Origin of the sequence: Apibacter muscae (genome assembly GCF_007845635.1) — a bacterium.
GTDB classification, from domain to species: domain Bacteria; phylum Bacteroidota; class Bacteroidia; order Flavobacteriales; family Weeksellaceae; genus Apibacter; species Apibacter muscae.
Window position 1 is genome coordinate 1 of sequence record NZ_SELG01000042.1, and the last position, 104,767, is coordinate 104,767.

The 104,767-nt window shown below is 28.9% G+C and carries 95 protein-coding genes, 1 tRNA gene and 1 pseudogene; 43 read left to right on the plus strand and 54 right to left on the minus strand.

The features are described from left to right. Positions 1 to 109: 109 nt before the first annotated feature. The 7 genes from ETU08_RS11250 to ETU08_RS11285 all read right to left on the minus strand — a co-directional run bounded on the left by ETU08_RS11250 (position 110) and on the right by ETU08_RS11285 (position 12,446). Positions 110 to 4,276: a PAAR-like protein gene (locus ETU08_RS11250; RefSeq protein WP_146263134.1), complete on the minus strand. Its 4,167-nt coding sequence runs from the start codon at positions 4,274 to 4,276 to the stop codon at positions 110 to 112. A gap of 11 nt (positions 4,277 to 4,287) precedes the next feature. Further along, positions 4,288 to 5,172 (minus strand): hypothetical protein, encoded by an 885-nt coding sequence (locus ETU08_RS11255; RefSeq protein WP_146263135.1) that lies wholly within the window; start codon positions 5,170 to 5,172, stop codon positions 4,288 to 4,290. A 1,016-nt stretch (positions 5,173 to 6,188) separates the two neighbouring features. Then, complete coding sequence (locus ETU08_RS11260) at positions 6,189 to 6,644, minus strand: hypothetical protein (RefSeq protein WP_146263136.1); 456 nt, start codon at positions 6,642 to 6,644, stop codon at positions 6,189 to 6,191. Between the two features lie 1,124 nt (positions 6,645 to 7,768). Continuing rightward, entirely contained in the window at positions 7,769 to 8,275 is a 507-nt protein-coding gene (locus ETU08_RS11270; RefSeq protein ID WP_185145323.1) for a hypothetical protein, read from the minus strand. After that, on the minus strand, positions 8,272 to 9,387 hold the full coding sequence (locus tag ETU08_RS11275; protein ID WP_185145324.1) for a polymorphic toxin type 44 domain-containing protein: 1,116 nt from the start codon (positions 9,385 to 9,387) through the stop codon (positions 8,272 to 8,274). Before ETU08_RS11275 ends, ETU08_RS11270 begins: the two co-directional genes overlap by 4 nt. A 15-nt stretch (positions 9,388 to 9,402) precedes the next feature. After that, on the minus strand, positions 9,403 to 11,322 hold the full coding sequence (locus ETU08_RS11280) for a type VI secretion system Vgr family protein (RefSeq protein ID WP_146263140.1): 1,920 nt from the start codon (positions 11,320 to 11,322) through the stop codon (positions 9,403 to 9,405). A 428-nt stretch (positions 11,323 to 11,750) separates the two neighbouring features. Continuing rightward, entirely contained in the window at positions 11,751 to 12,446 is a 696-nt protein-coding gene (locus ETU08_RS11285) for an ABC transporter ATP-binding protein (protein WP_146263141.1), read from the minus strand. Positions 12,447 to 12,519: 73 nt separating this feature from the next. Between ETU08_RS11285 and ETU08_RS11290 the strand changes: the two genes are divergently transcribed. The 11 genes from ETU08_RS11290 (at position 12,520) to ETU08_RS11340 (ending at position 25,646) form a co-directional block, all read left to right on the plus strand. Beyond that, on the plus strand, positions 12,520 to 13,347 hold the full coding sequence (locus ETU08_RS11290) for a prephenate dehydratase (RefSeq protein ID WP_146263142.1): 828 nt from the start codon (positions 12,520 to 12,522) through the stop codon (positions 13,345 to 13,347). 4 nt (positions 13,348 to 13,351) lie between these two features. Further along, complete coding sequence (locus ETU08_RS11295) at positions 13,352 to 13,813, plus strand: CvpA family protein (protein ID WP_146263143.1); 462 nt, start codon at positions 13,352 to 13,354, stop codon at positions 13,811 to 13,813. 77 nt (positions 13,814 to 13,890) lie between these two features. Continuing rightward, complete coding sequence (gene prfA, locus ETU08_RS11300) at positions 13,891 to 14,970, plus strand: peptide chain release factor 1 (RefSeq protein ID WP_146263144.1); 1,080 nt, start codon at positions 13,891 to 13,893, stop codon at positions 14,968 to 14,970. Between the two features lie 317 nt (positions 14,971 to 15,287). After that, the gene (locus ETU08_RS11305) at positions 15,288 to 16,757 is read left to right on the plus strand and encodes a phytoene desaturase family protein (RefSeq protein ID WP_146263145.1); all 1,470 of its coding nucleotides are present in this window, start codon (positions 15,288 to 15,290) and stop codon (positions 16,755 to 16,757) included. 5 nt (positions 16,758 to 16,762) lie between these two features. Further along, complete coding sequence (locus tag ETU08_RS11310) at positions 16,763 to 17,599, plus strand: phytoene/squalene synthase family protein (protein WP_146263146.1); 837 nt, start codon at positions 16,763 to 16,765, stop codon at positions 17,597 to 17,599. A 78-nt stretch (positions 17,600 to 17,677) separates the two neighbouring features. Further along, complete coding sequence (locus tag ETU08_RS11315; RefSeq protein ID WP_146263147.1) at positions 17,678 to 18,145, plus strand: SRPBCC family protein; 468 nt, start codon at positions 17,678 to 17,680, stop codon at positions 18,143 to 18,145. 1 nt (position 18,146) lies between these two features. Continuing rightward, the gene (locus ETU08_RS11320; RefSeq protein WP_146263148.1) at positions 18,147 to 18,605 is read left to right on the plus strand and encodes a sterol desaturase family protein; all 459 of its coding nucleotides are present in this window, start codon (positions 18,147 to 18,149) and stop codon (positions 18,603 to 18,605) included. Continuing rightward, positions 18,602 to 19,321: a lycopene cyclase domain-containing protein gene (locus ETU08_RS11325; protein WP_146263149.1), complete on the plus strand. Its 720-nt coding sequence runs from the start codon at positions 18,602 to 18,604 to the stop codon at positions 19,319 to 19,321. The genes ETU08_RS11320 and ETU08_RS11325 overlap by 4 nt, the downstream gene beginning before the upstream one ends. Positions 19,322 to 19,503: 182 nt before the next feature. Beyond that, positions 19,504 to 20,412, plus strand: a complete 909-nt coding sequence (locus tag ETU08_RS11330; protein WP_146263150.1) for an EamA family transporter — start codon at positions 19,504 to 19,506, stop codon at positions 20,410 to 20,412. A gap of 259 nt (positions 20,413 to 20,671) precedes the next feature. Then, on the plus strand, positions 20,672 to 25,042 hold the full coding sequence (gene dnaE / locus ETU08_RS11335) for a DNA polymerase III subunit alpha (RefSeq protein WP_146263151.1): 4,371 nt from the start codon (positions 20,672 to 20,674) through the stop codon (positions 25,040 to 25,042). A 49-nt stretch (positions 25,043 to 25,091) separates the two neighbouring features. Further along, positions 25,092 to 25,646: a methylated-DNA--[protein]-cysteine S-methyltransferase gene (locus ETU08_RS11340; protein ID WP_146263152.1), complete on the plus strand. Its 555-nt coding sequence runs from the start codon at positions 25,092 to 25,094 to the stop codon at positions 25,644 to 25,646. Positions 25,647 to 25,667: 21 nt separating this feature from the next. Here the strand turns inward: ETU08_RS11340 and ETU08_RS11345 are convergent, their stop codons facing one another. Together ETU08_RS11345 and ETU08_RS11350 are read right to left on the minus strand one after the other, a co-directional pair. After that, positions 25,668 to 26,540, minus strand: a complete 873-nt coding sequence (locus ETU08_RS11345) for a DMT family transporter (protein WP_146263153.1) — start codon at positions 26,538 to 26,540, stop codon at positions 25,668 to 25,670. A 99-nt stretch (positions 26,541 to 26,639) separates the two neighbouring features. Continuing rightward, positions 26,640 to 27,560 (minus strand): ribonuclease Z, encoded by a 921-nt coding sequence (locus tag ETU08_RS11350; protein WP_146263154.1) that lies wholly within the window; start codon positions 27,558 to 27,560, stop codon positions 26,640 to 26,642. A gap of 237 nt (positions 27,561 to 27,797) precedes the next feature. Between ETU08_RS11350 and dctA the strand changes: the two genes are divergently transcribed. Further along, entirely contained in the window at positions 27,798 to 29,117 is a 1,320-nt protein-coding gene (gene dctA / locus ETU08_RS11355) for a C4-dicarboxylate transporter DctA (RefSeq protein ID WP_146263155.1), read from the plus strand. Between the two features lie 224 nt (positions 29,118 to 29,341). Continuing rightward, positions 29,342 to 30,802: an IMP dehydrogenase gene (gene guaB / locus ETU08_RS11360; protein WP_146263156.1), complete on the plus strand. Its 1,461-nt coding sequence runs from the start codon at positions 29,342 to 29,344 to the stop codon at positions 30,800 to 30,802. 64 nt (positions 30,803 to 30,866) lie between these two features. Here guaB and cmk read toward each other — a convergent pair whose 3' ends face one another. Further along, a complete protein-coding gene (gene cmk / locus ETU08_RS11365) occupies positions 30,867 to 31,550 on the minus strand; it encodes a (d)CMP kinase (protein ID WP_146263157.1) in 684 nt (227 codons plus the stop codon). A gap of 13 nt (positions 31,551 to 31,563) precedes the next feature. Continuing rightward, complete coding sequence (locus ETU08_RS11370) at positions 31,564 to 32,955, minus strand: type III PLP-dependent enzyme domain-containing protein (protein ID WP_146263158.1); 1,392 nt, start codon at positions 32,953 to 32,955, stop codon at positions 31,564 to 31,566. Positions 32,956 to 33,090: 135 nt separating this feature from the next. On the opposite strand from ETU08_RS11370, the gene ETU08_RS11375 reads away from it, so the two are divergent. The 3 genes from ETU08_RS11375 to ETU08_RS11385 all read left to right on the plus strand — a co-directional run bounded on the left by ETU08_RS11375 (position 33,091) and on the right by ETU08_RS11385 (position 35,887). Next, a complete protein-coding gene (locus ETU08_RS11375; RefSeq protein ID WP_146263159.1) occupies positions 33,091 to 33,711 on the plus strand; it encodes an IMPACT family protein in 621 nt (206 codons plus the stop codon). Between the two features lie 290 nt (positions 33,712 to 34,001). Further along, on the plus strand, positions 34,002 to 35,432 hold the full coding sequence (gene dnaA / locus ETU08_RS11380) for a chromosomal replication initiator protein DnaA (protein ID WP_146263160.1): 1,431 nt from the start codon (positions 34,002 to 34,004) through the stop codon (positions 35,430 to 35,432). Beyond that, on the plus strand, positions 35,429 to 35,887 hold the full coding sequence (locus tag ETU08_RS11385) for a low molecular weight protein-tyrosine-phosphatase (protein ID WP_260391093.1): 459 nt from the start codon (positions 35,429 to 35,431) through the stop codon (positions 35,885 to 35,887). The genes dnaA and ETU08_RS11385 overlap by 4 nt, the downstream gene beginning before the upstream one ends. 46 nt (positions 35,888 to 35,933) lie before the next feature. Here the strand turns inward: ETU08_RS11385 and ETU08_RS11390 are convergent, their stop codons facing one another. Next, positions 35,934 to 36,806 (minus strand): NifU family protein, encoded by an 873-nt coding sequence (locus tag ETU08_RS11390; RefSeq protein WP_146263161.1) that lies wholly within the window; start codon positions 36,804 to 36,806, stop codon positions 35,934 to 35,936. A 77-nt stretch (positions 36,807 to 36,883) separates the two neighbouring features. Between ETU08_RS11390 and ETU08_RS11395 the strand changes: the two genes are divergently transcribed. Further along, on the plus strand, positions 36,884 to 37,396 hold the full coding sequence (locus tag ETU08_RS11395) for a gamma carbonic anhydrase family protein (RefSeq protein ID WP_146263162.1): 513 nt from the start codon (positions 36,884 to 36,886) through the stop codon (positions 37,394 to 37,396). 113 nt (positions 37,397 to 37,509) lie between these two features. Here ETU08_RS11395 and asnB read toward each other — a convergent pair whose 3' ends face one another. The 12 genes from asnB to ETU08_RS11455 form a co-directional block, all read right to left on the minus strand. Next, positions 37,510 to 39,171 (minus strand): asparagine synthase B, encoded by a 1,662-nt coding sequence (gene asnB, locus ETU08_RS11400; RefSeq protein ID WP_146263163.1) that lies wholly within the window; start codon positions 39,169 to 39,171, stop codon positions 37,510 to 37,512. A gap of 172 nt (positions 39,172 to 39,343) precedes the next feature. Then, positions 39,344 to 40,537: a BaiN/RdsA family NAD(P)/FAD-dependent oxidoreductase gene (locus tag ETU08_RS11405; protein ID WP_311388705.1), complete on the minus strand. Its 1,194-nt coding sequence runs from the start codon at positions 40,535 to 40,537 to the stop codon at positions 39,344 to 39,346. Positions 40,538 to 40,589: 52 nt separating this feature from the next. Next, positions 40,590 to 43,103 carry an exopolysaccharide transport family protein gene (locus ETU08_RS11410; RefSeq protein ID WP_146263165.1) on the minus strand — a complete coding sequence of 838 codons (2,514 nt, stop codon included), beginning with the start codon at positions 43,101 to 43,103 and terminating at the stop codon, positions 40,590 to 40,592. A gap of 12 nt (positions 43,104 to 43,115) precedes the next feature. After that, the gene (locus ETU08_RS11415; protein ID WP_146263166.1) at positions 43,116 to 43,922 is read right to left on the minus strand and encodes a polysaccharide biosynthesis/export family protein; all 807 of its coding nucleotides are present in this window, start codon (positions 43,920 to 43,922) and stop codon (positions 43,116 to 43,118) included. A 27-nt stretch (positions 43,923 to 43,949) separates the two neighbouring features. After that, the gene (locus ETU08_RS11420) at positions 43,950 to 44,996 is read right to left on the minus strand and encodes a polysaccharide biosynthesis protein (protein WP_146263167.1); all 1,047 of its coding nucleotides are present in this window, start codon (positions 44,994 to 44,996) and stop codon (positions 43,950 to 43,952) included. A 2-nt stretch (positions 44,997 to 44,998) separates the two neighbouring features. Continuing rightward, entirely contained in the window at positions 44,999 to 46,108 is a 1,110-nt protein-coding gene (locus ETU08_RS11425) for a DegT/DnrJ/EryC1/StrS family aminotransferase (RefSeq protein ID WP_146263168.1), read from the minus strand. Continuing rightward, positions 46,101 to 47,075 carry an MraY family glycosyltransferase gene (locus ETU08_RS11430; protein WP_260391094.1) on the minus strand — a complete coding sequence of 325 codons (975 nt, stop codon included), beginning with the start codon at positions 47,073 to 47,075 and terminating at the stop codon, positions 46,101 to 46,103. Before ETU08_RS11430 ends, ETU08_RS11425 begins: the two co-directional genes overlap by 8 nt. 205 nt (positions 47,076 to 47,280) lie before the next feature. Next, positions 47,281 to 48,444 carry a glycosyltransferase gene (locus tag ETU08_RS11435; protein WP_146263170.1) on the minus strand — a complete coding sequence of 388 codons (1,164 nt, stop codon included), beginning with the start codon at positions 48,442 to 48,444 and terminating at the stop codon, positions 47,281 to 47,283. Between the two features lie 7 nt (positions 48,445 to 48,451). Continuing rightward, positions 48,452 to 49,609, minus strand: coding sequence for an EpsG family protein (locus ETU08_RS11440; protein ID WP_146263171.1), 1,158 nt, complete (start codon positions 49,607 to 49,609; stop codon positions 48,452 to 48,454). Positions 49,610 to 49,612: 3 nt separating this feature from the next. Then, positions 49,613 to 50,578 (minus strand): glycosyltransferase family 2 protein, encoded by a 966-nt coding sequence (locus ETU08_RS11445; protein WP_146263172.1) that lies wholly within the window; start codon positions 50,576 to 50,578, stop codon positions 49,613 to 49,615. Between the two features lie 1,087 nt (positions 50,579 to 51,665). Then, on the minus strand, positions 51,666 to 52,856 hold the full coding sequence (locus ETU08_RS11450) for a 3-phosphoshikimate 1-carboxyvinyltransferase (protein WP_146263173.1): 1,191 nt from the start codon (positions 52,854 to 52,856) through the stop codon (positions 51,666 to 51,668). Continuing rightward, positions 52,853 to 53,179: a nucleotide pyrophosphohydrolase gene (locus tag ETU08_RS11455; protein ID WP_146263174.1), complete on the minus strand. Its 327-nt coding sequence runs from the start codon at positions 53,177 to 53,179 to the stop codon at positions 52,853 to 52,855. Before ETU08_RS11455 ends, ETU08_RS11450 begins: the two co-directional genes overlap by 4 nt. A gap of 267 nt (positions 53,180 to 53,446) precedes the next feature. Between ETU08_RS11455 and xerD the strand changes: the two genes are divergently transcribed. Continuing rightward, positions 53,447 to 54,379, plus strand: coding sequence for a site-specific tyrosine recombinase XerD (gene xerD / locus ETU08_RS11460; protein ID WP_146263175.1), 933 nt, complete (start codon positions 53,447 to 53,449; stop codon positions 54,377 to 54,379). On the opposite strand, the gene ETU08_RS11465 is transcribed toward xerD, so the two are convergent. Beyond that, positions 54,376 to 55,665, minus strand: a complete 1,290-nt coding sequence (locus ETU08_RS11465) for an N-acetylmuramoyl-L-alanine amidase family protein (RefSeq protein WP_146263176.1) — start codon at positions 55,663 to 55,665, stop codon at positions 54,376 to 54,378. The two genes, xerD and ETU08_RS11465, sit on opposite strands and share 4 nt — an antisense overlap. Before the next feature lie 57 nt (positions 55,666 to 55,722). Between ETU08_RS11465 and ETU08_RS11470 the strand changes: the two genes are divergently transcribed. Genes ETU08_RS11470 through ETU08_RS11480 form a run of 3 tightly spaced genes read left to right on the plus strand, consistent with a single transcriptional unit; the run spans position 55,723 to position 59,128 of the window. Beyond that, complete coding sequence (locus ETU08_RS11470; protein WP_146263177.1) at positions 55,723 to 58,302, plus strand: putative LPS assembly protein LptD; 2,580 nt, start codon at positions 55,723 to 55,725, stop codon at positions 58,300 to 58,302. A gap of 11 nt (positions 58,303 to 58,313) precedes the next feature. Continuing rightward, positions 58,314 to 58,697 (plus strand): RidA family protein, encoded by a 384-nt coding sequence (locus ETU08_RS11475; RefSeq protein ID WP_146263178.1) that lies wholly within the window; start codon positions 58,314 to 58,316, stop codon positions 58,695 to 58,697. A 2-nt stretch (positions 58,698 to 58,699) separates the two neighbouring features. Beyond that, the gene (locus tag ETU08_RS11480) at positions 58,700 to 59,128 is read left to right on the plus strand and encodes a hypothetical protein (protein ID WP_260391095.1); all 429 of its coding nucleotides are present in this window, start codon (positions 58,700 to 58,702) and stop codon (positions 59,126 to 59,128) included. On the opposite strand, the gene ETU08_RS11485 is transcribed toward ETU08_RS11480, so the two are convergent. Beyond that, complete coding sequence (locus ETU08_RS11485; RefSeq protein ID WP_146263180.1) at positions 59,123 to 59,611, minus strand: YkgJ family cysteine cluster protein; 489 nt, start codon at positions 59,609 to 59,611, stop codon at positions 59,123 to 59,125. The two genes, ETU08_RS11480 and ETU08_RS11485, sit on opposite strands and share 6 nt — an antisense overlap. Before the next feature lie 286 nt (positions 59,612 to 59,897). Here ETU08_RS11485 and pfkA point away from each other — a divergent pair, with 286 nt between their 5' ends. Both pfkA and gap read left to right on the plus strand, forming a co-directional pair. Continuing rightward, positions 59,898 to 60,893, plus strand: coding sequence for a 6-phosphofructokinase (pfkA, locus tag ETU08_RS11490; RefSeq protein WP_146263181.1), 996 nt, complete (start codon positions 59,898 to 59,900; stop codon positions 60,891 to 60,893). A 32-nt stretch (positions 60,894 to 60,925) separates the two neighbouring features. Further along, positions 60,926 to 61,936: a type I glyceraldehyde-3-phosphate dehydrogenase gene (gene gap / locus ETU08_RS11495; RefSeq protein ID WP_146263182.1), complete on the plus strand. Its 1,011-nt coding sequence runs from the start codon at positions 60,926 to 60,928 to the stop codon at positions 61,934 to 61,936. Between the two features lie 60 nt (positions 61,937 to 61,996). On the opposite strand, the gene ETU08_RS11500 is transcribed toward gap, so the two are convergent. Genes ETU08_RS11500 through ETU08_RS11510 form a run of 3 tightly spaced genes read right to left on the minus strand, consistent with a single transcriptional unit; the run spans position 61,997 to position 65,029 of the window. Then, entirely contained in the window at positions 61,997 to 63,052 is a 1,056-nt protein-coding gene (locus ETU08_RS11500; RefSeq protein ID WP_146263183.1) for a glycosyltransferase family 2 protein, read from the minus strand. A 16-nt stretch (positions 63,053 to 63,068) separates the two neighbouring features. Beyond that, positions 63,069 to 64,379, minus strand: coding sequence for a UDP-N-acetylglucosamine 1-carboxyvinyltransferase (gene murA / locus ETU08_RS11505; protein ID WP_375764694.1), 1,311 nt, complete (start codon positions 64,377 to 64,379; stop codon positions 63,069 to 63,071). After that, positions 64,379 to 65,029, minus strand: coding sequence for a DUF4290 domain-containing protein (locus ETU08_RS11510; protein WP_146263185.1), 651 nt, complete (start codon positions 65,027 to 65,029; stop codon positions 64,379 to 64,381). The genes murA and ETU08_RS11510 overlap by 1 nt, the downstream gene beginning before the upstream one ends. A 400-nt stretch (positions 65,030 to 65,429) precedes the next feature. Between ETU08_RS11510 and ETU08_RS11515 the strand changes: the two genes are divergently transcribed. Genes ETU08_RS11515 through ETU08_RS11525 form a run of 3 tightly spaced genes read left to right on the plus strand, consistent with a single transcriptional unit; the run spans position 65,430 to position 67,956 of the window. Next, complete coding sequence (locus tag ETU08_RS11515) at positions 65,430 to 66,701, plus strand: mechanosensitive ion channel family protein (protein WP_146263186.1); 1,272 nt, start codon at positions 65,430 to 65,432, stop codon at positions 66,699 to 66,701. Positions 66,702 to 66,732: 31 nt separating this feature from the next. Beyond that, on the plus strand, positions 66,733 to 67,335 hold the full coding sequence (locus ETU08_RS11520; RefSeq protein ID WP_146263187.1) for a hypothetical protein: 603 nt from the start codon (positions 66,733 to 66,735) through the stop codon (positions 67,333 to 67,335). A gap of 3 nt (positions 67,336 to 67,338) precedes the next feature. Continuing rightward, positions 67,339 to 67,956 (plus strand): DUF4230 domain-containing protein, encoded by a 618-nt coding sequence (locus ETU08_RS11525; protein WP_146263188.1) that lies wholly within the window; start codon positions 67,339 to 67,341, stop codon positions 67,954 to 67,956. A gap of 41 nt (positions 67,957 to 67,997) precedes the next feature. Here the strand turns inward: ETU08_RS11525 and ETU08_RS11530 are convergent, their stop codons facing one another. The 4 genes from ETU08_RS11530 to ETU08_RS11545 form a co-directional block, all read right to left on the minus strand. Then, a complete protein-coding gene (locus tag ETU08_RS11530) occupies positions 67,998 to 69,248 on the minus strand; it encodes a DUF1015 domain-containing protein (protein ID WP_146263189.1) in 1,251 nt (416 codons plus the stop codon). 25 nt (positions 69,249 to 69,273) lie between these two features. Beyond that, on the minus strand, positions 69,274 to 70,227 hold the full coding sequence (locus ETU08_RS11535; protein WP_146263190.1) for a D-2-hydroxyacid dehydrogenase: 954 nt from the start codon (positions 70,225 to 70,227) through the stop codon (positions 69,274 to 69,276). 16 nt (positions 70,228 to 70,243) lie between these two features. Next, positions 70,244 to 71,308 carry a 3-phosphoserine/phosphohydroxythreonine transaminase gene (serC, locus tag ETU08_RS11540; protein ID WP_146263191.1) on the minus strand — a complete coding sequence of 355 codons (1,065 nt, stop codon included), beginning with the start codon at positions 71,306 to 71,308 and terminating at the stop codon, positions 70,244 to 70,246. An 81-nt stretch (positions 71,309 to 71,389) separates the two neighbouring features. Next, entirely contained in the window at positions 71,390 to 71,737 is a 348-nt protein-coding gene (locus tag ETU08_RS11545) for a 4Fe-4S dicluster domain-containing protein (protein ID WP_146263192.1), read from the minus strand. A gap of 66 nt (positions 71,738 to 71,803) precedes the next feature. Between ETU08_RS11545 and ETU08_RS11550 the strand changes: the two genes are divergently transcribed. After that, entirely contained in the window at positions 71,804 to 72,841 is a 1,038-nt protein-coding gene (locus ETU08_RS11550) for an acyl-CoA reductase (protein WP_146263193.1), read from the plus strand. A 19-nt stretch (positions 72,842 to 72,860) separates the two neighbouring features. On the opposite strand, the gene ETU08_RS11555 is transcribed toward ETU08_RS11550, so the two are convergent. Continuing rightward, the gene (locus tag ETU08_RS11555) at positions 72,861 to 74,417 is read right to left on the minus strand and encodes an Rne/Rng family ribonuclease (RefSeq protein ID WP_146263194.1); all 1,557 of its coding nucleotides are present in this window, start codon (positions 74,415 to 74,417) and stop codon (positions 72,861 to 72,863) included. A gap of 275 nt (positions 74,418 to 74,692) precedes the next feature. Then, entirely contained in the window at positions 74,693 to 74,986 is a 294-nt protein-coding gene (locus ETU08_RS11560; protein WP_146263195.1) for an HU family DNA-binding protein, read from the minus strand. A 97-nt stretch (positions 74,987 to 75,083) separates the two neighbouring features. On the opposite strand from ETU08_RS11560, the gene mutY reads away from it, so the two are divergent. Genes mutY through gldD form a run of 3 tightly spaced genes read left to right on the plus strand, consistent with a single transcriptional unit; the run spans position 75,084 to position 77,114 of the window. Continuing rightward, positions 75,084 to 76,079 carry an A/G-specific adenine glycosylase gene (gene mutY / locus ETU08_RS11565; RefSeq protein WP_185145326.1) on the plus strand — a complete coding sequence of 332 codons (996 nt, stop codon included), beginning with the start codon at positions 75,084 to 75,086 and terminating at the stop codon, positions 76,077 to 76,079. A gap of 37 nt (positions 76,080 to 76,116) precedes the next feature. Further along, positions 76,117 to 76,491: a single-stranded DNA-binding protein gene (locus ETU08_RS11570; RefSeq protein WP_146263197.1), complete on the plus strand. Its 375-nt coding sequence runs from the start codon at positions 76,117 to 76,119 to the stop codon at positions 76,489 to 76,491. Positions 76,492 to 76,532: 41 nt separating this feature from the next. Further along, positions 76,533 to 77,114, plus strand: coding sequence for a gliding motility lipoprotein GldD (gene gldD / locus ETU08_RS11575; protein WP_146263198.1), 582 nt, complete (start codon positions 76,533 to 76,535; stop codon positions 77,112 to 77,114). A gap of 21 nt (positions 77,115 to 77,135) precedes the next feature. Here gldD and ETU08_RS11580 read toward each other — a convergent pair whose 3' ends face one another. The 3 genes from ETU08_RS11580 to lipB all read right to left on the minus strand — a co-directional run bounded on the left by ETU08_RS11580 (position 77,136) and on the right by lipB (position 81,529). After that, positions 77,136 to 78,764 carry a M1 family metallopeptidase gene (locus ETU08_RS11580; RefSeq protein WP_146263199.1) on the minus strand — a complete coding sequence of 543 codons (1,629 nt, stop codon included), beginning with the start codon at positions 78,762 to 78,764 and terminating at the stop codon, positions 77,136 to 77,138. A gap of 59 nt (positions 78,765 to 78,823) precedes the next feature. Further along, on the minus strand, positions 78,824 to 80,704 hold the full coding sequence (locus ETU08_RS11585) for a DUF349 domain-containing protein (RefSeq protein ID WP_146263200.1): 1,881 nt from the start codon (positions 80,702 to 80,704) through the stop codon (positions 78,824 to 78,826). Positions 80,705 to 80,818: 114 nt separating this feature from the next. Then, the gene (lipB, locus tag ETU08_RS11590) at positions 80,819 to 81,529 is read right to left on the minus strand and encodes a lipoyl(octanoyl) transferase LipB (protein WP_146263201.1); all 711 of its coding nucleotides are present in this window, start codon (positions 81,527 to 81,529) and stop codon (positions 80,819 to 80,821) included. A gap of 416 nt (positions 81,530 to 81,945) precedes the next feature. Here lipB and trxA point away from each other — a divergent pair, with 416 nt between their 5' ends. Then, complete coding sequence (gene trxA, locus ETU08_RS11595) at positions 81,946 to 82,266, plus strand: thioredoxin (RefSeq protein WP_146263202.1); 321 nt, start codon at positions 81,946 to 81,948, stop codon at positions 82,264 to 82,266. Between the two features lie 47 nt (positions 82,267 to 82,313). Here trxA and typA read toward each other — a convergent pair whose 3' ends face one another. Further along, entirely contained in the window at positions 82,314 to 84,074 is a 1,761-nt protein-coding gene (typA, locus tag ETU08_RS11600; protein ID WP_146263203.1) for a translational GTPase TypA, read from the minus strand. A gap of 149 nt (positions 84,075 to 84,223) precedes the next feature. Here typA and ETU08_RS11605 point away from each other — a divergent pair, with 149 nt between their 5' ends. The 7 genes from ETU08_RS11605 to ETU08_RS11635 all read left to right on the plus strand — a co-directional run bounded on the left by ETU08_RS11605 (position 84,224) and on the right by ETU08_RS11635 (position 90,820). Continuing rightward, entirely contained in the window at positions 84,224 to 84,628 is a 405-nt protein-coding gene (locus ETU08_RS11605; protein WP_146263204.1) for a hypothetical protein, read from the plus strand. 49 nt (positions 84,629 to 84,677) lie between these two features. Continuing rightward, a complete protein-coding gene (locus ETU08_RS11610; RefSeq protein ID WP_146263205.1) occupies positions 84,678 to 85,154 on the plus strand; it encodes a hypothetical protein in 477 nt (158 codons plus the stop codon). Positions 85,155 to 85,227: 73 nt separating this feature from the next. Beyond that, on the plus strand, positions 85,228 to 86,154 hold the full coding sequence (locus ETU08_RS11615) for a dihydroorotate oxidase (protein WP_146263229.1): 927 nt from the start codon (positions 85,228 to 85,230) through the stop codon (positions 86,152 to 86,154). Positions 86,155 to 86,485: 331 nt separating this feature from the next. After that, positions 86,486 to 86,827, plus strand: a complete 342-nt coding sequence (locus ETU08_RS11620; RefSeq protein ID WP_146263206.1) for an FtsB family cell division protein — start codon at positions 86,486 to 86,488, stop codon at positions 86,825 to 86,827. 9 nt (positions 86,828 to 86,836) lie between these two features. After that, the gene (locus ETU08_RS11625) at positions 86,837 to 87,931 is read left to right on the plus strand and encodes an AI-2E family transporter (protein WP_146263207.1); all 1,095 of its coding nucleotides are present in this window, start codon (positions 86,837 to 86,839) and stop codon (positions 87,929 to 87,931) included. Positions 87,932 to 88,582: 651 nt separating this feature from the next. Beyond that, positions 88,583 to 89,395: a lysophospholipid acyltransferase family protein gene (locus ETU08_RS11630; protein WP_146263230.1), complete on the plus strand. Its 813-nt coding sequence runs from the start codon at positions 88,583 to 88,585 to the stop codon at positions 89,393 to 89,395. A 72-nt stretch (positions 89,396 to 89,467) separates the two neighbouring features. Beyond that, complete coding sequence (locus ETU08_RS11635) at positions 89,468 to 90,820, plus strand: UDP-N-acetylmuramate--L-alanine ligase (RefSeq protein WP_146263208.1); 1,353 nt, start codon at positions 89,468 to 89,470, stop codon at positions 90,818 to 90,820. 232 nt (positions 90,821 to 91,052) lie between these two features. Here ETU08_RS11635 and obgE read toward each other — a convergent pair whose 3' ends face one another. The 4 genes from obgE to ETU08_RS11655 form a co-directional block, all read right to left on the minus strand. Beyond that, positions 91,053 to 92,039, minus strand: a complete 987-nt coding sequence (obgE, locus tag ETU08_RS11640) for a GTPase ObgE (RefSeq protein WP_146263209.1) — start codon at positions 92,037 to 92,039, stop codon at positions 91,053 to 91,055. Between the two features lie 84 nt (positions 92,040 to 92,123). Next, positions 92,124 to 92,702, minus strand: a complete 579-nt coding sequence (locus tag ETU08_RS11645; protein ID WP_146263210.1) for an adenylate kinase — start codon at positions 92,700 to 92,702, stop codon at positions 92,124 to 92,126. A gap of 10 nt (positions 92,703 to 92,712) precedes the next feature. Beyond that, on the minus strand, positions 92,713 to 93,255 hold the full coding sequence (gene hpt / locus ETU08_RS11650) for a hypoxanthine phosphoribosyltransferase (protein ID WP_146263211.1): 543 nt from the start codon (positions 93,253 to 93,255) through the stop codon (positions 92,713 to 92,715). 58 nt (positions 93,256 to 93,313) lie between these two features. Beyond that, a complete protein-coding gene (locus ETU08_RS11655; protein ID WP_146263212.1) occupies positions 93,314 to 93,760 on the minus strand; it encodes a universal stress protein in 447 nt (148 codons plus the stop codon). Between the two features lie 125 nt (positions 93,761 to 93,885). Between ETU08_RS11655 and rseP the strand changes: the two genes are divergently transcribed. The 4 genes from rseP to ETU08_RS11675 all read left to right on the plus strand — a co-directional run bounded on the left by rseP (position 93,886) and on the right by ETU08_RS11675 (position 97,630). After that, positions 93,886 to 95,214, plus strand: a complete 1,329-nt coding sequence (gene rseP / locus ETU08_RS11660; RefSeq protein WP_146263213.1) for an RIP metalloprotease RseP — start codon at positions 93,886 to 93,888, stop codon at positions 95,212 to 95,214. Between the two features lie 54 nt (positions 95,215 to 95,268). Beyond that, a tRNA-Asn gene (locus ETU08_RS11665) sits at positions 95,269 to 95,342 on the plus strand. A gap of 306 nt (positions 95,343 to 95,648) precedes the next feature. Then, positions 95,649 to 96,656, plus strand: coding sequence for a nucleotide kinase domain-containing protein (locus ETU08_RS11670; protein ID WP_146263214.1), 1,008 nt, complete (start codon positions 95,649 to 95,651; stop codon positions 96,654 to 96,656). After that, positions 96,617 to 97,630, plus strand: a complete 1,014-nt coding sequence (locus ETU08_RS11675) for a thymidylate synthase (RefSeq protein WP_146263215.1) — start codon at positions 96,617 to 96,619, stop codon at positions 97,628 to 97,630. Before ETU08_RS11670 ends, ETU08_RS11675 begins: the two co-directional genes overlap by 40 nt. On the opposite strand, the gene ETU08_RS11680 is transcribed toward ETU08_RS11675, so the two are convergent. The 7 genes from ETU08_RS11680 to ETU08_RS11710 all read right to left on the minus strand — a co-directional run bounded on the left by ETU08_RS11680 (position 97,620) and on the right by ETU08_RS11710 (position 101,715). After that, positions 97,620 to 98,243, minus strand: coding sequence for an Nmad2 family putative nucleotide modification protein (locus ETU08_RS11680; protein WP_146263216.1), 624 nt, complete (start codon positions 98,241 to 98,243; stop codon positions 97,620 to 97,622). The two genes, ETU08_RS11675 and ETU08_RS11680, sit on opposite strands and share 11 nt — an antisense overlap. A 14-nt stretch (positions 98,244 to 98,257) precedes the next feature. Then, entirely contained in the window at positions 98,258 to 98,737 is a 480-nt protein-coding gene (locus tag ETU08_RS11685) for a TIR domain-containing protein (protein WP_221410556.1), read from the minus strand. A 9-nt stretch (positions 98,738 to 98,746) separates the two neighbouring features. Then, positions 98,747 to 99,019 (minus strand): nucleotide modification associated domain-containing protein, encoded by a 273-nt coding sequence (locus ETU08_RS11690; RefSeq protein WP_146263218.1) that lies wholly within the window; start codon positions 99,017 to 99,019, stop codon positions 98,747 to 98,749. A 4-nt stretch (positions 99,020 to 99,023) separates the two neighbouring features. Next, positions 99,024 to 99,434: a hypothetical protein gene (locus ETU08_RS11695; protein WP_146263219.1), complete on the minus strand. Its 411-nt coding sequence runs from the start codon at positions 99,432 to 99,434 to the stop codon at positions 99,024 to 99,026. A gap of 61 nt (positions 99,435 to 99,495) precedes the next feature. Next, positions 99,496 to 100,110 carry a recombinase family protein gene (locus ETU08_RS11700; protein ID WP_146263220.1) on the minus strand — a complete coding sequence of 205 codons (615 nt, stop codon included), beginning with the start codon at positions 100,108 to 100,110 and terminating at the stop codon, positions 99,496 to 99,498. A 90-nt stretch (positions 100,111 to 100,200) separates the two neighbouring features. Next, positions 100,201 to 100,743: an antirestriction protein ArdA gene (locus ETU08_RS11705; protein ID WP_146263221.1), complete on the minus strand. Its 543-nt coding sequence runs from the start codon at positions 100,741 to 100,743 to the stop codon at positions 100,201 to 100,203. A 552-nt stretch (positions 100,744 to 101,295) separates the two neighbouring features. Then, positions 101,296 to 101,715, minus strand: a complete 420-nt coding sequence (locus tag ETU08_RS11710) for a helix-turn-helix domain-containing protein (protein ID WP_146263222.1) — start codon at positions 101,713 to 101,715, stop codon at positions 101,296 to 101,298. A 135-nt stretch (positions 101,716 to 101,850) separates the two neighbouring features. Here ETU08_RS11710 and ETU08_RS11715 point away from each other — a divergent pair, with 135 nt between their 5' ends. Further along, positions 101,851 to 102,114: a hypothetical protein gene (locus tag ETU08_RS11715; RefSeq protein ID WP_146263223.1), complete on the plus strand. Its 264-nt coding sequence runs from the start codon at positions 101,851 to 101,853 to the stop codon at positions 102,112 to 102,114. Between the two features lie 9 nt (positions 102,115 to 102,123). On the opposite strand, the gene ETU08_RS11720 is transcribed toward ETU08_RS11715, so the two are convergent. The 4 genes and pseudogenes from ETU08_RS11720 to ETU08_RS11735 all read right to left on the minus strand — a co-directional run. Then, on the minus strand, positions 102,124 to 102,474 hold the full coding sequence (locus ETU08_RS11720; RefSeq protein WP_146263224.1) for a DUF4280 domain-containing protein: 351 nt from the start codon (positions 102,472 to 102,474) through the stop codon (positions 102,124 to 102,126). A gap of 27 nt (positions 102,475 to 102,501) precedes the next feature. Beyond that, positions 102,502 to 103,056 carry a hypothetical protein gene (locus tag ETU08_RS11725; RefSeq protein ID WP_146263225.1) on the minus strand — a complete coding sequence of 185 codons (555 nt, stop codon included), beginning with the start codon at positions 103,054 to 103,056 and terminating at the stop codon, positions 102,502 to 102,504. Next, entirely contained in the window at positions 103,053 to 103,988 is a 936-nt protein-coding gene (locus tag ETU08_RS11730) for a hypothetical protein (protein WP_146263226.1), read from the minus strand. The genes ETU08_RS11725 and ETU08_RS11730 overlap by 4 nt, the downstream gene beginning before the upstream one ends. 32 nt (positions 103,989 to 104,020) lie before the next feature. After that, a pseudogene (locus tag ETU08_RS11735) lies at positions 104,021 to 104,767 on the minus strand (hypothetical protein); the annotation flags it as partial.

Sequence of the window (104,767 nt, forward strand, 5' to 3'; positions counted from 1 at the left end):
TTGTTTTTCAATTATATTCATATTTATTTTATCAGAATTAGTTTGACAATTAATACAAATAATCATCAGTAAGGTTAGTATTAAAAAATTATTTTTCATTGTTTTATGATTAAGCTGTTCCTCCTTCTTTATATTTAATAGCATTAGGACTAATATCAGATGGTTCAATTTCTTTTAATGGCAATAAATTCCCTTTATAATCTATTGGAAATAAACAAAAAGAATGAATTTTTGTTTTAGGTGCAGTCCAAAATCTAACCCCATCATCTTGATTCCCCCCTAGTATAATATAATTATTTTTGTTGCTCTTATCAATACCGACAATGAAAGCAGTATGCCCATTATTTGCCCAAACAATAATCCCTCCAATATACATTGTAGTATATTTATTAGCCCAAATTTCTTGAGTAAGATATGGACCTGTTTTATTCCTTTTTACTCTGTAAATATCTTTATACCATGTAGCACCAGGATCTTGTTGAGAAGTATAACCAGAAGTTTTAATACAATAATTTACAAAAGCTGCACACCATGCAGCTCCATTTCTAGATCCTGAACATTGGCTCATTTTTGCATTATCAGTACTTGCATGATAAGTATCAATAATATATTGGCAGTGTGTTTTCTCTCTTATATTCTTTTTTTCTTCATTTATAGCAATCTTTAACCAAGGAGGCATATCTCCCTCAATATTATTAAATATTAAAGATTTTTCTTCATTACAAACCTTTTTATCATATTTGAACCAAGTCTTTAATTTTTGTAGAGCTTCTTTTCTTTTATCCCATCCATGAGGGTCTGGTTTATCTTTATGAGTTAAAGTATAACCGTTTAGCATTTTTGATTGTAACCAAAAATATTTTTCTTCTTCCGCTGTTTCTTCCATAACTAAAGCTAATCCATTTAAACTTTTCCCTAATCCTTTGGAGAAATTTTTTCGTTTCCATTTTTTGATTTCTTTTGTCACTTTGGTGTCCTTGTTAGGGTCATCATTCCAATTAGGAACTTTTTTTGATACTTCCCATTCCCAGCCGGCACTATCTACAGTATAATGTAAATTAGTAGCAATTAAATCAGGGTTTTTTATAAATTTATTCTTATCTCCCAAATAGCTCCCATAAGTTTCATAAACTCCAGGTTCATCATAAGCAGTCTTAGATTTATTCAAATTTCCTGTTAATTGTATTAACCCCCTTCCTTTATAAATAGATTGACTTGATTTAAATTTACTTTTTTCTTCATGGGATAATGTGAAAAATCCAGTTTCTGCATTTACTTGTGCTAAAAAAGTGATTTTTTGTATACACTTATTAATTTTATACTTACGAAACATTTTATTTAGTTCAAATGTTAAGCTCTTAAAACTTTTATCTTCTATTAAACATGATTCAGTTAGTCCTTCCCAAATTATTTCCTTTCCTTTTATGGTTTTTACTAAAGACTTAACTTCCTCTTCTGTAAAATCTCTATCACAATAGCAGGTTCTTGTTTTAGTACTTTCCCCACGTTCCACCAAAACGGGAGAAATAATATCTCGGTCGGTAATGGTACCGGTTTCGGAGACATAGAGCGGGTTTTTAAAATGCATAAACTTACCTATAATTTCCTTCAATTGCTCTTCGGTAGGGTCTTGCCCTTCTTCTAGGGTAGGTAGGGAAATGCCCAAGCGATCGCAGTCTTTAGAAATTTCCTCTGCAAAAGGTAAAGAAAGGTTGATATCCAATTGAGAGCCGATCGGCTCTAAACGAGTGGAGGAATCCTCAAGGGTAATTGTTTTAAAAACCTTAACAAAAAACAATTGAGGATCCCCGTCGGCATCTTCTTTTTTAGGCGTAAATTCTAGGTTAAGAAGTCCGTCGGTGCCCACTACTTCTTCCTCATAAGTTTTTACCTCTTGGGCAGTCTGGAAAGCTTGGCTTTCTGGGTGGTAGGTTTCCTTCATATCCACCGGTAACAAAGTTTTGTACACCTTTACCGTTAGTTTGGCTTTGGGCATGCCCACGGTATTCACCCAAATGCGGTGGGTAATGCCGTATCGGGTAACCCCTACCTGAATGTCGTCTTGCGCCTCGTTGGAAAAGTTTATAGCGGTTATACGCTCCGGAGCAGGAAGCAACAGATCTTCGTTCGGGTCCAAAACAAAAAATAGGGTTTTACCCTCTACTTGAGCCGAAGGAAGGGCTTGTTCGGGGTTGTCCTTGTGGTACAAACCAACCTCTGTAAGATCCAGCGAATCATTTTTACCCAGTTCCACCGTAAAAAAGAGACGAGCATCCGTAAAACCATAAAAGCTCCCGTAGTCTTCCACCTTCTTTTTTATTTCTTCGTCCGCCGTAAAAGAAACCTGGCAACTGCCCTTATCGTTCAAAGTAGCCTCTATTTCCTTTAGAAAGCAATAGCTGTTACTTAAACTGTTTTCTAAAGGAACGTTGGGAAACTTAATAAACACTTTAAACTTCACCGGAAGAAGCGGGAATCCCTCCAAAGAAAGATGTATATAATTTTCCTCGTCCCAACCGGTTTCCGTTCTTCTCTTTCCGTTGGCATAACACCACAAAGCTTGGTTGAAAAGCAAGTGGCTGGCTTTAATTTTCCAAGGTGTGGGCAAAGGAGCTTGGGAGACCTCCGCCCCGCGTAAATAGACATTGATCTCCGCTTCCGTAGGTTGCAAAGCCTGTATAAAAACCTCGTCAACCCCCGGGGTAGAAGTTTGCACCAAGGCAGGATCTAGCAATTGCCATTCCACCCTTTCTTCCGGAATTAAAGGCAGAAAGGTACGTACCTTAAATTTGGCTTTGGCCTTTAACGGTAGTACACTAGGACCCTCTATGCTTTCCACGCGGTTTTTTCCTACTTCTATGTGTGCCACATCTGCCGAGGAACCAAAGGAAATTTTGCTTACATGAGTTTGCTTCTCTCCAAAAACACTAAAGTTATACATCCCGAAAGGAGAGGAGAGGATCTTATTTTTTTCTACCTCGTTGGAAACCTTGGAAGCAAGTACCGATTGAAGTTGGGGGATTGTATATTGCAAGCTTTCTAATAAGCCCAGTTCTACAACTGTACCGTTGTCCTTGCGTGCGTACCAAAACCCACGATTGCCCAGCCCGGTATAAGAATAGTGAATACCGGTACATTTTAAATGTATTTTTTCGGTTTTACGAATTTTAGATTTGCCTAAGTTTTCAATACTGTCAATCGATCGGTTTTTTACCTTAACCGAAAGCGTACGAGTGGTCTTAAAGTCAGAATCTTCCAATTCCAGTGTATAGTCCCCCGAGTTCGCAAATGAGACCGATAAAGCTTGGCTATTGGGATTTATAGCTACGTTTATATGTTTTTGGTTGTTGAGTAACAAGGGCCAAACAGAGCTAAAAATTACATGCTCCCCTTGTTTGATCCTCCATATAGGTTTGATGAATGAGAATAACGATCTCTTAAAAGTATATTGGGGTGAAAAAGTATTTACATTATGTTTAGGTACGGTGGAATTGCCCGAAATTCCTTCCAACTGATTTTTTAAACGATGCATCACTACTTTGGTGGCATTGCCCGTAGGGGTTTTGCCGTAGGCATAAAAGGTAGTTTTCCCTTCAGGGTATAGGTTTACATCAACCACAAATTCTTTGCCGTGTTCCAACCAGGTCATTCTACGTTTTTTTTGGGTGTCACCCTCATAAACCACCCAATGGACCAGACCGGGATCTCCTCCAGATTTTACTTGTGCTTCTAAGACTATTTTGGTTACTAGTCCCCCCATTTCTACCTTTACTTCACGGTTTTCGGGTATAGGTAAATCTAACGGGCTTTTGATGAGGACTTGGGTAACTGCAGGTGCTATTTTTCCTTTGCTGGAAGCTACCTTTGCATTCAAAACATAAAGGTCGTAAGTATTTTGGTTAACCTTTTTATACATCACGCGTGACGGTTGCAACTTTTGTCCGCTTCGCTTAATTTCTACCTTACCCCCTCCACAGGTGCAGTTGCCCACGGAACTATCAATAAGAATCTTACGTTTTCCAAACTCAGCATTTTCGTAGTATTTTGTCCATTGGATTTTGGGGGTGCACTGGGGTGGAGGGGAACTGCGGGTACAAGCACCAAAATTCATGTGCTGGATACTGTCTTCGTTCCAGGTAGCTATTTTTTTATTATTGATTAAATATTTATCGTCCTCGGCATGGCTCACTTTAAGAAAGCTAGAGGTTACTCCTTTGGAGCAAAACAACTGGGCTCCCTCTACAACGATCTCTCCTTGGGTTGATTTTTCAGGCATAGTATTTCGCTTTAGTTAGTTTCTTCTTCTTTTTCCGAGAGGAAAAAAGTAAAAGCATGGGAAGGCTCTATTTTCCGTAAGCTAATTCCCTGATGTTTGATTTCTATTTTTTCGTTATAAAAATACTGATTGTTTTTAGATTTTAAAATAATTTCTGCGCTTTTGTGTTCCAATCTTCCATTTTCTTTCTCTCGAAGGCTTAGAATGGTGCATTCGCCCTGCAAATCTGCGGCATGTATATAATTTTTGGAAAGCCAAGGGAATTTCAACTTTTCGTTTAGGGTCTTTGTAAAATCTTCATTTATCTCCTCCAACTGCCCTTGAAACCGAAATCCATAGGTTTCTTTGGCAGATTCTTCCTTGGAACTTCCTGAAAAAGCTGCGTTTCCCAGCTTTAAAAAATTCCATCGCAAGCGGTGTGTATCTTCCTCGTTGCAATTAAAGAAAAACAGGTTCCAAAAGGCTTCTTGTTGCAGTTTTTGTTTTAGTTTTTCTTCGGTGTCCATGGTTACCAAGAAATTCTCTTTCAGGCTTTCTGCAAAATCTCCGTGGTACTGCTCCGAGAGCAAAGCATCGGCTTTCTTTTTCCAATGGGTCAACCACAAACGGTACGTAGGCAATGTAAGGAAATTTTCCTCTTCGTCTACCTCTATCTCTAAAGGATAAGTGGCTAGTTCCAGTTGTGCATACAACCGTACGGTAGGATCCTTCGGCCAAGCCCCATTCAGGTGCAGGTTTTCTTTAGAAAAGATTCGGCGTTTGAGTTCCGGATGGGTTGAACAATGAATGCCCAAATCGTAAGCAGTTTCACTTTTTAGTAGGGTGGAACGTTCCTTTACTTCAACCGTATGGCTTACCTTGTATAGGCGGGTATGTTTCCAGTCTTTAACTTCCATAGTACACAATAGTTTTACATAAATATAGTCATTTAAGACTTATAAACGTGGAATTTTATAATTTGTTATAAAATTAAACAAAAATATTTTTTATTCATATAGTTTATTTGGTATTTCACTCTCCCATACGGGTAATAGGATTTTTTTTATCTTCTCGGAGAAGGTACAATATTTACTTTTCCTAACCGTTGGTTTGGATTAGTATGTAATCTTATCGCTCTTATGATATACTTCAGTGGAAGGCTAGAGTAAATTTAGCTATGCAGTATTCCAACCATCGGAAATACACCAAAGGCGGTAATCCTAAATTTTCCCTATACTTTTAAGACAAGTGGATCGGCTTAGGGTATATTCAATTTCTAGGTTTAAAGGAAGATGATTGGGAGGGATTCCTTTAGAAGTTAACGATTAGTGCAACCATCACCCAAATAGTAAAATTAACCAAAGATGGGTAAGTTGAAGTTAAATAGGGTAGGAGGAGGGTGTTTTATGCCATTTTTAGGGGATAAATATGGATAGCTACTCCTGTATTGTTTACCCTTAGGATTTAAAAATTGTTAAAGTTACGATCTATTCTTATTGTTATTGGAGGATTCAATTTATTTATATGAAATAAAAAAAATGAAAATAAAATTTCTAGATACTAATAATAGAACAAGTAATAAAAGTATAATATTCCCTTTTTTTCCATTTTACCAATCTGATATTGAAGCTATCCCTGATAATATAAATAAGAATACATATTGAACGAATAATGCAATAATGGATATTAAGATGGATATAAAATAAAGTTTTTTATTTTTTTTAATGAAAAATTTTATAATAAAAACAATTATTAATAAAAATATCCATATTATGGTTATAAACAATAAATAGGGCATTAATCCTGTTAAAAATAATTTTTGTAAATAAAAAGTATCTATTATAAGAAAAAAAGTTAAGCAAAGTAATAAAATGCTAAAAATCAACTTAAATAAATATATTTTTTTCATGTAAATTAAAATTTTAATTTTTTTTTAAATTTTTTCCATATTCTTTAATTTTTTATAATACTCTTTCGATTTATCAGAAATTTTACTTTTAACAGTAATAACTTTAGGCTTGGGATCAGGATCCGTATAAGCAGTGATCATATTCTTAGGATTTTTAATAACATGTATTAATCCCTCTATAAAAATTGAAGCAATTTCCTTAGATGCAGGATTAAAGAAATTAATTGCTTCAGGTAAATTTTTCGCATCTCTTAAAGTTAGAGATGGAGTAGCAAAATTTTCAAATTTATTAGCACATTTTTCAATTAATTTTTCCTTGAAATAATATATTGTATCTTTTTTTATTACTTCTCCTAACATAGCCATAAAATAATAGGTTCGTTTATCTCCTTTTTTTTCAAAATAATCTTTAAGAGCTTCATGAATTGACTTAAAGTATTTTGTAGGATCTGTAATTTTATTAGGTTCATCCTCATCCATTCCAACAACATAAGCGGCTATATCTCCTTCTAAATTAACCCTAGAACCGTAACTATGTCCACTTTTAGGGAAAATAGTTTTAGGTTTTTATCGTCGTTAAATCATTCTTTTTTCTCTTTTTTTCTTATTTTTCTGTATAAGAACGTAAGAAATAAAATTAAGGTAAAATCAATAAAAAAAAGAAGAATTCCTTGTTGAAAAAATATAATCCCCATAGATTCTTCACCTATGTTATTCTCTTTATTAAAAAAAGAATTCCAATTATATATAATTAGTAATGATGCAATTACGCTAATTATAAATGAAAAAAATAATAAAATAATTAGTATAATTTTTTTAGAGTTTTTATTATTCATGTATAACCTCTTTTGAATCTATTGCTTTTTATTAAATTTTTCTGTTTTATTGGTTTAAAGTTTATATAATTTCATTAAAAAAAAATACTAATAGAGATCCAATAGTTAAGTACGGATATGAAATTGACCATATACTTAAAAGTTCATCTAAAAAACTATAACTACTCCATGAAGAAACCCGATCTGCAAAAATTTTATAATTATTAAGTAAAACCAACAGTATAAAAACGATTACAATGACCAATCTATGATACCATTTATTTATTTTTTTATGAAAAATAATTAACGGAATAAAAAGGAAACTTACATAAAAAGAGGATAAAAGAATATCTCTTTCATAAGAGCATTTTAAACAGGAGGAGGATATCTCACTGGAATATGCATACATAGAAAGATATGTGGTAAAACACAATAAGCCATATAGGTATATAAATAATAATATATTTTTATAAAATTTCATCAATGGTAAAAAAAATTAAATTAATAATAAATTTCTATTATCAAATATATTATCTTCTTTCGCTAATATTTATATTTTCTAAAATAAAGAATTTGAAGAATTAATAAATCAAATGCTATAATATACCCTTTATTAAAAAAACTATATATTTTTTAATTTTTGCGATATATTTACTGTTTATTCATTTTGATATTTTTTACTGTTAGAAACAAATGAAAAACTAATACTATCTCTGTGATTGCAACAACTACAAAAATCCCTATATAACTTTCATGGAATTATACTTACATATAAGAAAGATGTAGAATTTATTTATCATATCTTAAAAATAAATACCAATTTCCTTTTATATTTTTATAAACAGTAAAATTATTTTCACCAATTTTTCTACATTCTTCCCAAAGATCTCCTTCCACTACTTTTTCAGAATTATATTTGTGTTGAAAATCATCCATTTTCCCTTTCTTATAATAATATCCTTTTTCAATGCCCCAAGTAGAATTTCCTTTTTCAAAAGTTGTAATTTCTATATAATCATCTATTTTGTATACTCTTATAATATTTAAATTTTCCTTAACTTTTTTTACATAGTCTAAATTCTTAATTTTTAAACTATCTTTAAAATTTCTCACTAGAGGATAATTTTTAAAACCAGAGTCATTAAATATATATTCTTTAAAACTATTAAACTCATTTTCCCTCAATAAAAATGAATCAATCATTTCCTTATCTGAAGGTATTTGTGATTGTTTTTTACTATGACAAGATATTAATATACTTATAAATATAAATAGAATAAAAATTTTTCTTATCAAATACATAATTTTACTGATAAAGGTTTGTTTTTTTCTAATGTAATTTGAATTTCATCCAATAAATCTTTGGCCTGTATATTCTCAATATGTTTGTCAAATAAACGAAATCCTATTTTAATTGCCTGTTGATCGGAAGGATCGTCAAATCCTCCAAGAATATCTGAATCTCCAAAGTCTTCAATTCTATTTTTAAGATATTCTTTCCATGTTTTCCATTCATCTAGAGGTTTGTTATTATCTCCAATTTGTGCATATCCAGCTCCATTTATAAGAGTGAACTCTGAAAATCCAACGTACTTACCTACAAAACCATAATGTATATTTGACCAAATATCATAATTATATAATAACGCTTTTGATGACTTTTTATCACAAGACCAATTTTTTTTATTTTGCATATCTAATAAAGTGATTTTATGATCCCATATTGCACCTTTCTTTACCAGCGATTTCCATAAAACGCAAGCTTTTCTAAAATAATCATATTTTTTCTTTAGATTATAGGTGTTTGAATACTTATTATTAAACATTTTAATTAAATCACAATGTGATGATTTAATATTCGTATTCATCTCCTTTGCCATATATTCTGCTATAATATTTGCATCAATGTAATTACAACTATGTTTTTCTACATAAGTGCTTACGCTAACAGAAATAGTTGGTTGCTTAAAATAAGCATAAACTGTAAATTTTGAAACTATTGCTTTATTAGGAATTCTAAAACTAACTTCTTTTTTACCTATTACAGTAGGAAAATAAGTATCTATTTTATTATCGTCATATTGGTTTGCCCATCTTAAATTTTTAATTTCAGATCCTTTGGGAGCGCGATTAAACTGAATTACTTTATATTTATACCATTTTTCTTTTTCTAGTATAGTAACCTTTTTTCCATTTTCATCATATGGACCATCCAATTTCATTACGCGTAAAGGTAACGGTGGTGTATAATCACTCAAATATTGTACCCCTCCCTGCTTTCCAGTCATAATCACCTGGGTGGGAGAATTAAAGGTTAAATCTCCATGGGTGGCAGTAAGGGTTATTGATTTTTTAGCTTTTTTTATACTTTCTCCTCCAATAGTTCGTATGATATTTCCTTTATGCATAACCATAAATATTTATTAATGCAAACTGGTTTGATTTGCACTGTTAGATTTTACTAGGGTACCACTTTCTAAATGAATTACATCTTCCTTGCTTGTATAGGCACTTTTTTTAGAAGTTTCGCTAAAATTTAAGGCTGTGCTTTCACGTGTTTCTCCAGCACTTTCATAAATATTACCAGCGGCTAGATTATAATCTTCAGCTGCTAGGGTAGAAATATTTTCTCCGGCACTTATGCTTATGTTCTGGGAGGCAGAAAGGACTATGTTTTTAGCTTCCATAAAAATAGTTTCTGGAGCTACGCTTTTTATATTCCCTTTACCATCTAAAAATACACGATTACCACTAGGATCTTCCACTAAAATACTACCTTTTCCTTCCGCATCATTAAACACAATCCGGGTTCCACTCCGGGTTTCAATCACCTTAATATCATTTCCTTCTGTGTAATACCTTGCAATTTCTCCGCCATTGTAGGCTGTTCCTAGCACCACCGGTGCATCCGGGTTACCGCCTTGGAAAGCTACCAATACCGTTTCCCCAATTTCGGGGGTAAAATATGTACCTTTACCAGAACCTGCATGGGGCTGAATTACTTGTATCCAAGGGGTTTGGCTGTTTTTGGCTTTTTGCCAAGAAAACTGTACGCGTAGCCTGCCCATTTTCAGTGGGTCTTTATGATCCATAACCTTGGCATGTTGCAACTCTGCCTTTGGGTAGGCGGTTGGGTTGTAGTTTAGTGGAACTATCGCATCCTTAGGGACTCCTACAAAGTGGTGTTCGTACCCATGTCCGTCTATAAACTTATGGACAATTTCAATAACCTTATAACTCTCTGCCGGAACTCTACCGTTTTTAAAGATTTTATGCCCGGGCATCCAAACAAACATCTTGGCTACATCTCCTACGCGTAGGGAGGGATTATTGCCTCTGGCTTTCATACGAACCAGTCCTTGGTTTCTGCGTTGTTCTCTTTCGGCGGCCTCCACCATTCCATTTTTGCCTTTAGGCAAAAGGCTAGGGTACAAATGCTGTTGGGGAGATACTCGGTTGAACCAATCTTCGGAAACATTGTCGGCGTACTGTTCAAAGGGATTTACACTTTTTTGAACCGGATGACTCTTGGAATCTACTTGTATTTCTTCTCCGTGCTTAGGATCATAGGCAGTGTATGAAAATCCTTGTGTGCCCATTTCCATACCTAATTCAAAATCGTAGATGTCTTCGCCTTCCATCATTTCTATAATCTTGCTTCCCCAGGCGGAAAATACAAATTGTTCGCCGTTGTAATAAAAGTATTCGCCAAATTGTTTTGCCAATCGTTGGATAAATCCGTAGTCGCTTTCGTGGTACTGACTAAGGTAGGGTATGCTTCCTTTAAAATTGGGGTTTACTTTGAACTGCACCAAATTTTGGGGATATTTTGTGGCTATTCCTGCTAGTAATTGCTCAAAAGTTACTTCTTCAAAACTTTCACAGTGTGGGCCGTTTTCCATTAATACGGAGGGACAGGAACCTTTTAAGATAACATGGCGTACGCTTTCAACTACTTTGGTTTGTACTCTAGAGATGATTCCTGTAAACATTTGTTGTACTTTCCCGTATTGGTAAAACATAAAACTTATGCGCTTGCCCAAAACTAAGCGAGAATTTTCTAACAAGTAGGCTTCGTTCTCTTGAAATTCATCCGGATCGCATATCAATTCAAAGGAATGTGGGTGTCCAATGGACTGTTTGAGTTCTAGTTCTATATGTGTATCGTTGAAACATTCTTTGCCGTTGATTAACACTTTCACTGAAACCAGGGATGAATTTTCAAATAAATTGGATTTGCTGCCTCCATAGGTGGGGATCTTGTGGCTGATGTGGCGTAGTAAATCTGCTTCCTCTTCGGTTAGCATACGATTTCCGTCACCAAAGACCGGTTTTTTTGCCATAGTAATTGTTTTTTTAAATTAATAAAACATGGAATTAAAATAAAATAAATGTTTATTTATCGCAAATATAATTAAAATATGTAAATTTTAAAGAAAATAGGCATTTATTTTTCTTTAATGATTTAAACTATAATGTATAAGTTAGGGATTAAAATTCAAAATATAGTCTTCGTAAATTTTATAGATGAGAAGTTTTAGAAGAATATAGCTAATCAAAAATTAACTTTATATAACTATAAGTTTAATACTCAAAAAATTATATGATTTTTAGTTTTATTGGTTTTTATAAGCATATTATACTCGCAGTTGTAAAACTTAATTTACTCCAATGGGCGTATTTCTCTTATTGCATATTAATTAATCACGAATATGATTAGGATCTATATACAAATAAGGAAAGTAATAATACTACGAATGCTCCTTACCAATTAACGAGTATATTCAAAAAAAGCTTCTTCTAGATTGGTAAATTTACTTTGAAATTCTTCAATGGATTTGTCTTGAATTATTTTTCCATGATTAAGCAGAATTACCCTAGAACATAAAGCTTCCACTTCCTGCATGATATGGGTGGAAAGTATGACCGTTTTTTCCTTACCTAGTTCTTGAATAAGTTGTCTGATTTCAATAATTTGGTTAGGATCTAGCCCATTGGTAGGCTCATCCAAAATTAATATTTCAGGATTAAAAATTATGGCTTGTGCTAAGCCTACTCTTTGTTTGTAGCCTTTAGACAATTGGCTGATTTTCTTTCCCTTTTCGGGAGATAAACCTACCTTTTCAATAACGCCTTCAATTTCTTTAGGATCTATACGGTGTATATTTGCCACAAAGGTTAAGTACTCTTTTACATACATATCTGTATACAAAGGATTATTTTCGGGTAAGTAACCAATAAGGGATTTAATTTTAAAAGCTTCTTCTTGGTTGTCTAAGCCCTGAATCCAAATTTTTCCACCATCTATAGATAAGGAACCGGTGATGGCACGCATCATAGTAGTTTTTCCGGCTCCGTTGGGTCCTAGCAAACCTACAATTTCTCCTTTCTTAATGTCTAAATTAATATCCTCTAAAGCCCACTGATCTTTATATCTTTTCTTAAGATTTTGTATTTTTACAGACATTTTTAGTTAAAAGATAAAATTTAATATTTTTTGTAAAGATATTAATAAAACAAAAAAGAATAAATAAATATTTATGAAATCAGTATCGATACAGGGAATTAAAGGATCTTTTCACCATGAGGCTGTGGTAAAATTTTTTAAAGAAGAAGAGGTGGAAATTGTGGATAGTCCTAGCTTTAATACCTTGGTTAAAGATATAATACAAGGAACGGCCGATTATGGAATGATGGCTATTGAAAATTCTATTGCAGGGAGTATTCTTCCGAATTATACATTAATTACCAAAAATAATTTATACATCGTTGGGGAAGTTGTTATCCCCATTCATCATCATTTATTAGCATTAGAATCAGAAACTCTAGAAACGATCCGCGAAGTGCAAACGCACCCGATGGCTTTATTGCAGTGCCAAAATTTTTTAGAAAAGCACGAAGATTGGAAGCAATTGGCCAAGGACGATACGGCTACTTGTGCTAAAAATATTTCTGAAAACCACTGGAAAGGGGTAGCAGGTATAGGTTCACAATTGGCGGCGGAAAGATATAACCTAAAAGTACTTGCCAAAAATATTCACGATGTTGCGGACAATTATACTCGGTTCTATTTGCTTTCCAAACATAAAGAAAAAATTGAACATTTTAATAAGGCTTCGCTTTATTTTGCGACCAACCATAAAATGGGGAGTTTAGCCCAAGTGTTGAATCTTTTAGCTGAACATGAGATGAACATTACCAAGATACAATCGGTGCCTTTGCCGGAAGCTGTGTTTCAATATTCCTTTCATGTAGATGTAGTTTCCGATAAAAAAGGATACGATCATTATTACAAAGCTTTGGAAGAGATAAAAAAGGTGACCGGTTTTCTTCACGTTTTAGGAGAGTATAAACAATTTAAAATTTAATTCCATGGGTGTAACAGAATTGGTGTTTATAGGTTTTGTTATTTTTGGAGGGATTCTTGGCTATTCCAAAGGATTGTTAAGACAAATTTCCACCCTAGCAGGATTATTTTTAGGCTACTTTGCTGCTGGCTTATTTTTATCTCCGGTTCATAAATATTTGGTAGAAAAAAAAATTTTATCATCAGATTTTTCAACAACTCTAACATTTATACTATTAATTCTAGTTATTTACCTGTCTGTGAAATTTTTATCCAAGGGGATTGAAAATATGTTAAAAGCGATAGGTTTAAACTTTACCAATAGAATTGCTGGTTTTCTTTTGGGAGGATTTAAGTTCTTGCTTATAGGTTTATTCGTGTCTTATTTGTTGATAATGGTTGGTATTATTTCAGAGAAAAATACTTCACAAAATTTTATGGATGGGGTGGGGCTTTTTCGTTCCATTCTATGGTCTTACCTAAAATAATCCCAACAGCCCCCAAGGAAAACAAATTCCAGTTCAGATATTTTTGTACCTTTGCGAACTTATTGAATTCATAACATATGTCAGATTTAGTACCCAAACTAGAAGCGATTAAGCAACGTTTTGACGAGGTTGCCGATTTAATCATTCAGCCCAATATAATCTCCGACCAAAAACGATACGCACAACTTAATAAAGAATACAAAGATTTAGGTAAGCTGGTAGATGTTTATAAAGAATATAAAACTCTTCTGAATACAATTTCAGATGCAGATGAAATTATTAAAGAAGGTGCAGATGCGGAAATGGTAGAGTTGGCGAAAGAAGAAAAAAATTCTGCCCTAGGGTTGATCCCTTCTATGGAGGAGAATATAAAATTTATGCTTATTCCTAAGGATCCGGAAGACGATAAAAATATAACGGTGGAATTGCGAGCCGGAACTGGTGGAGATGAATCTGCTATTTTCGTTGAAGATGTCTTTCGTATGTATTCTATGTATTGGAGACAAAAGGGATGGAATTTTGAAGTAGTAGATGCTACAGAAGGTAGTGTAAAAGGTTACAAGGAGATGATTGTCAATGTTAGCGGGGAAGGAGCTTTTGGTACTATGAAGTTTGAATCCGGTGTACATAGAGTGCAGAGGGTTCCGGAAACAGAATCCCAGGGTAGGGTACATACCTCTGCCATTACAGTGGCAGTATTGCCTGAAGCGGAAGAGGTGGATGTTGAAATTAATCCCGCTGATTTGGAATTTCAAACGGCTCGTTCCAGTGGTGCTGGAGGACAGAACGTAAACAAGGTTGAAACTAAAGTGCAGTTGTTTCATAAACCTACGGGTATAATGATTCAATGTCAGGTAGCACGTTCGCAACACGCCAATAGAGAAATGGCTTTGCAAATGCTCCGAAATAAATTGTATGATATTAAACTGCAAGAACACTTAGATAAAATATCTTCTCAGAGAAAGACTATGGTTTCGACCGGAGATCGATCGGCTAAAATTCGGACTTATAATTACCCGCAGGGACGGGTAACTGATCATAGAATTAATAAATCTATATATAATTTGGATAATTTCATGAATGGGGATATTGAAGAAATGATTGACTCTTTAAAAATTGCAGAAAATGCAGAAAAATTAAAAGGAGAGGAGGAATAAGAAGTTTCATCTTCTATTTAATATATTCAAACAGAAGCAAATAAAAAAAGGCGAAATTTTATTTCGCCTTTTTTTATTTTAATTAGTTTACGAATATTCTTTATAAGTATAAAATAAAATCTTTATATTTATCCCAAAATATAATTTAATATCTATTAATATTTAGTTTTATGAAATAAAATTAGAATATTTTTAATTAGTAAGCTTATTTTATTTAATAACCTTTACGCGTGGATTTTAATAAGGTTAATCAAGAATTGAAAGTTAAAATAAGTTCGTAAAGTTTATTGCTGGGTTAATAATATAAAATTTTACCAATGAAGAAAGTAGCAATTATAGGTTCTGGGATCTCTGGATTATCGGCTTCTGCTTATGCGGCTAGACAAGGCTACGAGGTACATGTTTTTGAAAAACATTCGCAGCCCGGGGGTAGGGCAAGACAATTTAAAAGTAAGGAAGGCTATATTTTTGATATGGGACCTAGTTGGTATTGGATGCCTGACCTTATAGAAGATTTTTTTACGGATTTTAACTGTAAAACCTCTGATTTCTTCACTCTAATTTCATTGGACCCCCAATTTGAAATCATTTTTTCAGACCAAACTGTACAAGTGCCTAAAAGCATAAAGGAACTTGAGGACTTATTTGAAAGCCATGAACCGGGGGGAGCAGCTCAATTAAGAAAATTTATGAGAGAAGCAAAATTTAAATATGAGGTTGGGATGAAAGAGTTTGTTAATAAACCTTGCCTGTCGTGGTTGGAGTTTTTATCATTTAGAATCCTTAAAAGTACTTTAAAAATAAATTTACTTGAAAATTTTAGAAGTTATGTAAGTAAATTTTTTAAAGATAAAAAATTAAGAACCTTAATGGAATTTCCTGTAATTTTTTTGGGTGCATCGCCCGAAAAAATTCCTGCCCTATATAGTTTAATGAATTATGGGGGGTATGCATTAGGAACCAAGTATCCTATAGGAGGATTTTATAAACTTATTTTAGCTATGAAAGACATAGCAGAAAAGCAAGGGGTGAAATTTTATTTTAATCATAACGTTGAAGCCATTCATGCAAAAGATGATCTTGTGAAATCACTAATTATTGATGGTAAAATTCATGAGTTTGATGCGGTTATAGCTTCCTCGGATTATCATCACACAGAAACATTGTTAAATCCAAGATATAATAATTACACAGAAAATTTTTGGAAAAAAAAGACATTTGCTCCCTCTTGTTTAATCTATTATTTAGGGATCAGTCAAAAAATTCCAAAATTACAACATCATACGCTTTTTTTTGAAAATGACTTGGACGAACACATAGATACTATTTACAATGAGAAAAGATGGCCAGAAAAACCTTTGTTTTATGTTTCCTGCCCTTCAAAAACAGATAATCTTGTAGCTCCAGAAGGGAAAGAAAATCTCTTTTTGTTGATGCCTTTAGCTATTGGATTAGAGGATAATGAAGCTGTAAGGGAAAAATATTTAGAAATTATGTTGCAGAGAATTGAAAAATACACAGGGGTTAGCCATCTACAAAATAAAATTGAGTTTAAAAAAAGTTATTGTGTAAGCGATTTTATTACCGATTATCATGCTTACGGTGGCAATGCCTATGGATTGGCAAATACACTCGAACAAACGGCTGTTTTAAAGCCTAAAATAAAAAATAAAATTTTAAAAAATCTATTCTATGCTGGGCAATTAACAGTTCCGGGCCCTGGAGTTCCTCCCTGTATACTATCAGGAAAAATCGCCGCCCATGAATTATCAAAACTTAAATTTTAGAATTTATGAAACACTTGTTTGATGAACTTTCTTTCTCTATTAGTAAATTAACTACTAGAAAGTATAGTACAAGTTTTTCCATGGGTATCTTAGCTCTAAAACCTTCTATACGTTCAGCTATCTATGCGATTTATGGATATGTAAGATTGGTAGATGAAATTGTGGATAGTTTTCATGATTTTAATAAAGAAAAAATGTTGCAGAATGTAAAAAGAGAAACTGAGGAAGCCTTGAATGAAAAAATTTCTCTTAATCCTATACTTAATTCTTTTCAACAAACTGTACATAAGTATGATATTGATAAAAATTTAATTGATGAATTTTTACAAAGCATGGAAATGGATTTAAAAAAAATAAATTATGATTCCAACCTTTATAAAACTTACATCCATGGATCTGCGGAAGTGGTAGGATTAATGTGTTTAAAAGTTTTTACCGAAGGAAATCAAAAAATTTATGAAGATTTAAAACCCTATGCCATGAAGTTAGGTTCTGCATTTCAAAAAATAAACTTTCTTAGGGATTTAAAAAATGATTATTGGGAATTAGGAAGAACATATTTTCCAAACCTTAATGTAAAAGCATTTAACAATCAAGTGAAAGTTTTAATTGAAAATGAAATTGAGAATGAATTTAAAGAAGCTTTAATTGGTATAAAAAAACTTCCTCATTCTTCATTATTTGGGGTTTATTTAGCTTATAAATATTATTTTTCTCTTTTTAAAAAAATTAAAAGTAAATCTTCCAATGAAATTTTAATTCAAAGAATAAGAGTGCCGAACACAGAGAAAGCATGGGTAGCATTTAAAAGTTATTTACGACACAAAACAACCTTTTATTAAGATAATTTACTAATAGCAAAAGGATTACGTTTAAAGAAAGCTTTAATCATAGACACTAAAAAACTTTAAAAATAGATCATGAATTACCAACTTTATAGAGAACAACACCTAAATTGTAATATCAAAGAAGCATGGGAATTTTTTTCATCGCCTAAAAATTTATCTTTAATTACTCCTAAAGATTTAGGGTTGACGGTTTTAACTAATTTTGAAGATGATGAAATTTATGAAGGTATGATTATTAACTATAAAGTTTCCCCATTGTTAAATATTCCCTTAAAATGGCAAACGAGAATTATACAAGTGGACTATCAAAGAAGTTTTACTGACTTTCAAGAAAAAGGACCTTATAAATATTGGAATCATTTTCATGAATTCATCCCTAAAAGCCAAGGAGTATTGATGAAAGATACTGTTGATTACGAACTACCATTAGGAGTTTTAGGAGTTTTTGCTCATAACATATTTATAAAAAATAAATTGAAAAGCATTTTTGAATATCGTTTTAATATTCTGGAAAAAATTTTTAATTCAAATTTAAACTAATATGAATTTTTTTGTTGTTCTTATAACCTTTCTTTCCATGGAAGGATTTACTTGGGTGGTACATAAATATATAATGCATGGATTTTTGTGGGTATTACATAAAGATCATCACGACCATAGTAGTCCCGGGAATTTAGAAAAAAATGATTATTTCTTTGTCATATTTGCTCTTCCTACCATAGCACTTATGTACTTTGGAAGTCTGAATAATTTTAATATTCTTTTTTATATAGGGTTAGGAATCATGTTGTATGGTTTGGCGTATTTTTTTGTTCATGATATATTTATACATCAACGTATTAAAATTTTCAAGCACACTAAAAATCCCTATTTTCTAGCTCTTCGAAGGGCTCATAAACAGCATCATAAATATATAGGTAAGTACGAGGGTGAATGTTTTGGTTTTTTATTTGTACCAATAAAATATTTTAAGATGTATTCTAAATCTGACACTCAATGATTGCCTATACTTACATAACTGTATTATTTTTTACTATAATAATATGTTTGATAGCCTCATTTAATCCTTTAATAAAATTTAATAAATATTTTGGAGTTTTTATCAAATCAGCCATATGCGCATCAATCCCCTTTATATTGTGGGATGTTTATTTTACTCATTTAGGTGTTTGGTGGTTTGATACCCGTTATACCCTAGGAATAACTATAGCCGGTTTACCTATAGAGGAATGGTTGTTTTTTATTTGTATACCTTTTTCCTGTATATTTACCTACTACTGCATTGATAAATTTTTTAATATACGATGGCTTAGAGGTTTTAATAATATGATTGTTTTTTTTAGTATTGTTACATGCTCTCTTATAGCTTTATTATATAGTCCAAAAATATATACCTTAATAACAACACTAGCAACGATTCTTACCCTTATTTTTTTACATTTTATAGCCCGTGCATATTGGATTTCTCAAGCATCATTTGTATTTACAATACTTATGCTTGGTTTTTTTCCAGTAAACGGAATTCTTACAGGATTTGGTTTGGATCACCCCATTGTGAATTATAATCCTAAAGGTTATATGGGCGTAAGAATGGGTACAATTCCAATAGAAGATGCAATTTACGGTTATACACAGTTTTTATGGGTATTATATTTTTTTAAAAAATATTCAAGCAAAAAAAATCTAAAGATGCGGAAAATTGAACCTAATGAGTAAATAAATTTTAAACTAAATAATCATAATAAAAATAAGATAAATAATGTATTTAGATGAGTGGAAATTTTTTAAATATAAATACCTGGTTAATAAATATTTAAATAATCTAAAAATTTATAGATATCAATTAAATTGGTTACGGAAATTTTATTTATAAATTTGTATAAAATAAAATTAACTCCTTGAATTTAAAATACATCAAATCCTTACTTTGCGTAGCTTTTGCATCTTCATGTTATGGAATGGTAGCAATTTTTGTAAGGTTGGCATACCAACAACATTATAACACTGCTGAAATAATCATTTCTCAAGCACTTATAGGTTTTTTAGGACTTTTACTTATTTATTTTATCTCTCAAAATAAATATAAGAACTATTTATATACAAAAAAGGATATTATAAAGCTAATGATATGTGGCTGCTCATTTGCATTTACCAATACTTTTTTTTATCAAGCAGTACGTTTGGGAATACCTGTAGCCATTTGTACCGTGCTACTTATGCAAGCAGTATGGATGGGTTCAGTAGTAGATTTTATAGTGAATAAGAAGAAACCTTCTATTGTTGAAATTATAGCAATTTTAACCATACTGGTGGGTACCTTTTTAGCTACAAACATTTTAGAGCACAAGAAAGAACAACTAAATTTTTTAGGATTAACTTTTGGCTTTTTAGCTGCCGTATCCTATACCTTTTCATTATTTTCCACCAATAAAATTAGCGTAAATGTACCTCCAACACTAAGGCCTGCTTGTTTATTATTTGGGGCGAGCCTTATGGTTAGTTTAATTTGGAGCCATGAATTGGTAAACGAACCGTTCCATCCATCCATTTTTTATAAGTGGGGTTTAATCATTGCCTTTTTCGGTACTATATTAGCTACTTCCTTATTTTCAAGTCACATGCCTGTGGTTGGTATTGGGGTAGGTAGCATAGTCGCCTCTATAGAACTTCCGACTTCAGTTATTGCTGCTAAAATAATTTTATCAGAAAATATAAATTATATACAATGGGTGGGCATACTATTAATTCTATTGTCGGTAGTTTTTTTAAATATTCCTTTGCTGAGATCCAATAAAACTAGTAATTGATTTAAAAAGAATAAATAATATTAGTATATCTATAAGGAAATAATATTTGTGAATATATCTATATTAATTTATTGTAAATTATTATAGATATAAAATATATTTTCGTTTAATGAAATATTTGTTATGTAATAGTATGATTTGTTGATGCGAATAACATTCATAGATCAATTATAAATCATATATTAAAACATTAACCCTTTTACCACAAACTTAAAAATCACTTACGGATATGTTTTCATAAATTATCTAACTTTGTAATATGAATTTTTTAGTATTTGATACCGAAACTACCGGTCTTCCTGCCAATGCTAGTGCGCCAGTTTCAGACTCTGACAATTGGCCGAGAATGGTGCAAATTGCTTGGCAGTTGCACGACGAAAATGGTAATTTAATTGAAAATTATGATTATATAATTAAACCGGAAGGTTATGATATACCTTTTAACGCACAAAAAATTCATGGCATTAGTACTGAAAAAGCGTTAGCTGAAGGGTATGATCTAAAAGAAATACTGGATAAATTTAATAAAGTTTTAGAAAAAAATCCAATTCTAGTTGGGCAAAATATAGCTTTTGATATTCCTATTGTTGGAGCAGAATTCTACAGAAAATCAATTGATAACCATATAGCCGATTTAGATTTAGTAGATACAGCCAAAGAGGGTACAAATTTTTGTGCTATTCCTGGAGGAATAGGAGGTGGGTTTAAATACCCCAAATTGTCTGAATTGTACGAAAAACTTTTTGGTTATAGTTTTGATGAAGCTCATAATGCAGCTGCAGACGTAAATGCAACTGCCCAAGCTTTTTGGGAGTTGGTTCGTTTAAATCAGATAGAACCTAAAAAATTAGGTTTTACACCAGAACAACTTGTAAACTTTATAAATAATCACCCAAATCCTTTTCAACCTTTTGATATTGTTGTACGGCAGCAGGTTAAGGATTTTAATGAAAAATTAAAAGAAAGTAGAAAAGATCATAAAAGATCAATTGATGAGATTGATTATTCTCAATATTTTCATTTTCACAATCACTCCGTATTTTCAATATTAACTTCCACCAGTAAACACTCAGATCTAATTCAAAAAACTCTTGAATTTAACATGCCTGCGCTAGGTGTTACAGATACCGGTAATTTAATGGGAGCTTTTGCTTTTTTAAATGAAATAAAAAAAGTCAATGGGAAAATTAAAGATCAAAACGCTAAGATTAATGCAGGAGATATTCATAAACCTTTGCAAAGAGAAATTCTTCCCATCGTAGGATGTGAATTGTATATATCTGAAAATTATTTACAAAACAAATTCACTAAGGACAATCCAGATCGTAGATATACGCAGGTGCTACTAGCCAAAAATTATCAGGGATTTAAAAACCTGTCAAAGTTATCAACATTAGGATATCAATTAGGTTATTATGCCGGCTTTCCAAGAATTGGTAAAGATCTTATTGAAAAATATAAAGAAAATCTTATCGCTACCACCGGTGGACTGTCTTCAGAAATACCTAGCTTAATACTGAATGTTGGAGAGAAGCAAGCAGAAGAAGCCTTTGTATATTGGCATCAATTGTTTGGAGAAGACTTTTACGTAGAGTTATTAAGACATCATTTAGCAGAAGAAGATCATTTAAATCAAGTACTTTTAAAATTCGCAGAAAAATATCAAGTAAAAGTATTAGCCCAAAATGATACGTATTATATTAATAAAGAAGAAGCTGAAACGCAAGATATACTTCTTTGTATAAAAGATGGTGAAAAACAATCCACGCCTAAAGGTAAAGGTTTTGGGAAAAGATACGGATTGCCCAATGAGGAGTATAACTTTAAATCTCAAGAGGAAATGGCTACGTTATTTGCTGATATTCCTGATGCGATTGAAAATTTCAAAGATTTTATAAAAAAATTTGAACCTTACCAATTGGCAAGAGAAGTTCTCTTGCCTAAATTTGATATACCTGAGGAATTTAAAGATCCAAAAGACGATGAGGATGGGGGGAAAAGAGGAGAAAATGCCTATTTGGCGCATTTAACTTGGGAAGGAGCAAAAAAAAGGTATGGTGAGAATATACAAGAATCAACTAAAGAAAGATTACAATTTGAATTAGAAATTATTGCCAAAACAGGATATCCCGGTTATTTCTTAATTGTTCAGGATTTTACTTCTCAAGCCCGAAAAATGGGAGTAGCTGTAGGACCTGGTAGAGGTTCAGCAGCCGGATCTGCGGTTGCCTATTGTATAGGAATTACAAATATAGATCCTGTAAAATATGATTTACTTTTTGAGCGTTTTCTAAATCCAGATCGAGTTTCTTTGCCAGATATTGATATTGACTTTGATGATAGGGGCAGGGAAAAAATTATTCAATGGGTAGTAGAAAAATACGGACAAAATCAAGTTGCACAAATTATTACTTATGGGACATTGGCTGGACGATCTGCAATACGAGATGCAGGTAGAGTATTGGAGCTACCATTGAGCGATACCGATCGTTTGTCTAAAAACTTACCGGCAACTTTAAATTTAACAAAACTCAAAAATAAATCAGAGGCAGATATTCAGAAAGATTTTGGAAAAGAAGAAGCTCAACCTGTATTAGAATTGAAGCACAAATTTAAATCCAATGATCTTGAAGGAAAAGTAATACAAAATGCTTCTTTACTAGAAGGAAGTATACGAAATACTGGAGTTCATGCTTGCGGGGTGATTATTACACCCGAAGATATAACCAACCTTATCCCGGTGGCTGTAGCCAAAGATTCCTCCTTATTAGTTTCACAATTTGATAATTCAGTGGTTGAAAGTGCGGGATTGCTTAAAATGGATTTTTTAGGCTTAAGAACCTTAACAATTATCGGGGATGCTGTAGAAATTATAAAAAAGAGAACAGGAAATAAAATAGATCCAGACGAATTTCCTTTAGACGATGAAAAAACTTATGAAATATTTAAAAATGGAAATACAGTAGGTATCTTTCAATACGAATCCCCTGGAATGCAAAAGCATTTAAAAGCTCTTCAACCCGACAAGTTTGAAGATCTAATAGCCATGAATGCTTTATACCGACCAGGGCCTTTGCAATACATCCCGAACTTTATTAATCGTAAACACGGTAAAGAACCCATAACCTATGATTTACCAGATATGGAAGAGTATTTGGCAGACACCTATGGAATTACGGTATACCAAGAACAAGTGATGCTACTCTCTCAGAAACTTGCAGGATTTACCAAAGGTGAAGCCGATGTTTTGAGAAAAGCTATGGGAAAAAAAATGATTGATGTCCTAAATAAGATGGAAGCTAAGTTTGTGGACGGAGCTAAGTCTAAAGGACACCCGGAAGAGGTTTTAAAAAAAATATGGGAAGATTGGAAGGCTTTTGCACAATATGCATTTAATAAATCGCATTCTACCTGCTATGCCTTTATTGCCTTTCAAACCGCCTATTTAAAAGCACATTATCCCGCAGAGTTTATGGCGGCATTGTTAAGTAATAACTTAAATAATCTTAGTACACTAACATTTTTTATGGAAGAATGTAAAAATATGGGGTTGGAAGTACTAGGACCCGATGTTAATGAAAGTGACTATGAATTTACTGTAAATGAAAAAGGAGCCATACGTTTTGGTATGGGAGCAATCAAAGGAATTGGAGAAAATGCAGTTGAAGCTGTTGTAAATGAACGAAATACAAAAGGAAAGTATAAAAATTTATTTGATTTTTTTGAAAGAGTAGATCTTAAAAATATTAATAAAAAAGTTCTTGAAAATTTTGTATTGGCAGGTGCATTTGATGATTTAGCGGATGGTAATAGAGCTCAATTTTTTACAGAAGAAAACGGATCCATTACCTTAGAAAAACTAGTTAGGTATGGTATAGCTTATCAAGGAGATAAAAATTCTGCTCAAAATTCGTTATTCGGAGATTTAGGTGATGAAGGTTTAGAGATCATGAAGCCCAATATCCCTCAGACGGAGGAGTGGACCACCATGTATAAACTTGGAAAAGAAAAAGAAGTGGTAGGAATATATATATCAGCACATCCCATGGATAATTACAAATACGAATTAGATTTAGTAAAGCCCATGGACATCGTTGAGATCAATGAAAACAAAGATAAATACGTCGGTAAGGAACTGTTTATTGCTGGAATGATATCACGCTTTGAACATAAGGAAATTAATGATGGGAGGGACCGCATAGCTTATTTCGATGTTGAAGATAAAACAGGAACTCTCTCACTTAAGTTAAAGAAGAATTACTTAGACTTACAAAAGTATTTAATTAAAAATTTATTTGTATTAGTTAAAATAACAGTAGGAATGATTAAAGATAATGGTTTTATATACATAAATGTTTTAAACATTGAAGAATTAAGTGGAATCATAGATAAACATACCAAAAAATTAACCATAAAAATTAATTTGGAAGACTTAGATGAAAAAACATTAATTGCTCTAAATAAAATTTGTGATGAAAATTCAGGAACTAAAGATATTCATTTTGAAATATTAGATAAAAAAAATAATCTTTTCTTAGAATCAGCCTCAATGAATAAAAGAATAAATATATCTAAAGAAGTACTAGATCAGTTAAAAGACGAATTATATTTAGATTTTAGATTAAATTAGCTAAAAAATTTTAACCTTCATAGAAATTATTTTGTAGAAAATAATATCTATGCATCTTAAATTGAATCTAAAACATTTAGTGAGTAATATAAAAATTCAATACTATAAATCTCCGGTTGGAAAACTTGTAATAGGTGCTTATAAGGAAAAAATTTGTTTGTGTGATTGGTTATATAGAAAAAAAAGAGAAGTAATTGATAGTAGAATAAAAGGTTACTTAGAAGCGGATTATATCTTCAGTAAATCAGAGGTAATTGATCAAACAATTATTCAATTAAAAGAATATTTCAATAAAGAACGTAAGACATTCAACATTCCTATATTACTTTGCGGTAGTGAATTTCAAAAATTAGTTTGGACAGAGTTAATGAATGTTCCATATGGTAGAACAACAAGTTATTTAGAATTGTCCAAAAATATAAAAAATATAAATGCTATTCGTGCGGTAGCGAATGCAAATGGAGCTAATGGCATTTCAATAATTATTCCGTGTCATAGAATAATTGGTGTTAATGGCGGATTAACCGGTTATTCAGGTGGTTTAAAAGCTAAAAAAAAATTACTAGAATTAGAAGCACCATTTATCCAAACCACTTTATTTTAAAACAAGTTTTAAAGAATAATTTTATCGTAAAGAATTTCTATTTTTTAAGTAACCGTTGGTGCAAATGGCTAAAATCATTATCGCAGTAGCAATATAAAAGGTTAAACTCATTTTTTCAGCATCACCCCAAATCAAAAAGGCTATTAGTATTGCGTATACAGGCTCTAAATTTATGGATAGCATAATGGTGAATGGTGTAAGAAATTTCATTAATTTAATAGTATGAATCATTGGTAAACATGTTAATATACAACTTAATATGATTAGCCAGAATATGTCCATGAATTTAATATGGATGATTTGATCTAAATTATTTCCAAGCCCAATAAATAAATTTAGAATTAAGAACCCACCAATCATTTCATAAAAAGTAAGAACAGTAGCGTTACTTTTTGAGTGAAGTTTACCATTGATGACAGAAAATAATGCAGAAAGTAAAGCGCAACTTACTCCCATTAGAATACCCTTCCAATATTGAAATTCAGTTTTAAAAATTAAGAAAATACATAGAATAATAATTATACTTATAAATATTTCTGAAATTTTAATTTTTCTCTTTAAAAAAATAGGTTCCAACAACGCAGCAAATAAGGTTCCGGTAGATAATGTAGAAGTAGCAATGGAAATGTTGGAAATTTTAATAGCTCCATAAAATAGTATCCAATGAATACCTATTACAAAACCACAGCCTATAAATTGTAAAATTAATTTTTTTTTAATAATAAAATTTTCTTTGACAATAAAGCGTAAATAAATATATAGAAATACGGTTGCAATTAAGGTTCTTCCCCATACTAAGGGTATGGATGATAATGTGATTAGTTTACCAATAACACCAGTAAACCCCCACATTAGAACAATAAATTGCAATTGGATATAAGCAGGAATTTTCATAAGATAAAATTAACAATCCGCAAATATATCATTTAAGAATTACTGTTAAAACCTATTTCTATTATAAAATGTATAGGATGAATTTAACTTTATCAAAAATTACATTTTTTCAAAATCAATTGTTTCTAATTCACTAGGTAGTAAGGTGGAAGCAAAAATGGTTTCAGCCTCTTCTTTAAATACAGAAAAATCAGAATATCGGTTGGAAAAATGACCTAAAATCAAGTGTTTCACTTTTGCTTCCTTAGCAATTTTTGCTGCCTCAAGCGCAGTACTATGTTTAGTTTTACGTGCAAGATCTTCTAAATCGTTAAGAAATGTAGATTCATGATACAAGACATCTACATCTTTAATTAAATCTATAATATCAGGTTTATATGAGGTATCCGAACAATAAGCGTAGCTATAAGAATGTTTGGCTTCATAAGTGAGTTTTTCATTCGATATAATAGTTTTGCCATCTTCGCTTACCCAATCTTTACCTAATTTTAAATTATGATAATCGCAAACCTCAATTTGTGGATATTGGTTTATACTTTCTATATTAAGTCTTTTAGGCTTGGCTTTTTCTTTAAATATAAAACCATTGGTATATACACGATGATCCAAAGGAATGGTATGTACCGTTAATTTATTGTCTTCGTAGATCAATTGAGAATCTGTAGAGGATAGCTCTATAAAATTTAACTTAAAAATTTGGTAACTTTCAGTTAAACTCAATTGATTTTCAATAAACATTTTAATGCCTTTAGGGCCATAAATATTTAAAATATTTTCTCTCCCTAATAATAAAAAGGTAGATATTAAACCTATAAGACCAAATACATGATCACCATGCAAATGAGAAATAAATATATGATTGATTTTAGAAAATTTAGCTTTTGCTCTTCTTAACTGTACCTGTGTACCTTCACCACAATCAATTAAAAATAAATTTTCTTGGATATCAAGCAATTGAGCACTAGGGTGAGAATTAATGGTGGGTATTGCTGAATTAAAACCAAGGATTGTAAGTTTCATAAGATTTTTTATTAATAATTCTTTAATTGTTCTTAAAAATAATAAATATATAATTGACTACATACTAAAAAAAAAATTTTGATAGATATTTATATAAAACAATTAATTATTTTATTTTTAATATACTATAAATCAATTAGATGAATAGATCCTGAACATAATTATCCAATTTTTTTAAATTTTTGTCAATTTTATATTCAGATAATTTATATATTGAAAAACCAAAAATTGAGAAATATGAAATTACTAAAAAGTCTATATGTACAAGTGATAATTGCTATTATTGTTGGTATTCTTATAGGACATTTTTATCCAAGTCATTCAGAAGTTGTCGATGGAGTAAATAAAAATATACCAGGATTTGCTGAAAAGTTAAAACCTCTGGGCGATGGTTTTATTAAGCTTATTAAAATGATCGTTGGACCATTAATCTTCTGTACCATTGTTATCGGTATAGCAGGCATGGAAGATACCAAAAAAGTAGGTAAAGTAGGAGTTACTGCGATTGTATACTTTGAAATTATGACAACAATTGCATTAATCATTGGATTGTTATTCGTAAATATACTAAAACCCGGGAATGGGATGAATGTGGATCCTAAGGAATTAGATTCATCATCCGTATCTGGTTACATAGATAAGGCTAATCATGAGGATGGAAATGCTCTCGTAGATTTTATAATGGGAATGATTCCGGATAATGTAATTGCATCTCTTTCATCTAATAATTTACTTCAAGTATTGGTATTTGCTGTACTATTTGGTTTTGCAATGACTAAAATTGGTCCTAAAGCTTCTAAACCAGTATTAACTGTTTTACAATCCTTTCTTGATGGTCTATTTGCAATTATTAAAATGATAATGTATTTAGCTCCTATAGGTGCTTTTGGTGCCATGGCTTATACCATTGGTCGATATGGTATATCTTCTTTAAGCAATTTAGGTATGTTAATTCTATGTTTCTATTTAACATGCATAATATTTATTTTTGGAGTTATTGGAGCCGTCCTTTATTACAATAAAATAAATGTTTTTAAATTCATTAAATATATAAAGGAAGAATTACTTATCGTTTTAGGAACTTCTTCTTCTGAATCAGCCTTACCAGGCATAATGAAAAAAATGGAAGATATTGGTTGTGCAAAATCAGTGGTTGGATTAGTTATTCCTACAGGTTATTCATTTAACTTAGATGGAACTTCAATTTATTTAACCATGGCAGCCGTATTTATTTCTCAGGCATTGAATTCGCATTTGACCATTGGTCAAGAAATTACATTGTTACTAGTTTTACTTTTAACCTCTAAAGGAGCAGCAGGAGTTACTGGAAGTGGTTTTATAACTTTGGCAGCTACATTGCCAGTGGTAGGAGATTTACCAGTTGAATCTGTAGCTTTAATTTTTGGTATTGACAAGTTTATGAGTGAGGCACGTGCATTAACAAATATTATTGGAAATGCAGCAGCAACTATAGTGGTAGCAAGGAGAGAAAATGAGTTTGATACATCTATGGCAAAAGAAATTCTTATATCAAGTGAAGTTGCTAAAGCAAGTTAAAAATAGGTGAAAATTTATACTTTACTTAATAAAAAAGAGATAGTTATTGAATTATCTCTTTTTTATTATTTAAAATTTTTATAAAAAATATAGCTTTAAAAGCATTTTTTATAGATAATAAAATCTTAAATGAATTAATATAAAGTCATTTATTAATAAATATTGTAACCAATATAATTTTTTTAATAATTAAAAAACTATAAATTTGCATCGCAAAAGCCCATATGTCACTTAGTAAAAAAATTATTGAAGAGGCCATCACTTTTGACGATGTACTTCTTGTTCCTGCTTATTCAGAAATTTTACCTTCTCAAGTATCCTTAAAAACAAATTTAACACAAAAAATAGAGTTAAATATTCCTATTGTTTCAGCCGCCATGGATACTGTTACTGAATCTAGTTTAGCTATAACACTAGCTAGGGAAGGAGGTTTAGGGTTTATTCATAAAAATATGCCGATTGAACAACAAGCTTCAGAAGTAAATCGCGTAAAAAGGTCTGAGAATGGAATGATCTCTAATCCTATTACACTCAGTAGAAAACATAGCTTAAAAGAAGCTTTAAGTTTAATGCAGGAGTATAGAATTTCAGGTTTACCTGTGATCGAAGAGGATGATACTCTTGTAGGCATTATTACCAATAGAGACATAAAATATCAATCGAATTTAGAGCAAAGGGTGGATGAGGTAATGACCAAAAATAATATTATTACTTCAACTAAAGATACTTCATTAGAGCAAGCAAAACAAATTCTTTTAGATAATAGAATTGAAAAGTTACCTATCACGGATAAAAATAACAAATTAATTGGATTAATAACTATCAAGGATATTGATAATTTGTTAGAATACCCAAGTGCTTGTAAAGATTCTAATGGCAGATTAAGGGTAGGAGCAGGTGTAGGTGTTGGAGTGGACACACTGGATAGGGTAGATGCTCTAGTAAAAGCAGGTGTTGACATCATTGCTGTAGATTCTGCGCATGGGCATTCCATAAATGTTATTAATAAAATTAAAGAAATTAAAAATTCATTCCCTGAATTGGATGTTATTGGAGGAAACATAGTTACGGCAGAAGCAGCCAAAGATTTAATTGATGCAGGTGCAAATGCACTCAAAGTGGGAGTAGGTCCAGGATCTATTTGTACGACAAGAGTAGTTGCAGGGGTAGGTGTTCCTCAGTTATCGGCGATAAATAACGTTTTTGAATATGCTTCACAACACAATATTCCGGTTATAGCAGATGGAGGTATTAAATTATCAGGGGATATAGTGAAAGCTATAGCTAGCGGAGCATCATGTGTTATGTTAGGTTCCTTATTTGCTGGAACGGAAGAAGCACCCGGGGATGAAATAATTTTTCAAGGAAGAAAATTTAAAAGTTACCAAGGAATGGGTTCACTATCAGCAATGAAAAGAGGAAGTAAAGATCGATATTTCCAATCAGAGGCTAAAAAATTAGTTCCTGAGGGGATTGAAGGTAGAGTTCCTTATAAAGGTAAAATATCTGATGTTGTGTATCAATTGTGCGGAGGAATTCGTGCTGGAATGGGCTATTGTGGAACAAAAAATTTAGAAGAGTTGAAGCGAGATAGTAAAATGGTGAAAATTTCTTCAGCTGGATTAAAAGAAAGTCATCCTCATGATGTTATAATTACTCAAGAGGCACCCAATTATACAAATTAATACTAAATAAAAAGCTTCTTAATATTTTAAGAAGCTTTTTTTACAATTTAAATTATAGTCAATTTTACAAATTTATTTTTGAGATAACTATCTGTTTTATTTTACGATATGTTTGTTCTTTATCTAGGAAAGTATTATCTATTAAGTAGGCATTTTCAGCCATTTTTAAAGGAGACAATATTCTATGTTCGTCAATGTAATCCCTTTTAATTAAATTTTCTTTGACTTCCTCATAGGTAATAATGGAAGATTTATTTTTTAATTCTAAATATCTTCTTTGGGCTCTTATATCAATACTAGCAGTAATAAAAAATTTTAAATCAGCGTTTGGAAATACTACAGTACCAATATCTCTACCATCCATAACAATACTTTCGCTCTTTCCTAATTCTCTTTGTTTTTCAACTAGAAAACTTCTTACTTCAGGGATTTTTGCTATGGTTGAAACTGATTCTGATACTTTTAAATCTCTAATTTTGGGTTCAAAGTTTTCATCGTTTAAATAAATATCATTCGTATTAGTTATAGGATTATAGATAAATTTTAAGTGAATATTTTTAAGTGCAGCTATTACTTTTTTTTCATTTATTGAATGACCTTCATTAAAATTAATTAAACCATAAAGAGTTATTGCTCTATACATAGCTCCCGTATCTATATGTGTCCAACCCAGATCTTTGGCTAAAGATTTAGCATAAGTACTTTTTCCGGTGGAAGAATGCCCGTCAATAGCTATGGTATATATCATTTTTATAAATCATTTAATAACCCAAAAGATCCAATATTTCTTTATGGCTCTGTTCTTCTCTAAAAACTTTATAATTTAATTTACCATCTTTGTCTTTGTCAATCAGAATATGTTTAGGTCCTGGAACTAGGCAATGATGTACTCCTCCAAAACCACTAATAGAATCTTGATAAGCACCGGTATTGAAAAATCCTATATACAAAGGCTTTTCTTCATTAAATATAGGTAGATAAATAGCGTTTACATGTTGCTCTGAATTATAATAATCATCGCTATCGCAAGTTAATCCGCCAAGAAAGACTCTCTCGTAGGAATCTTCCCACCGATTAATAGGTAGCATTACAAAACGACGGGATATTGCCCAAGAATCTGGTAAAGTCGTCATGAATGAACTATCAATCATATTCCACTTTTCTCTATCATTCTGTCTTTTTTGACTTAATATTTTATATACTACACCACCACTTTCACCTACGGTAAAAGACCCAAATTCAGTATAAATGGTAGGTTCTTCAACACCTTCACCCTCACAGAATTTTTTAATTTGATAGGTGATTTCATTAATCATATAATAATAATCATAATCAAAAGACAATGAAGTTTTTACAGGAAATCCACCACCGATATTAAGGGAATCTACTTCTGGTGCAATTTTTTTTAATCTAGCATAAACACGTAAGCATTTATAAAGTTCATTCCAATAATAGGAAGTATCTTTAATTCCAGTATTGATAAAAAAATGAAGCATTTTCAATCTAGCAAAAGGATGATTTTGAATTCTTTGTGCATAGTAAGGGATTATATCTTTATATCCTATTCCTAAACGGGATGTATAAAATTCAAACTTAGGTTCTTCTTCAGAAGCAATTCGTATTCCTACATTGAAATTACTATCAATACTGTCTGATAAACGTTCTAGCTCTTTAAAATTATCTAAAACAGGAATTATATTACTAAATCCACCGTTAATCATTTCTGCTATATTCTTAAGGTATTCCTCAGTTTTAAATCCGTTGCATATAACCTCAATATTTTTATCCACCGAACCTTTTTCGTATAGCTTTTTTATAATTTCAATATCATTGGAAAAAGAAGTTTCTAAACTTATATTATTTTTTAAAGCTTCTTCTACAACAAATGAAAAATGACTGGATTTAGTACAATAACAATATTTATAATCTCCTTTATAATCATTTTCCTTAAAAGACTTTTTAAACCATTCTTTGGTTTGCAAAATATTTTCAGAAATCTTGGGTAAATAATTAAATTTAAATGGAGTTCCAAATTTTTCAATGAGATCCATCAATGGAATATCATGAAAAAGTAGATTTCCATTATTTACTTTAAATTCAGGTTGAGGAAAATCAAAAGTTTGTTGTATTAAATCGTAGTATTTTATTTTCATTTTATATTTACGAAAAATTTATTATACAAATATCTTTAAAAATTGTAATTCTAAAGTAATAAATGTAAAATATTATTTTTTTGAAATATATTGAATTGCATTATTTATAAAATTATTTAAAAAATAAATTAGAGCATGTCAGAAATTTTCCAATATCGTACCATTGATAAGCCTATAACTAATTTTCTTCTAAGGATTAAAGGAAGTAAATTTTATGGATTATTATTATATATGGAAAATGAAAATGATTTAAATATTTTTTTACAAAAATCTAAAGATCTATATCCGCAAGCCACTCATTATTGTTATGCTTACCGAATAGGGGTTAAAGGAGAAAAGTTTAGAGTTAATGACGATGGAGAACCCTCAGGAACTGCTGGATTACCTATATATAATCAATTATTATCCGCAGATATAGTTAATGTTTTATTAATTGTTGTAAGGTATTACGGAGGAACTAAGTTAGGGGTAAGTGGTTTAATAAAAGCATATAAAGAATGTTCACTTCAAACAATTAGTCAATCTAATATTATTGAGAAAGAAATATATGAGTGTTATGAATTAATTTTTAATTACGATAAACAATCCTTAGTTATGAATTTTTTAAAAAAATTACAAATAGAACCAATTTCCTTTAACTTCTTAGAAAATTGTAGTGTTAAGATTAAAGTTCCCGTAAAAAAAAGAGATTCGTTTCTTGATAAGTTTAATCCATTATTTCTGCAAAAATTTGTTAGCTATAAATTATTAGCTTAGAATTTAATTATTAATAAAATTTTCTCTGCTTCATATAAATGAATAAAAAAATCAATATTATGTATATTTAGTTTTAATCTTAAATATTTATTATATAAAGTAATTTGTATTAACAATCGTTTTTTATAAACAAATATTTTTTAAAGTTGTAATTTCATTATTTAATAGCAATAAATTTTTTTAAAAGCAACAGGAAATCATCTTTTTTTTTTTAAAATAAATTAGGACTTTTGCACGGTAAACGAAAGAAGATTATACATTCGTTTCTATAAAAAAAAATCAGTATAAAAATGTCAAAAACTTCGATTTCTGTTTGGGATTCTTGTCTTCAATATATCAGAGATAATATTTCTGAGAAATCTTATTTGACATGGTTTGAACCTGTAAAGGCTGTTAAATTACAAGAGAATGTATTAACTATACAAGTGCCTAGTAAGTTTTACTATGAATATTTAGAAGAGAATTATATTAAAATTATAAAAAGTGCATTAACTAAAAATTTAGGTAAAGATGCTAAGCTTGTTTATTCCATTATGATGGAAAAAAAACAAATGACTGAGGAACCTTATACCGTTAATATTCCAAGTTCGCAAAAAGCTAAAATACAAGTTCAGGAAGTTGATGCTCCGCTCTTTGTAGAAAGAGGAGTAAAAAATCCATTTATAATCCCAGGATTACAAAAATTAAAAATAGATAGTCAACTAAATACAAATTATACATTTGATAATTTTATTGAAGGAGAATCTAACCGTCTTGCTCGTTCTGCTGGTAAGCAAATAGCTAAAAGACCTGGTGGTACTTCGTTTAATCCGTTTTTTATTTATAGTGGTGTTGGGTTAGGAAAAACTCATTTGGCACATGCAATTGGGCTAGAAGTTAAAAGGCTTCAATCAGGTAAGACCGTTTTGTATGTTTCCATGGAAAAGTTTTGTCAACAGTTCCAAGAAGCTACAAAATCTAACAATAGAAATGATTTTATTCATTTCTATCAAATGATAGATGTCTTAATTGTAGATGATATTCATTTTATTTCAGGTAAAAAAGGAACCCAAGAAGTTTTCTTTCATATTTTTAACCACTTACATCAAAGTGGCAAGCAAATTATTTTAACCTCTGATAAATCTCCAGTAGATATTCAGGATGTAGAGCAACGATTAATTTCCCGTTTTAAATGGGGATTATCTACAGAAATTCAGGTGCCTGATTATACTACAAGATTGGCGATTTTGAAACAAAAGATGGAATTTGATGGTATTGAACTTTCAGAAGAAGTACTTGAATACATTGCTCAGAATATTAAAACTAATATTAGAGAATTAGAAGGATCTCTTAATTCAATTATTGCGCAAGCCACCTTTAATAAGAAAGAGATTACTTTAGAACTTGTACAAAAAACTTTAGATAGCTTAATAACAAATTCTAAAAAAGATATAACCATTGATTTTATTCAAAAATTAGTTTGTGATTACTTTAAAGTTCCTATAGATTTATTACAATCTAAAACACGTAAGAGGGATATTGTACAGGCAAGACAGATTGCTATGTATTTTGCTAAAAAATATACCAATGCTTCCTTAACTTCCATTGGAAATCAAATTGGAAAGAGAGATCATGCTACCGTACTTCATGCATGTAAAACAGTAGATAATTTATTTGAAACAGATAGGATGTTTAAAACCTATGTGGATGATCTTAATAAAAAATTAGCTTCGAATATATGAAAATATTAATGGTTTGTTTAGGGAATATTTGTCGTTCACCTATGGCAGAAGGTATTTTAAGATCTAAACTGCCGGAAAATTTTATTGTTGATAGTGCTGGTATCGCAGATTATCATGTTAATGATAAACCAGACAAAAGAGCTATTGAAATCTGTAAGGAACATAATATTGATATATCTCATTTAAAAGGTAGACAATTTTTGCCTTCAGATTTTGATGATTTTGATTTGATTTACGTGATGGATCATGCTAATTTTGGAGATATAATCTTTAAAGCAAGGAAGGAAGCAGATAAAAGAAAGGTTAGAATGATACTTTCGGATGTTTACGAAAATCCAAAACAACAAAGCATTCCCGATCCTTACTATGGTGATGAAAATGATTTTAAAAAAGTTTTTCAACAATTAGATTTAGCTTGCACTTCAATTGCTGAAAAACTCTTAAGTGCTAATTAATTAATTAAAATTTCTATAAAATTAATTTGTATCAATGGATATTAATTTATCCATTGATTGCTTCAACATTTTCAACTTCGTTTGGAAGCATCTGCTTTAATAAGTTTTCAATTCCATTCTTTAGAGTTATGATCGATGATGGGCATCCGCTACAAGCTCCTTGTAATATCATTTTAGCCGTTTTAGTTGTCTCATCAAAAGATACCAAATCTATATTTCCACCATCTCCAGACACTGCTGGCAAAACATATTCATCAAGAATTTTTTTTATTTTTTCTTCAATTGGAGTATATTCTTTTCTATCTGAATTTTCAATGCTTTCTTTAACAATTAATTCATTTAAATAACTGATGTCTTTATTATCCTTCAAGTATTCAGAAATATTGGTACGTATTTCCATGGCTATTTCTTGCCAGTCAAAATCCTTATTTTTTGTTATTGAAATAAAATTATCACAAATAAAAATTTCTTTTACATAAGGAAAACTTAAAAGGTATAATGCTAGCGGAACATCTTTTGCTTCATGAACGTCTTTTATTTCAATAATTCCTTCTACTAAAATTCTGCTAGTAACAAACTTCATTACCTCTTGATTAGGAGTGGATTCTGCATAAACAGTTATTGGATTCTTTTGAGGCTTAATAATAATTGATGGATTTGCTAATAATTCATCAATAATAATTTCTTTAATTTCGTTTTGTACTAGTTCCCAATCAATACTTTCATTTTTTTGGAGCGCTATAAAATTTGCAGTTATTAAAATTTTAGTTATAAATGAAAATTTTAATAATTCTTGTGCTAAAGGTATATTTTTAGCTTCATCAAAATTTGAAATTTCAAAACTGCCTTCTACCAAAGTATGTGGGGCAACAAATTTTATGATATCTTTATTAGGTGTATTTTCTATTTTTAATTCCATGAAATATTTATTTTTAACAATCAAAAATACGTAACTTGTTCTTATGATTAAAGTAAAATGTAAGATTGTATAAAAATATGGCTATAATTAAGAAAATTTTAGATAAAACTCCACTATGGGGAAAGGATTGTTTTTTAGCAGAAAACTCAGTTTTAGTAGGGGATGTTATATTAGGTGATGAATGCTCTGTGTGGTTTGGAGCTGTTATAAGAGGTGATGTAAACTTTATTAAGATTGGTAATAGAGTAAATATTCAAGATCATGCTATTATTCATTGTACATATAATAAATATAGTACAACTATTGGGAATAATGTATCTTTAGGTCATAGAGCTATTGTACATGGTTGTACTATAAAAAGTCAAGTATTGGTTGGGATGGGTTCAATTGTAATGGATGATGTTTTAGTGGAAAGTAATTCTATCATTGCAGCTGGTGCAGTTGTAACTCAAGGCAAACACATTAAATCTGGAGAAATATGGGCTGGGGTTCCTGCCAAAAAAATTGGAGAAGTTTCAACGGAATTAAAAGATAATGAGATTAATAGAATTGCTGCTAATTACGTTGAATATAGTAGTTGGTATAAATAATATTATATATTTATTTCACCATTCCATTGAAGGATTAGTATAATTAAATTTATAGATATTAATGACATAAGTAAAAAAGGGAAAAATATTATTTCCCTTTTTATTTAATAATTTTATATTGCATTTACATGTATTGATTTTATAGCTCTTCCTGAGGGATCTAGATTATTTTGAAAGGATTTATCCCATTTTAAAGCTGTAGCAGAACTGCACGCTATGGATGGTATAGATGGAACTGTCTTAGCTGCTGCTTGAGAAGGAAAATGTTTTTCAAAAATTGTTCTAAACCAATATTCTTCCTTCGATTTTGGGGTATTGATTGGAAATTGTTCTTTTGCAAACTTCATTTGATTGTCAGAAATTTTTTTATCAGCAGTTGCTTTTAAAGAATCAATCCATGAATAGCCTACACCATCTGAAAATTGTTCTTTTTGCCTCCATAAAATATCTTTAGGTAAATATTGTTCAAATGCTTTTCTTAAAATATATTTTTCAATATTACCATTACCGCACATTTTATCCTTTGGGTTTATATTCATTGCAATATCAATAAATTCTTGATCTAAGAAAGGAACTCTTCCTTCTACTCCCCAAGCCATCAGTGATTTATTGGCTCTTAAGCAATCGTAAAGGTGTAGGCTCTCTAACTTTCTAACTGTTTCTTCATGAAATTCTTTGGCATTGGGTGCTTTATGAAAATACAAATATCCTCCAAACAATTCATCTGAACCTTCCCCAGAAAGCACCATTTTTATCCCTAAGGATTTTATATATCTTGCTAACAAGTACATAGGGGTAGATGCTCTAACAGTGGTTACATCATAAGTTTCAATATGATAAATTACATCTTCTAAAGCATCCATAGCTTCTTCAATTGTAAAATGAATTTCATGGTGATTGGTTCCAATATAATCAGCAACTTTTTTAGCTGCGATTAAATCAGGAGCTCCTTTTAGCCCTATGGCAAATGAATGTAATTGATTTGTTTTAGCAGGTGAATGTTTATCGTTTGATTTTTCATCAAAAATTTTTTTTGCAATTGCAGATATTATTGAAGAATCCAATCCTCCAGAAAGGAGAACTCCATAGGGTACCTCAGACATAGTTTGCTTTAGTACAGCATCTTCTAATCCTTTTCTTATTTTTTGAATATCAGAAATGTTATCTTTAACGTTCTTATATTGATCCCAATCTTTAAAATACCATTTTTTTATTATTGGTTCAGGGCTGTAATAGTAGCTACCGGGCTCAAATTCTTTTATATCATTGCAAATTCCTTCAAGTACTTTTAATTCACTTGCAATATAAAGTTGCTTATATTCATCATATCCTATATAAAGGGGTATAATACCTAAATGATCTCTACCAATTAAAAATGTATTTTTTTCTTTATCATATAAAGCAAAAGCATATATACCAGATATGTAATCAAATAATTTTAAACCCTTTTCTTTGTATAATGCTAAAATTACTTCACAATCAGAATTTGTTTGAAAAGAATATTTATCTTTTAAATCATATTTTAATTCTTTGTAATTGTAAATTTCACCATTAGCTATTAGAATTAAATTTTTTTTCTCATCGTATAAAGGTTGATGACCCGATGATACATCCACGATGGATAATCTTTCATGTACCATTATAGCTTTATCATTAAAATAAATTCCTGATGAGTCTGGACCTCTATGACGTAATTTTTTAGACATATTAATTGCTTTATATCTAAGCAATTGTTTATTTTCAATTATATTAAAAATACCTACTAATCCACACATAATTTAAGTTTTAAATTCACTTCAAAATTATATTTATGTGTTATTTTATTAAATAAAAAAGTATTTTTAATTAAAAATATTAACTAAATTTAAAAATATAGTTAAAATTATAAATTTATATTGGATTTAAATTTAGATTTTGTTTAAAATTTTAAGTTAGTAAATTGTAAATTTAATTGAATTGTTTGCTAAGTATATATGATTCACTCCAACATGCTTGAAAATTAAATCCACCAGTAATTGCATCAATATTTAAAACTTCCCCTGTGAAAAATAAATTAGGTATAAGTTTTGATTGCATATTATTAAAATCTATTTCTTTTAAATCAACTCCTCCACATGTTACAAATTCATTTTTGAAAGTACTTTTGCCTATTATATCTAGTTTGGAATTTGTTAAAGATTCAGCAATTCTATTTATTTCTTTTTTAGATATTTCAAACAGAGGTTTTTTTATAATGTTTAAATGATTAAGAAGGTTCAACCAAAATCTTTGAGGAAGGTTATAAATTTTTATATTATAAATATCCATTTTTGGATGAGCATTTTTATAATTTGTAAGTAATTCCCTTGCATCATCAAAGTTTTCTGTAATCCAATTGATTCTTAATTGAAATTTATAATCTAAATCTGCAAGATATCTAGCCGCCCAAGAGGATAATTTAAGTATAGCAGGGCCACTTAATCCCCAATGAGTTATTAATAACGGACCTCTTTCTTTAAAAGGTGTATTTAGTATATTAAGATCTGTTTCCGCTAATGAAATGCCTTGAAGATTTTTAATCAGTGGATGATTACAATTAAACGTAAATAAACTAGGGACTGGTGGAATTATTTTATGACCAAGTTTTTCAATAATATTCCAAATTTTTTTAGAACTACCTGTGGCTATAACAACTGCATCTGCATAGTAGATGTCTTTGTTTGTCAAAATTTCAAATTTATTATTTGTATAATTAATTTCTAAAACTGTTGTTTCATAGTGGATTACTACATTATTTTTTTTAGTTTCAGATAAAAGTGTATCAATGATTGTTTGTGAAGAATTAGTATCAGGAAAAACTCTTGAATCATTTTCAATTTTTAAATGAATGCCTCGTTTTTCAAACCATTGAAAGGTATCTAAAGGTTGAAATTTTGAAAATAAACTTAAAAGTTCTTTATTTCCTCTAGGGTAGTTTTTAATTAAATCTTTGGGTTTGTAGCAGGCATTTGTTACATTACATCTACCACCTCCAGAAATTTTTAATTTTTGTAATGGATTCTTGCTTTGTTCTAATAAGCTGATATTCCAATTACTAGTTTTAATATTTGAAGATAAAAAAAAGCCTGAAGCTCCACCTCCAATTATAATTAGATGTTTCAATGTAATATAATTTATTTATACAAAAAAGGTTAGAAATACTCTAACCATTATCTTAATTTTTTTTAATTATGCGTTTTATTCTTGATAGCAAAGAATTATCATATTTTTCATCTTCTTCAAAATAACCATAACCATAACCGTATCCATAACCATAACCGTAACCGTATCCATAACCATATCCACCTGGATTTACATAATCATTGAATATTATTCCTATATGGTCAATTTCGTCATTGTTATACTTTTCATTAATACTTTTAAGTAGTTGCTTATAGGTATAATTACATCTGGTAACATATAATCTAGCATCCGAGAATTTCATTAAATCATAGGCATCAATTACTAATCCTACTGGTGGAGAGTCTATAATTATGTAATCATACTTTTCTCTTAGAATTTGAATCAATTGTTCGTTCTCATCACTAATTAGAAGTTCTCCAGGGTTAGGAGGAATAGGACCGGCAGAAATTATATCTAAATTGTCATATTCTGTTTTCTTAATTATTTCTTCTAAAGTATTATTTCCTGCTAAATAACCGGACAAACCAATTTTATTACTAATTTTAAAATCATCAAAAATTCTAGGTTTCCTCAAATCCATTCCTACTAAAACCGTTTTTTTTCCACTTAATGCCAGTACGGATGCAATGTTTATAGATATAAAAGTTTTTCCTTCTCCACCAATGGATGAGGTTATTAAAAATACTTTACCTCCTTGAATTGATTTTTCATTAAAAAGAAATCTCATATTAAATCGAATAGCCCTAAAACTTTCAGCTATGCTTGATTTTGGGCGTTGAAAAACAGCAAGATTATTTTCAGTATTTTTAGCACCTATTGCTCCTATTAAAGGTATTTTTGTCGCTGATTTTAAATCTGAAATTAATTTTAATTTATTATCTAATAATTCAATTAGTACAAGAATAATAAAAGGTATTATTAATGAGCCTCCTATATAAGTTAATTTATTTTTTCTAATATCTGGAGTAATTGGACCTTGACCAATATTTTTTGCTTTATCTAATACTGTAATATCCGAAATGGTTGTAGCTTTTCGCATTTCAACTTCAGAAAGCTTATCTAAAAGTGTATTATAAATACTATTATTTAATAAATATCCTCTTTGAGCATTAATAAACAATTGTTCTTTTTCAGGTAAGGCATCAATATCAAGTTCTAAATTTTTAATTTGCTCATTGATATTTAGTAATTTATTATTTAGTTCTTTAGATGAACTATTTAAGCTTGAAATTGCCTTATTTTTAGCATTGTTAATTTGATAATTTAACTCTTTTATAGGTTCCGAATTTTCTCTGTAGAGCAATAATTTTTCTTTTCTTTCTTTTTCTAAAGATTCAATGGTTTGAATGGCTGAATTGAAAGTGGAATTTTCAATTCCCATAAACTCACCATCAATCAATTCATTACTATTGTAGACTGATCCTCTTAAACGATTGAAAACTAGTTGCTTGGATTTAAGCTCTTCTTTTTGTTGATCTAATCCTTGTATTTTTGAAAGTAAAATATCAGTACTAACATCATTCTTTGAAAAAACTTTATTTTCAAGTTGTACTTTTTTAAAAGAAGCTGATGCACTATCTAATTTAGTCTTGGTTATTTTAATCTGATCTTTAATAAACTTAATCGTGTTTAAATTAACTTGATTTTTATCTTCAATTCTTCTCTTAATTAATTCATCAATAGATTTATTTAAAAAATTTATAGTTCCGTGTAAACTTAAACCTGTTTTAGTGATGATCATTATTGAAGGTAAGTCTTGATCAAAGTTTATACTTATTGAAGATTGAATTTTAGATACAGCTGAATTAATATCTGATAAATAAAAATAATAATCAAGATTAATTGGATTTTTACCAAATTTGTCTTGATAGTCTTCATTTTTTATAAATTTAAATTTTAAATTATTGGTTTTTATCCAAGTATTTAAAGGAGCAATTAACTCATTTTTATATTGATCCTTTCTATGTATATATTTCTCTGAATTAAAATAAAAACAATTTTCATTTAATTCTTCGGGGAAAATTAATTTGAATTTCTGATTGGGTAGCAATTGAACATTTACATTCGTATTTAAAGCTTGTGCGTAGCTTGTATCAATAACTATTTTGTAAGGTAAATCAACATAATCAATTTCTGTAGTCTTTATTTTACCTTTACGATAATAATTGATGTATAAGTTTAACGACTTAACTAAATTCTCATTGTGAGTTCTTGAAGTGAGTAATTTTTTATAATAGATTCCTTGAGTTGCGCCTCCGCCACCACCCCATATAAAATTAATGGATTGGCTTGGGGCTAATACGCTGGACGTTCCACTTGATATACTTACTGTAGCAGATGTTTGATAAAACCTGTCCGAGAATCTATTTACTAAAAAAGCAATAACCCATCCTATAATAAATGCAATTACAAACCAGTACCAATTTTTTATTAATCTTCTAATAAATCTTTCAATACTAAAAAAATTATTATCTAAAATATCAGAATTTTTTTTCTGATTTAGTTTATTTTGTAAAACATTTTGGCTGTCTTTAGTGGAATCCATACAATAAATAAATTATAATGTTTTGAAGAATAAATAAGTTGTTATAGCTTGTATTCCCACAGATAAAAATTGAGTAACATCTCCAATAGTTGTTCCTCCTCCTAAACCAGATATTTTTTCTTTTAAAGGATCTATAATTATTTGATCTCCAGATTGTAAGTAAAAGTATGGAGAATTCATTATATCTTCCCTTGTTACGTCTAATACTATATTTTTTTTCCCCTCTGGATATTCTCTTATTATTCTGATGTGCCTTCTATCTGCAAATCTTGTTAAATCTCCAGATTTAGCAATAGCTTGTAATAAATCAACTCGATTAGACTGTTCTAATTTTTCACCTGGCGCTCCTATTTCACCGATCATATAGTAACGAATAGCACCTAAATTCATACGGACTTCTGCTTTTCCTTCGTTATAAAGTACTTCATTTAATTTGTTTTGGACTAATTCAGTTACTTCTCTTAATGTTAATCCGTATACATAAAACTCACCTAAACCATAAATGGATATATAGCCATTAGGGTCAACAATCAATCCAGTCATCCTAAGCGAATTATCATTTCCTGTAATACCACCTTTAAACCGCGTTGTGTTTTCTGAGGCTAGAAATTTAGCAGCATTCTGATCTGTTGTTATTAAAGTCATTGCTAAAATATCATCCTTTTTTATTCTATAATTTTCATATACAACAGGGATTAAGCCGTACTCATTCAATTGCAAATCTTCACTTGGTTGTAAATATTTTAAGTCTTTTATGCCTATACAGGAATTAAAAAATAATAAAATAAATAGTGTGACTGATATATGGCTAATTTTCATGATAGATTATTGATTTACAAAAGTAATTTATTTTTTTAAAATACCGTATAAGTTAATTAATTCGGCATTTATTTCATTTTTAGAATTAAGTTCAAGTTCAAGTTTTAATTTGCTGAATAAATTATTACAATTTTCTATTAATTCATAAGGATAGTATAGTTCTTCTTCCAATTTTTCATGGTCTTTTGTATTTGAAGTTATATATATATCTTTTGTAAGATATTCTAAATCTAATTTCTTAAGTAATTCTAACAAAATAATTAATATTTTATGTGATTCCTGCATATTTAATAAATATATACCTGAGGGGTTAGATGGATTAGATATTTCCATTAGACCTCTTGCGGCTTGAAATTTTGAAATAAAATATCTTTTCATATTTGAATCAGTTATGGTTAGATTTTTATTATTTTCAATTTGATATTTAAATATTGGAAATACAGATCCACTACTGTTAAACACATTACCAAAACGAATTATCTTAATAAACGAATTGTTTGTATAAATTATTTTATCTAATAATTTTAATTCAGCAATTCTTTTAGTAATACCCATTTTATTAATAGGGTTCACAGCCTTGTCTGTAGATATATAAATAAATTGATCAATATTATTAATTAATGAAATATTTAAAAGATTAATCGTACCATCAATATTATTAGTAATAGCTTCAGTCATGTTATCTTCTAATATATTGATGTGCTTATATGCGGCAGTATGATAAACAATATTAATAGTGAATTTTTTAAATATTTCATCTATAAATGATGTATTTCTAATATCACCTAGTAAAAACTTTATCTTATTAAGATTAATATTTTGTTTTAAATCTAAATGAAGATTAAAAATAGCATATTCTGAATGATCAACTAATATTATTTTTTTTACATTTTGTAGTAATAGATATTTAATTAGAGAAGATCCTATTGTCCCACCTCCAGTTACTAAAATAATTTTGTTTTCAAAAAAAGAATAATTTAGTATTGAATAATCAATTTTTTTTTTGAATAATTCGTCAAAAAAAACAGTTTTATTATTAATTATTATCGAATCCTCTTTTTTAAAATCAAACATTTCTATAATTTTTTTATAATATTAATAATCTTTTCTAAATTATCTAAAGTAAGATTATCACCGGATGGTAGACTTAAACCATTTTCAAATAAGAAATTATCCAAAATTTTATTTCCAAAATATAGAGAATTAGCAAAAGCTTTTTGATTATGTAATGGATTCCATAAATATCTTGTTTCAATATTATTAAAAGCTAAAGAGTTTTTAATTTTATGATTTATATTTGTTGGAAATATAAATGAACTTAACCAGCGATTTGAAAAACTTTTATAAGATTCATATTGATGTTGGATATCAAATTTTTCTTTTAAAAATTTAAAGTAATGCTTATAAATCTCTCTTCTTTTATTAACTTTTAAATTTAACTTCTCAATTTGTGAATCTCCAATGGCAGCTAATACATTACTTAAAGCGTAGTTATAACCTAATTCATTATGCAAATAATAATCGGTATTTTCCTTTGATTGATTGGATAATTTTTTTGCGTATTCAAGAGATTCAATATCTGAAAGTATTATAGCACCTCCAGTAGAGCAAGTTATAATTTTATTACCATTAAAAGATAAAATCCCTATTTTCCCCAATGCGCCTAAAGGTTGATCATTATATTTAGAACCAAATGCCTCTGCGCTATCTTCTATTAATACAATTTTATTAAGATTACAAATTTTAATTATTTCATCTAGCTGTGCAGGCATACCATAGATATGGGCTAATATTAAAGCTTTAGGTTTTATTTTTTTTTTATTTAATTGCTCAATAGCTAAGTTTAAGTAATCGGGAGATAAATTCCAAGTCTGTTCTTCACTTCCAATAAATATAGGTATGGCTTTTTCATATAAAATTGGAAATGCAGAAGCAGCAAATGTAAAATTTGAACATAATACGTAATCATCTTTTTGGATATTAACAATTTTTAATGCTAAATGTAAAGATGACGTTCCGCTATTGGTTAATAATATTTTTTTGTTGAAGTATGAATTAAGTTTATTAGTAAAGTCATCAATAAAAGATCCCACTGGAGATATCCATCCACTATCAAGTGCTTTTTTTATATTGTTATATACTCTGTAGTCTATGTTTGGCGGAGATAAATAAATTTTTTCATCCATAATTTTTATAATCTTTCTTTAAAATAAGGGGCAGAAATGAAAATACAAATCCTAAAAAGAGAATAATAACTAACAAAATATTAACGTTCAAATGGCGTAAAAAGTAAGCGACAATTATAATGAATGCATTTTCAATTACTAAAATCATTGATACCTGTTTATGTGTTAAACCCAGTTTAAGGTATCTATGATGCATATGGTTTTTATCAGCTTTAAAAGGAGGAGTTCGATAGTATAATCGAATTAAAAAAACGCAAAGAGTATCAATAATGGGAATTATTAAAATTGCCATCGCAATTGCTGGTGCAGATTGAAGATTATACATAGGACCACCTTCGGCATTTTTTAACAAAAATAAATTTAAAAATTTTACAGCCATAAATGAAAGTAAAAAACCCACAATCATTGAACCTGTGTCACCCATAAAAATTTTATATTTAACTGAAAAATTAAATTTTAAGAATGCTAGAAGACTGCCTATGATAGTTAAGGCTAACACTATCATTGCGTAGTTAATATTAGTACTTAACCTCCAAAAGGTAAATATAAATGCGCAACAGGCCAATATGGCTATACCAGAGGCTAAACCATCTATGCCGTCGATTAAATTAAATGCATTAATAAGGAAAATAAATACAAATACAGTGAAAATAATACTTAACCAATAAGGAATTAAATTAATTCCCATTATTCCAAAAAAATGACCAATACGAACATTTGAGCCTACACTAATCATAATAGCGGTTATAATTTGTGCATAAAACTTCTTGTTTGGAGCAACCACCAATATATCATCCATTAATCCGATAAAAAATAATATTACAATAGCTGCAAATAAAAATATATAACTAGTAAATAGTTCGTAAGCACATATTGAAGCCATTACAACTATGGAATAAAAGATTGCAATTCCACCTAAATTAGGTGTCTTTCTTATATGAGAACTTCTTTGGCCTGGAGTAACCATTAAGTTTTTTTTATATGAAACTCTAATTATTTTGGGAACTGAAATATAGGTTAAAAAAAAGGTACCCAAAAAACCTATTACACATCTTAAGTAGAAACTATTTATACCAAATAAATATTTAATATGTCTAATATCGAATTCTTCCATTTTATATTATTCTGAATAATGCATCAGAATTATGCAAATTTATAAATTTAAATAATATTTAATAACTATTAATTAATCTTAATAATTTTAATTCATAATTATCCCATGTGTATTTTTCTTTAATTAATTTTCTTGCATTCAAACCAATTCTAAAGTATTTATCCCGATTTAATAAGATATCATCAATTAGTAATGACATTTTATAGGGGTTATCTTCAACTAAAAAATGTTGATTTGATACACCAAATGTGATAGGTTTTGCTACCTTTTGGGTTAATATGTTAATTTGCCCTAGAGCCATTGATTCTAATACTTTATTCTGAATTCCTCCACCTATTTGCATGGGAGATACAACCATAGTACTTGAAGCAATAATTTTGTAAGGATCATCTACGTAACCAGTAACTTGAATATTATTATATTTATTACTATATTTAGTTATTTCTTTGGAGGGATAAGCGCCTAAAATAATAAATTCATAATCAGTTTTTACTAGAGGATGAACATTTTTAATATACCATAATACGGCTTCAATATTAGGTTGATAATTCATTTTACCAAAAAAAACAATTTTATTTGATTTATTATTAATTGTATACTTATAATTTAATAAATTAGGATTTACACCATTAGGAATCCATGAGGTGTTTCCATATTTAGAATAAAATTCAGATTCATTTTTATTAACAAAAAAAGTATTATTAAAATTTGCAATACAATTTTTTTCATAATTAGATACTCTTTTCCCTTCTAGTTTATATACTAAATTCCAAAGAAATGATGTAGATTTTTTTTGAGCTTCTAAATAATGTAATCCGATTGAATCTACAATATCAAGAAATTTAATTTTTTCAGTATCTTCAACATATTTAACAGTTCTAATAAGATTGTTAATTATAAAATCAGAGTTTTCAATCTCTAAATATAATTTTTTCTTAATATTTTTAAAATAATAATATGAAACTTGTATGGGTTCTTTTTTTATAATTCCTTTAATTGAATTAAATAAAAATCTGTATTTAGGGTATCTATAAACAAAGTACTTAGTACAATATTTTTTTAAAAAATCTTCTGAATTTTCATTGTAAGGTTCATCTGTAATTATAACGATTGTCAAATTAAAATTTTTAGATAAAATTTTAACCATATTCTTACTTTTAACTTTATCTCCACCAATTGGAGGATATGGATAACGCGTTAAAAACAATAGACAATTCTTCATTTAAAATTTATTTTAATGGATGCACATCATTAATATCTTTATAAAATTCTTGAGGGGTAAAATAATAAATATTAAAACGAGGATCATTGAAAATAGTTCTAATTTTATCAAAACCTACTGATTGAGCATTGTTCCAGAATCTATAACTTAATAGATATATATATATTGTAAAATATAGATAATAAAAGTTCTTATATCTAGAATAGCATACTATCATTGAAATTAATATTGAATCAAAGGCACCATATGCACCAGGAAGCCTAATCGAAAATATAGCATTTCCATGAAAAGAATAGTATATAAAAAAATAAAAAATCATTAAATTCCTTACCTTCATATAATTTTCATCAACATTTGTTTTAATTATATATTTATCATTAACAAAAACAACTATTAAAAATAAGATTTTAACGATTTCAGACAAACCTAATTCAGCTTCTTCAATTCCTCCGTAAGAATTGAATGATCCAGTAGCAAAACCATCACTGGAAATTGAATTTAAGGTTTCCCCAATAATTAAGTATGGCTTTAATGGCCATAAAATTAAGCTTATAGTAATTATAATAAAGGCCTTAGTTGTTGAAATTTTTGCATTAGCAATCCAATAGGCTGGAAAGAAAGCTATTGATGTTTTATGAGTCCAATAACATATGAGCATGCATAATAAATACTTTAATAGATTTTTTTGTTCAATATATTTAAAAGAAAATAAGCAAATACTAATTGCCAAACCTTGTCTAATTTGCCCTGAATCTGCAATAAAATAGCTTGGCATAAAATAATATAAGAGCGACAATATTGGTAACGGAGAATATTTAAAGAATGAATTTGCTTTTAAAGTTAAAGACATTGAAGCAAATAATAATAATAATAAAGTAAATGGTAGAGATAAAGATCCTAAAAATTTAGAAAAAAACACATAAGTAGGTTCTACACCAGCATCAGGACCAAATATGTTATTCCATGCTACATACTTATTTATTGCATGATATAATCTTAAGTAAGGCCAATAATCAGCTCCTTGTCCAACTCTTATTCCAGCTAAAATAATTAAGATTAGAGTTAAAAGAGCTATTCCAACTTTATTTTTTTTTCTAAATATAAATTCATTATAACTTAAAATAGTCATAATAACCATTAAAGTATAATATAAAGGATGTATCATAATTTATATTCTAATTAGCTGGATAAGATAGTATAATTTTTTTTTGTAATTTAAACTATTAAGATAATTTTCACCAAATCTATTATACATTAAAATTTCTTTTTTAGATATTTTTTCAGAAGCTAACAAATTCTTTAAATGTAACAACATTATTTTTTTTATTTCTTTATCTTTAACATAAGCGGAATATGCTAAAAAGCAATAAAAACCTTGAAAAATAACAAATTTTTTCCAAACATTATTTTGATTTGCGTAGCAGCTTGATAAATAATCTTTTTTTACTAAACATATAGCATTTAACATATCTAAACCTTTGTCATTATAACTATTGCTTATGGAATTATCCCTGACAAAATATTTATAATAATAGTTATTAGATTTAGCCAAAATTTTTGAATTCAATATGATTCGAGGTATAGTAGCATTATCTTCAAAATTTAGCCCCTTAGGAAATTTGATATTTTTAAATAAACTTTTTCTAAAAATTTTGTTACAAGCAAAATTTTCAATTTCTCCAAATATTTTTAAATTATCTTTAAAATTAATTTTTTCAGGTAAATTATGGAATTGAGGAATATTTTTAATAACATTGTCGTATTCATCAACTTTTTGAAGGCTACAAAAAACTATATCTGCATCATTATTTTTTGCTAAATAATACATATCAAACATCATTTCCTTATCTATCCAATCATCACTATCAACAAATGCTATGTATTCACCTAAGGCATTTTTAATTCCAACATTTCTTGCATCGCTTAACCCACCATTATCTTTATTAATAATTATAATATTTTTATGTATTGAAGAGTATTTTTTTAAAATAGATAAAGAGTTATCAGTTGATCCATCATTTACAGCAATAATTTCAATTTCTTTTAAAGTCTGATTAACTATAGAGCTTAAACATTTAGATAAATAAGATTCAACATTGTATACTGGAACAATTATAGATATTTTAATATGCATGAATTTTGTTTAAAAATGTATAATTAATAAATATAATTTAATAAAGTTTATAATTTCATGCTCTTATATAATTATTAAAATTGTTTAAGTTTTTTATATTAGCTAAAATTAGTTGACCAATTATTAAAGGTATAAATAGTCTGATTTCCCAAAGAATTCCACCATAAAAAATTATAAATATATAAGGTAAAGAAAATGCTATATATTTTTTTATAAATATTTTTTGATAAGTATGATTACACAATATAAGTGAAAAGCGAGTAAATATAATATAAAAAAAAATGCCTAATAAGTTTCTAAATTCAAATAAATTTGTTAGTATAAAGTTATCCATAATTAAAGAGTTTGAATAACCTTCTGAGTTGAAATGAATTCTCAAAATTATATAAGGAATTAGGAAAGCAATGATTGGCAAGATTAACTTATTTGCACTAATAATGAAATCTTTGATAGACCAATTATTAAAAATTAATGCTGCATAAAATGAAAGACTTAGTGCAGAGGTTTCTCTATTTAGGGTTGAAATTATTATAATTAATATTAATAAAATATATTTTTTTTTTGTAAAGTTTTCGGTTAATTTTATGCTTATTAAAAATGTTAATGTTAATAAGAATAGAGAACTCATGTCATAAGGAGTGACTACAAACTGAGAAAATCCAATTAAAGATTCAATAATAATAATTAATAGAAAGTTTTTAATATTATCAATATTTATATAAAATATTATTTTGTAAATAACAATACACGTAAGAACGTAAAAAAAAGTATTGTAAGTAAAAATTATTAAATAAAAATTAGTTGTATTTAATCTTGTTAAGATTTTATTAAAATAATTTAAGTTTAGAAATATTCTTTGCTCGAAAAAATTTTGGAAGTATACTATTAAATCCCTAGATAAAAATCGATATTTATAAATATTTTCAAAATAATTTTCAGGCATTTGATCTGTAAAAAAATAATTGTTATATCTAGATGAATATCCAAAATATATTACAAAAGATATTATTATTGGTAATAAAATAATATAAAGTATAAAATTTATTTTTTTGTTACTCATAGCAAGTTTTTATATTTTTCTAAACCATTAATATAATCCATACAATGTCATATCATTCCAAAATTCAGTGTAGGATTTTTCTACTACTTCTGGATTTTCAATGTTTAATGGAAACACTAATTTTAAAGGTGTAAAACTCATAGCCATTCTGTGATCATTGTATGTTTTAATTGATTGGTTTTTATTAAAATTAAAATTATTTTTTAATTCAATACTTGAACTACTTATCTCAACTTCACCACCGCATTTTTCAAGTTCATTTTTTAAAGCTTGTAATCGGTCAGTTTCTTTAATTATTAAAGTTTCCAAACCAGTAATTTTAATAGGGATTTTTAAGCCAAAAGCGGTTACAGCTACTGTTTGAGCAATATCAGGACAATCGTTCATATCTATTTCAATATTGTTCGGATATTTAAAATCAGTATTTTTATAAATTTTAATTTCTCCATTGTTAAATATAGTATTGACTCCAAAAAATTCTTTAAAAATTGATTCTATTCTTCTATCAGCTTGTAAAGAATTTTCGAATAAATATTTCATATTTATAGTTAGTTCATTTCCTAAAGCGCAAAGAGAATAATGATAAGAAGCTGAAGACCAGTCGCTTTCAATTGTGTATTCTTGTTTTTCTAGATGATCAAAATATGAAATTTTTATAATATTATTTTCAAAACAAGCAGATATTCCCAAATCTTTGAGAATCTGAAGAGTCATATTTAAATAGGGAAATGATGTAATTTTACCTATAATTTCTATATTTAATCCGTTTTTTAATTTAGCACCAATTAAGCATAAAGCAGTTAAGTATTGACTACTTATACTTGCAGATAATTTGACAGTATTTTTGTATAATTCTCTACCATTAATAAGTAACGGTGGATATCCTTTTTTTTCTAAGTATGAAATATCTGCCCCCAAATCAATTAGTGCATTTACTAGAATTTCAATTGGACGTTCTTTCATTCTAGACGAGCCTGTTAAAATTGTTTTTTTATCACTGAAAATTGAATAATAGGCAGTTAAAAAACGCATTGCTGTGCCAGCATGATGTATATCTATGATTTCCTGATTTGAAGCTAAAGCTTCTGCCATAAGTTTAGAATCTTGACTAAGAGATAAATTTTTTAAAATTATTGAATTATTATATAATGAATTTAATACTAATAATCTATTTGTTATACTTTTTGATCCGGAAAGGTTTATAGAAATATTTTTCATTTTAATTTCTTGTTATTACTATGTCTGTCTTTATCTCTCAGTGATTTTATAGAAATTTTTTTATTAAAAGCTTCTTCTAAATCTATACCTGTTTGGTTAGCCAAACAGCAAACTACAAAGATAACATCAGCAAGTTCTTCACCCAAATCTTTATTTTTATCAGATTCTTTTTCTGATTGTTCTCCATATCTTCTAGAAATTATTCTAGCAACTTCACCCACTTCTTCAGTTAGTTGAGCTAAGTTAGTAAGTTCATTGAAATATCTTATTCCATATTCCTCAATCCATTCATTAACTTTTAATTGAGTATCATTTAATCCCATATTTATTTTAGAGTCTAAATTAATTAAAACAATAAATATAAAATTTTATTGTGTTTTATTTTATTAAAATAGTAATTTTTAACCATTTATTGATCAACTAATTTTATTTTAAATGTGTTTAAATAATTATTGCTTTTGTTTTTGAATACGAATATGTTTAATTAAAATAGCATATTTTTATTATTCTTAAAAAATGTGTTAAATTTCTACATTATTTCGTAAAATTAAATTTATAATACTAACATTATAATTGATAAATTTTTTTAAATGAATTGGGAGGAACTGATAACTCTGTACAATGAATATTTATTTTTAGAAAAAGGTTTGTCTAAAAATACACAACTAGCATATATTAGGGATTTAAAAAAAATTAAATACTATTTTAACAAAGATAATTCTATAACTCCTAATACAATCAATAAAGAAAACGTTCAAGATTTTATTTACGATTATTCTAAAAAATCCAAATCTTCAAAATCTCAAGCAAGATTAATATCATCAATAAAATCATTTTTTAAGTTTTTACAATTGGAAGATATAAGAAAAGATAATCCGGCTGAATTGTTAGAAAGTCCAAAAATTGGTCTTTATTTACCAGATACACTAGAGCATGATGAAGTTATGAAATTAATTGAATCCATAGATTTATCTACCTCTGAAGGTGAAAGAAATAGAACCATCATTGAAACATTGTACGGATGTGGTTTAAGGGTTTCAGAGTTGGTTAATTTAAAATTATCAGATTTATTTTTTAATGAAAATTTAATTAGAGTTACTGGAAAAGGAGATAAACAAAGATTGGTTCCAATTTCAGATTGGACTATCAAATACATAAATATATATATCAACAAAATTAGATTACATCAAACCATTAATCCAAAATTTAAAGATATATTATTTTTAAATCGGAGAGGGGGGCAACTGACCAGAGAAATGGTATTTATAATAGTAAAAAAATTGAGTAGAAATGCCGGTATTAATAAAAATATTTCTCCACATACTTTTAGACATTCATTTGCAACTGTTTTATTAAAAAATGGAGCAGATTTAAGATCCATACAACTAATGTTGGGGCATGAAAGCATTACAACCACAGAAATTTATACTCATTTAGACCGTGAACAGTTAAGAGAAGCCATAGAAAAATACCATCCTTTTAATATAAATAAAGATTTTAAAACAGATGAAAATAAAATTTAAGCTGAAACCCTAGATATTACCGCATCTGAAAAACCCAACTTTTTAATATTTTCTAATAATCTTTTAGCAGATACATAATTATTAACCTTTCCTGTTGTATAAATATATATATTATTTGACTTTTGTCTGACAATATTATTCAAACCCTTAAAAATTGAATCTTTTTCTTTATACTTTTTAGGAGATAAAAATAATTCTATGGTATAATATTCATCATTAAGATTTTCTTTTTCAATATGTTTTACAATAGTTGCATTGTTGAATCCAGCTTCTTTCGCCAAATTTTGGTTTAATTCAGCATCAGATTTAAGATTTGAAGATCCTGAATAATAAATATATTTTCCTTTATACTTAATAATTTCAATGTCTTTTAAACCTCTAAGTTGAGAAGAATTAGGTGTATATTTACTGAAGGAAGATAGGAATTGTACTTTATAAAAAGTATCCGTATCAACAGGTAAATTTTCAGCTATATTAATAGTTTCTTTAGCAGAATTCTCTTTTCCAGACTTTTCATCAAAAGCCTTTTTGTAACTGATAAATGCATCATAAATATTTTTAGCAATCGTATTTTGTCCATCTTCTGATGCTAAATATTGACCTTCTTGATAGTTTGAGATAAATCCTGTTTCAATAAGGATAGCAGGCATAGCCGTTTGAACAAGAACTAAAAATCCAGCTTGCTTAACACCTCTGGATAGTCTATTTTCTTTAATAAAGTTATTCTCTACATAACTAGCTATTTTAAGACTATTTTCTAAATATGTATTTTGCATTAAGGTTAAACCAATCATTGATTCAGGAGAAGAAGGATCAAAATCTTCATAAGTAGTTTTATAATCCTTTTCCATATATACCACTTCATTTTCTCTCTTAGCAACGTCGAAATTGTCTTGATTACGATGCGTACCCAGTACAAAGGTTTCTGTGCCGTAAGGAGCACTTTTAGAACTAGAATTACAATGAATGGAAATAAAAAGATTGGCTTTATTTTTATTAGCTATATTAGCACGAGTCATAAGAGGAATAAATTCATCCGTAGTTCGCGTATAAATAACTTTAACGTCTTTATTATTATTTTCGATTAGAGCTCCAATTTTTTTTACTAAAGATAAAGTAACATCTTTTTCATTTGCATATGGACCTCTTGCACCAGAGTCATGTCCTCCATGTCCAGCATCTAAAACCAATACAAAATCTTTATTTTGAGAATGTATTGAATTTATAAAAAAGAACGAAAAAAAAATCAATATATATTTTAAGTTAAATATTGTTAAAACTCTCATTAAATCTTTTTTTTGATTAATTTTGAAACCGAATTTTTTCTGAATTTATACATTTTAATGAATTCAAAATCCAAATATAACATACTTTGTTTACTCTTTCTAATTTTTAACATTCTCTTAGCACAAGAGGGTAGAAAACAAGTAATAGACTCAATTACCCCCCCTACTGATACGCTTGTAAGAGTGAATAAAGAATCTTTGCAAGATATTGTGGATACACAAGGAGATGAAATTAGAAATATTTTTTCTAAAAATACTACTTATCTTATACACAATGCAAAGGTAAAATATGAGGATATGATTATTGAAGGAGATTATATAGTAATGGATTGGAATTCAGGAGATATTTTTGCTAGAGGTAAGGTAGATAGTTTAGGGAAAATAATTGAAAATATAACCTTCACACAAGGAGGTAAAAAGTTTGAATATACGGAAGCAGTATTCAATATGAACACCAAGCAAGGTACAGCATTTAATGTGAGGACGGAAGAAGAAGAAATGGTCATAATTGCAGAAAAAGCTAAAAGAATGAATGATAGTGAGTATTATATGAGAAGAGGTTTAATGACTCCAGATGAATATTTTAAAGCAAAAAAAGACTCACTCGCAGATGTAGAATTTCATACCAATAAACTAAAGCTTATTAATAAACCTCAAGGAGGTAAAGACCTAATTGCTGGTCCTACTACAATGTATATAGAACAGATTCCCACACCATTTATATTGCCATTTTTATATTTACCAGCTTCAGGTAAAAAAAGATCTGCGGGAATACTTATAGGAAGTTTCGGAGAAAGACAAAATAAAGGATTTTATTTAGAAAGATGGGGATTTTATGTACCCATAGGTGAATATTTAGATTTAGAAACTCGCTTTGGTGTATATACCAAAGGAAGTTGGATGATAGATAATAAATTACGATACAATAAAAGATATAGATATAACGGTAATCTAGAATATATTTATGAAAAGAATATTTCAGGAACTAAAGGCTTAAGTGATTATTCAGAATCAAACAATTATAGGTTTATTTGGAATCATATACAAGATCCTAAAGCAAATCCAAATTTATCGTTTAATTCCACCGTAAATTTCTTAAGTCAAAACTATTACAATAACAGTATCTATAATTATAACGCTATTAATGGTAATGTAACAAACAATCAAACCTCTTCATCTATATCATTGGTAAAAAGATTTAATAATAATCCGTTTACAATTTCATTAAATGCATCTGCTTCCCAAAATATTTCAACGGGATTAGTTTCAATGGTTCTACCTAATCTTTCCGTTACTATGCCTCAAATTTATCCATTTAAGCCTAAAAATGGTGCTAAAAGAACTATTTTTCATAATCTGTATTTAGATTATAAAATGAATCTTCAGAATTCTATAACAACCACCACTGAAGATATGTTTAGTTCAAAAATGTTTGACAATTCAAACAATGGCATGAGTAATTCTTCCAGCTTTGGAACAACCTCCACTATTTTTAATTATTTTCAATTTGGGATCAATGGTAATTATAAAGAAGTTTGGACAACGAAAACAATTAGGAAAGACTTTGATCCTACGACTAAAACTGTAGTTTCAAATGATAAAAATGATTTTAGTGCCTACAGAACCTTTGGGGGAGCTTTAAGCTTAACTACAACCTTATATGGAATAGCTCAGTTTAAAAAAGGAGCACTTATACAAGCCGTCCGACATATGATGACTCCTACCATTAGTTATCAATACGCGCCAGATTTCTCAACCGATACATGGGGGTATTATGGATCATACACGAATGAAGAAGGCAAAAAAATAAAATATTCTTATTATGAAGGTAATGTTATGGGATCTCCTTCTAATTTTGAAAATAGTTCATTAAATTTATCTATTGCTAACAATTTGGAAATGAAAGTTAGAAGTAAAAAGGAGGATAACGGGGTGAAAAAAATCAAAATTTTTGAGACGTTCAATGTGAATACCTCTTATAATTTTGCTGCAGATTCATTAAAATTAAATCCCATTAATATAACAGCATCAACCCCTTTATTTAATTCGAGAATGAAAATTAATTATGCAATGAGGATAAATCCTTATAAAATTCAATTTGACTCTCCAACGTCAACCGTAGGGTATGCCGTAGATAAATTTAATTTTTCTGTAGCTAGTTTTACTATGGGGTTAAATCTTGGCTTAGATTCATCAATTTTTGGTGGTGAAAAAGCCAGCGATAAATATAAAAGAAGGGGAACTATACGTTATGAAAATTATTATTTTGATAATGAAGGATATGCACATTTTGATATTCCGTGGCGTTTGGATATAGGATTTAATTACACTTCAACCAAAGAATTCAATAGGGTTTCTAACGTATCTGCAACTGTTAATTTAAATGGAGAAATTTCACCGGCACCGTATTGGAAACTAACAGCCTCTACCAATTATGACTTAGAAAGTAAAGAATTTGGATTTACCCGTTTAGGTTTTTCTAGAGATTTAAGAAGCTTTAATATTAATTTTAATTGGGTCCCAATTTCGGCTGGTTTTAATAAAACATGGAATTTTTATATAGGTCTTAAAGCAGCAATACTAAAAGATGCACTTAAGTATGAAGCAAAAAATTTTAACGATCAAACAAATTTTTAAAAATATTTTAAATGGCAAAACAAATTATAAAAACAGAGCAAGCACCTAAGGCTATCGGCCCATATTCACAAGCAGTTAAAGTAGATAATTTATTGTTTATTTCAGGTCAAATACCTGTTCATCCTACTACTAATTCTATTCCCATAACAATTGAAGAACAAACGCATCAAGTAATGATAAACATTGAAGCGATATTATTAGAAGCACAATTGAATTGGGATAATGTAATAAAATCAACAATTTACTTAACAGATATGAATGATTTCACGAAAGTTAATGATATTTATGCTTCTTATTTTTCAAGTTTCTATCCTGCAAGAGAATGTGTTCAGGTTGTTGCATTACCAAAAAATGTGTCCGTTGAAATATCTGTAATTGCTTCTGAAGAAAAATAAATATGTTAAGAAATACACTTGCTGTTTTATTAGGGCTTTTAGTTGCACTAGCAATTATAACATTTTCATTAATGATTAACTCCTATTGGATACCCTATGATTATAGAGGAGTACCGATTGAGGCATGGCGATCAGTGGTAAAGACAGCCAAAGAAGAATTTTTTGTAGCTTTATTAATTTCTTCTGGAGTAGCATCATTATTAGGAGGGGTGGTTTGTGCACTGATTGTAAAAAGAGCTAAAAAGGCTTATGCGATGTTTATAGGATTTATACTTTTATTAACTGCTATAGCTAATGTTTTAATATTTAAAGGATTTCCAACTTGGTATATTTTAAGTTCCTTTTTTGTATTTTTTCCTAGTTCATGGTTGGGTGCACAAATTGTAGAATCTTTACAAAAAAAATCAAATAAAGAAAAGAAAAAATTATAGAGGTAACTTGTTCATAAGCGAATTAACGATTTCATAAGTGGCAGGACATATAATAATATTTTTTTCAGTTAGTTTATTGATCTGATAAAATTTTTTACGATCTGTATGTGGATATTCCTTACAAGCTTTAGGTCTTACTTCGTAAATTAGACAATAATTTTCATTATCTAAAAAGGGGCAGGGAAGATTTTTGAGTATCCAATCATTATCCTCATCCATATACAAATATTGGTCTATAAAAGTGGTGCTTTTTAAACGTAGATGTTTAGAAATCCTATCAATATCTTTTTCTGTAAATAAAGGACCTGTGGTTTTGCAACAATTGGCACAATTTAAACAATTAATATTATTAAATACTTCCTCATGTATTTCAAATAAAGTTTCATCAAGTTTTTTAGGTTTTTTATTCTTTAACTTGTTTAAGTATTTTTTATGTTCATTAGTTTTATTAATAGCTTCCTGTTTATATTTTTCAAGATTCATGAATTTAAATCTAATAATTCTATTTAATTTTTAATTATGAAAATTATTTTATTAAGTATTCTAAATGAAAATTATCTAAAATTTAATAAGAAATTTACCATAAAATCAGTTTTTAATATAGCTAGATTTCATATATAAGACACTTTAAAAAAAAAATATTATTAAAAATTATTTAGATTACAAATAAAATGATTTTATAGTAATATTTACAAGTTTATATGACAAAAATAATGTTTAAAATTCACAAATGATTGCTATATTTGTGTGAAACATTTAATTTATATCCATGCCTGAAAACAATAATAAATACAAAAAAATAGGAGTTTTAACTTCAGGAGGAGATTCCCCTGGAATGAATGCAGCTCTAAGAGCAGTAGTAAGGACATGTAATTATTATGATATTAATTGTTATGGAATTCGTATGGGGTACGATGGACTCATCAACGATCATATAGTAGAATTAGGACCACGTTCAGTAAAAAATCTTATTAATAAGGGAGGTACTGAACTAAAATCCGCGAGATCTGAAGAGTTTAGAACTGTTGAGGGAAGAAAGAAGGCAGCTGAGACTATAAAAAAGCATGGAATTGAAGCATTAGTAGTTATAGGTGGAGATGGCTCTTTTACAGGTGCTATGAAATTATATGAAGAACAAGGCGTTCCTTTCATTGGAATTCCAGGGACTATAGATAATGACATCTTTGGTACTGACTACACTGTAGGTTACGATACAGCACTAAATACGGTTGCTGAGGCTATTGATAAGATTAGAGATACTGCTACCTCTCATAATAGAGTGTTTTTTATTGAAGTAATGGGACGAGATGCGGGCTTTATAGCTTTAAATACTGGAATAGCAACGGGAGCACTTGATATATTAATTCCAGAAGAAAAGGATAGTATTGAAGATTTATTTCAATCCTTTGATAATGCAAAGAAAAAAGGCAAAACATCAAGCATAATTGTAGTAGCAGAAGGTGATAAACTTGGTGGGGTTTACGACTTAGCTAAGTTTACCAAAATGAAATATCCTGAATTTGATGTTCGGGTTACTGTATTGGGACATATTCAAAGAGGAGGTAGCCCAACTGTAGCTGATAGAGTTCTTGCATCTAGGCTAGGAGTTGCAGCAGTGGAAGGATTAATTGACGGCAGATGTTGCGTAATGGCTGGAATGCAATCTAGTAAAATTGTTTTTACCCCTATTGAAGAAGCAATAAAAAAACACAACGAAATAGACAAGGAATTGATAAAAGTATCTAATATTTTGTCAATGCAATAAACAATCATAAATAATAAAAACACTTAAATATTATGTCTAAAATTAAAGTAGGAATCAACGGTTTTGGTAGAATAGGTCGATTAGTATTTCGTGCAGCACAGCACAACGATGCTATAGAAGTAGTTGGAATAAATGACCTAATTGATGTTGAATATATGGCTTATATGCTAAAATATGACACCATACACGGTAAATTTAATGGAACAGTTGAGGTTCAGGATGGTAAACTAGTAGTAAATGGAAAATCTATTAGAGTTACAGCAGAAAGAAACCCCGCTGATCTAAAATGGGGAGATATAGGAGCAGAATATATCGTTGAATCTACAGGTTTATTTTTAACTAAAGAAAAAGCACAAGGACATATTGATGCAGGTGCTAAATATGTTGTAATGTCTGCACCTTCAAAAGATGATACACCAATGTTCGTATGTGGTGTAAATGATAGTACTTATGCTAAAGGCACACAATTTGTTTCTAATGCATCTTGTACTACCAATTGTTTAGCTCCTATTGCAAAAGTATTAAACGATAAATTTGGAATTCTTGAAGGTTTAATGACTACAGTACATGCAACTACAGCTACTCAAAAAACTGTAGATGGTCCTTCAGTTAAAGATTGGAGAGGAGGTCGTGCAGCAGCAGGAAATATCATTCCTTCTTCTACAGGGGCCGCAAAAGCTGTAGGAAAAGTTATCCCTGAATTAAATGGTAAACTTACGGGTATGGCATTTAGGGTTCCAACCTTAGATGTTTCTGTAGTTGATCTTACGGTACGTTTAGCCAAAGAAACTTCATACGATGAAATTTGCAAAGCTATGAAAGACGCTTCAGAAGGAGAATTAAAAGGAGTATTAGGATATACAGATGAAGAAGTTGTATCTTCAGATTTTATATCAGACCCAAGAACTTCAATATTTGATGTAAAAGCAGGAATTCAATTAAGTCCTACATTTGTTAAAGTTGTTAGTTGGTATGACAATGAGTGGGGGTATTCTAACAAAGTAGTTGAGTTAATCACTAGAATGGCAAAAATAAATGCTTAAAATATAATAGTATATTTAAAAAAGCTACCTAAAAAGGTAGCTTTTTTTTTATATAAAATTTTAATAATAATGTGAAGGAAAACTTTTCTCTGCCTTTCTTTTCAAAATGTTTAAAGCAAAATAAGATTGTAGAAATCCAAATCCATATGAAAAAAACTGTGTAAACGTAGTTATTAATGAAAGATAACCAATTTTTAAACTTTTGTTTTTATTAGAAGAATCAACAAACAAGACAACGCAATATAGAATTAAACCAATAAATGGAAATAAGCAGAGTATTGAAAATAATGAGAACTTAGAATTGAAAATATAATAGAACAATACAAACAATAATAGTAGAATTGAAATTATAGTATAAATTAAAAATATACTAGGAAACCAAAAAGTTAATTTTTTAAATTTTGGATGTCTTTGATTTAATATGGGTCTTGCAATTCCAAATTTGTATACTTGTTTGGCAAATTTTAATAAAGAAGTACGCCTCTTATGATAAACCGTACAAGAAGGAAAGAACCGTGTTTCAAAGTTATTTTCCCATAGGCATAAACTTAGATCAGGATCTTCCCCAATACGTAATTCGGAAAATCCACCAATAGTATTGAAAGCTATTTTAGAAATTCCCATGTTAAAGCTTCTAGGTTGAAATCGGCTTACAGCATTTTTGTTACCTCGAATTCCACCCGTGGTAAGATAAGAAGTCATGGAGTAGGAGATAGCCTTTTGTAAATTATTAAAATCAGAACTGGCAGAATCAGCACCACCAAATGCATCAACAAAATTTACTTTAAGCTCCTTTTTAACATTATAAATATAATTTTTTGGAGCTATACAATCAGAATCTAAAAAAATTAAATAATTTCTAGAAGATTTTGAAACTCCCATATTTCTAGCATATCCAGCACCAGTATTTTTTTGATAAAAATATTTAATATCTAATTTATCTAAGTATTCTAAAGCAATAACTTCTAGATTATCTGTAGAACCATCATCAACTACTATAACTTCAAAATCTTTGTCGGTTTGATTTGCAAGACTATTAAGTAGTTCTTTAAGTTCTTCCTTTCGATTATATACAGCAATGATAATGGATAAACGTAGATTGAAATCACTAAACATAGATTTAATCGTGTGATTATGTAGTTATTCTTTCTATTTCAGCACCTAAAGCCCTTAACCTAACGTCAATATTTTCATAACCTCTATCTATTTGATAAATATTGCTTATTAAACTTTCTCCTTTTGCTGACATTGCAGCAATAAGTAAAGCAATTCCGGCTCTAATATCTGGAGAAGCCATATTTGTAGCACGTAGGGGAACTTCTTGATTCATTCCAATTACGGTAGCTCTGTGAGGATCACACAAAATAATTTGTGCCCCCATATCAATTAATTTATCTACAAAAAATAAACGACTTTCAAACATTTTTTGATGGATTAATAAACTTCCTTTGGCTTGAGTTGCCACAACTAGAATTATGCTTATTAGATCAGGAGTAAAACCAGGCCAAGGAGCATCAGATATTGTTAAGATGGATCCATCAATGAAATTTTGAATTTTATAATGTTTTTGCGAAGGTATAAACATATCGTCGTTTTTACGTTCGATTCGAATGCCTAAACGTTTAAATGTATCAGGTATATTACCTAAATTATCCCAACTAACATTTTTAATGGTTATTTCAGATTGTGTCATTGCAGCTAAACCTATAATGCTGCCAATTTCAATCATATCAGGCAACACAGTATGTTCTGTACCGTCTAATTGACTTACACCTTCAATGGTAAGTAGATTGGAACCAATACCGTTTATTTTAGCCCCCATAGAACAAAGCATTTTACATAACTGCTGAATATAGGGCTCGCAAGCGGCATTATAAATTTGTGTTTGTCCTTCTGCAAGTACGGCTGCCATTATTATATTTGCAGTACCCGTAACGGAAGCCTCTTCCAAAAGCATATAACATCCTTTTAATTCTTTAGCTACTACAGAATAGAACTTTTCTTCTTCTTTATAAGTAAATACTGCGCCAAGATTTTTAAATCCTTGGAAGTGGGTATCAAGCCTTCTTCGACCTATTTTGTCACCGCCAGGAATTGGTATATAACCTTCCTTAAATCTTCCTAATAAAGGTCCAAGAATCATAATAGTACCTCTTAATTTTGCACCGTCTCTTCTGAATTCGTTGCTTTTCAAATAGTCGAAGTCTATATGCTCAGAGCAAAATGTGTAATCCCCTTTAGCGTTTTTTGTAATTTTCACCCCTAAAGTTTCAAGTATCTCAATCAGTTTTAAAACATCCTGTATTTCAGGAATATTTTTAATTCTAACGGGTTTAGAAGTTAATAAAACAGCGCAAATCACTTGTAAAGCTTCATTTTTAGCTCCTTGTGGGTAAAAATCACCTCTGAGAGTTTGTCCCCCTTTAATTCTGAAAGTATTCATTATTTACTATTCTTTTTAGAATAATTTACTTTATTTTTAAAATTATTATTTCTACTATTTCTATTCCTATTTTTACTATTATTGGAAATAGTATTTGCATTACTAGAATTTACAACTGTCATTAATGGATCTCCCTCAGTACTTTTTAAATTACCTTCAGACATTTCTTCTAAATGAGAGAAAATTACTGAATCTTCTACCTGATCTTTATTCCATTTCAAATAATTTTTTTTCATTTGATTAGCTATGACATATTTAAGTCCCTCTTTACGATCTCCCTCTTCCCAGGTTTTAGCAACCTCAATCATTTTTTTTATATTAGTTCCATAATACCTAAACTTAGATTCATTCTTAGGATATTCCATTTTTTTGGGAGGTATTTGAATCTCAGCTTTAGATATTATCGGATAAGGGGAATCCACTTTTAACTTAAATTCTGACATAATAAATAATTGATCCCATAATTTATGTTGAAAATCAGGAATATCCCTTAAATGAGGATTTAAATCTCCCATAACTTTAATTATAGATCTTGCAAATTTATTTCTGTCTTCATTATTTTCGATGTTTAAGCAATGGTTAACTAAGGCTTGTATGTATCGTCCATATTCTGGAATAATTAATTTCGTTCTTTGAGTGTTGTACTCCATAGTTTTTATGAAATTTAATAATACTTAACGATTTTTTATTATGTATTTCTATTAATAATTTTCCGTGTATTAATATTATTAATTCTGATTTGTAAAATAAAATTTAAAATAGAGTTTTTTGTAAATAAATTACTTATTAAAATTGGAAGCATACATATGAATAATAAAACTAAATCATTTTTTATTAGTTTTTGATATTTAATTTTTGAACTACACGGAAAGTCTTCAAATTACAAAAAACCTTACAAATATAAAATTTTTTATTTATACAAAATATATTTGTAAGCTTGTATCATGGATAATTTTATTTATAAAAAATAAAGTTTAGGCTTAATTGCCCCGTTTATATAAGTATAATTTTTATTTACCTTTGTTGTGAAAAGTAATTTAACAAAAATTCATGCAAGAATATAGCCCAATTCGATTTTTTACATTAAAAATTTATAGTTTTCTAAGGAGTTTAGGTGTTTCGGAGGAATGGATTAATATAACTGCAATAATAGTTATTATTGCAGTTGCCATAATTTTAGTTACGGTTTTTAAAAAAGTTACTAATTATTCTTTAGAAAAAATATATTCAGTTACCAAGTTTAGCATTTTTGATCATTTAATAAAGAATAAAATTTCTAACTACCTAGCTTATATTTTATCTTACGTATTATTCGTTAATATTGTTCCAGATCTAATATTTAAAAAACATATAAGTAGAATTATTTTAAAATTTGCGGACATATTTTTTGTATTTGTGATGATTTGGATCATCATGTCAATTATAAAATCTTTTTTAAATGTATTGGCTGAAAGATCTACTTTAAAAAATAGACCCATGAAGAGCTATATCCAAATTATAGAAATTATATTATATATATTTGGAGCAGTAGCTATATTTTCAATTGTTACTGGTAAATCTGCAACTGTATTTTTTACTGCAATGGGAGCAGCCTCAGCCATTCTTATGTTAATGTTTAAAGATACAATTATGGGTTTTGTTGGTAGTATACAAATTTCAACCAATCGTATAGTTTTGATCGGTGATTGGATAACCATGAATAAATATGGAGCTGATGGTACTGTTGAAGAAATTAACTTAAGTACAGTAAAAGTAAGGAATTTTGATAAAACAATAACAACCATACCCACTTATTCATTAATATCAGATTCTTTTCAGAACTGGAGAGGAATGCAAGAAAGTGGTGGGAGAAGAGTAAAACGTTCTTTTTATGTAAAGCAAAGAGATATAAAACTACTTTCCGAGAGTGAATTGGATGAATATGAAAAAGAACTAATATTATCAGAATTTATTAAAGAAAAAAGAAAACATTATGCAAAAATAAACAATCATTTAAAAGTGAATGAAACATCTAAATTAAGAGGTTATCATATCACCAACTGTGATTTATTTTTAAGTTATATTAATTCATTGTTAAAATGCAATCCAGAAATTCGTCAAGACTATACTTGTATGGCAAGACAAATGGCTCCAACATCTTCAGGAATACCAATTGAACTTTATTTCTTTACTAACACAGTGCAATGGATAGAGTATGAACGTATTTCCGCTGAAGTTTTAAATCAAGTTTATTACAGTTTGGATTATTTTAAATTAGAAATTTTTGAAGTTACTGCAGGCAATGATTCATTAAATGTAAATTTAAGTACTACTAAAAATTAAAAAAATATTTAAAAAGATTTAGATTATTGATATGAAAAAAATTAGCTCAATTATTTTACTCATTTCTTTATTTATAATCGTAGGTTGTAAATCTAATAAAACCACAGCCGTAAATAAGAAATATATAAATTCTGATAGTCTTCCAACATTAATTGGTAGAACAACTCCAGATGCTTTGCTACATAAAGATTTTTCAGATTGGTATTTAGATGAATACAATTCGTATATACCAGATTCAAAAATTATTAAAAAATTAAAGAATAGAATTGACCTATATACCATAGAGGTATTTTACGGCACTTGGTCAGAGGAATCTAAAGTCTTAATTCCAGACCTATTGAAAATTATAAAATTATCGCACTATCCAGAAAAAAAACTAAAAATGTATGCGGTCAATGAAAAGAAACAAAGTTTTTATGGGGAAGATGTTCAAAAAAAAATTATTGAAATTCCAACAATTATTATTTATAGAAATTACGATGATAAGAATGGCATAAGAAGAGAGGTAGGGAGAATTATTAAAGAACCGTCTAAAAAATTAGAAGAAGATATATATAATTATATTGATAATTTTGGTGCTAAACATAAAAAATCAAAGAAAAAACATAAAAAATTTAAAAAATTAAACTATTAATATATGTTTAAAATTTGGAAAAAAATCTCATTTGTTCTATCTATAATTATAGTTATTTTAGCTTTATACTTTATTATAAATGTTAGAAGTGATTCTAATGATAATATAGTTGCAGATACTAGGATTATAAATCATGAAATTGAACGCTTAAATAAAATGATTGTTATTGAGCAGAATTATTCTGCTTTTAGAACTAAGGATTTTAATAAGTTTAATAGTAAATATTTAGATTTCCTAAATAAGAATATAGTTCTGTATATTACAGCAAAAGCACAAGTGGTGTACGATATGAAGAAAATGATAGTAGAGGTAGATTCAATTAATAAAAGAATACATATTTTATCGATTCCGGAACCACAGGTTGAAGTTTTTCCAAATGTAGAAATTTATAGTATGGAAGATGGTATGTTTAATAGATTTAGCAAATCAGATTTAAATCTTGTGATGGAAGAGGGGAAAAGAGATATTTATAAAGAAGTTGAAAAATCTAATATAAAATCATTAGCTAAAAAACAGCTAATATCTAATTTACAAGATTTATATTCAATGGCTAAACTTTATCGCTGGCAAATACAAGACGATACTCCTTATGCCAAAGACCTAATACCTTTAAATGATTGATATAGTTAATCAAATAATAAGTTATTTATGATAATCAGAGATTATTTCATGTCAAACATTAGTAAGCCTAAAAGTAGGTTTGGTTCAATGTAAGCACTTTTAAACGGGATTTTTTTTCCTAAATCAGACACCGTTTGTAAATCTTGAAAGTTTGCAGGATAGAAGCCGAATCCAACAGCATATTCTCTGTTGTCTACAGCAGCTTTTAAATCCATAATTCCTTTTATATCACCAGAACCTTGAAGATAAGTGATCAGTTCTTTCTCTTGTTTTAGAGTTTGGATATTAAAGATAGATTCAACAATAAATTTTCTAAATAAATAGTTATCCATACATCCTAAACCTTCAGGAATATTCCTAAATTCATGCTTAATATATAAACCGTAAAATTCACCATTGTAATACATACTTATATGGTGTTTATGAGATGGATAATAAGGATTATTGCCTTTTCTATTAATCGTAAAATGAGTTTCTAATTTATCAAAAAAATCTTTTTTAGTTAAACCATTTAAACTTTTTATAAGGTAATTGTATTCGCTAATTTTAATGGATTGGCTCGAAACAATTAATGACATTATGTAATGGTTATTATCAAATAAAAGGTCTTTAGATTTATTTTTTGCTTTAATTTTATCTGAATGAGCAATTGCTCCAGCCATACGATAACATCCGTCAATTAAATAAAGTGAAGGTAAATTTTCAATAGTCTCTTTAAATTGAGCGATTTTAAGTCGGTTTTCTACATTCCAAAGTTTATGAGTTATTCCCAATTCATCTTCTATATTAATTAGTGGCTTACTTTTAATTTCTAAATCAATCATAACCTCTAATTTAGAATTAGAATTATAGCTAAGAATTACAGGATTGGTTTGAAGATAGGTAAGGTCTAAAAATTTTGAAAAAATTTCTTGCTTTTGTTCATTCGCTCTTTCTGAGACTTTAATATCGTTATTTTTAAAATTTTCTACATCAACTAATCCTATAACACCTCTAAACGTTAATCCATTCCTTTTAGTTTGCTCGTAAATATAAATGGATGAAGGATCGCTTTCAAGTAAATTTTCATTGATGTATTCCTCATATCTTTTTCTTACCTTTTTAAATCTATTTTCTAAAGGACTTTCACCTTTAAAGAAGGTAGGTTTAATAATATCAATATATGAGGGATTTTTATTCCTTAATTTAGCTTTTATTTGCTCTTCTGTATATTTATCAGGAGAATACATAGGAAAGTTACTTAGAGAAGTATCTTTCATATGTATTCCTTTGAATGGTTTAAAAATTAACATTTAACAGTAAAGCTTAATTTTATAACTATTTTTTTGCTAATTCAATTATTTGTTCTGCCAACTCTAAACCTACTCTTTCCTGAGCTTCTTTAGTATTGCCTCCAATGTGTGGAGATAATGAGAGTTTTGGATCCATTAATAAAGTAATTTCAGGATTTGGTTCATTTTCAAATACATCAAGTGCAGCACCAAATAATTTATTTTCTTTCAATGCATCAACTAAAGCTACTTCATCAATAACTCCACCTCTAGCCGCATTTACTATGATAGCATTAGGTTTCATTTTAGAAATCTCATCTTTTCCTATAACGTATTTAGGTTGTTTAGGAACATGCACTGAAATAGCATCGGAATTTTTCAATAACTCATCCATAGGAACTGTAGTTATTTCAAAATTTACTTTTTGCCCATCATAAAAATCTAGTGTAACAGTTTTAGTAATCTCTACCGCATCTGCAACCAAAACTTTCATACCAAAGGCTAACCCTAATTTTACTACTTCAATTCCAATTCTTCCGAAACCTATAACACCTAAGGTTTTTCCGCCCAGTTCCATAGCTCCTGCATAAGATTTTTTAAGAGCAGAAAAATTTTTATCTCCCTCTAAAGGCATGTTTCTATTGGAATCTTGCAAATATCTGTAAAGGGAAAGCATATGTCCAAAAACTAATTCTGCAACTGAACGTGAGGATGCTGCAGGGGTATTGATTACATGTATACCTTTTTCTTTAGCATAAGTAACATCAATATTATCCATTCCAACACCACCTCTACCAATAATTTTTATTGAAGGGCATTCATCAATTAATTCTTTTCTTACTTTAGTGGCACTACGAACAAGAAGTACATCTATTTCGTTTTCGTTAATATATTTAACTAATTGCTCTTGAGCAACTTTTTGATTTAAAACTTCATGCCCAGCTTTTTCTAAAGCTTCAATGGCATTTGAAGAAATACCGTCGTTGGGTAATATTTTCATATTTAATAAAATTATTTTAAGCGATTTTTTCTAGTTCTTTCATTACATTAACAAGGGTTTGCACTCCTTCTAACGGCATGGCATTGTAAATACTAGCTCTATACCCACCTACGGTTCTATATCCATTAATTCCAATAATGTTTGCTTGTTTAACCAACTCATCAAACTTAGCTTTATATGTAGCTTCATCGTTTAAAAAGAAACAAGCGTTCATTAAAGACCTGTCTTCTTCAACACAAACTCCTCTAAATAAAGGGTTTCTATCTATTTCTCCATATAAAAGCGCTGCTTTTTCTCTATTTTTCTTTTCAATTTCGGATACACCTCCTTGTTTGTCTAACCATCTTAAGTTAAGTAAAGTTGCATATACGGCAAATACTGGTGGAGTATTAGCCATACTTTCTTTTTCAATATGAATTTGATAGTCTAGGTATGAAGGAAGATTTCGATCTGTCTTGCCAAGCAAGTTTTTATTAACAATTACTAAAGTTACGCCTGCAGGACCAATATTTTTTTGGGCTCCAGCGTATATCAATCCAAATTTATTAAAATCAATATCTCTACTTAAAATATCTGAAGACATATCACAAACTAAAGGAACATCTGTTTCAGGAAATTCCTTTAGTTCGGTTCCGTATACCGTATTATTGGAAGTTAAGTGTAAATAATCTACATCTTTAGGTATTTCAAAATTTTTTGGGATATAGGTATATTTATCATCTTTAGATGAAGCAAGAACTTCAATAGAACCTATTTTTTTTGCTTCTTTTATTGCAGATGATGCAAAGTTTCCACTGTCAATATAAGCAGCTTTATTTTTTAATAGATTGTAAGGGATCATTGAAAATTGTAAACTAGCGCCCCCTTGTAAATATAGAACTTCATGGTTATCGTCTAATTTCATTAGTTTTTTAACTAAAGATCTAGCTTCATCCATGATAGCAATAAAATCTTTGCTTCTATGGGAAATCTCTATTAATGAGGTTCCACTATTATTAAGATTTAAAACAGCTTCTGCTGCTTGTTGAAGAACTTCTTCTGGTAAGGTAGAAGGTCCAGCGCTAAAATTATACTTTTTCATATGATTCAGAGAAATTTTTAAAATTATTAAATATAGTTATTCTTTGCTTAAATAAGAATAACAAGTTTTACACTTTACAATTTAAGAGTGTAAGAAATTTTTCTTAGAAAGTAGTTGTTCATCCGTTTCTTTATGGTTGTCATCAGGTATACAACAATCTACTGGACAAACAGCTGCACATTGAGGTTCTTCATGAAATCCATGACATTCTGTACATTTGTCAGACACGATAAAATAAACATCGTCTGAAATAGGTTTTTGAAGAGCATCAGCATCTATAGAAAGTCCAGATGGAGTTATAACATGCCCGGAAAGATCTGTACCGTCTGACATTTTCCAATCTACAGCCCCCTCATATATAGCATTATTGGGACATTCAGGTTCACAAGCTCCACAATTAATACACTCATCAGTAATTATTATAGACATTTTTAATTATTTAGTTCTATTTTTGTACAAAAATATACATTTTTTTTCACATAGATTATAATGCAAATGAGTTTAGAATCAAGAATTAAGTCAATATCAGAAATAAGAAATTTTTTAAATCAATTCCTTAATCATTTAAATACTGGTAACCCTAGATTTCAAGATTTTGATAGAGTTATTTCTATGGCTGAACAAAAAAATTCTTGGTTTACCCAAGAGAATATTTTTAACGCATTAAATTATTGGAATAAAGTTTTAGAAGAGAGTAACGTAAATCAATGGTTATCGAGATATTCATTAAATGAAAATAAAAATAAAACTATTGGATTAGTTTTAGCAGGGAATATTCCAATGGTTGGATTCCATGATTGCTTATGTTGTTTATTATTAGGTTATAAAACAAAAATAAAACTTTCATCTAAAGATAATGTGTTAATACCTTTCTTCTTAAATCTATGGAAAGAAACATGTAATGATCTGGATTTTAGTTTTGTAGAAATTATTAAAGATTGTGATGCTGTTATTACTACAGGGAGTAATAACACTGCTAGATATTTTGAATATTACTTTAAGGATATTCCACATATCATAAGAAAAAATAGAACCTCAATCGCTGTGATTAATGGTAACGAAAAACAAGAGGATCTTGAAAAATTAGCTAAGGATGTATTTACATATTTTGGCTTAGGATGCAGAAATGTAACTCAATTGTTAGTTCCTGCAGATTACAATCTAAATCAATTGTTTGAATCTTTCTTATCTTATAAAGATTTGATTAGACATAACAAGTACGCAAATAATTACGATTATAATAAGGCTATATACCTTTTAAATAAAGATAAATTTTGGGATAATAATTTGATTTTATTAAAAGAATCAGACAATTTATACAGTGCAATAGGTAGTTTGAATGTTAAATTTTATAAAGATCAGAAAGAGATAAATACATATATTTCGGAAAACATTAATGATATACAATGTATTGTATCTTTAAACAATGAGATTAATGGGTTAGAAACTGTTCCTTTCGGATATACCCAAAAACCTGAATTATATAATTATTCTGACGGTGTAGATACGATTAAATTTTTACTTAAAATTTAAATAATTATTGCATGGATGATTAATTGGAATGTTGGTACAAAATTTCCTTTTTATCATTTTGTACTTGAAATTCTAAATATTTAAATCCATCTCTAGGAATTACACGTATCCATTTTTTATATTTTAGAAACCACTGGTTTCTAATACTTTTAACTCCTTTGGTTAAATAGGCACATACAAATGGATGGGCATGTAGAAAAAGTTTATTTTTGGAATGAACCAATGATTGTATTTGATCTTGAATTTTATCTACTAATACAATAGGGGATTCAATTTTACCATCAGGATTAGGATTATTTTCTAAAGTATTTACTTGTTTTTGAGGTCTTACCCTTTGTCTAGTAATTTGTACCAATCCAAATTTACTAGGAGGTAAGATTTTATGTTTTGCCTTGTCAATGCTCATAACCTCTTTTAAATACTCATAGAGTTCTTTTTTGTGTTGAGATGAAGTCATGTCAATAAAATCAACAACAATAATACCTCCAATATCTCTAAGTCTTAATTGTCTAGCAATTTCAGCAGCCGCTAATTTATTGATATGTAGGGCTGAATCTTCCTGTGATTTTAGGCTTGCAGTAACATTTCCAGAATTTACATCAATGACATGAAGTGCTTCTGTATGTTCTATAATTAAGTAAGCGCCTTTAGCTTGGTAAATATTTACATGCTTACCAAAAAGCTGCTTAATTTGCTTGTCAATATTGTAGTGCTCAAAGATAGGAATATGAGAATCATAGTATTGTACTAGCTTAACCTTTTCTGGAGCAATTATTTCTAAATAATCTTTGATTTCATCTACTAAATCTTGATTGTCACAAACAATATTTACAAAATCTTCATTAAAATTATCTCTAAGTATTGAGGATGCTTTATCTAATTCGCTTAAGATTTTAACTGGAGGCTTTCCTTTCTTAATATTTTTAAAGCATATATTGTTCCATTTGTTAAGAAGATAACGTAAATCAGATTGCAACTCTGCAACCGTTTTATTCTCTGCAACCGTACGTATAATTAATCCAAAACCATTAGGACGAATTTGTTCACCTATAGATTTTAATCTGTTTTTTTCTTCTTGAGTAGAAATGCTCCTAGAAATAGAAGTTTTAGAAGAGAAAGGAATTAAAACCAAATATCTTCCTGCAAGAGATACTTCAGAAGAAATTCTAGGACCTTTAGTAGATATAGGTTCTTTGCTTACTTGAACTAATATTTCTTGATTGGGTGATAAAATGTCTTGTATAACACCATCCTTATCGATATCCTCTTCAAAAGAAAAAGAATTTAGTTTGGGAGAATTTATTTTTCCTTGTGAAACACCTTTGCAATATTTTAATGATGATTTAATTTGTGGACCTAGATCATGATAATGAAGAAAGGCATCTTTCTCGTAACCGATATTTACAAAACAAGCATTGAGACTTGGAGCTAGTTTTTTTACTTTACCATAAACTATATCTCCAACAGAAAAATGATCGTCTACATTCTCTTCATGCAATTCTTGTATTCTACCATTTTCTAAAATTACAATTCTAACTCTATCTTCTTCGTACGATAGTATTAATTCTTTACTCATTCTTTAAATTACGCCACAGTTATTGTATTACAAAGATATGTTTGTATAAAAACATTCTTTACTTAAACTATAATTAATTTTAGTAAAGAATGCTTTAATATTTTAATTAAACTAAAAACGTGAAATGTCTTTACAAAATAAAAGGAAAAATTATTTATTTTTCTTTTTGTGTCTGTTAAGTCTTCTTCTCTTTTTTCTTTTATGGGTTGCTACCTTATGACGTTTTCTTTTTTTTCCGCTTGGCATAATATTACGAATTTATGATTATACTTATTTTAATTTGTAACCTTTACATTGGTTTTAATGTTATCTACAAAGGACTTTGATGGTTTAAAAGCTGGGACATTATGAGCAGGTATTTTTATAGCAGTGTTTTTTGAGATATTTCTACCTGTTTTAGCAGCTCTTTTTTTAATTAAAAAGGTACCAAAACCTCTAAGGTAAACATTATCTCCTTTGGCCATTGCAGTTTTTATATCGTCCATAAAAACTTCCACAACTTTTTGGATTTCAGATTTTTCGAGACCAATTTTGTTTGAAATTGAATTTACGATGTCAGCTTTTGTCATTCTTCAAAAATATTATTTTTCTTTACTTAAGTTTTAATTTTGAGTTTGCAAATATAATATTATTTTTGAAAAAATAAATGTATAAATCTTTAAAAGAGTGAATTTTATTAGTCTTTTAGATAAGTGGTATCAGACAAATAAACGACAGTTGCCTTGGAGAAAAACTACTCATCCGTATAACATTTGGATCTCTGAAATAATATTACAACAGACACGTGTAAATCAAGGAATTGATTATTATAATAATTTTATATCTACATTTCCAGATATCGAAAGCTTAGCGAATGCATCTGAAGATCAAGTTTTAAATCAATGGAAGGGGTTAGGGTATTATTCAAGAGCACATAATATACATTTATCAGCTAAATATATCTTTAAAGATTTAAATAATATATTTCCAAATACATTTCAAGAGATTTTGAAGTTAAAAGGGGTTGGAAAATATACTGCAGCTGCTATAGCTTCAATATCTTTTCATGAAAAGATTCCTGCTATTGATGGAAATGCTTTTCGGGTTTATTCTAGGATATTTAATTCTAATAAAGATATTTCAAAACAAACGACGTTCAATTATTTCTTTAATTTATTAAAAGCAGTGATGCCAAATAATCCTGGTGATTTTAATCAATCAATCATGGATTTTGGTTCATTAATTTGTATACCTAAAAAACCGAATTGTGAAATTTGTCCTATATATATGGAATGTTTGGCTTTTAAAAATTCTAATCAAAATATATTACCCATTAATAAGTCGATGATTAAGAGAACAGAAAAAATAATAAATTACGTTCACATCACTTGTAATGATCAATTATTAGTTATAAAAAGAGACAATAGTTCAATTTGGAAAGGTTTATACGAATTTCCTATCTATAAAAAAAATTTATTTGAAAATTTTGATTCTGATGGTATATACAGTATTAAACATCAGTTAAGTCATATAGATCTATACATTTACATACATATGCATAGAGTAAGTGAAAATGATTTTTTTAAGTTATCCAAAATTTTAAAAGCTAAAATTATTTATAAAAATGAGATAAATAGCTTAGCGTTTCCTAAACCATTGGAAAATTATTTATTTTTCAACTAATTTTTTATTACATTTGTTGCTATTACAAAATCATATAATGAGTACATCTGTTAATAAGGTAATTTTAGTTGGTAATTTGGGAACTGATGTAAAGTCTCATAAATTTAATGATGGCAATATGGTTGTAAACTTTCCTGTTGCAACTTCTGAAAGCTATATAAATAGAGATACTGGTGAAAAAGTAGATGTTACGGATTGGCATAATATTACCGCTAGAAATAAATTAGCTGAGCTTTGTGAAAAATTCCTTAAAAAGGGAAGTAAAGTTTATATCGAAGGTAAATTGAAAACCCGAAAGTTTGATGATAATGGTGTTACTAAACATGTTACTGAAGTAATTGCAGATAATGTACTTTTTTTATCCAATTTAATCGGTAAACCTTTAGAAAATTCAATGGATTTAGATGATTAATAAAATTTTCTGTTACTTTTAATAAGAATTTATATCTTATAATGTTTCTATCTAAAAAATCTAAATTTAATTTAGTTGTATTATTTGCAATAGTATTTGTACTTAACGGTTGTAAGGATCATGATTATATACCAAAACCTATAGGTCAAGTACGTTTAGAATATCCTAATCCTAAATATAAATTATTTTCTCCTCCCAATTGTCCCTTTGAATTTGAATATTCAGATTTATTAGTTATTAAGGATAGAAAGGAACCTTGTTGGTTTAACTTTTATTATCCTAATATGAAGGCGACCGTATATATAACTTATTCTAGTGTAAATAATGATTTAAACTCTTTAATTAAAGAAGCTCAGCGTTTGGTCTATGAACACACGATTAAAGCTAATTCAATCAATACTAAATCTTTTATGTATCCTGAGAAAAAAGTTTATGGAAATTTATATAAGATAGGTGGGGAATCAGCTTCTAATATTCAATTTTACGTGACGGATAGTATACATAATTTTATTTCTGGAAATCTTTATTTCAGAGTTCAACCAAAACCTGATTCTTTAAGCCCTGCTATTGATTATGTTGAAAGAGATATTATTAAGATGATTGAAACAACTACTTGGAAATAGTATAATTTTTAAATTCATAAATCATCTAGTTGTATTTATTGTATTTATATAGTAATTTTTATCTACTTTAAAATCATATAAAGATGAATTCTTAGGCATTCTCATCCTCTTCCAATTTGAACTGGGTTTTAAATTACCTAATGAAGTTTTAATATTCATTGTAAATTCCGGAACAACATAGTTCCATCTATAAATTAATTCATTTCCTTTTTGATAATATTCTAGTGTTGGAATGTTGGTTGTACGTAAGTATTGATCGAACACCTTAGAAAAATCTATTCCGGATTTTTCAGATATATAATTTTCTATTTGCTTGGAGCTTACTGTTTGATGATAGAATTCTTTATTCAGCCCGATTAGTATATCTCTAAAGATGGAATCATTGTTTATTACCTGTCGAATTGTATGTATCATATTAGCACCTTTAAAATACATATCAACACTTCCTTTCTCCCTTACTCCATAATTACCGATTATTGGATGTTCGTTTTCAATTAAGTTTCTTTGTCCGATGATATATTCATTTGCTTTATCTTTACCATAAAAATATTCTGTAAATAAAGTTTCTGTATAAGTTGTAAATGCTTCATGAATCCACATATCAGCCAGGTCTTTACAGGTAATGCTATTTCCGAACCATTCATGACCAGATTCATGAACTATGATATAGTCCCAATTCAAACCTACATCAGTATTACTTAAATCATTGCCTAAATAACCATTTAGATATTGATTTCCATAAGCTATACCGCTTTGATGTTCCATACCTAAATAAGGGGTTTCAACAAGTTTATATCCATCTTCGTAAAAAGGGTAGGGGCCAAGCCAATATTCAAAAGCTTTTAGCATTTTTTTAACCTGAGAAAAATGATCTTTAGCTTTTTCTAAATTAGATGGTAAAACCCAATAATTTAAAGTTAATTTACCTTTTAAGCCATTATAGGTATCTAAAAAATTCACATAGTTTCCTATATATGGAATAATATTGTAATTACTTATAGGGTTTGAAATATTCCAGGTGTATATATTTTTAGTTTTATTAATGCTAGAATTAGATATTAACTTTCCATTACCAACTCCTTTTTGATTCGTGATTATGGATAGTTCCATACCTCCATCTATTTTATCTCCAAGATATTCCTTACATGGAAACCATACACTAGCACCTATGCCTTCACATGCAACAGTAACCCAAGGATTATTATCATTATCATTTGTAAATATCCATCCACCATCCCAGGGTGGATTATTGGCTAATTTAGGTTTACCGCTAAATTTTATTAAAATTTTATTATTTGAAGAATAATCTTTTATATGTCCTTTAAGATCGATTAGGTAAATATCTCCATCTTTAGTAAAGGATAGTTTTGTATTATTATCAGTGAAAATTTCATCGATTTGCATGGGTTCTTGCAAGTCTAATTGCATAGTTCCAACAGCTTTACTATCAAAAATAATCTCGTTAGTTCCCTGAAGTGATTTCGATATTATATCAGGTTCAACTGTTAAGATATATTTTTTTACGTCCCACCAATCTCTGTATTCAGTATTTGATCCTATTAGAGTATCAATTTTTGTATAGGAATGAGAAATATTTTGTCCATATATTATTGATGGTAATATAAGTAATAATAAAAATATTTTTTTCATTAATAAAAATTTAATACCCTAATATTAAAATCAATCACTTAAAAAAATGATTATAAAATTTAGTTATCTTCTGGATTTGTATGTAATAATTTAGTATATACTAATTTTAGTTCTTTAATTTTATCTTTTTTTGAATTTATATTTCCAAGAACATTTTTCAATAAAGGATTATCAGCTTTTGCATTTGAGAAGAAAGATAAATTATTTTCTAACTGAACAACTTCCTGTTCTAAATCTTGAATTTCTTTTTTTAAAGACTTTAAATTGTCGTCAAATTGTTTGGAATTGTTAGTGTTTTTATATTCTTCAATTTTAATATTTAGGAACATTTCATCAACCTTATTCTTTTCAATATCAAACTTTTTAATGATGCTTTTAACCGTTTGATTAAATTCTGAATTTATATTTATATTTTCTTTAGGAACTTTGCCTATAGAATTCCACTTAATACTAAATTCATTAATTTTAGATAAAATATTCTCAGAATCAGTATTATTATTTAATTCGTTCAATTCATTAAGTAATAACTTCTTTTTTTCGAGATTTTCAATCCACTCTTCGTTAACTTTGATATTTCGCTGTTTATATCTTTCAAAGAAATAATTGCAATTTTCTCTGAAATCTTTCCAAATCTGATCAGAGTTTTTTCTTGGTACATGACCTATTTTTTTCCAATCTTCTTGAATTTTTTTAAATAAGTTTAATCCAGTCTCCCAATCTTCAATATCTTTATTAGCCATAGCTATTTCTAAAAGTTCATTCTTCTTTAAAAGATTCTCTTGTTGAACTTTTTTTAAATTTCTATAAAAAATATTTTTTTTATGATTGATTTCCTGTATTATTTTTTTGAATTGTTGCCAGATTTCAGTGCTATTTTCTTTGGGTACTCTACCTGTTGAAAAAAAGTTTTCTCTTAATTCTTCAATTTTTGTTGCATTATTATTCCAAAAGGTAAGATTATTACTATCATTAGAAATTATTTTTTCTAATTCTTTAATTATAGATTGTTTGATTTTAAGATTAGATTCTTGTTCAAGTTTTATTTTTTCAAACAACTCAGATTTTCTATTGTGAATTATTTGAGTAATATCTTTAAATTCAATCCAAGTACTTTCTCTAAATTCTTCAGAAACTGGTTCGGCTTGTTCTTTCCAAAGTTTATGTAAGTATTGAAGCTCGTTTAGTGCTTTTTGAATGCTAGGTTCAGTTACTAGTTCTTTGGCTCTATTAATAATAGCATTTCTTTGTTCAAGATTATGTGCATAATTTAGTTCCTCCAACTCCTTATTCATGCGTATAAATTCATGAACATTTTCTAGATGGTGAAAATAGGTTTTAAATGTATCTCCAGCTTTTAATTTAGAAATTCTACCAGCGTTGTGCCATTCCTCCTTTATAGACTTAAATTTTCTAAAAAATGTACCAATAGACTCAATGGGCTGGGTATAAAGATCCTTTAAATTTTCAATTATTTCTAATCTCTTATCTAAATTTACTTGTTCAATTTTTTCTTGATCTTTATAGAAAGAGTTTAGTGTAGTTTTATAATCATTATAAATTGAATTAAATCTACTTTTTAAAATAGTATTGGGTTGATAATTTAACTCATCTCCACCAGCGAGAATAAATTTTTCTTTACGATCCTTTTCCTCTTCCTCATACTTTTTTAAAAATATCTCTTTGATAATGTTAACAGGTTCACCAATTTTATGGATTGGAAATTTATTTATTAATTCTTGAAATTTATCAATTAATTTTTCTAATGGGAATGTTTCATATTCTTCTTCAGATATTGTGCATTCTTTATCATTGTTAGATTCTCTTACATAATTAAGATTGTCAAGATTTTCGTTGGTAGAAGTATTAGAATTTAAATCTTTAGACACATTATCTTCTGCATTTTGCAGGCTATCCAATTCAGTTCCCATGATTTTTTTCAATTTTTACGAATTTAAACAAAAATAAAAAAAATATGTATAAGTTATGAAACTAATTTAGTGTTATTTGAAAATAATTTAAACTATAATATAAAAGAAAATATTATTGTGTTAATATTATATCCATTCAACATCAAAAACTTCAGAAAAATTTTTCTTGATGTTATTTTTTACTTCTTGTAAATCAAGGGTTTTATTTAATTCTTGTTCTATAGAAGTTACCCCTTTGTTTATAATACCACAGGGAACAATATTTGTGAAATAAGACAAATCTGGGTTAACATTTAATGCAAAACCATGCATTGTAACCCAACGACTGATACGTACGCCTATGGCGCAAATTTTTCTAGCAAAAGGCTTTCCTGCGTCAATCCAAACCCCTGTTTCACCTGAGGATCTTTCTCCTTTTATACCATAAACTTTGATTGTTTTAATAATAATTTCTTCTAACAATCGCATATATTTATGAAGATCATTAAAAAAATTATCCAAGTCTAAAATAGGGTAACCGACAATCTGTCCCGGACCATGATAGGTAATATCGCCACCTCTACTAGTTCTATAAAATTCGGCTTGAATATTTTCTAATTGCTGATGATTAATTAATAAATTTGAAATATCACCATTTTTTCCAAGTGTATATACATGTGGATGCATGGCGAATAAAAAATAATTTGGAGTAATAAGATTTACTAAATTTTCTTTTTTTCTTATAATTTTTTTATCAATTATTGAATTCAAGTAATTTTCTTGTTGTAATAGGGCATCCGAATAACTTATATATTCTAAATCTTTAAAGCAGACTTCATGGTTTTTAATAACGTTCATCTAACAAAAATAATAATACAAATTAATATGTGGTGTTAATAATTATGGTATTTTACTATCATTAATTTTTGTTTGTATTAATTTAAGTTTTTTGTTTAACAAAGTAGAGAAATTCTAAAAAGAATAAAAAAACCCTTTCAATATAAAATTGAAAGGGCTTAATTAACACTAAAAAACTTTATTAAAGAACGACTAATTATTGGTGCAAATATAACTAAATTTTTAATAAACAAATAAAAATAAAACATTTTTTTTACTAAATAAATTTATAATCTTATTAAGCCTTGCGTATTCATGATAAATCCCATCATTTAAAATTGAGTTTAGGCATCTTTATAAATTATATAACTTATTATTTTAAATTAAGTTATATTTGTTTAACAAAATTATATTATAAACTAAAAATAAATAAGATTATGGCTTTAGAAATTAATGATCAAACATTTAAAAATGAAGTAATTGATTCCAATGAACCTGTATTGGTAGATTTTTGGGCTGAATGGTGTGGTCCTTGTAGAAGTTTGTCTCCTGTAATTGATGAATTATCTGAAGAATTTAAAGGTAAATTAAAAGTTGTGAAGATTGATATTGACGCTAATCAAAATACTCCTGTAGAATATGGAATTAGAAATATTCCGACTTTATTATTTTTTAAGGATGGTCAATTGGTGGAAAAAGTAGTAGGAGCACAACCGAAAGAGGCTTTAGTTGAAAAAATTCAAAATATAATTAAGTAAATAGTAAAAAAACACCTGATTTATCAGGTGTTTTTTATAGTTCTATACTAGGAATTAATTTTTCTCATTCTTAGACTTTTTGGTGTAATTTCAAGATACTCATCATCCTTTATATACTCCATAGATTCTTCTAAAGAAAACTCTACTTTAGGAAAGATTTTAGCAGCTTGGTCAGTACCCGAAGCTCTAACATTGGTTAATTTTTTTCCTTTTATTAAATTAACCTCTAAATCATTATCTCTGGAATGTTCTCCAACAATTTGACCTTTATAAATTTGATCCCCGGGTTCAATAAAAAATTTACCTCTATCTTGTAATCGATCGATCGCATAAGCCAACGCTTGTCCGGTTTCTGATGACACTAATGATCCGTTTTGTCTTTGAGGTATTATATCTTTCATGGGTTGGTAATCTTTAAATCTATGATTAATGATAGCCTCGCCAGAAGTAGCCGTTAATATTAAATTTCTAAGACCGATTAATCCTCTTGAAGATATATCAAATTCTAAATGTTGTAAATCTCCTTTAGGCTCCATTACTTTTAATTCCCCTTTTCTTTGGGTAACTAATTCTATTGCTTTTCCTGAAACTTCCGAAGGTACATCTATAACTAAATGTTCGTATGGCTCCTGTTTTACTCCATCAATTTCTTTTATAGTAACTCTAGGCCGACCTACTTGCAATTCATATCCTTCTCTTCTCATGGTTTCAATTAAGACAGATAAGTGAAGAATCCCTCTACCATAAACGTTGAATTTATCTTCAGAATCAGTCTCTTCCACTCTTAAAGCTAAATTTATTTCTGTTTCTTTCATCAGGCGATCTCTTAAATGCCTAGAGGTAACATATTTACCTTCTTTACCAAAGAATGGAGAGGTGTTAATAGTGAATAACATACTCATGGTTGGTTCGTCAATAGAAATTCTAGGTAAAGCTTCAGGATTATTTAAATCCGCAATAGTGTCACCTATATCAAAACTTTCTATACCAACGATAGCACATAAATCTCCACTTCGTACATTTTCCACTGCTTTTCTACCCAAGCCTTCAAAAACTTGCAACTCTTTTATGCGTATTTTCTTGTTTTGATTGTTATCTTGGCATAAAATATAATCTTTGCCAGCAACCAAATCTCCTCTATAAACTCTACCAATAGCAATTTTACCTACAAAGCTTGAAAAATCCAGAGAAGTTATCTGCATTTGAGGAGTACCTTCAACGTAAGGGGCTTCAGGTATTAATTCAATAATTTTATCTAATAGATAGGTAATATTATCTGTAGGTTGTTTATAATCTCCAGACATCCAACCCTGTTTGGATGATCCATATACCGTTTGAAAGTCAAGTTGATCTTCTGTAGCATCTAAATTAAACATCAATTCAAATACCTGATCATGAACATGCTCCGGTTGACAATTTTCTTTATCAACTTTATTTATTACAACAATTGGTTTTAAACCTAATTCTATTGCTTTTCCAAGTACAAATCGTGTTTGAGGCATTGGACCCTCAAAAGCATCTACTAACAGTAGCACTCCATCAGCCATTTTTAATACCCTTTCAACCTCACCTCCGAAATCAGCGTGTCCAGGAGTGTCAATAATATTAATTTTAACTCCGTTGTAATTCACTGATACGTTTTTAGATAAAATTGTAATGCCTCTTTCTCTCTCAAGATCATTATTATCTAAAATTAAATCTCCGTCATTTTTTTCTACTACGTGACAGGCCTGAATAATCTTATCTACTAAAGTTGTTTTTCCATGGTCTACGTGGGCAATAATTGCTACATTTCTGATTGATTGCATATATATAATTAAAATTCAATGCAAATGTAGCATATTTTATTGCTAAATAAAGTTTGATATATCTTTAATTTTAGTATTTTTAATTAGAATTTATAAAAAATTTGATTCATTCTTTTTACGTATTTTTGATTAAAAAATTAATTATAGTTATGAAAATATTTTACGCTTATTTATTAACGGTCTTTTTTTTTCTATTCTTTAACTGTGAAAAAAAAACTAATATTAAGGAAAATAAAGTAGAAAAATTATCTGAAAATAAAGATTCTAGTGAACTCAATATCTCTGATAGTGAAATTGCTCTAGACCCAATTATTTCTGAAGTTCCACAATTTTCAAATGCCGAGGTCAATAAATTTATTAATAAAACAAAAGCTTATTACGAAGAAGTTTATAAAGCAGCTAAAGATAAAAATCTAGATAAAGAAATTGAGCTTCAACATAAATCTATTGAAATTGATACAGAATTTTTACAAATAAAAAGTAAATTATCTAACTCTGAACAAAAGCAATTAGAAAATTGGTATATGAAACTTGTGGAAAGTGCTGCTTATTAATCTTATAGATGTATTGTTTTGATGTATTGTTTTATAAAAAAATAAATTCATGCAAATTTATAGTGTTTTAGGAATTTTATTATTACTTGGAATTCTAATATTTTTTCTATTTAAGAGAACCAAAAAAAAGAATTCATCTCAGTTAAATAATGAATTTACAAAAGAGGGCATTAACATACCCTTAAAAGAGAAGAGCTTTGTAGAGATAGAAGAACATCAATTTAGGCTTGAAGGTTCATTAGAAGGAGCAAAAAAAACGAGTAGGAACAGACAAATGCTTTTAATGGATATGAATAGTTATAGTGAGGTATCTTTTGAATTAGAAAAAAGAGGGAATTCAAATACTATATTAGTATTAAACGAAGAAGGATATGATATTGGTTTTTTGAAGAAAGAAGATCAAGAAAAAATAATAAATTATTTAAATAATGTTGATTATAAATTGGAATCAGGGGTTGAGAAATTTGCAAGAACTTCAGAGGGGGAAAGTCTTACCATTTATGTAACTGTATTTCATTATCAATAAATTATTTAATATTTAATAATTTTTTTAAATATAAAAAATTATATTTTAGATATTTGCAAAAATGAAATCAATGATAAATTTAGAATCTAAAATCTCCGAAAGAATCTTCACTAATTGTTTAATGAATGCCTCCGGGGTTAAATGTATGACTTTTGATGAATTAGAGGTTTTAGGAGCTTCAGAATCTGGTACATTTATAACTAAAAGTTGCACACTTCAGCCGCGTGAAGGAAATCCATCACCTAGATATATAGATTTAAAATTAGGTAGTATAAATTCCATGGGATTGCCAAATTTAGGTTTTGATTTTTATCTAGATTATGTTTTGAACGAGAATAATCGTAACAATAAAAATGTTTTCTTTTCTTTAGCTGGTTTAAGCTTGGAAGAAAATATGGAAATGTTAAAGCAAATTCAAAATTCTGACTTTAAGGGTTTAGTAGAACTAAATTTATCATGTCCAAATATACCCGGAAAGCCACAAACCGCTTATGATTTTGATAGAACAAAAGTTGTTTTAGAAGATGTATTTTCTTTATATAAAAAGCCTTTGGGTGTAAAATTACCACCGTATTTTGACATGGTTCATTTTGAAATGATGGCTGAAATATTGAATAAATTTCCATTAAAGTTTGTTACCTGTATTAATAGTATTGGGAATGCTCTTTTTATTGATAATGAGACTGTTGTAATTAAGCCTAAAGGAGGATTTGGAGGAATCGGTGGTGCATATGTAAAGCCAACCGCCCTAGCAAATGTCCGAATGTTTTATAAATTATTGAGAAATGATATAGCTATAATTGGATGTGGAGGAGTAGAAAACGGTAGAGATGTCTTTGAGCATCTATTATGTGGTGCCTCTATGGTACAAGTAGGGACACAATTAATGAAAGAAGGAACCGATGCATTTCAAAGATTAATTTTGGAACTTAAAGAAATTATGCAAACTAAGGGCTATAAAAATATCGAAGATTTTAGAGGTTCGCTTAAAGAATTATAATTCCTTAGAGTATTTAAAGATTATATATTTTCAAGAAATTGATTTAAATATTAATTTAAATCAATTATAAATCAACCTAAAGTTACATTTAATTAAAGAATGAAAGTGTTTTAGGTATTTACTTTTTAAAATAATATTTAATTATACTTAATTATTGTAGCAATAACAAGGTTTATTTTAAGTTTAAATATGATTGAAATGTAATTATTTAAAATGATTACGATTTCACTTATACATTGTAAATGTTTAAATTATAATTTTATAAACAGATTTTGAATTTTAAATATTCTTAATTAAAAGATAAATAGCCTTATTAGGAGCCGATTGAATTATGAAAAAAATTAGACATAAATTATATAGAAGATACGTATCTGGTTCCCAAAAATGGTACTCAAGTATCTACATTATATTATTATCAATTTTTATTGTGTGGATGATATTTTTTGATACGAATTCCTATTTAACACACAGGGAGCTTAATAAGGAGCTATCAAAAATAAAACATGAAAAATCTTATTATAAATCGAAATTAGATTCAGAGCATGCGCAATACACGAATTTAAAATATAACAAAGATGCTAGGGAAAGATATGCTAGAGAGAATTATTTTTTTAAACGTAAAAATGAAGACATTTTTATTATTATCCAAGACTCTAACACTATAAAAAAATAATCTATCTATATGAATTATAAAGAAATTAGTAAAGGTATATTAAGTGCGTTTACAGTTATAGTAATTTCTACTCTATTGGTGTTTCTGTTATGGAAAGTTCGTTATATTGTTGGATATATATTTATCTCGTTCGCATTTTCGTTAATGGGAAGACCTTTAATGAATTTTTTAAATGAAAAATTACATATATCTAAAACCATTTCAGCATTTACAACCATGTTTGTTATGCTTGGAATTTTAACTATTTTTTTTAGTTTGTTTATACCATTGGCAATAAATCAGGCAGGGAATCTCTCTTTGTTGGATACCAATCAATTGCAAGATACCATAACTAAACAGATTAAGTTAATTGATGAAGCTTTAAAAAGCAAGCATATTTATTTGTTTGATGGGAATTACAGACAATTATTTATGCCACAATATGCATTTAAAATTCATAAAGAAACACTTCAAAGTGGCTTTTCGTTTATAGCTGAAATTGGAGTGTCAATTTTTTCTATCATATTTATTACATTTTTCTTTTTGAGAGAAAAAGATTTATTTAATAGAATTATAATTGGAGCTGCTCCAACTAATGATACGGATAAAGTAGTTGAAGCGATTACAAATATAAAAACATTATTAACCAGATATTTTTTAGGATTATCCCTGCAAACATTTTCGATGTTTATATTGTATATAATCATATTAGGTATATTCAAAGTTGAAAATATGATTATTATTGCTTTGTTCTGTGCAACTTTAAATTTAATACCCTATTTAGGGCCATTGATAGGTTTTTTTGTAATAAATTTATTAAGTATAAGCAGTATGTTTTCTTTAGGTATGGATTTTAATACACAGATCACCACTAATATTTTTTGGATAAGTATTCTTTATTTTATTGCTCAATTGATGGATAATGCAATTTTTCAACCATTGATTTATGCAAAAAGTATAAAATCACATCCATTGGAAATTTTTTTAGTTATGTTAATATTTGGGGTTCTTTTTGGAATTCTAGGAGTAATCTTTGCTATTCCGGGCTATACAGTTTTAAGAGTAATCCTTAAAAGTTTTTTTAGTAAGTTTAAAATTGTTCAAGCAATTACTAAAAATTTATAATTTTTATGTTATTTAATTTTAATTAATTTGTAATAAATGTAACATTTGTTATATTCATTGATAATATATCTTGCATATTTAAAGCATCTAACCATCTTAGTAAAACAAATAAAGCCTGGGTGTTATTGACAGTTTTTCAATTATATCTTAACAAATTAGGTAAATTATTCATTTCAATTAAATGACAAATTAAAATGCTTTAATACAAGCAAATTAAATCTTATAATATTATTTATATTAATAGATAAATTACGATTGGAATTCAAGCCAAATATAGTTCCCTCGACATATTCAAATTCAAATTCATAAGTTATACCAAAATCCAATCATGAAATAGTTAGAAAAAAATATGCTTGTAATTTTGAAAAAAAAGTTTAAGGATTTATTATAGGATTGTATTTATTAAAACCAGTTTTATTGATTGATCTTAAATTGATTAAAAATAAATTTATAAAAATATATATGTAAAATCACTAATGAAAAAATAACAGATAACTATATATTGTATTATATAATAATGTATATCTTAAATATTAACAATATAGATACAAAAATATGGTAGTTGATTAAATTTTATTGAATTTAAAATCAATAAATAATGTAATATATTTGTAACCTTTTAAGAATATCACGATATAAATGGAAAAGAAAATAAAGAAAAAAAGAATATTTAGAGATGCCTTTGGTTATTGGTTTATATTTAAAAGATTGCTAATATTCGTTTTTGGAACAATATCTTATAATCGTTTCAATGGATTTAATAAACTAAAAATAAAAGGGACGGAAAATTTAGTCAATTTGCCTGATAGAAATGTTCTTTTTGTATCTAATCACCAAACTTATTTTGCAGATGTTTTTGCCATGTACCATGTATTTTGCGCGGTAAAACATGGCTATATAGATACCTTGAAAAATCCGATATACTTACTTGATCCAAAAGTGGATTTATACTATGTTGCCGCTAAAGAAACCATGAATAAAGGAATATTGTCCAAATTATTTGCATTAGCGGGAGCTATTACTGTAAAAAGAACGTGGAGAGATGCTGGCAAAAGTGTGAATAGAATGGTGGACATGTCTGAAATTGATAATATTCTAAAAGCATTGGATAGTGGTTGGGTGATAACTTTTCCTCAAGGAACGACTAAACCATGGTCTCCCGGTAGAAAAGGTTCTGCAAAAATTATACAAAAAAATAAGCCTATAGTTATACCTGTTGTTATCGATGGATTTAGAAGAGCTTTTGATAAAAAAGGTTTGATTGTAAAAAAGAGGGGAGTAGAACCTAAGATGACCTTTAAGGCTCCCATAGAAATTGATTATGAAAATGAGGATGCAAACATGATTTTAGATAAAATTATGAATGCAATTGAACAAGATCCTAAATACTTAAAAGTTAAAACCGTTGAAGAATTAGAGGCGGAAAGAGAAGAAGAAAAAACACGTCCATTTTTTGAATTTTAATTTTTAATATATAAAATAATAAATCTTAGTTCTTAGTTTTTAACCGTTATATTTGTTTACATTAAAATTCAAATGAAAATACATTTTATTGCAATTGGAGGTAGTGCTATGCATAATTTAGCATTAGCATTAGCACAGAAAGGATATGAAATTTCCGGTTCGGACGATGCAATTTTTGAGCCTTCCTTTTCCCGATTAAAAAATCATGGAATTTTGCCTAAAGAGTTAGGTTGGTATCCAGATAAAATCACTTCAGATTTAGATGCAATTATATTGGGAATGCATGCCCATCCAGATAATCCTGAATTAAAAAAAGCAAAAGAAATAGGTCTTAAAATATATTCTTATCCCGAATTTATATTTGAACAAACAAAAAATAAAACTAGGGTAGTTATAGCCGGATCACATGGTAAAACTACCATCACTTCAATGATATTGCATGTATTAAAATATCATGATAAAAATGTAGATTATATGGTTGGAGCCCAGTTAGAGGGCTTTGATACAATGGTAAAACTAACAAAAGAAAATGATTTTGTGCTATTGGAAGGTGATGAATACTTATCTTCACCTATAGATAGAAGATCCAAATTTTTACATTATAAACCCAATATAGCTTTATTAAGTGGTATCGCTTGGGATCATATTAATGTTTTTCCAACTTTTGATATTTATAAACAACAATTTATAGAATTTGTAAACTCAATTAGTGATGGGGGGGTATTAATTTACAACGAAGAAGATTCCGAAGTATTGGAAGTAGTAGAAAAAACAGATAAATACATTAAAAAATTCCCATATAAGACCCCTGATTTCTGTATAAAGAATGAAAAAGTATATCTTCAAACGCATGAAGGCGAGGTACAATTGTCAATATTTGGTAAACACAATCTAATCAATTTAGAAGGAGCACGATTAATTTGTAACCAATTAGGAATACAAGATATTGAATTCTACGAAGCCATAATGAGTTTTAAAGGAGCCTCTCGAAGACTAGAAAAAATTTATGAAAATGAAAATTTTCTAGTTTTTAAAGATTTTGCACATGCACCATCAAAAGTTTCTGCAACTGTTCAGGCGGTTAAAGAAAATTATAAAAATAGACGCTTAGTGGCTTGTTTAGAGTTGCATACCTACAGTTCATTAAATCCAGAATTTTTAAATCAGTACAGTGGAGCTTTGGATGATGCAGATGAAGCTATTGTTTTTTACAGTCAGGAAGCTGTTGAAATAAAAAGGTTACAACCAATTTCAGAAGAATTAATCAAAAAATCATTTCAAAACAATAAACTTAAAATTTTTACGGATCCTAAAGGATTAAGTAACTATTTATCAAGTCTAAATACAACGAATACAGTTTTTTTAATGATGAGTTCAGGAAGCTATGCAGGAATGGATTTAGATAACATATTTAAATGTAAATGAATGTTTAAAATTTAAAATATTATATTTAAAAGAACTTCAATAATTACAAGAATTGGGAATCAATCTAATAATTTTAGTAGCGTTAACTTTCAATCAATTGAAAGTTAACATTTTGTGTAAATTTATGTGCTAGTAATACTTCAACTAAAATGTAAGATTTAAGATATTATGTTATTTATAAATTAATCTTTAAAATTGTCTATAAAGTTTTATAAAGTTATCAATTAACTATCTATTTATGTAATAAATCCCAAAGTTCATCTTTTAAAACTACTAAATTTTTCTGTGAAACTGCAGATATAAAAAGGAGTTTAAAATTCTCTGGGAAGGTTTTTCTAATTTCATTTTCTAATTCTTCATCCAGTAAGTCGGATTTGGAAATAGCAATTAATCGATCTTTATCCACCAGCTCCGGATTGTATTTCTCTAATTCGTTTAATAATATTTGGTATTCTTTATAATAATCTTCTGTATCTGCAGGAATTAAAAATAAAAGAACAGAATTTCGTTCAATGTGTCTCAAGAATCTATACCCCAAGCCTTTTCCTTCAGACGCCCCTTCTATAATTCCGGGAATATCAGCCAAAACAAAAGATTGAAAATTTCTATATTCAACAATACCTAAATTAGGGACTAAGGTTGTAAATGCATAATTGGCTATTTTAGGTTTAGCTGAGGTTAATGCGGATAATAAAGTTGATTTTCCCGCATTTGGGAATCCTACTAAACCAACATCACCTAACAATTTTAACTCCAATAATATAGTAGCTTCTTCACCAGGAAGCCCAGGCTGAGCGTAACGTGGCGTTTGATTGGTGGGAGATTTAAAATGTGAATTTCCCAAACCGCCTTTACCGCCATGTAATAGAATAATTTCTTGTTTATCTTCCTCAATTTCAGCCAAAACATTACCCAACTCATCTTTAGCTATAGTACCCACAGGAACATCTACGTAAACGTCCTCACCACCTGCGCCGGTTAATTCCTGTTTACCCCCAGGTTTACCATTTTCTGCACGTATATGTTTGGAATATTTTAAAGGAAGTAATGTCCATAATTGTGCATTTCCCCTAAGGATAATATGACCGCCTCTACCGCCATCTCCACCATCTGGTCCACCTTTGGGGATATATTTAGCCCTATGTAAATGCGCAGACCCTGCACCTCCATGTCCGCTTTTGCAATAGATTTTTACATAATCAACAAAGTTAGACTGCATACGTTTTTATATTTTATAAAAAGAGGACTATTATCAGTTGCAGTAATAATCCTCTTTTAAATTTATTTAATATTTTTATGATGATTAAATCACTTTTTCAATCTCAGTAGATAGAGAATTTGTAATCTCCTCAATAGTTCCTTCCCCAGCAATTTCTCTTAATTTATTCTGGTTTTTATAATATTCAGAAACAATGGCTGTTTTATCGTAATATTCTTTAATTCTGTTTCTAATAATAGACTCATCAGCGTCATCGGTTCGTCCGCTGTCAATACTCCTTTTTAAAATTCTTTGTACAAGAATTTCATCTTCTACATACAGAGCTAAGGTTAAACTTACATTAGTTTCAAATAATTCTTTTAATAAAAAATCCAATGCTTCTGCTTGACTTGTTGTTCTAGGATAACCATCTAAAATAAATCCTTTTTGGTCAGAATTTCTTTTTAATTCGTCCTTTAGCATTTCCGTAGTAAGTTCATCAGGTACCAAATTTCCTTTATCCATATAGGATTTAACCTGAATTCCTAAAGAAGTTTCATTTTTAATATTGTAGCGAAACAAATCTCCGGTTGAAATATGCTTTAAATTGAATTTTTTTGATAAAATTTCTGCTTGGGTTCCTTTTCCACTTCCCGGAGGTCCAAATAATACAATTATATCCATTGATATATTTTTAAATGTTTTCTTTAAGTTGATACAAATCTTTTAAATTTCTGCCTAATCCATCGTAATCTAATCCATAACCAATAACAAACTTATTAGGGATATTCATGCCTATTAAATCAATGTTAAGATTTTTGGTATAAACTTCAGGTTTAAAAAATAAGGTTATAATTTTTATACTATTTACAGGTTTAGCTTCAAGTAATTTGTATAAATATTCCAAAGTATTTCCTGTATCTATTATATCCTCTAAAATTACAATGTCTCGATTGGTTATATCCACAGAAATATCTTTGAGTAGATTTATATCCCCTGTACTTTGTATACCTTTGTAAGAAGATAATTGTAAAAAACCAATTTCGCAATCTCCTTTATAATACTTTAAAAAATCACTAAAAAACATAATGACACCGTTTAGAACACCAATAAAAACAGGAACTTTATTTTCGTATTCCTGATATAAAGTATTAGCCATTCGTTCTATGGATTGTTCAATATCCTTTGATTCTATAAACGGAACGAAAGTTTTATCGTGAATTTTAATTTCAGCCATATTTAGTCTATTCAAGACGACAAATATAATGATATTACAAGAATTACTAAAAAGTTTGTTATTTATTCAATATTTTAGAGGGAATAATTAATACAGGAATTTTAGATTTTTTTATAATTTCGTTAGAAACACTTCCTAATAATACATCCATAAAAAATCCTTTTCCGTGTGAACCCATTACAATCATACGAACATTTAATTTTTCAGCTTCTTGCAAAATAATTTCTGAGGGAATCCCTTGTTTAATAATGATTTCAACATCAATTGATTCGGCTTTTAATTTACTCTCATATTTTTTTAATTCAGATATTTCTTCTTTCATTCCTGCATCTTCAAGCTCTGGTAAATACTGAAACCCTAAATCTCCTATAACAAAACCTAAATCTAAACTTGCCACATGTAATAAATAAACTTTACTTCGGGTATCTTTTGCATAATCTATAGCCTCGTTTAATAAATGATCGGTTAAATTCGAAAAATCAATCGGTACAAGAATAGTGTTCATAAATAAAGATTTTTAATAATTTCTTTTAAATATACTCTTATTTTTAATTATAACATACAATTGAGAAATAATTTTATGATAAATTTTACTACTTTTGCAATCTTAGAAATTCTTTAAAAATAAAAATGGAATTATTCATTCAAATATCACAATTGTTATTGTGCTTATCAATTTTAGTAATCTTACACGAAGCCGGACACTTTTTTGCAGCTAAATATTTTAAATGTAGAGTTGAAAAATTCTATTTATTTTTCGATCCATGGTTTTCTTTATTTAAAAGGAAAATAGGAGAAACAGAGTATGGGATTGGCTGGTTGCCTTTAGGAGGATATGTTAAAATTTCTGGGATGATTGATGAAAGTTTGGATACCGAACAGTTGAAAAAAGATCCTCAACCTTGGGAGTTTCGCTCTAAACCTGCTTGGCAACGCCTAATTATTATGTTGGCTGGTATTATAGTTAATATTATTTTAGCTATTGTTATATACACCGGTATACTTTATACCACTGGCGAAGAAACCATTAATACTCAAGAATTAAAGGATGGTTACGTGTTCTCTGAAGCTGGAAAAAAATTAGGTTTTCAAGATGGGGATGTAATACTTGAAGTGGATCATAAACCAATTCCTACCTTAAATTACCTACCCGTATCCATATTGTTTGGCGATCAAGTAAGTGTGAATAGAAATGGAAAAATCATTCACCTAGATCTTCTTCCAGAGGCTAAAAAATATGTATTAAGCAGTGAAGGGAAAAGCTTTATTTCTCCAAGAATAATTTCAGATGTTGATTCTATTACTCCCAAAAGTGTAGCCTCTAAACACTTTAAAAAAGGAGATATAATAGTGAGTATTAACGGTATGCCTATTCAATATTTGGATCAACTAAAAAAAGATTTACTTACATATAAAAAAGATACCGTATCATTAGGTATTGTAAGAGGTGAAAAACAAATTATTCAAAAAATATATGTGCCTGATAGCGCTATTTTAGGATTTACACCAAGCGCTACCATACTTAAAAATGCAACCACTTATAAAAAATATTCCTTTTTTCAAGCCTTGCAAAGGGCACCATCATTGTCTTGGGATATGTTGTTGATGCAGATTAAACAATTTAAAATAGTTTTAAACCCTAAAACTGAAGCCTATAAACATGTAAGCGGTCCATTACGTTTGTATCAAGCATTTTCACCAGAGTGGGATTGGTTACATTTTTGGAGTTTTACCGCAATGTTTTCCATTTGGTTGGCTTTTTTAAATATATTACCTATACCAGGGTTGGATGGGGGACATGCCTTATTTACAATTGCTGAAATGATAACAGGAAGAAAGCTTAGCGATAAGGCTATGGAAAAAGTTCAAATGGTGGGGGTTATTATACTTCTTTCGTTAATGATTTTAGTCTTTGGAAATGACATTTGGAATATTATTCAAAATATTATAAAAAAATAACAAAAATTTGTTGTTATAAAAAAAATACATATATTTGCAACCGCAAAGGCAAATTCCTCCTTAGCTCAGTTGGTTAGAGCATCTGACTGTTAATCAGAGGGTCGCTGGTTCGAGCCCAGCAGGAGGAGCTACTAAATATCAAGTACTTACAGAAATGTAGGTACTTTTTTGTTTTATATAGGTCAGGATACAGGTTAGGTTTTTAGGTAAAAAGAAGTAAAATCATCACTTTCTTTAAAAATATTTTTTAATATAGAAAATATATTCCAAATAAGGATAAACACTTTAAGAATTAATAACCAATATACAAAGGAAACCTTTTATATATTTTTTACTTCAATAATATTTCTTTTCTAAATTATATTTTAAAAATAATAAATTAGAGAATTAATTAAATATTAATAAATTTACCTTATTTATGAAAGGTTAAAATTATGATAAAAGTAAGAGAGGAAGCTTATAAATATTATTTCCATTTTATGGAAAAGCGAATGGATATTTTTTGGAAAAAATACAATAATGAAAAGTACCCATGGACTAATGATTCCATTCTTATAAGACACAAGTTTACTAATGTATACCGTGCTAACGATAGAGTTAGTCAATATTTAATACACAATGTCATCTATGGAGATAATGCTAAAAGTTTTAAAGAGGAGGACACCCTCTTACGTATTCTTATTTTTAAAGTCTTTAATCGGATAGATACATGGGAATATATTCAAGGTAATCTAGGAGAACTTACTTTAAAAACTTTTGACGCTTCTGCAATGTCTGAACTTTTAGCACAAAGAATAGAAAACAGACCTATTTTTAATTCTGCTTACTTGATGACAGGGAGTCATAGAGATTATATTCAATACATATCAAAACATGAGCGATGGCTACAGATGATTGATAATAAATTTATAAAGGGAAAATTATTTACTAAAATCATAAAAGCAAAGTCACTAGAAGAAATATATGAACTTTTATGCTCATGTCCTTTTATTGGAGAATTCTTAGGATATCAGTACGCTATTGATTTTAACTATTCTGATGTAGTCAATTTTGACGAAAATAGCTTTGTTAAAGCTGGAATTGGAGCTATTCGAGGACTAAAAAAATGCTTTATAGATGCAGATGGTTACAGTAATGAAGACTTAATTCGTTTTACTCAGGATAATCTTTTCAAATACAGAGAGAAGTACGGTTGCTCTAATTTTAAAAATTTATTTGGTCGAGAACCAACACTAATTGATTTACAGAATTGTTTTTGTGAAACTGATAAATATTTAAGAGTAAAAATGCCTGAACTTAAGGTTGATAATGTCAGAATTAAGCAAAAATACAAAAAAAACGGAAACAATATCAATTACTTTTTCCCTCCCAAATGGGGCCTCAATAATAAAATTAAGGATGTATGTTTACAGCAGAATACGAAGGAATTAACTCTTTTTTAGTAGGAATGGCTAAAGTTCTTTTAGACCATGGTGTTGAAAGAACAACAAGAGAACAGAAATGTTGGGAACTACCAACTCCTGTAATGATAAAAATAAAGAATCCTTTAGCTAGATGGGTTACAATTCCTGAGCGAAAATGGAATTTATCATTACCTTATGCAGAATCCTTATGGTTAGCATTAGGGAGAAATGATCTAGAGTTTATAAAATACTATTTATCTTCTATGGAAGAGTTCTCAGATGACAGAGAATATTTGCGGGGAGGTTATGGTCCAAGACTGAGATGCTATAATGGCAACTCAAATGACTATAAAAAGGCATGGAATGAAAATGAAGTAATTTTTCAAAATCAAGAAATTGATCAATTTTATTACGTTGCAGAAAGTTTTAAAAGAGATCCATTTACTCGTCAAGGAATAATTACTATTGGAGACCCTCCGAAAGATTGTTTTGATGCAAATAATATTATAAAACAAACAAAGGACTTGCCTTGTACTCGATTACTCCAATTTATGAGAAGTCCTGTAGATCAAAAACTAAATTTGACTGTTTATATGAGATCAAATGATTTCATTTGGGGGGCTAGTGCTGTTAATATGTTCAACTATATGTTTATGCAAGAATATTTCGCTAGTATTCTAGGATTAAAGGTTGGCGAATACTACCACATTGCGAATAACTTCCATTATTATGATAATCGACATCGAGAATTAGTTGAACAGCTAGCTTCAATAGACCAAGTATCCGATACCTCGTATTGTTACAACAAGAAATTCCAATCACTAACAGAATTTGATACTCTTTTAAAAGAACTGGGGCAATGGGAACAAGACTTAAGAATGCAACAATCTACAGAAATTCGAGATTTTGGAGATGATTTTTTTAACGATTGGGCTAAGGTATTATTTCAAAAAATAAAAAAAGAGACTGTCGTATTTGCAAACCCCATTCTAAATGAATTGTCTATTTATTAAGATGAACTGACCAGCTAATAGGGTCTCCAAGCAAAACGCCCTTTTCATGCCTATCTTCTAACCACATGATAAACTCATCTACGATTTCTTTAGGTTCTGCAAAAGCTCTATTTCTAGTATCTGTACAAATTGCTGATTTATACTCATCTGGTACAATAATAGCCTTATCTCCCCAATAGTAAAAATTTTCTTTAGAAATCAAAACAAACTCTCCACTTGTATCTCGTTTTAAATGAGTCTCATTTGGTATTCCATTCACAAGCGAGTGTGCAGAATTTTCCTGTATCCAATTGTTGTTTTCATCCTGATGATAAAAATTATCTCCATACATTTGTACCAAAGAACCATTTATTATTGGTTTTTTATATTGGAATCTTGAGTCATTCCAATATTCATTAAAAGTGAGTTTTTCTTCGACCTTCATACAAAAGATTAATTTTTGAAAATATTGTTCGCCAACACTTTTTGCACCTATTCCAAAAATCCAGCTTCCAATTTCCAAATTGGAGCTTTTACGAATATCCGATTTGCATACAGCTAAAGTACAAAATCCGCCAAAAGGATTAGGGGCTAATCCATAATCATGGTCTATCTTATATTTATAATTTTTCATACCCTTCTAATTGTTTAACAGTCAACCCTTACTATGTTATAAATTGGTTGTGATGACGTGCCATCAGGATTTTCTGGTGGTGCAATTTTTCCATCTAGAATATCTCCCAACTTATCTAAAGAATTCCATCCAATTGGAGACCCTCCATATTTCTTAAATGCTTCTGGTAATTCTACATTATTTGCACACCCATGTGCATATATGCCAACAATAGGCTTACCTAATTTATGAGCTTGCTGTATCTCATAGTTTACCCATGGTCTTGTGTGTGTATCTTTACCAATCAAACAAATAAACGTTCCAGACCAATTAATCCTAACTCTAAGAAATCTAGCTATAAGAGCATCAGTTACCCGATATGGTCTATACTTAGCCCTATCAATAGAACCATTTCGAATTTCATACCCCTTGTCATTCAATCGATCAATTAACTTATGCACATACTTATCATCTTCGTTGTAATGACTAATAAATACGTTCTTTTTTTTACTCATAATTCTTCATTATTTATTGTTACTTTCTTCATCTAATATCAGTAGCCCAATTATAGCATAACCCATAATATCCTTTAAGGTGTCTTGGATTGATTCAAAATTTGGCTCTATACCTTTATTGTTATTTTCAACTAAAGTTCTATATCGTTTTATCTTATCCCATAAATGAACCATATTCCCATTTAAGCCCAAATCAAAACTAGCACCACCATAATCACTATTTTTCTTTAATAGAATTTTGATTATATCATCTGTTATCTTTTTTAATTGTTTTTCTTCCATTGCTTTATAAATATTTGATTAAGAACATTACTATCACAGTTGTAAATAAAGATACTCCATAAAAGGGGCAGAGTGTCTTTGATAAAATTCCAGCACACCAAGTTCTATCCCCTATGTTATATACTGATGTATTCATGTTAAAATCTATTTGATCTTCTGTTTTTTTTATAACATCATTATATAAATCACGAAATTGTCGCTCTCTTGAAATAAAAAATCCGTCTAGTGCCCAAAAAACAGGAATAACAATATATGATACTAATACAAAATGCATGTTAGAATCTTTTGCTGCAAGAGCGAATAATGCTGATACTAAAGTTATTGCCCACCCTTTAATCAGGAATGAATTTGAACACATTCTAGCAATAACATTTTGAATAAATTCTAAATGCTTTATTTTGTTATTATCTACCATATTTATATAAATACATTGTTTAAATATTAAATATAAGAATATTATAACTTTTACCAAAATATTAAGTGCAATTATATATTATTTTTCTTTTTAAAATCCCTTTCACTTTCTGCACTGTTCCTAAACTCACATTACACAACTTAGCTGTATTTCTAAGAGATTGCCCTTTTTTTAGGTATTTAACTACGTTTTTGTATTTGTCTAGCACTTGTTGGTCAGTTTCTTTTGACCCTTTGACTCTCCCTTTATAGACTCCTTTAGCAATAGCTATTCTAATGCCTTCTTTTTGCCTTTCCAGCATGGTTTCTCGCTCCATTTCTGCTATATTAGCCATAACACTTATAATGAGCTTAAACGCGCTATTTGGCTTGTTATTTACTAAACTCTCTATTCCCAGATTATCTACTTTTAAAATTATTCTTTTTTTATTTAATATCTCCAGTGTAGAAAGTATGTCAAAAAGGTTTCTCCCTAGTCTGTCTATGCTATGAACACTTATATAGTTGATACTTCCAGTTTCTATATCTTCTAGTAATTCCTTTCCTTTCTCTCTTTCTTTAAATGGGATTGCCCCACTAATAATATCAATATAGAGTTTTTCTTCTGGATGCTGTTTTTCTAGTTGTCTTTGGGTATTTTGATTGGCTGTGCTTACTCTGATATATCTCGCTTTCATGATTTTTTGTTTCTTTATTGATCTTTTATCTTTAGGAATAAAAGCACCCTGTTTATTAGGATGCTTTTTTTATCCTTTTTGATAAGGTTATTATATATCCCTGAAATAATAATTATTGGAGGTTGAATAATCATACATTATATTTCTTGCGGTACTTTCCCAATCTATATGAATATAAGAAGGTAAGTTTTCTGGTATATCTCCTGTTTGCTCTAAAAGCTCTTGTACAAATTCTTGGTCTGTGTTATATTCTCCTGTATAGCTTTCTTCTACTTTTCTGATAAGGTTGTGTATATTATCTTCTGTTCCGTAGCAATCTACATAGGCTTCTATTATTTCTTCACTGTAATAACTATCTTCAATAACTTCCAATACCTCATAAATCTCAGAAGAAATATAGGATTCTCCTATTAATCCCATGCTTTTAATGATTGTTGAACATTCATAATCCTGAAACATAAATTCTGGATCTTCTTCGTCTTGGTGTAATTCTTTCATGGCTTGTATCAGTTCTTCAAAGTCGTTGTAATCTGATAGATTTAACCATTGCCCAAAAAGGCTTCCTTCATTGTACTTTTTGTAAGTACCTACATAAATTTTTGTCTCGTAAAGACAATTTCTTACCTTTGTCATGTTGATAAGTTTTAATTTAACGGTTGAACATTTATTAACATCAGCCTTGTTGTGTGCAACCACTTCAAGGCTTCTTTATTTTTTATAAAGATACGAAAATGAAATAACTATACCAAATATAGGGTGGGTTTATTTGATATATTTGTATGTTTTTGTTTGTGCTATTGGATTGGGGTTTTATTGTATCTAGTTTAAACCATAATCTAATTTTGATACGGTAATTAAGGGGATAAATAAGGGTTGTTTTTAAGGGGTCAATGGAATGAAAGTTTTTTATTTTAGTGATATAATAAAAAGTTTTAGGTATAAAATTTTCTTTTAGGTTTATCTTTTTTTGTAATAAATTCTACTTAGAAAAATCTTATCTATTTTTAGTTGGGGGGTATATCTCTAAAAATGAGAAGGGGGTGGGCGGTTTTTGTATTGGTGGGTTAGTTCTTGTTATATATAAATAAAAAAATTAGTTTACGGAAATTCTCAATAATGGAAAAAATAAAATAGGTATTTTTAGTTGTGATTTTAATCGGGCTTTTTTAAGACTAAAAATTTTATTTACTTCTTAGATAGTTTTTCTATTAATTCATCCCTATCTTTTATCATTCGTTCGTAAAGTTCTTCTTTTTCTGTGTATAATTCAACTATTTTCTCTATTGGATTAAAAATACAGTTAAAATTATTAGTATCTGATGAACCAAAGCAACTATTATCTACCTTATCATTAAAAGTATTAATGTAGTTGATAGTAGCTTCGTCATTCATATTTTTAATAGCTTCCATAGGTACTTTTAATGCTTGAGAGACTTTCTCTAATATTTTATCTTCCAATTGTTCTTTTTGTTCATAATCTGATACCGTAGACTGGGTAACTCCTAAATCTAAGGCTAAAGATTCTTGTTTTATTCCCAGCATTTCTCTTAGTCTTTTTATGTTTCTTCCCTGATGTACTTTTTTAGGAGCTGTATCTGTATTCATAAATAAATGGATTTTAGCAAAAGTAATAAAAATACGAATAAAATATAGAGATATTTTATAGGTCTTTATCCATAAGATAAAGTCTTTTTCTATGGTATATGGTTAATTTTTTAATTCTCTTTGTAAAAAAAAGGTATGAAAAGAAAAGAGATTGATTTATTAGAAAACTCAAAGGATTATTTTACTTCTTTATCTAAGATGGATATAGAGAGTTATAAGGAGTTAGGTTTTATTTTAAAATCTATTGTGAGGGTTAGTCAAAGTGCTATTTTAGCTAAGGAAAGTAATATTCATTTGCATAGGGATTGGGATATTTATAATCTTTTAAGTCTTGTTGAAAAACTTATTCCTGATTCGGAATTGGAGTTTTTGGATAAGGTTTATAGTTCTGGGTATTAGGTTGGTTAATTATTTTATATTTTCAAAGCTACTGTTTGCATCTATTTTGGGTGTTATTTTTCCTCCTGTGGAACAGATACAAAAGGAATCAGTGGTTAGTTCTTGTTTTCCGTCTATGGTAAAAACAGAGGTGTTTTGCCATTTAATTAAGGCAGGTTGGCAGGGTAGAAAGCCTCCAGGAATGGGTTTTAGTTTACATAATCCAAATGGAATAATGTTGGTAGTGGCTTCTTTGTCTGCTTCAGTGGCTTGTAATTTGCCTGCTATACATACGAAACTTTGGCTGGTTATCTGTATTGGGGTTGGCTTGGTTCCTTGAGAACATTCTAATTGGGTGTCTTGGATAATTGGATGTGACATTTAAATAGTTATTAGATATTTAGAAAATTAAAATTTATCTGATTTTACAAAACTATTATTTAATAAATAAAAAAAATGAGTTTCAATTTTTTTTGATTTAGAATAGATATCATCTAGCTCATTTATAAATTTAATTTTATTTCCGCTAATTACTGTACTAACATTATTCTTTTCTATATCAGGAGAAAAACCTTTTTGGTAAAAAATAAAACTATCTAGAATATTATTTTTCTTGTCTAATATTAAACCTAATAAGGTTTTACATTCAGCATCTTCATATTTAACATCAATAATATAAGTACTTATTAATGTGTTACCTATATTGAAATTTCTATATTTGGATATGATTGAATGACTATTTTCATCTATTCCATAGGTGTAGATGTATTCTTTATGTTTATTATATTCTTTAATTATGTTTTTCGTTTCAATATTTTGTATAGGATCTTCAACGAATGCATAATTGATTTCACTAATTAAGGTATCTTTTATATTATCATTTATATGTAAATTAGATTTTGATGGAGAAGAGCAACTTCCTATAAAAAATAGAATAGAAAAAAAAATAAATATATTTTTCATTTTGTTATATTTTTTAATTTAGGTTTAAATATTTGAACATGTAAATGGTGATTATGGTTAGCATAATTTATAGTATGATTTAGTAATTTTTTATTGTTATAATAGTATGAAAGCATAGATGTCCATCCAAACAAATATAATTCATCATTAAATTTATTTTGTCTTACTTCATCTAATCCTTTCCAGCCACATGGATCTCCAGTCTCTGAAGATAAATTTAAATGCAAATTTTTACCAGACTTATCTTTTCTTAAATATCTAAAATCCAAATGCATTCCGTTCCAGTGGCTATTACTGGGTCCTGCAGAATAACCAGTTTCATCACTCGCTCCATTAAAAACAAAATCTTCATAACCACAGTTTAACATAGCTCCTAGGAAGGCAGCAGTAGTGATATCATTAATGAAATATCTAGTTGTATTTAAACTTAATTTATATTTAATATCTCCATTATTATAGCTTGAATTTATATCTCTTACATCTACTAAATAGATATATTCTCCGCCTATAGGATTGTTATAAAAACTCCTTTTAGGCAATTGTTTAGGCTTAGTGATTCTGCTTTGGCTTATTTTCTTTAGTTTTATTACTCCTAAATCATGGATATTATTACTGCTATCATAATAATAATATTGAGCCTTTTCTCTTTTCTCTTTATTATTTATTTTATACTCAATATTCCCATTTTGATAAATATAGTACTCTATATCAGCTAATTCTTTATCTACTCCAGTGATAATCGTTTCTGTAGTATCCCCATCTTCATCAATAGCTTTAAACCTAACAGCTCCTTTATATTGCCATTTTTCCACTTTTTCTTCTGCATCTTCACTATTTCTTTGATTATTATCGTATTGAGCTTTAATTCCTCCATCCATTTTAGGTGGACAATTAATTCCTATTTCTATACATTTGTCTCTTTTAAGTCCCATAAATTAAATATAATTTATATTATTCTAATATTTTAATCCCAAAATCTTTTTCTTTTCTGTTTACTTTGGTAATACTCCCACTGTTTTTGTTCAAAATCCTTCCATTGCTGATAAGTATAGTCTTTTCCTTTGTAAGTTTTATAGATAGCATTTTCATCTATTTCCATATCTTCAGAAAGAATATTTTCTTTTTGTTTAGCAACATTCTTTTTGAGTGAAAATGTTTTCTCCATTTTAGCAATACCCTCTTTGTTTACAATTCCTTTAAAGGTATACGTTTCTTCTGTTTCTGTATTTAGCGGCTCTCCTATAATAGTTATGATTTCCCCCTCTTCATAATTTCGGGTTTGTACAAAAACATGAGATTCCTCTCCATAAGGAACTTCTTCCAAACGATTTTCCATGTTTTTATCCATGACATAAATTTCTAGTATGGTTTTAGTTTTCCCATACAAGAATTTTTCAGATTGAGCCAACCTACCCATATTCGGAGCTTTGTAGTCTAAATTACCTTTGGCTGAATACAAGGCATTGGTTCCATGCACATGCATCTGCCCCAAAGCACCCATTTCCGCATTTCCCTTCGTATAAGTAATTAGTTTTTGTTTTCCGTAGAGATCTAGGTAGTTCATCGCTTCCACCTCCATACTCTGACTACTATGTAATAGAGTTTTCTTTCCACTATACTGACTTATCTCTTGTCCTGCAGTAGTGCTTATATTGTTTCCTACTTTGGTAGTTAAGTTTTCTTGGATGTCAATCTCCATATTCTTAGCCTT

Coding starts and splice junctions, on each gene's coding strand:
- ETU08_RS11315 (WP_146263147.1), top strand. CDS start 17,678: ATGAATTACCAACTTTATAGAGAACAACACCTAAATTGTAATATCAAA.
- rseP (WP_146263213.1), top strand. CDS start 93,886: ATGGAATTATTCATTCAAATATCACAATTGTTATTGTGCTTATCAATT.
- ETU08_RS11435 (WP_146263170.1), bottom strand. CDS start 48,444: ATGAAGAATTGTCTATTGTTTTTAACGCGTTATCCATATCCTCCAATT.
- ETU08_RS11655 (WP_146263212.1), bottom strand. CDS start 93,760: ATGAACACTATTCTTGTACCGATTGATTTTTCGAATTTAACCGATCAT.
- ETU08_RS11470 (WP_146263177.1), top strand. CDS start 55,723: ATGAATTCAAAATCCAAATATAACATACTTTGTTTACTCTTTCTAATT.
- ETU08_RS11325 (WP_146263149.1), top strand. CDS start 18,602: ATGATTGCCTATACTTACATAACTGTATTATTTTTTACTATAATAATA.
- ETU08_RS11385 (WP_260391093.1), top strand. CDS start 35,429: ATGAAAATATTAATGGTTTGTTTAGGGAATATTTGTCGTTCACCTATG.
- ETU08_RS11530 (WP_146263189.1), bottom strand. CDS start 69,248: ATGTTAATTTTTAAACCATTCAAAGGAATACATATGAAAGATACTTCT.
- ETU08_RS11635 (WP_146263208.1), top strand. CDS start 89,468: ATGAAAATACATTTTATTGCAATTGGAGGTAGTGCTATGCATAATTTA.
- prfA (WP_146263144.1), top strand. CDS start 13,891: ATGTCAGATTTAGTACCCAAACTAGAAGCGATTAAGCAACGTTTTGAC.
- ETU08_RS11535 (WP_146263190.1), bottom strand. CDS start 70,227: ATGAAAATATTACCCAACGACGGTATTTCTTCAAATGCCATTGAAGCT.
- ETU08_RS11515 (WP_146263186.1), top strand. CDS start 65,430: ATGCAAGAATATAGCCCAATTCGATTTTTTACATTAAAAATTTATAGT.
- ETU08_RS11700 (WP_146263220.1), bottom strand. CDS start 100,110: ATGAAAGCGAGATATATCAGAGTAAGCACAGCCAATCAAAATACCCAA.
- trxA (WP_146263202.1), top strand. CDS start 81,946: ATGGCTTTAGAAATTAATGATCAAACATTTAAAAATGAAGTAATTGAT.
- typA (WP_146263203.1), bottom strand. CDS start 84,074: ATGCAATCAATCAGAAATGTAGCAATTATTGCCCACGTAGACCATGGA.
- ETU08_RS11510 (WP_146263185.1), bottom strand. CDS start 65,029: ATGGAGTACAACACTCAAAGAACGAAATTAATTATTCCAGAATATGGA.
- murA (WP_375764694.1), bottom strand. CDS start 64,379: ATGAATACTTTCAGAATTAAAGGGGGACAAACTCTCAGAGGTGATTTT.
- ETU08_RS11410 (WP_146263165.1), bottom strand. CDS start 43,103: ATGGATTCCACTAAAGACAGCCAAAATGTTTTACAAAATAAACTAAAT.
- ETU08_RS11255 (WP_146263135.1), bottom strand. CDS start 5,172: ATGGAAGTTAAAGACTGGAAACATACCCGCCTATACAAGGTAAGCCAT.
- asnB (WP_146263163.1), bottom strand. CDS start 39,171: ATGTGTGGATTAGTAGGTATTTTTAATATAATTGAAAATAAACAATTG.
- dctA (WP_146263155.1), top strand. CDS start 27,798: ATGAAATTACTAAAAAGTCTATATGTACAAGTGATAATTGCTATTATT.
- ETU08_RS11690 (WP_146263218.1), bottom strand. CDS start 99,019: ATGGAAGAAAAACAATTAAAAAAGATAACAGATGATATAATCAAAATT.
- ETU08_RS11440 (WP_146263171.1), bottom strand. CDS start 49,609: ATGATACATCCTTTATATTATACTTTAATGGTTATTATGACTATTTTA.
- ETU08_RS11425 (WP_146263168.1), bottom strand. CDS start 46,108: ATGGATGAAAAAATTTATTTATCTCCGCCAAACATAGACTACAGAGTA.
- ETU08_RS11295 (WP_146263143.1), top strand. CDS start 13,352: ATGGGTGTAACAGAATTGGTGTTTATAGGTTTTGTTATTTTTGGAGGG.
- ETU08_RS11390 (WP_146263161.1), bottom strand. CDS start 36,806: ATGGAATTAAAAATAGAAAATACACCTAATAAAGATATCATAAAATTT.
- ETU08_RS11415 (WP_146263166.1), bottom strand. CDS start 43,922: ATGAAAATTAGCCATATATCAGTCACACTATTTATTTTATTATTTTTT.
- ETU08_RS11485 (WP_146263180.1), bottom strand. CDS start 59,611: ATGAATCTTGAAAAATATAAACAGGAAGCTATTAATAAAACTAATGAA.
- ETU08_RS11450 (WP_146263173.1), bottom strand. CDS start 52,856: ATGAAAAATATTTCTATAAACCTTTCCGGATCAAAAAGTATAACAAAT.
- ETU08_RS11645 (WP_146263210.1), bottom strand. CDS start 92,702: ATGGATATAATTGTATTATTTGGACCTCCGGGAAGTGGAAAAGGAACC.
- ETU08_RS11720 (WP_146263224.1), bottom strand. CDS start 102,474: ATGTCACATCCAATTATCCAAGACACCCAATTAGAATGTTCTCAAGGA.
- gldD (WP_146263198.1), top strand. CDS start 76,533: ATGTTTCTATCTAAAAAATCTAAATTTAATTTAGTTGTATTATTTGCA.
- dnaE (WP_146263151.1), top strand. CDS start 20,672: ATGAATTTTTTAGTATTTGATACCGAAACTACCGGTCTTCCTGCCAAT.
- ETU08_RS11420 (WP_146263167.1), bottom strand. CDS start 44,996: ATGTTTGATTTTAAAAAAGAGGATTCGATAATAATTAATAATAAAACT.
- ETU08_RS11345 (WP_146263153.1), bottom strand. CDS start 26,540: ATGAAAATTCCTGCTTATATCCAATTGCAATTTATTGTTCTAATGTGG.
- ETU08_RS11545 (WP_146263192.1), bottom strand. CDS start 71,737: ATGTCTATAATAATTACTGATGAGTGTATTAATTGTGGAGCTTGTGAA.
- cmk (WP_146263157.1), bottom strand. CDS start 31,550: ATGATATATACCATAGCTATTGACGGGCATTCTTCCACCGGAAAAAGT.
- pfkA (WP_146263181.1), top strand. CDS start 59,898: ATGCCTGAAAACAATAATAAATACAAAAAAATAGGAGTTTTAACTTCA.
- ETU08_RS11580 (WP_146263199.1), bottom strand. CDS start 78,764: ATGAAAAAAATATTTTTATTATTACTTATATTACCATCAATAATATAT.
- ETU08_RS11680 (WP_146263216.1), bottom strand. CDS start 98,243: ATGAAAAATTATAAATATAAGATAGACCATGATTATGGATTAGCCCCT.
- ETU08_RS11465 (WP_146263176.1), bottom strand. CDS start 55,665: ATGAGAGTTTTAACAATATTTAACTTAAAATATATATTGATTTTTTTT.
- ETU08_RS11525 (WP_146263188.1), top strand. CDS start 67,339: ATGTTTAAAATTTGGAAAAAAATCTCATTTGTTCTATCTATAATTATA.
- ETU08_RS11475 (WP_146263178.1), top strand. CDS start 58,314: ATGGCAAAACAAATTATAAAAACAGAGCAAGCACCTAAGGCTATCGGC.
- ETU08_RS11260 (WP_146263136.1), bottom strand. CDS start 6,644: ATGGATGAGGATGAACCTAATAAAATTACAGATCCTACAAAATACTTT.
- ETU08_RS11430 (WP_260391094.1), bottom strand. CDS start 47,075: ATGGTTACTCCAGGCCAAAGAAGTTCTCATATAAGAAAGACACCTAAT.
- ETU08_RS11280 (WP_146263140.1), bottom strand. CDS start 11,322: ATGGCAAAAAAACCGGTCTTTGGTGACGGAAATCGTATGCTAACCGAA.
- ETU08_RS11730 (WP_146263226.1), bottom strand. CDS start 103,988: ATGGGACTTAAAAGAGACAAATGTATAGAAATAGGAATTAATTGTCCA.
- ETU08_RS11250 (WP_146263134.1), bottom strand. CDS start 4,276: ATGCCTGAAAAATCAACCCAAGGAGAGATCGTTGTAGAGGGAGCCCAG.
- ETU08_RS11705 (WP_146263221.1), bottom strand. CDS start 100,743: ATGACAAAGGTAAGAAATTGTCTTTACGAGACAAAAATTTATGTAGGT.
- guaB (WP_146263156.1), top strand. CDS start 29,342: ATGTCACTTAGTAAAAAAATTATTGAAGAGGCCATCACTTTTGACGAT.
- ETU08_RS11305 (WP_146263145.1), top strand. CDS start 15,288: ATGAAGAAAGTAGCAATTATAGGTTCTGGGATCTCTGGATTATCGGCT.
- ETU08_RS11480 (WP_260391095.1), top strand. CDS start 58,700: ATGTTAAGAAATACACTTGCTGTTTTATTAGGGCTTTTAGTTGCACTA.
- ETU08_RS11685 (WP_221410556.1), bottom strand. CDS start 98,737: ATGAGTAAAAAAAAGAACGTATTTATTAGTCATTACAACGAAGATGAT.
- ETU08_RS11370 (WP_146263158.1), bottom strand. CDS start 32,955: ATGAAAATAAAATACTACGATTTAATACAACAAACTTTTGATTTTCCT.
- ETU08_RS11555 (WP_146263194.1), bottom strand. CDS start 74,417: ATGAGTAAAGAATTAATACTATCGTACGAAGAAGATAGAGTTAGAATT.
- ETU08_RS11675 (WP_146263215.1), top strand. CDS start 96,617: ATGTTTACAGCAGAATACGAAGGAATTAACTCTTTTTTAGTAGGAATG.
- ETU08_RS11285 (WP_146263141.1), bottom strand. CDS start 12,446: ATGTCTGTAAAAATACAAAATCTTAAGAAAAGATATAAAGATCAGTGG.
- ETU08_RS11610 (WP_146263205.1), top strand. CDS start 84,678: ATGCAAATTTATAGTGTTTTAGGAATTTTATTATTACTTGGAATTCTA.
- ETU08_RS11500 (WP_146263183.1), bottom strand. CDS start 63,052: ATGTTTAGTGATTTCAATCTACGTTTATCCATTATCATTGCTGTATAT.
- ETU08_RS11290 (WP_146263142.1), top strand. CDS start 12,520: ATGAAATCAGTATCGATACAGGGAATTAAAGGATCTTTTCACCATGAG.
- ETU08_RS11275 (WP_185145324.1), bottom strand. CDS start 9,387: ATGCATAAAGGAAATATCATACGAACTATTGGAGGAGAAAGTATAAAA.
- ETU08_RS11715 (WP_146263223.1), top strand. CDS start 101,851: ATGAAAAGAAAAGAGATTGATTTATTAGAAAACTCAAAGGATTATTTT.
- ETU08_RS11710 (WP_146263222.1), bottom strand. CDS start 101,715: ATGAATACAGATACAGCTCCTAAAAAAGTACATCAGGGAAGAAACATA.
- ETU08_RS11550 (WP_146263193.1), top strand. CDS start 71,804: ATGAGTTTAGAATCAAGAATTAAGTCAATATCAGAAATAAGAAATTTT.
- ETU08_RS11560 (WP_146263195.1), bottom strand. CDS start 74,986: ATGACAAAAGCTGACATCGTAAATTCAATTTCAAACAAAATTGGTCTC.
- gap (WP_146263182.1), top strand. CDS start 60,926: ATGTCTAAAATTAAAGTAGGAATCAACGGTTTTGGTAGAATAGGTCGA.
- ETU08_RS11340 (WP_146263152.1), top strand. CDS start 25,092: ATGCATCTTAAATTGAATCTAAAACATTTAGTGAGTAATATAAAAATT.
- ETU08_RS11375 (WP_146263159.1), top strand. CDS start 33,091: ATGTCAGAAATTTTCCAATATCGTACCATTGATAAGCCTATAACTAAT.
- obgE (WP_146263209.1), bottom strand. CDS start 92,039: ATGCAGTCTAACTTTGTTGATTATGTAAAAATCTATTGCAAAAGCGGA.
- ETU08_RS11395 (WP_146263162.1), top strand. CDS start 36,884: ATGGCTATAATTAAGAAAATTTTAGATAAAACTCCACTATGGGGAAAG.
- ETU08_RS11620 (WP_146263206.1), top strand. CDS start 86,486: ATGAAAAAAATTAGACATAAATTATATAGAAGATACGTATCTGGTTCC.
- dnaA (WP_146263160.1), top strand. CDS start 34,002: ATGTCAAAAACTTCGATTTCTGTTTGGGATTCTTGTCTTCAATATATC.
- ETU08_RS11320 (WP_146263148.1), top strand. CDS start 18,147: ATGAATTTTTTTGTTGTTCTTATAACCTTTCTTTCCATGGAAGGATTT.
- hpt (WP_146263211.1), bottom strand. CDS start 93,255: ATGGCTGAAATTAAAATTCACGATAAAACTTTCGTTCCGTTTATAGAA.
- ETU08_RS11695 (WP_146263219.1), bottom strand. CDS start 99,434: ATGGTAGATAATAACAAAATAAAGCATTTAGAATTTATTCAAAATGTT.
- ETU08_RS11520 (WP_146263187.1), top strand. CDS start 66,733: ATGAAAAAAATTAGCTCAATTATTTTACTCATTTCTTTATTTATAATC.
- ETU08_RS11350 (WP_146263154.1), bottom strand. CDS start 27,560: ATGAAACTTACAATCCTTGGTTTTAATTCAGCAATACCCACCATTAAT.
- lipB (WP_146263201.1), bottom strand. CDS start 81,529: ATGAACGTTATTAAAAACCATGAAGTCTGCTTTAAAGATTTAGAATAT.
- xerD (WP_146263175.1), top strand. CDS start 53,447: ATGAATTGGGAGGAACTGATAACTCTGTACAATGAATATTTATTTTTA.
- ETU08_RS11310 (WP_146263146.1), top strand. CDS start 16,763: ATGAAACACTTGTTTGATGAACTTTCTTTCTCTATTAGTAAATTAACT.
- ETU08_RS11625 (WP_146263207.1), top strand. CDS start 86,837: ATGAATTATAAAGAAATTAGTAAAGGTATATTAAGTGCGTTTACAGTT.
- serC (WP_146263191.1), bottom strand. CDS start 71,308: ATGAAAAAGTATAATTTTAGCGCTGGACCTTCTACCTTACCAGAAGAA.
- ETU08_RS11455 (WP_146263174.1), bottom strand. CDS start 53,179: ATGGGATTAAATGATACTCAATTAAAAGTTAATGAATGGATTGAGGAA.
- ETU08_RS11605 (WP_146263204.1), top strand. CDS start 84,224: ATGAAAATATTTTACGCTTATTTATTAACGGTCTTTTTTTTTCTATTC.
- ETU08_RS11445 (WP_146263172.1), bottom strand. CDS start 50,578: ATGCATATTAAAATATCTATAATTGTTCCAGTATACAATGTTGAATCT.
- ETU08_RS11570 (WP_146263197.1), top strand. CDS start 76,117: ATGAGTACATCTGTTAATAAGGTAATTTTAGTTGGTAATTTGGGAACT.
- ETU08_RS11670 (WP_146263214.1), top strand. CDS start 95,649: ATGATAAAAGTAAGAGAGGAAGCTTATAAATATTATTTCCATTTTATG.
- ETU08_RS11725 (WP_146263225.1), bottom strand. CDS start 103,056: ATGAAAAATATATTTATTTTTTTTTCTATTCTATTTTTTATAGGAAGT.